General features: G+C 64.7%; 82 protein-coding genes and 1 tRNA gene. 30 read left to right on the top strand and 53 right to left on the bottom strand.

From position 1 onward, the window contains the following. Positions 1-1,368: 1,368 nt before the first annotated feature. The 6 genes from JWM94_RS11805 to JWM94_RS11780 form a co-directional block, all read right to left on the bottom strand. A complete protein-coding gene (locus tag JWM94_RS11805) occupies positions 1,369-4,488 on the bottom strand; it encodes a CusA/CzcA family heavy metal efflux RND transporter (protein ID WP_299426945.1) in 3,120 nt (1,039 codons plus the stop codon). Then, the gene (locus tag JWM94_RS11800; RefSeq protein WP_299426942.1) at positions 4,485-5,627 is read right to left on the bottom strand and encodes an efflux RND transporter periplasmic adaptor subunit; all 1,143 of its coding nucleotides are present in this window, start codon (positions 5,625-5,627) and stop codon (positions 4,485-4,487) included. Before JWM94_RS11800 ends, JWM94_RS11805 begins: the two co-directional genes overlap by 4 nt. Continuing rightward, positions 5,624-7,105, bottom strand: a complete 1,482-nt coding sequence (locus JWM94_RS11795; protein ID WP_299426939.1) for an efflux transporter outer membrane subunit — start codon at positions 7,103-7,105, stop codon at positions 5,624-5,626. The genes JWM94_RS11800 and JWM94_RS11795 overlap by 4 nt, the downstream gene beginning before the upstream one ends. 396 nt (positions 7,106-7,501) lie before the next feature. Continuing rightward, the gene (locus tag JWM94_RS11790; protein ID WP_299426936.1) at positions 7,502-8,086 is read right to left on the bottom strand and encodes a hypothetical protein; all 585 of its coding nucleotides are present in this window, start codon (positions 8,084-8,086) and stop codon (positions 7,502-7,504) included. Between the two features lie 239 nt (positions 8,087-8,325). Then, positions 8,326-9,123, bottom strand: coding sequence for a DUF5681 domain-containing protein (locus JWM94_RS11785; RefSeq protein ID WP_299426933.1), 798 nt, complete (start codon positions 9,121-9,123; stop codon positions 8,326-8,328). Continuing rightward, on the bottom strand, positions 9,123-10,433 hold the full coding sequence (locus JWM94_RS11780) for a DNA methyltransferase (RefSeq protein ID WP_299426930.1): 1,311 nt from the start codon (positions 10,431-10,433) through the stop codon (positions 9,123-9,125). Before JWM94_RS11780 ends, JWM94_RS11785 begins: the two co-directional genes overlap by 1 nt. A 100-nt stretch (positions 10,434-10,533) precedes the next feature. On the opposite strand from JWM94_RS11780, the gene JWM94_RS11775 reads away from it, so the two are divergent. Further along, the gene (locus JWM94_RS11775) at positions 10,534-10,863 is read left to right on the top strand and encodes a helix-turn-helix transcriptional regulator (RefSeq protein ID WP_299426927.1); all 330 of its coding nucleotides are present in this window, start codon (positions 10,534-10,536) and stop codon (positions 10,861-10,863) included. Next, positions 10,860-11,729, top strand: a complete 870-nt coding sequence (locus JWM94_RS11770) for an ImmA/IrrE family metallo-endopeptidase (RefSeq protein WP_299426924.1) — start codon at positions 10,860-10,862, stop codon at positions 11,727-11,729. Before JWM94_RS11775 ends, JWM94_RS11770 begins: the two co-directional genes overlap by 4 nt. A gap of 369 nt (positions 11,730-12,098) precedes the next feature. Here the strand turns inward: JWM94_RS11770 and JWM94_RS11765 are convergent, their stop codons facing one another. The 6 genes from JWM94_RS11765 to JWM94_RS11740 form a co-directional block, all read right to left on the bottom strand. Next, the gene (locus tag JWM94_RS11765) at positions 12,099-14,120 is read right to left on the bottom strand and encodes a glycoside hydrolase family 97 protein (protein WP_299426921.1); all 2,022 of its coding nucleotides are present in this window, start codon (positions 14,118-14,120) and stop codon (positions 12,099-12,101) included. Between the two features lie 11 nt (positions 14,121-14,131). Beyond that, complete coding sequence (locus JWM94_RS11760; RefSeq protein WP_299426918.1) at positions 14,132-15,154, bottom strand: cupin-like domain-containing protein; 1,023 nt, start codon at positions 15,152-15,154, stop codon at positions 14,132-14,134. Continuing rightward, entirely contained in the window at positions 15,147-16,610 is a 1,464-nt protein-coding gene (locus tag JWM94_RS11755; protein ID WP_299426915.1) for a tryptophan 7-halogenase, read from the bottom strand. The genes JWM94_RS11760 and JWM94_RS11755 overlap by 8 nt, the downstream gene beginning before the upstream one ends. Then, entirely contained in the window at positions 16,607-18,136 is a 1,530-nt protein-coding gene (locus JWM94_RS11750) for a tryptophan halogenase family protein (protein ID WP_299426912.1), read from the bottom strand. Before JWM94_RS11750 ends, JWM94_RS11755 begins: the two co-directional genes overlap by 4 nt. 72 nt (positions 18,137-18,208) lie before the next feature. Further along, the gene (locus JWM94_RS11745) at positions 18,209-21,607 is read right to left on the bottom strand and encodes a TonB-dependent receptor (protein WP_299426909.1); all 3,399 of its coding nucleotides are present in this window, start codon (positions 21,605-21,607) and stop codon (positions 18,209-18,211) included. 253 nt (positions 21,608-21,860) lie between these two features. Further along, the gene (locus JWM94_RS11740) at positions 21,861-23,324 is read right to left on the bottom strand and encodes an MFS transporter (protein ID WP_299426906.1); all 1,464 of its coding nucleotides are present in this window, start codon (positions 23,322-23,324) and stop codon (positions 21,861-21,863) included. A 115-nt stretch (positions 23,325-23,439) separates the two neighbouring features. Between JWM94_RS11740 and JWM94_RS11735 the strand changes: the two genes are divergently transcribed. Beyond that, positions 23,440-24,453 (top strand): substrate-binding domain-containing protein, encoded by a 1,014-nt coding sequence (locus JWM94_RS11735; protein WP_299426903.1) that lies wholly within the window; start codon positions 23,440-23,442, stop codon positions 24,451-24,453. Between the two features lie 24 nt (positions 24,454-24,477). Here the strand turns inward: JWM94_RS11735 and JWM94_RS11730 are convergent, their stop codons facing one another. From JWM94_RS11730 to JWM94_RS11720, 3 genes are read right to left on the bottom strand one after another with little or no spacing between them, the layout of a single operon-like run. Further along, positions 24,478-26,010: a tryptophan halogenase family protein gene (locus JWM94_RS11730; RefSeq protein ID WP_299426900.1), complete on the bottom strand. Its 1,533-nt coding sequence runs from the start codon at positions 26,008-26,010 to the stop codon at positions 24,478-24,480. Between the two features lie 18 nt (positions 26,011-26,028). Further along, the gene (locus tag JWM94_RS11725; RefSeq protein WP_299426897.1) at positions 26,029-26,520 is read right to left on the bottom strand and encodes a PIN domain-containing protein; all 492 of its coding nucleotides are present in this window, start codon (positions 26,518-26,520) and stop codon (positions 26,029-26,031) included. Further along, a complete protein-coding gene (locus JWM94_RS11720; protein ID WP_299426894.1) occupies positions 26,520-26,768 on the bottom strand; it encodes a type II toxin-antitoxin system Phd/YefM family antitoxin in 249 nt (82 codons plus the stop codon). Before JWM94_RS11720 ends, JWM94_RS11725 begins: the two co-directional genes overlap by 1 nt. 201 nt (positions 26,769-26,969) lie before the next feature. On the opposite strand from JWM94_RS11720, the gene JWM94_RS11715 reads away from it, so the two are divergent. Continuing rightward, a complete protein-coding gene (locus JWM94_RS11715) occupies positions 26,970-28,346 on the top strand; it encodes a cation:proton antiporter (RefSeq protein WP_299426891.1) in 1,377 nt (458 codons plus the stop codon). A 10-nt stretch (positions 28,347-28,356) separates the two neighbouring features. Continuing rightward, a complete protein-coding gene (locus JWM94_RS11710; RefSeq protein ID WP_299426888.1) occupies positions 28,357-29,577 on the top strand; it encodes an alginate export family protein in 1,221 nt (406 codons plus the stop codon). Between the two features lie 6 nt (positions 29,578-29,583). Here the strand turns inward: JWM94_RS11710 and JWM94_RS11705 are convergent, their stop codons facing one another. From JWM94_RS11705 to JWM94_RS11680, 6 genes are all read right to left on the bottom strand, one after another. Then, positions 29,584-30,648, bottom strand: coding sequence for a LacI family DNA-binding transcriptional regulator (locus tag JWM94_RS11705; RefSeq protein WP_299426886.1), 1,065 nt, complete (start codon positions 30,646-30,648; stop codon positions 29,584-29,586). Positions 30,649-30,652: 4 nt separating this feature from the next. Next, positions 30,653-32,155, bottom strand: a complete 1,503-nt coding sequence (locus tag JWM94_RS11700; RefSeq protein ID WP_299426883.1) for a tryptophan halogenase family protein — start codon at positions 32,153-32,155, stop codon at positions 30,653-30,655. 8 nt (positions 32,156-32,163) lie between these two features. Further along, complete coding sequence (locus JWM94_RS11695; RefSeq protein ID WP_299426880.1) at positions 32,164-33,189, bottom strand: cupin-like domain-containing protein; 1,026 nt, start codon at positions 33,187-33,189, stop codon at positions 32,164-32,166. Further along, complete coding sequence (locus tag JWM94_RS11690) at positions 33,182-33,898, bottom strand: SapC family protein (RefSeq protein WP_299426877.1); 717 nt, start codon at positions 33,896-33,898, stop codon at positions 33,182-33,184. Before JWM94_RS11690 ends, JWM94_RS11695 begins: the two co-directional genes overlap by 8 nt. Then, positions 33,898-35,442 (bottom strand): tryptophan halogenase family protein, encoded by a 1,545-nt coding sequence (locus JWM94_RS11685; protein WP_299426874.1) that lies wholly within the window; start codon positions 35,440-35,442, stop codon positions 33,898-33,900. The genes JWM94_RS11690 and JWM94_RS11685 overlap by 1 nt, the downstream gene beginning before the upstream one ends. A 109-nt stretch (positions 35,443-35,551) precedes the next feature. Continuing rightward, complete coding sequence (locus JWM94_RS11680) at positions 35,552-38,521, bottom strand: TonB-dependent receptor (protein ID WP_299426871.1); 2,970 nt, start codon at positions 38,519-38,521, stop codon at positions 35,552-35,554. A 226-nt stretch (positions 38,522-38,747) separates the two neighbouring features. On the opposite strand from JWM94_RS11680, the gene JWM94_RS11675 reads away from it, so the two are divergent. Together JWM94_RS11675 and JWM94_RS11670 are read left to right on the top strand one after the other, a co-directional pair. Beyond that, positions 38,748-40,997 (top strand): beta-glucosidase, encoded by a 2,250-nt coding sequence (locus JWM94_RS11675; protein WP_299426868.1) that lies wholly within the window; start codon positions 38,748-38,750, stop codon positions 40,995-40,997. A 52-nt stretch (positions 40,998-41,049) separates the two neighbouring features. Further along, positions 41,050-42,258: an MFS transporter gene (locus JWM94_RS11670; RefSeq protein WP_299426865.1), complete on the top strand. Its 1,209-nt coding sequence runs from the start codon at positions 41,050-41,052 to the stop codon at positions 42,256-42,258. Here the strand turns inward: JWM94_RS11670 and JWM94_RS11665 are convergent. The 3 genes from JWM94_RS11665 to JWM94_RS11655 are packed head-to-tail and all read right to left on the bottom strand — an operon-like array spanning position 42,255 to position 45,470. After that, the gene (locus JWM94_RS11665; protein ID WP_299426862.1) at positions 42,255-43,991 is read right to left on the bottom strand and encodes an adenylyl cyclase; all 1,737 of its coding nucleotides are present in this window, start codon (positions 43,989-43,991) and stop codon (positions 42,255-42,257) included. The genes JWM94_RS11670 and JWM94_RS11665 overlap by 4 nt on opposite strands. 4 nt (positions 43,992-43,995) lie before the next feature. Then, entirely contained in the window at positions 43,996-44,661 is a 666-nt protein-coding gene (locus JWM94_RS11660; RefSeq protein WP_299426859.1) for a DUF6445 family protein, read from the bottom strand. Then, positions 44,658-45,470 carry a glycoside hydrolase family 16 protein gene (locus JWM94_RS11655; RefSeq protein WP_299426857.1) on the bottom strand — a complete coding sequence of 271 codons (813 nt, stop codon included), beginning with the start codon at positions 45,468-45,470 and terminating at the stop codon, positions 44,658-44,660. The genes JWM94_RS11660 and JWM94_RS11655 overlap by 4 nt, the downstream gene beginning before the upstream one ends. Positions 45,471-45,531: 61 nt before the next feature. Between JWM94_RS11655 and JWM94_RS11650 the strand changes: the two genes are divergently transcribed. Further along, the gene (locus JWM94_RS11650) at positions 45,532-46,797 is read left to right on the top strand and encodes a serine hydrolase (protein ID WP_299426854.1); all 1,266 of its coding nucleotides are present in this window, start codon (positions 45,532-45,534) and stop codon (positions 46,795-46,797) included. A 114-nt stretch (positions 46,798-46,911) separates the two neighbouring features. After that, entirely contained in the window at positions 46,912-47,751 is an 840-nt protein-coding gene (locus JWM94_RS11645; RefSeq protein ID WP_299426851.1) for a lipase family protein, read from the top strand. Positions 47,752-47,753: 2 nt separating this feature from the next. On the opposite strand, the gene JWM94_RS11640 is transcribed toward JWM94_RS11645, so the two are convergent. Continuing rightward, the gene (locus tag JWM94_RS11640; protein ID WP_299426848.1) at positions 47,754-49,037 is read right to left on the bottom strand and encodes a glycoside hydrolase family 130 protein; all 1,284 of its coding nucleotides are present in this window, start codon (positions 49,035-49,037) and stop codon (positions 47,754-47,756) included. Positions 49,038-49,091: 54 nt separating this feature from the next. Beyond that, positions 49,092-49,670: an NADPH-dependent FMN reductase gene (locus JWM94_RS11635; protein ID WP_299426844.1), complete on the bottom strand. Its 579-nt coding sequence runs from the start codon at positions 49,668-49,670 to the stop codon at positions 49,092-49,094. A 187-nt stretch (positions 49,671-49,857) separates the two neighbouring features. Here JWM94_RS11635 and JWM94_RS11630 point away from each other — a divergent pair, with 187 nt between their 5' ends. The 3 genes from JWM94_RS11630 to JWM94_RS11620 all read left to right on the top strand — a co-directional run bounded on the left by JWM94_RS11630 (position 49,858) and on the right by JWM94_RS11620 (position 54,042). Beyond that, positions 49,858-51,945 (top strand): transglycosylase domain-containing protein, encoded by a 2,088-nt coding sequence (locus JWM94_RS11630; RefSeq protein ID WP_299426841.1) that lies wholly within the window; start codon positions 49,858-49,860, stop codon positions 51,943-51,945. A 101-nt stretch (positions 51,946-52,046) separates the two neighbouring features. Next, on the top strand, positions 52,047-53,051 hold the full coding sequence (locus JWM94_RS11625) for a low specificity L-threonine aldolase (protein ID WP_299426838.1): 1,005 nt from the start codon (positions 52,047-52,049) through the stop codon (positions 53,049-53,051). 67 nt (positions 53,052-53,118) lie between these two features. Then, positions 53,119-54,042, top strand: coding sequence for an EamA family transporter (locus JWM94_RS11620; RefSeq protein WP_299426835.1), 924 nt, complete (start codon positions 53,119-53,121; stop codon positions 54,040-54,042). Here the strand turns inward: JWM94_RS11620 and JWM94_RS11615 are convergent. Together JWM94_RS11615 and JWM94_RS11610 are read right to left on the bottom strand one after the other, a co-directional pair. After that, positions 53,952-54,776 carry an NAD(P)-dependent oxidoreductase gene (locus tag JWM94_RS11615; protein ID WP_299426832.1) on the bottom strand — a complete coding sequence of 275 codons (825 nt, stop codon included), beginning with the start codon at positions 54,774-54,776 and terminating at the stop codon, positions 53,952-53,954. The two genes, JWM94_RS11620 and JWM94_RS11615, sit on opposite strands and share 91 nt — an antisense overlap. Continuing rightward, positions 54,763-56,427 carry a M28 family metallopeptidase gene (locus JWM94_RS11610; protein ID WP_299426829.1) on the bottom strand — a complete coding sequence of 555 codons (1,665 nt, stop codon included), beginning with the start codon at positions 56,425-56,427 and terminating at the stop codon, positions 54,763-54,765. The genes JWM94_RS11615 and JWM94_RS11610 overlap by 14 nt, the downstream gene beginning before the upstream one ends. Before the next feature lie 108 nt (positions 56,428-56,535). Between JWM94_RS11610 and pepN the strand changes: the two genes are divergently transcribed. After that, positions 56,536-59,136, top strand: coding sequence for an aminopeptidase N (pepN, locus tag JWM94_RS11605; RefSeq protein WP_299426826.1), 2,601 nt, complete (start codon positions 56,536-56,538; stop codon positions 59,134-59,136). Here the strand turns inward: pepN and JWM94_RS11600 are convergent. From JWM94_RS11600 to JWM94_RS11590, 3 genes are read right to left on the bottom strand one after another with little or no spacing between them, the layout of a single operon-like run. Then, positions 59,133-59,798, bottom strand: coding sequence for a DUF72 domain-containing protein (locus tag JWM94_RS11600; protein WP_299426823.1), 666 nt, complete (start codon positions 59,796-59,798; stop codon positions 59,133-59,135). The two genes, pepN and JWM94_RS11600, sit on opposite strands and share 4 nt — an antisense overlap. A gap of 41 nt (positions 59,799-59,839) precedes the next feature. Continuing rightward, positions 59,840-60,211 (bottom strand): tRNA-binding protein, encoded by a 372-nt coding sequence (locus JWM94_RS11595; RefSeq protein WP_299426820.1) that lies wholly within the window; start codon positions 60,209-60,211, stop codon positions 59,840-59,842. Positions 60,212-60,213: 2 nt separating this feature from the next. Then, entirely contained in the window at positions 60,214-60,885 is a 672-nt protein-coding gene (locus tag JWM94_RS11590; RefSeq protein WP_299426817.1) for a glutathione S-transferase family protein, read from the bottom strand. Between the two features lie 37 nt (positions 60,886-60,922). On the opposite strand from JWM94_RS11590, the gene JWM94_RS11585 reads away from it, so the two are divergent. Together JWM94_RS11585 and JWM94_RS11580 are read left to right on the top strand one after the other, a co-directional pair. Continuing rightward, positions 60,923-61,378, top strand: coding sequence for a hypothetical protein (locus JWM94_RS11585; protein ID WP_299426814.1), 456 nt, complete (start codon positions 60,923-60,925; stop codon positions 61,376-61,378). Positions 61,379-61,459: 81 nt separating this feature from the next. Continuing rightward, positions 61,460-61,801, top strand: a complete 342-nt coding sequence (locus JWM94_RS11580) for a DUF6481 family protein (RefSeq protein WP_299426811.1) — start codon at positions 61,460-61,462, stop codon at positions 61,799-61,801. Positions 61,802-61,817: 16 nt separating this feature from the next. On the opposite strand, the gene JWM94_RS11575 is transcribed toward JWM94_RS11580, so the two are convergent. The 8 genes from JWM94_RS11575 to JWM94_RS11540 form a co-directional block, all read right to left on the bottom strand. Continuing rightward, positions 61,818-62,606: an SDR family NAD(P)-dependent oxidoreductase gene (locus JWM94_RS11575; RefSeq protein WP_299426808.1), complete on the bottom strand. Its 789-nt coding sequence runs from the start codon at positions 62,604-62,606 to the stop codon at positions 61,818-61,820. Next, the gene (locus tag JWM94_RS11570) at positions 62,603-63,160 is read right to left on the bottom strand and encodes a carboxymuconolactone decarboxylase family protein (protein ID WP_299426806.1); all 558 of its coding nucleotides are present in this window, start codon (positions 63,158-63,160) and stop codon (positions 62,603-62,605) included. Before JWM94_RS11570 ends, JWM94_RS11575 begins: the two co-directional genes overlap by 4 nt. 52 nt (positions 63,161-63,212) lie before the next feature. Beyond that, the gene (locus JWM94_RS11565) at positions 63,213-63,629 is read right to left on the bottom strand and encodes a hypothetical protein (protein ID WP_299426803.1); all 417 of its coding nucleotides are present in this window, start codon (positions 63,627-63,629) and stop codon (positions 63,213-63,215) included. A 67-nt stretch (positions 63,630-63,696) separates the two neighbouring features. Continuing rightward, a complete protein-coding gene (gene gltB / locus JWM94_RS11560) occupies positions 63,697-68,187 on the bottom strand; it encodes a glutamate synthase large subunit (protein WP_299426948.1) in 4,491 nt (1,496 codons plus the stop codon). A gap of 32 nt (positions 68,188-68,219) precedes the next feature. Beyond that, positions 68,220-68,972, bottom strand: a complete 753-nt coding sequence (locus tag JWM94_RS11555; protein ID WP_299426800.1) for a DUF2059 domain-containing protein — start codon at positions 68,970-68,972, stop codon at positions 68,220-68,222. Then, positions 68,969-70,408 carry an NAD(P)-dependent oxidoreductase gene (locus JWM94_RS11550; RefSeq protein WP_299426797.1) on the bottom strand — a complete coding sequence of 480 codons (1,440 nt, stop codon included), beginning with the start codon at positions 70,406-70,408 and terminating at the stop codon, positions 68,969-68,971. Before JWM94_RS11550 ends, JWM94_RS11555 begins: the two co-directional genes overlap by 4 nt. 156 nt (positions 70,409-70,564) lie before the next feature. Further along, positions 70,565-71,371 (bottom strand): undecaprenyl-diphosphate phosphatase, encoded by an 807-nt coding sequence (locus tag JWM94_RS11545; RefSeq protein WP_299426794.1) that lies wholly within the window; start codon positions 71,369-71,371, stop codon positions 70,565-70,567. A 51-nt stretch (positions 71,372-71,422) separates the two neighbouring features. Beyond that, the gene (locus JWM94_RS11540) at positions 71,423-72,358 is read right to left on the bottom strand and encodes a complex I NDUFA9 subunit family protein (protein ID WP_299426791.1); all 936 of its coding nucleotides are present in this window, start codon (positions 72,356-72,358) and stop codon (positions 71,423-71,425) included. A 131-nt stretch (positions 72,359-72,489) separates the two neighbouring features. Here JWM94_RS11540 and JWM94_RS11535 point away from each other — a divergent pair. Together JWM94_RS11535 and JWM94_RS11530 are read left to right on the top strand one after the other, a co-directional pair. After that, a tRNA-Leu gene (locus tag JWM94_RS11535) sits at positions 72,490-72,576 on the top strand. A 410-nt stretch (positions 72,577-72,986) separates the two neighbouring features. Then, positions 72,987-75,026, top strand: coding sequence for an amidohydrolase family protein (locus JWM94_RS11530; protein WP_299426788.1), 2,040 nt, complete (start codon positions 72,987-72,989; stop codon positions 75,024-75,026). Positions 75,027-75,149: 123 nt separating this feature from the next. Here JWM94_RS11530 and JWM94_RS11525 read toward each other — a convergent pair whose 3' ends face one another. The 3 genes from JWM94_RS11525 to JWM94_RS11515 are packed head-to-tail and all read right to left on the bottom strand — an operon-like array spanning position 75,150 to position 80,499. Next, the gene (locus tag JWM94_RS11525; RefSeq protein WP_299426785.1) at positions 75,150-76,031 is read right to left on the bottom strand and encodes a PEP-CTERM sorting domain-containing protein; all 882 of its coding nucleotides are present in this window, start codon (positions 76,029-76,031) and stop codon (positions 75,150-75,152) included. A 1-nt stretch (position 76,032) separates the two neighbouring features. Then, on the bottom strand, positions 76,033-79,134 hold the full coding sequence (locus JWM94_RS11520) for a TonB-dependent receptor (RefSeq protein ID WP_299426782.1): 3,102 nt from the start codon (positions 79,132-79,134) through the stop codon (positions 76,033-76,035). A gap of 24 nt (positions 79,135-79,158) precedes the next feature. Beyond that, complete coding sequence (locus JWM94_RS11515) at positions 79,159-80,499, bottom strand: dicarboxylate/amino acid:cation symporter (RefSeq protein WP_299426779.1); 1,341 nt, start codon at positions 80,497-80,499, stop codon at positions 79,159-79,161. 197 nt (positions 80,500-80,696) lie between these two features. Here JWM94_RS11515 and JWM94_RS11510 point away from each other — a divergent pair, with 197 nt between their 5' ends. Next, on the top strand, positions 80,697-82,469 hold the full coding sequence (locus tag JWM94_RS11510; RefSeq protein WP_299426777.1) for an ATP-binding protein: 1,773 nt from the start codon (positions 80,697-80,699) through the stop codon (positions 82,467-82,469). Further along, complete coding sequence (locus JWM94_RS11505; protein WP_299426774.1) at positions 82,466-83,797, top strand: sigma-54 dependent transcriptional regulator; 1,332 nt, start codon at positions 82,466-82,468, stop codon at positions 83,795-83,797. Before JWM94_RS11510 ends, JWM94_RS11505 begins: the two co-directional genes overlap by 4 nt. A 42-nt stretch (positions 83,798-83,839) precedes the next feature. On the opposite strand, the gene JWM94_RS11500 is transcribed toward JWM94_RS11505, so the two are convergent. The 5 genes from JWM94_RS11500 to ccmC form a co-directional block, all read right to left on the bottom strand. After that, on the bottom strand, positions 83,840-84,244 hold the full coding sequence (locus JWM94_RS11500) for a cytochrome c-type biogenesis protein (RefSeq protein ID WP_299426771.1): 405 nt from the start codon (positions 84,242-84,244) through the stop codon (positions 83,840-83,842). Further along, a complete protein-coding gene (locus tag JWM94_RS11495; protein ID WP_299426768.1) occupies positions 84,241-84,768 on the bottom strand; it encodes a redoxin family protein in 528 nt (175 codons plus the stop codon). The genes JWM94_RS11500 and JWM94_RS11495 overlap by 4 nt, the downstream gene beginning before the upstream one ends. Beyond that, positions 84,765-86,690 carry a heme lyase CcmF/NrfE family subunit gene (locus JWM94_RS11490; protein WP_299426765.1) on the bottom strand — a complete coding sequence of 642 codons (1,926 nt, stop codon included), beginning with the start codon at positions 86,688-86,690 and terminating at the stop codon, positions 84,765-84,767. Before JWM94_RS11490 ends, JWM94_RS11495 begins: the two co-directional genes overlap by 4 nt. Continuing rightward, on the bottom strand, positions 86,687-87,121 hold the full coding sequence (gene ccmE, locus JWM94_RS11485; RefSeq protein ID WP_299426762.1) for a cytochrome c maturation protein CcmE: 435 nt from the start codon (positions 87,119-87,121) through the stop codon (positions 86,687-86,689). Before ccmE ends, JWM94_RS11490 begins: the two co-directional genes overlap by 4 nt. Before the next feature lie 106 nt (positions 87,122-87,227). After that, a complete protein-coding gene (gene ccmC, locus JWM94_RS11480) occupies positions 87,228-87,953 on the bottom strand; it encodes a heme ABC transporter permease CcmC (RefSeq protein WP_299426759.1) in 726 nt (241 codons plus the stop codon). 90 nt (positions 87,954-88,043) lie between these two features. On the opposite strand from ccmC, the gene hemC reads away from it, so the two are divergent. Genes hemC through hemE form a run of 3 tightly spaced genes read left to right on the top strand, consistent with a single transcriptional unit; the run spans position 88,044 to position 90,799 of the window. Next, positions 88,044-88,919, top strand: coding sequence for a hydroxymethylbilane synthase (hemC, locus tag JWM94_RS11475; protein WP_299426756.1), 876 nt, complete (start codon positions 88,044-88,046; stop codon positions 88,917-88,919). A 21-nt stretch (positions 88,920-88,940) separates the two neighbouring features. Then, positions 88,941-89,783 carry an oxygen-dependent coproporphyrinogen oxidase gene (gene hemF, locus JWM94_RS11470; protein ID WP_299426754.1) on the top strand — a complete coding sequence of 281 codons (843 nt, stop codon included), beginning with the start codon at positions 88,941-88,943 and terminating at the stop codon, positions 89,781-89,783. Continuing rightward, positions 89,774-90,799 (top strand): uroporphyrinogen decarboxylase, encoded by a 1,026-nt coding sequence (hemE, locus tag JWM94_RS11465; protein WP_299426751.1) that lies wholly within the window; start codon positions 89,774-89,776, stop codon positions 90,797-90,799. Before hemF ends, hemE begins: the two co-directional genes overlap by 10 nt. Here hemE and JWM94_RS11460 read toward each other — a convergent pair. From JWM94_RS11460 to bglX, 5 genes are all read right to left on the bottom strand, one after another. Next, positions 90,796-91,923, bottom strand: coding sequence for a DSD1 family PLP-dependent enzyme (locus tag JWM94_RS11460; RefSeq protein WP_299426748.1), 1,128 nt, complete (start codon positions 91,921-91,923; stop codon positions 90,796-90,798). The two genes, hemE and JWM94_RS11460, sit on opposite strands and share 4 nt — an antisense overlap. Before the next feature lie 101 nt (positions 91,924-92,024). Next, positions 92,025-92,795, bottom strand: coding sequence for a hypothetical protein (locus tag JWM94_RS11455; RefSeq protein WP_299426745.1), 771 nt, complete (start codon positions 92,793-92,795; stop codon positions 92,025-92,027). A 261-nt stretch (positions 92,796-93,056) separates the two neighbouring features. Further along, on the bottom strand, positions 93,057-93,839 hold the full coding sequence (locus JWM94_RS11450) for a hypothetical protein (RefSeq protein ID WP_299426742.1): 783 nt from the start codon (positions 93,837-93,839) through the stop codon (positions 93,057-93,059). A gap of 308 nt (positions 93,840-94,147) precedes the next feature. Then, on the bottom strand, positions 94,148-94,921 hold the full coding sequence (locus JWM94_RS11445) for a hypothetical protein (protein WP_299426739.1): 774 nt from the start codon (positions 94,919-94,921) through the stop codon (positions 94,148-94,150). 312 nt (positions 94,922-95,233) lie between these two features. Further along, the gene (gene bglX, locus JWM94_RS11440; protein ID WP_299426736.1) at positions 95,234-97,504 is read right to left on the bottom strand and encodes a beta-glucosidase BglX; all 2,271 of its coding nucleotides are present in this window, start codon (positions 97,502-97,504) and stop codon (positions 95,234-95,236) included. 348 nt (positions 97,505-97,852) lie between these two features. Here bglX and JWM94_RS11435 point away from each other — a divergent pair, with 348 nt between their 5' ends. After that, positions 97,853-100,930, top strand: coding sequence for a TonB-dependent receptor (locus JWM94_RS11435; RefSeq protein WP_299426733.1), 3,078 nt, complete (start codon positions 97,853-97,855; stop codon positions 100,928-100,930). Positions 100,931-100,984: 54 nt separating this feature from the next. Here JWM94_RS11435 and JWM94_RS11430 read toward each other — a convergent pair whose 3' ends face one another. Further along, complete coding sequence (locus JWM94_RS11430; RefSeq protein ID WP_299426730.1) at positions 100,985-102,517, bottom strand: tryptophan halogenase family protein; 1,533 nt, start codon at positions 102,515-102,517, stop codon at positions 100,985-100,987. Between the two features lie 131 nt (positions 102,518-102,648). Here JWM94_RS11430 and JWM94_RS11425 point away from each other — a divergent pair, with 131 nt between their 5' ends. The 7 genes from JWM94_RS11425 to JWM94_RS11395 all read left to right on the top strand — a co-directional run. Next, complete coding sequence (locus tag JWM94_RS11425; RefSeq protein ID WP_299426727.1) at positions 102,649-103,722, top strand: ABC transporter ATP-binding protein; 1,074 nt, start codon at positions 102,649-102,651, stop codon at positions 103,720-103,722. Further along, positions 103,722-104,705 carry a LacI family DNA-binding transcriptional regulator gene (locus JWM94_RS11420; protein WP_299426725.1) on the top strand — a complete coding sequence of 328 codons (984 nt, stop codon included), beginning with the start codon at positions 103,722-103,724 and terminating at the stop codon, positions 104,703-104,705. Before JWM94_RS11425 ends, JWM94_RS11420 begins: the two co-directional genes overlap by 1 nt. Further along, positions 104,698-106,104, top strand: a complete 1,407-nt coding sequence (locus tag JWM94_RS11415; protein WP_299426722.1) for a glucoamylase family protein — start codon at positions 104,698-104,700, stop codon at positions 106,102-106,104. The genes JWM94_RS11420 and JWM94_RS11415 overlap by 8 nt, the downstream gene beginning before the upstream one ends. Beyond that, positions 106,101-107,351 carry a sugar ABC transporter substrate-binding protein gene (locus JWM94_RS11410; RefSeq protein ID WP_299426719.1) on the top strand — a complete coding sequence of 417 codons (1,251 nt, stop codon included), beginning with the start codon at positions 106,101-106,103 and terminating at the stop codon, positions 107,349-107,351. The genes JWM94_RS11415 and JWM94_RS11410 overlap by 4 nt, the downstream gene beginning before the upstream one ends. After that, positions 107,348-108,223, top strand: coding sequence for a carbohydrate ABC transporter permease (locus JWM94_RS11405; protein ID WP_299426716.1), 876 nt, complete (start codon positions 107,348-107,350; stop codon positions 108,221-108,223). Before JWM94_RS11410 ends, JWM94_RS11405 begins: the two co-directional genes overlap by 4 nt. Next, positions 108,220-109,035 carry a carbohydrate ABC transporter permease gene (locus tag JWM94_RS11400; protein WP_299426713.1) on the top strand — a complete coding sequence of 272 codons (816 nt, stop codon included), beginning with the start codon at positions 108,220-108,222 and terminating at the stop codon, positions 109,033-109,035. Before JWM94_RS11405 ends, JWM94_RS11400 begins: the two co-directional genes overlap by 4 nt. Positions 109,036-109,043: 8 nt before the next feature. Beyond that, positions 109,044-109,274: hypothetical protein (locus JWM94_RS11395; RefSeq protein ID WP_299426710.1), on the top strand; the 231-nt coding region annotated here is incomplete at its 3' end.

Genomic DNA, 109,274 nt, shown 5'->3' with positions numbered 1-109,274 from the left:
GGACTGGGGGAGGAGGAGGCACCTCGGGTGGCTGGCTAGGCGGATCGACTGGGTGATCGTATTGGGAAACTAGCTCGCCCGCCGCGGCGGGCGACTGGCCCTCGGCAATGGCTTCTCGATAGATGCGATCACGCTCCTCCTGACTTCTACCAGGTTCCGGGCCGCTGCCCATCGCGTGATCGTACTCACGCACTAGCTCGGTCGCCTGAGCAGTCGACTGGCCTTCGCGAGTGGCCTCGCGGTAAATCTGGTCCCTTTCGCTTTGTGTTCCCCCTGTGCGTGGAGCCATCGCATTGTCGTATTCTCTTACTAGTTCGGAAGCAGCCGCTGGCGATTGCCCTTGGGCAAGAGCTTCGTTGTAGATCCTATCGCGCTCCAACTGATTTCCGGCCATAATTTGCCCCTCCTTGTGGGTCGAGAATTCGCTTCCAGTGTAATCAGTCGAGTATCACCCGGCGGCGCTCTTGGCGGCTATCCGATCGATACGAAGCCGAAACCAACTAATAGTCAAGTCTGGACGGTGCGGAGCATCGGACGGCGGTGGTCGGAGGCCGGCACCGCACAGGGACGACGCTTGGTATAGTTCGGCAATGGAGGGACTGCTCCCGCAATTCCGCGGATTCCAGGTAATCAAATTAGCCGTGGCGCGGCGCTATCTTGAAGGCAGGCTTTACGTCGACCGTCGTAGCGGTCGGCGGCGGCATCATCTTCAATGATCTCCAGGGCGGAATCGGATCATTCGATTTTTTCGAAGCAATGGCGCCGCGCGCGCATGAGCGTGCGGGAAGCACCAATAGCGGCCGCTCGACATAAGCGACATTATCAGTCTGCATCCATTGGGCCGTTTGCCGCGGGGCAGCCTTTGGTTGCCGGAACCAGACAAGCAGGGAGCAGCGGATTGCGTCAGCGCTTATTGTCAGAGGTACCACAAACTGATTAGCGTGCGGTCGCACGCGACCCAAGCGCGCTTTGACAGCAACGGGCGGAAGGTTGGACCTCATTCCAAAAAAGAGCGGCATGCGCTGGACGCCCGAGGAAGATGATGATCTTCGTCGTCATGTAGCGCGGCGCGAGCTTCCAAGTGAGATTGCTAAAAAAATGGAGCGAACACTCGACTCCGTCCGAAGCAGAGTCCTAACGCTCCACATCACGTTACCATCCGAGCGACGTCCGTGGCGTCATTTTGCGGGCCCGAGTTCTTGGGGAAAAAACCCGACGAGGTAGCATACCTGCCCCTTGGGGCGTGCGCAGTCCTACGTGGGCTCCCATGCAAACACTCGAGCGAGGAGTAGGGCCCGATCGACTTCAAGTATGCATGCGGCCGATCGGGACGTCAAAGCCGGCGACAGCGACAGTGCATCTGCGCCATCAAACTTCGAGGCGATCGTTCTCTTTCGCGACAAGGGTGTAAAGCGCGGGCATCAGGAAGACGATTATCAGCAAACACGCAAAAAGGCCGCTGACGATGACGAGTGCGAACGGACGTTGCGTGTCGGTACCGACCCCGGAGGCCAAAGCTGCGGGCAAGAGACCAAGCGCGGCCACCAACGCCGTCATCATGATCGGTCGCAGCCGGAGGATCGCCGCCTCCCGAATGGCGCCCTGAAGCGACACCCCGGTAAGCCGAAGCTCGTTGACATAGGAGATATAGACGAGCGCGGTCTGGACCGACACGCCGAACAGCGCGAGAAATCCGATGCCGGACGACACCGAAAACGGCGTTCCCGTCAGCCACAGTGCCAATATCCCCCCGACCGGCGCCGACATCATCACGCCGGCCAGCGTGATCGCGGGGAATTTGAAGTTACGGTAGAGCATGAACAGGAGCAGGAAGATCAACAGCAGCGTTATCGGCACGATCCCCATAAGCTGCGATCGGGAGGCAGTATAATCCTTATACTCGCCGCCCCAGTCGAGGCGGAAGCCGCGCTGCACCGGCACCTTGGCCGCGACTTGGCCCATGGCGTCCTTGACCGCGCCGGCGAGATCCCGGCCCTCGACCGAAAACTGAACACCGATGAAGCGGCTATTGTCCTCGCGATAGATGAAGGAGGCGCCGCTTTGTACGGAAATATCCGCGAGTTCCTTCAAAGGCAGATGCTGTCCGCCGGGCGTGGCCACCAGGATGTTGCCGATCGCGACCGGGTCGTCGCGATACTTGCCATCGAGCCGCACGAGAAGGTCGAACTGCTTTTCACGCTGCACCACTTGCGTGGCAACGTCGCCGCCGATCGCGGTCTGGATCAACCCATTGATGTCGTCGACGTTGATTCCGTAGCGGGCGATTTTCGCGCGATCGATCTGGATGTTGAGGCTGGGCTGGCCAAGTTCCTGGACCAGCGTGACATCGCCAATCCCGCGAACGCGTTCCAGCACGGCCTTGATCGCCTTGCCCTTCGCTTGCAGCGTGTCGAGATCGGGGCCGAATACCTTGACCGCGAGTGCGCTTTTCAGGCCGGTTTCGGCTTCATCGACCGCGTCTTCGGCGGGTTGGGTGTAGTTGAAGCTGATCCCCGGGAACGATTCGAGCTTCTTGTCGATCGCGGCGATCAATTCCGACTTGCTGTGATATGCGCCAGTCCACTGGGCGTAGGGCTTCAGCCCGACATAGAATTCGGCATTGAAGAAGCCGGTGGCATCGGTGCCGTCGTCGGGCCGGCCATGTTCCGACGCGACCGTCGTCACCTCGGGGAACGACGCCAGGATCGCCCGCACCTTGGGAACGATCTTGGCCGATTCGTCGAACGAGACCGTGTAAGGCATCGTTGCGCGCACCCACAGCGCGCCTTCGTCCAGATGCGGCATGAACTCCGCGCCCGTGAACAGTGCGAGGAGCAGCGAAGCGCACAAGACGACGCCCGATACGATCACCGTGCGCCGAGGGCGCGCGAGGCAATGGTCGAGGCCGCGCGTGTAGCTGGACCGGATGCGCTCGAAGATCGCGTTGCGCCGTTCGCGCACGCCGCGCCGCATCAGCCACGAGCACATTACCGGCAGCAGCGTCAGGGTGACGATCAGCGATCCGATCAGCGCGAAAATCATCGTGTCCGCCATCGGCTTGAACAACACGCCCGACGGCCCGGACAGAACGTAGATCGGCAGGAAGCTGACGCCGATCACGACCACCGAGTAGAACAGTGGCCGGTCGACCTCCGCCGCGGCGTCGCGGATGACCTCGATAACGCCGGGCGAAGCTTCATCGCGCTCGGCGAGCCGGCGGTAGATGTTTTCGACCATGATGACCGCGGCATCGACCAAAATCCCAAAGTCGATCGCGCCGATCGACAACAGGTTCGCTGACGCGCTCTGGAGGTCGAGACACATAAACGCGAACAGCAGCGAAAGCGGAATCGTCACGGCAACGATCAGCCCCGCGCGCACGTCGTAGAGGAAGAAGATCAGGATCGCGACGACGAGCAGCATGCCGCGCAGCAAGTTGCCTTCGACCGTAACGACGGTCTCGTGCACGAGGTCGGACCGATCGTAAAACGGCACGACCTTCACATCCTTGGGAAGCACGTTCTCGTTGAGATCGCGTGTCTTGGCTTCGACCCGTTTCAGAACGTCCTGGGTCTTCTCGCCGGTGCGCAACATGATCACGCCTTCGACGGCGTCGTCCTGCTTGCCGATGCCGAACTGGCCGAGCCTCGGGGCGATGCCGAGGGTCACGCGCCCGACGTCCTTGACGAGCGTGGGAACGCCGTCGTGCACGGCCACCACGACGTTGCCGATTTCTTCGAGCGTCTTGAGCTGCCCCAGACCTCGGACGTAGTAAAACTGGCCGCCTTGCGAATAGAATCCGCCGCCACCATTGCCGTTGTTCGCGGCGAGCGCGCTCTCGACCTGCTGCGCCGACAGGCCGGCGCCGGCGAGACGAAACTGGTCGAGCAAGACCTGGTACTGCAAGCTCCCGCCGCCGAAACCGGAATCATCGGCAACGCCGGCAACGGACGAATATTGTGGCTCGACGATCCAATCCTCGAACGTCTTCAATTCGGTCGGTGACCGGTCCGGACTTTGTAGCGTGTAGCGATAGATGAGGCCGGAGGGCGAAGTGAGCGGGCTCACCGACGGCTTCACACCGGCCGGCAGATCGAGATCGCCGATGCGATCGAAAACCTGTTGCCGCCCGAAATTGCGGTCTGCGTTCTGATCGAGCGTGATGACCACGTCCGACAGGCCGTAGAGTGAGACCGACCGGATGACGTTCTGCTTCGGGATGCCGTTCATCCCGTTTTCGATCGGGACGGTTATCTGCCGTTCCACCTCTTCGGCGGCGTGGCCCGGCCATTGCGTGATGATCTCAACGCTTGGCGGCGACAAATCGGGGTAAGCGTCCACCGGCAGACGGGTCCAGGCCCGCACGCCCGCGCCGATCAGGATAACTGCGAGCAGCAGCACGAGGATACGCTGCTCGAGGCTGATGGCGACAATCCGGTTGATGAACGACGAGCCGGTCGATAGCGGCGCGGACGGATCGCCGCTCATTGGCTCTGCATGAATTGAAGGAAGATCGCGCCATCGACGACGACCCGATCGCCATTCTGAAGACCGCTGGTTACATCGTAATGCTGAGCGTCATGATAACCGAGCGTGACGTGGCGGCGGGCGAAGCTCCCGTCGCGCTGGGCCAGATAAACGAACGGAAGGTTTTGATCGTCGCGGAGCACCGCGGACACTGGCACGAGCAGTCCAGTGCTGACCTGGCCCGATTGTATCGAAACGTTGACGTACATCTGCTTCTTGAGAAGGCCGCCGGGATTGGGGACAACGACGCGCGCGACCACGGCTCGCGTGGAGGGGTCCACCGACGCCCCGATGTTCTCGACCGTCCCATGGAACAGCCCGGTGTTCGTGCCCGGGTCGATCTCCGCGCCGTCATTGACTCGAATCGCGTTGAGATCACTGCCTGCAACCTGGACGAGAACCCAGACCTGCGAGAGATCGGCGACGGTAAATGTCGGGCTGGTCCCCGCCTGCAACAGCTGGCCAGGGGTGACCTGCTTATCGACGATGGTCCCCGACACCGGCGCGCGAATGATTCCACCGACGTTCGGTGCTGTCCTTCCCGCCATGATGGCGTTGATGGTGCCGCGATCGACGTTGAGCGCGAGCAGGCTTTGCAGCGCCGCATCCCGATCCGCGTCGGCGCTCGCCGCATCGGTCTGAGCCTGCGCGGCCTCGCGCGCCGCAATGCCGTTGTTGGCGAGCAAGTCGCGATCCACCGCCGCGACCCGTCGCGCGGTGTTGGCGGCGGCAACGGTCTTGCGATAGGTGCCGATCGCGGCCGCGAAATCGGCCGACTGGACCAATGCCAGCGGCTGGCCTTTGACGACATGCTGGCCGAGCGACACCAACGTCCGCGTGACTGGGCCGCTGAACGGTGACACCACCGCCGTCGCCTGATCGTTGTCGAAGTCTACCGTGCCCGGCGCTTCGATCCGCTGCTGATAGCCCAGCGGCACGACAGTATAGAGGGTGACACGGCTCAACTGGGCCTTGGTCAGGCGGACGTTGGCCACGGTGTCGCTTGCGTTGCCTTCTTCCGGTTCCGCCGCGCAGCCCGCAACGAGAACCAGCGCAAGCGCGACCGCTGCCGCTTTACGTAGCGAATATCGGTCGATCATTTTGTGCCCTGGTCCAATTCGGGTCTGTGCCACCAGCCGCCGCCGAGCGCCTGGAACAAGGCCGCAGTGTCCGCAAAGCGATCTGCCTCGGCCTGGACCAGCGCGATCCGGGCCTGCTGGTAGGCCTGGTTGGCTGTGAGAACGGCGAGATATGCCACGTAGCCGTCCTTATATTGCGCCCGCGTGATATCGAGGCTCGCCTTCGAGGCGTCCCTCGCGGCGGCTGTCGCCTTGACCGTCCGCGCGTCCTGATCGAGCGCCGTAAGCGTGTCGGCGACGTTCTGGAAGGCGGTCAGCACGGTACCGCGATATTGTTCGGCCGACTGCCGGTACGCGGCGCGCGCCGCACGCTGCTGGTGAAGCAGGGTGCCGCCATCGAAGATCGGCGCCAGCAACGCTGCACCAAGATTCCAGAAGCCAGTTCCCGGTCCGAACACTTGGCCGATCGCGAGCGCGGTACTGCCGGCGTTGGCACTGAGCGTGATATTGGGCAACCGGTTGGCCGTCGCGATCCCGACCTGCGCGCTCGCGGCGTGCAGATTGGCCTGGGCCTGAAGAATGTCCGGCCGCCGCTCGACGAGCACCGAAGGAAGACTGAGCGGCAGGTCCGACGGCAGCGTGAAACTTGCCAAACTGAATTTCGGCGGCGGCGCTTGCCCCGGAAACTGCCCGGTAAGCACAGCAATCAGATTGTTCTGCTGATCGCGCTGTTTGATGAGTGGCGGCAACGACGCTTCGAGCTGGGCGAGTTGCGTTTGCTGAGCGACCACATCAGCGCCGCTGACATATCCCTTGGACTTCTGATAGCTCAACACGCCCAGCATCTCGCGATCGATGCCGATCAGCTCGTTGGTGGCGTCGATCTGATCTTCGAGCGCTGCCTCCTGGATGGCGGCTGCGGCGACGTTGGTGCTGATCGTGACGTAGACCGCAACCATCTGGTACCGGCTCGCCTGCGCTTGTGCGGTGGCGGCCTCGACCGTTCGTTTGTTGAGCCCGAAAACATCGGGGACGTAGGAGACGCTGAGCTGCGGGGTCACAAGCGTGTATAAAAACGCATTGTTGCTCGGCACCGGGGCGAGCGCGCCGGACGGATCGCGTTCGCGGGTGATGCCCACGCCGGCTGATACTTTTGGCGCATACGAGCCGCGTTGTGCGCGCGTATTTTCTTGGGCAGCGAGCAAGGCGGCCTGCGCCGTCTTGAGGTCGGCATTGTTCGCTAGCGCCTGCTCGATAAGCGCATTGAGCGGTTTGGAGTGAAACAAGGTCCACCAATCGGCTGGGATGTCGCCGCCGCTAACAAATCGCTGTGCTTCTCCGCCGGGCACGTCGGGAGTCGCGACCGTTTTGTCAGGAGGCGTTGCCGTATAGCCAGACACCGGCGGCGCTGCTGGCTGTTTGAAATTTGGCCCGACCACGCAGCTTGTTGTCATCAGCGACGCGAGAAGCGGGGCAAGGTAGCGACGGTTGACGGTCATGGAAGCCCAAACTGAAATCGCCCGCTCTGCAGCGTGGATTAGCTAACGATCAATGGCGCGTGATGATGGTACTGGGCTAGGCTCGTCGCGACTTCCTTGTCAAATGCCGCCCGGCATCCTTTCAATCTGCAGCGGATGATCGGCACGGACGCACGCGATCAGTCTGAACGGACATCGGCTAGGCGTGATGGAATCGAGCGGCACCGCCTGAGCGAACCCCTAACGTCCGCTAACGACCCAACAGCAGTCATCTAACCTTTAATGCGATTATACGCGCCGCATAGGCGTCCGCCGCGTTTAGGTGGGCGCGCTTTACGGCGACATCCCCCGGTTCAACCGACATTTCGCGAGACTGGCGCTCCCGCATAACGAGATATGGCATGTCGTTCGGTTCGATCATGATGATGCACCTACTGCCACGGGACCTATTAGGGCTTCGATCGCCGCGTCGCCGATCCGCTTTGCCGTCTCCAGCGCTGCTGCCGGAGTGAGTGTTATGTCCACGTTTGGTGGACCGTGAATATGCACAGCAGGACCTGCCACTGCGGCATCGATTGGCTCATCGCGCACAGTTGTAGGGGCGGCTATTGGGTCGGCGGTGCTCGCTATCCAGTCTCTTGCGAGCACCATCGAAGTGAATACCTGCGCACGGTCGTCCGGAAGGCGCTTCGCCTGCAACTTGCTCAGTCCACCTGACGTGACCACCGCTGTCCGATGGGCGTGAAGGGGACCCAATCGCGCCACCATGGCCCGGAGCGCATCGGCAACGATGCTGGGGTGTGCTGCGCTCGATCGAATATCGATGATGAAACCTGTCGATCGACCGGAAGAATGAAGTTTTGCCAGCTTGAGACGAAGAGCGGCCTCATACGATCTCACTGTTTCCAACGACCATTGCCCCGTTCGGGTGACCGTCAGCAGCGGTAAATGAGGTTCGAGTCTGAACTCAAACATACGTTGTGCTCCCAGCAGCGGGAGCACTACAGTGTCTCTCAGTCCCCGCGTTGCCGTTAAGGATCGCAGGGATGATCCGAGCTAGCCGTCACGGGCGACATTGGAAAGAAAAGAAATGAGCCATTGTGGAGCGCGACGCCCAGCGTGCTGAGCCTGCCACTGGTCGCAGCACCCAAATGACTGCTAACCACCCAATAGCGGACATTCACGCCGCAGGATGGTTCAGGTTCGATCTGCTCGTGAATGAAGGGGGCGCCGTAAACGCATCAGTTTCGCGAGCGTGATCTGTGCTTCTTGCGGAATGCGTCGAGCGTCTTCCCTTCGCGGGAGGCATCGGCATGAAATGATCGATGTTCAAGCTTGGCCTTGTAGCGCTCCGGCATCAAATCATTGAGCAGATCAAAGATACGCTGTTCAAAGTGTAATTGCTCGAGCCAGAATGCGCGCTGTTTGTCGGTTCGAGCACGTTTGCGCAGTCCAGCATACTCCGTCACCTCCGCCTGAGCCTCGTCACGACGTTGTAAGCGCTTATCCCACTCCTTCTTCTCGCGTTCATCAAGCGGGCCATCCGTACGCACCGCGCCGGTGCGCATATCGATTACGATATCGTCCGGATGGGGAATGGGTGCAGGATCCGGCAAGCCTGACTTCGCACAGCGCTCGATCTCGGCTGTCCATCTTTGCTTGTACTCGAACGCGTTCTCCATCGCCGTGAGGCGTTCGCTTGCCTCGCGCGCCTCAACCGCGCGGACCACTTCGGCCAGCGCCTTTTGGGAAAGGCGGCTTCCCTTCATTGCGGAGATCGCGAGCGCGCGCATCGCGGCCTGAATGGCTGGGAGTTCGATCGTAGTGTCGCCCTCACGGATGGTCACCGGACGATAAGCCTCTTCGAGAATTAGCCTGTCTGTCGGCTGGAGCGCCGGATCATATGTCTTGGGCGCGTTCTTGCGACCCTTCGGGCGGCCACTTGGGTTACCGGACTGGCCCTTCTGGAACCGATGCTGGGTCGGTGGTCGTCCATAGCCGACCACCTCTGTGGACGGCGGCGGATCGCTATCGGCCATCAGGCCGCATTGCGCCGGTGATCGGCGACGTCCTCAAACCGATCATGGGCAGGTGCGAGCGTCGCACGCTTCCCGGTTAGCGCCTCCCACCGTCTGACGATTGTGTCGCAGTATATCTCGTCAAACTCCACCAGGCGGGCGCAACGCCCCGTTTTCTCCGCGGCGATGAGCGTCGAGCCTGACCCACCGAACCCATCGAGAACAATCTCTCCGCGGCGCGAACAATCACGGATCGCGTCTGCGATGAGCGCAACGGGTTTGACTGTAGCGTGCATAGCCAGCTCGTCCGCCCTGCCAGCCGACAAGCTGCTAATCCCGGCATAGTCCCACACGTTCGTGCGATAGCGACCGGTCTCACCGAGGCCAAAACTGTTGGTGTGCTCAGCGGCTCCGTTCTTGAATACGAATATCAGTTCATGCTTCGACCGGTAGAAAACGCCCATGCCGCCGTTGGTCTTGTTCCAGACGACGAGGTTCTTGAGCTCGGTGAACACCGCTTCGCCGGCTTCCAGCAGTTCGCCCATGTGGCGCCAGTCCATGCACACAAACGCTATTGCGCCGTCGCGCATGTGACGCGCGATGTTGCCAAGCGCATCGGTCAGAAACGACACAAATTGAGCGCGGCTCATCTCGCCGCTGGCGAAGGCGAACTCGCGGTGCTTGACGGAGCCCAGCCCGCAGACATTGCCATCGATCGCAACGTTATAGGGCGGGTCGGTGAAGACGAGGTCCGCTCGCGCTCCATCCATTAGCTTGTCCATGTCGGTTTGGTTGCGCGTGTCGCCGCACAGCAGCCGGTGCCGACCGAGCACCCAGATATCGCCACGCCGGGTGACCGGCGTATCCCCGATCACCGGCACCAGATCCTCAGGTGAGTCGCTGCCGTTTGGATCGGCATCACTGGCTTCATCGAGCACCAGGTCGATCTCAGCCAGGCTGAACCCGGTTAGTTCCGTCTCGAACTCGAGATCGACCAGCGCCTGGAGTTCGATCGCCAATATCTCCCGGTCCCAGCCCGCGTTGAGCGCCAGCTTGTTATCCGCAAGCACATAAGCACGCCGCTCGAGGTCCGACAGGTGAGCAAGGGTAAGGGTCGGGACCCGTTTTATGCCGAGCAGCTTGGCTGCTTCGACCCGTCCGTGCCCAGCGATAATCTCACCATCGTCAGACACCAGGACCGGGTTCGTGAACCCAAAGCGTTCGATCGATGCCGCGATCTGCTTGATCTGTTTCCTGGAATGGGTCCGCGCGTTCGCCGCATACGGGCGCAGCGTCGCGACTTCGCGCTCAACGAGATTCAAATCCCCCATCGCCGACTCCTGATTGAACAGTAGTGTCAATTATACTGAACGCTTGTCTTCGTCAATCCCTGGCGTATGCTGTCGGCATTATCGATTGAACGAGGCGGCCATGACCTTTGCTCGCAAGCTGCACGACCTGCGCATCGCGCAGCGTCGATCGCTACAGGATGTTGCCGACGCGATCGGGATCTCGAAGGCGCATGTCTGGAACCTCGAGAAAGGTCTTACGGGCAATCCGTCGATGGAACTGGTGATCAAGCTTACCGAGCTATTCCGGGTAAGGATCGCCGATCTGGTCGGTGATAATCCGGACGGCGAGGAGCAGCCCGCTGAGATGGTTGCTATGTTTCGCGACCTCAAGAAACTCGACCCCCGAGACCGGGACACCATCAAAATGCTCATGGAGCAAATGAAGAATCGAGGAACGGCTGGCTCGTGAAGATCAGCCGGCTTGATCTCGATGGGTTGGGCTCTCCGTTGGCCATCGCCAATTGCATCCATGTGCTTGAGTCCGACATGCCGATGGTCATTCCAGTCGAGGCACTGTGCAACCAGCTGGATATCATTTCGGTAGAGAACTTCGAAACCGAGAATTTCGAGGCCGCGCTGGTAATGGACGTCAATAAAGCGGCGGGTAGCATCCTTGTCGCAGCTGGCCGACCGCGCAAGCGTCGTCGATATTCGGTCGCGCATGAACTCGGCCACTTCCTTATCCCGACACACATGCCAGGCCCCGGCCACGGGTTCGAATGCTCCTTGGACGATCTGCATCTGCTTGATGTCAAAGAGCGGGATCGCCGCCGTCGTATCGAGGCAGAAGCCAATCGGTTTGCGGCCGCTCTGCTCATGCCCGTGCCGCGCATCCGTGCGGGCTTTTCGCCCAAGGGGCCGGACCTGGTCGATATCGTCCGCCTGGCAGCAGAGTTTGACGTCAGCAAGGAGGCAATGGCGCGATCATACGTCGAGGCCCAGCGGGAAGCGGTTGCGGTTATCTTGATCAGGCAGGGCAGGGTCATCCGCACCTATCGCAACGAGCAGCACTTCCCGTGGATCGTCCCGAGGGTTGGGGACGTGGTACCGGCAGGCTCGATTGCTAGCGCCTACGAGCTTCAGCCAGGGCAATACTCACAGGTCGAGGAATGCGATGCCGAGACTTGGCTGAGCGACCGCGACAAGCGGGGTGTCAGCGTCCTCACCGAGCACCTGCTTGCCCAACGTGACGGCTTTGCCATGCTCCTCCTTCATGCCGAACTTGGGGAGGACGATGAGGACGATCAGGACACGGTACTCCGCTCAATACGGTGATCTGCAATGCGCCCTGTTTGCGTATGGGCGCTCCCTGTTCGGACAATTTACATTCCCTGATCAGTCGATTTAAGTTCCCTGTTATCTCCACAGGGAAAATGCGCTCTGGAACGGCGGAAATCCGCCGTTTTCCGGGCCTCGGATCGGCCTAACGGCCGTTAGAAAAGCTCATATTCCCTGTAAATTCCCACATATCAGGGAATATCTGGAAGAGACTGGTTCGCTGCAGACTGCGTGGCGCACCACACGCTCAAGTCTCCCGCGCCATCTTTGGCAGGCCTGGGAGGCTCGCGCCCAGAAGTGGCGCAGGCCCGCGGGCGTTCGCGGTTATCAGCCGAGAGGACAACCTCGACATACCCCTTATCGATTTTAGCGGATGAGCCTGAAACGGACTGCAGTTCCGCCGCCGGGGGCGAGGTCCAGCGTCAGCGTGTCGGTGCTGGTCACGACCTTTTTCTCGATCGTCAGCGCGAGCGGGTTGGTGCGGTAATCGGCATTGGGACCGTCGCGGTAGATCTGCGCTTCGTAGGTTCGCCCTTTGGCCAGAAAACTCAGCGGCTGGCGGAGCGACCGGGCATTCTCGTCGCTGATCGCACCGAGAAACCAGTCATCCCCGCCCCGCTCTCGCCGCGCGACGACGACATAGTCGCCGATCTCCGACTGCAATGTCACCGAGGTTTCCCAATCGGTCGGCACGTCGCGGATGAACTGGAATGCCGTCAAGTTCTTCTCATAATTCTCGGGCAGGTCGGCGGCCATCTGGATCGGGGAGTAGATCACGACATATTCGGCGAGTTGGGTCGCCAGCGTCGACTGAACGCGACGCGCGACATCGTCCTTGCCGTGCGCGAGGTCGAAGATGCCGGGGGTGAAGTCCATCGGTCCGCCGAGCAGGCGCGTGAAGGGCAGGATCGTCAAATGCTCGGGCGGATTGGTCGGGTTGCCCCAGGCATTGTATTCCTGTCCGCGCGCGCCTTCGCGGCTGACCATGTTGGGCCAGGTGCGACGCAGGCCGGTATCCTTCACCGGTTCGTGCGCATCGACGACGATGCCGTATTTGGCCGCGGTCTCGGCGACGAGCAGATTGTGGCGGACCATGAACTGGCCGGCGAACCACTGGCCCTCACCATTGCGGTCGAGGATGTCGCCCGAATGGCGGACATAGCCGGTCTTGACTGCCGAGACACCGTAACGACGATAGAACGCCATCGCGTCGGCGAGCTGGTTTTCGTAGTTCACCACCCCGCCGCCAGTCTCGTTGTGACCGATCAGCTGGACGCCCTTTGACCGGCCGTAAGCGGTGATCGCGGCGATATCGAAATCGGGATAAGGCTTGGTGAAACTGAACTTGTCGCCGTTCGCGATCCAGTCGCCGTCCCAGCCCAAATTCCAGCCCTCTACCAACACGCCCTTGAATCCGTATTTCGCCGCGAAATCGATGTAGCGTTCGACGTTCGCGGTAGTGGCGCCGTGGCGCATCCCGCTGCCCCAAGTCGTCTTGTCGAGGTGCATTTCCCACCACACGCCGACATATTTGCCGGGGGTGAACCACTTGGCGATGTCGGGGATCTTGCTCGGCTCGTTGAGGTTGAGCTCGATCCGGCTGTCGGCGAGCGCGCCGGGCGTCTCGCCGATCAGTACCGTGCGCCACGGCGTCGAGAACGCGCCGGTCTTCTTCGCCAACGTGCCGTCAGGCCACGGCATCAGCCATGCGGTCAGCACGCCCTCGCCATTGCCCTGGAGCAGCATCGACGGGAAATCGATCAAGGCCGCTTCGTGGAACGACAGATACAGCCCGTTCGCGCCCTTCAGCGTCAATGGCGTCTCCGCGAGCGTGATGCGTCGCGCATCGGTCTGCGTGTAGAGATATTCGTCGCGTTCCTGGCCAAGGCCCTGATACCACCACGCTTGGTAGCCGCCTTGGGTCTTGAACTGCGTGCGTTCGGCGATGACCGCGACGTCCTGTCCGACCGGAATCGCGCCATAGGTGTAGCGAAAGCCGAACCCGTCATCGAACAGGCGGAAAGTGACATCGACCGCCTTGTTATACGCCGTGTCGCCGCTCAGCGTGACGGACAGTTCGCTGTGATTGTCACGGATGACGCGCTGTTCGCCCCACGGTTGTTCCCACGTCGTGTTCGACGCTGAACGTTTGGCGTTGCCGATCGCAGTGAAGCGCGCGGGCGCTTCGCCCTTGAAGGTCAGGCCGAGCTCGGACGGCGCTAGCACCATCGTGCCCTTGCGCGTCACTTCGTAGAGCGCCTGGCCGCCATCGACCCAGACACAGACCTCCAGCACCTTGCCCGGCGACTGCGCGCACTCCTTGCTCGCCGCGTAGGCGGACGTGGACCAACCGAGCGCGGCGATCAGGGCAAGCAAGCGACGATACATGCGCGGGTCTTTCATTGGGGAGGTTTGACGGCGGCGGACGCAAGTTGCTGACGAAGCGCAGCGCGGCGGGCGGGCGTCATCGCGCCCAGCGGCCCGCGCAACGGTGCCGGGATATGCGACACCACGTCGCCGCGCTCGTCGAACACGTGGGCTGCGATCATCTCGCGCCAATAGTCGCGCGCGCCGGGGGGCAAGTCGCGGAACGCCAGGATCGCCGTGAGGAAAGCGTCGTTCGGCTGGTCGCCACCGCCCCACCAATAGTTGACCATGGCGTTGTAGGGATCGAGTGAGGTGACGTGATGCCACCAATAGCGTGGCATGAAGAGCGCATCGCCGGGCTCGAGAAAGGCGACGCGCGCGGCGGCGATGGCGTCGCGATAGCGCGGGAAGCGCGCGAGGTCGGGCGCCTCGGGGTCGACCAGCGACAAGGGCGGCGGATTGTCGGGCGGGCCGATATAGAGGTTGCTGACCTGGTCGGGCGGGAACAGCACGAAGCGGCGGCGCCCGGCGATGACACAGGCGAGATTGTCGTCGCGGTCGTTGTGCGTGCGCGTGTGCACCGCGCCGCCGAGCCACAGGCGCGGCCCGATACCGGGCAACGCCGGCATCGGGTTCTGCGCGACGAAGTCGGGCATAGCCTGGTCGAGCCGCAGCATCTGAATCGCGACGGTCGGCACGTCGTCCTGGCCGGCCAGGCTTTCGATCCGATCGAGCGTGTGGCCGAGCGGTGCGGTCCGCTTGGTGAAGGTGAACTCGCGCAGATCTGGTCCATAGGCGAACTGACCGCGATGCCGCGCCGGTGCCTCCATCACCGGCACCGCCACACCGCAATCGAGGCGTTTGAAGTAGGCGTTGAGTGTCGCCGGCGATTGCATCCCGGCCGCGAGCGCGGGCCAAGTCGCGAACAGTCCCCTGACGATCGCCGGCTCGCTCGATGCGATGATGTCCGCGAACGCCGCTGCGTCGCGCACCGCGACCGAGGGCAGCGCGGCGAGATCGGCGGTACGCGCGGGGAGCCGCACCGGCTCAGCCATGACCGAGCGCTTGGCTATGAGTCGGCTGTCGCGACACCGTTTCCTTCACGAAGCCAAGCATCCGGCGAAACTGCGCCGCGATCTCCGCATCGTCGGTCGCGTCGATCCGCGGCGGCCAGCTTTCGGGCACGACGCCAAGCCCCGTCAGCAGCGCGCGCCAATGGTCGAACGGGATGCTGTCCTCCTCCATCGGGGGCAACTCGCCGCGCGCGCGGAACGTGGCGATGATGTGTGCGAGCGTCGGTTGTGGCGCGGCCTCGCGCCCGGCATGCCAGAACAATCCCGGATAGGGGGCGAGCGCGTAGATCGCGGCTTGATAGTCGCGCAAGCGCTCGAACGACGATCGCATAATACGGTTATACTCGGCGCCGCTCGGCGCGGCATCGGCACCCGCCGGAAAGTTCGACAGGAGGGCGATCAGCCCGAGCTGGACCGCGTGGAGGTCGAGATTGTGCACCGGGTCGAGCGCGCACGCCGCCGCGCCGATCGCGACGCAATTGTGCGCCCAAATCTGGGCACGGCATCCGGGGTTGGACGGGCGCAGCACTGCGTCGCTCAGCGTAAGTCCGCTCGCGGCGCCCGCGCCGCGCAGCGCGTCCTCGTCGCTGGTCTGGCCGCTGGCAAAGGCGTGGACGACATGAGTCGCCGCCTGACCGGGATAGAGCGCGGTCCACCCGCCGTGCCAGGCACGCAGTTCGGCATAGGTCGGGATCGAGTCGAACGCCGGGCCGCACGCGGTGAACACGCGGTCGACCGGGAACCAAGAACGCCAGCTATCCTGCGCGACGCCGAGCGTGACGCCGATCAGCGCGGCATCGTCGCCGGTCGCATCGACGAACAGGTCGCCGGCGATCGCGTGGCCGTCGGCGACGAGCGCGGTGATCGCGCCGGACGCATCGCGGTCGACGACGATATGGTTGGCCGCCACAACATCGACACCGAGCCGCGTCGCGACCGATTTCAACCCGCCGGCATAGGCGATCGCAGGCAGATGATAGCCGTAGTCGGCGCGGCCATAGGCTTCGCTCGCCTCGTCGGGAATCATCACGCGGCCCTGCCGCGCGGCAGCCGCGGTCAGCGAGAAGGCCTCGAACTCGGCAGGCAGCCCGGCGTCGCGCGCCTTGACCCAATAGCCGAAGAAATCGCGGTCATCGATTGGCGCGCCATAGCCGCCATAGGCGTTGAGGAATGCCGGCGTACCGCCGAGCATGTCGACGAAATTCTGCCCGAGCGAATAGGCACCCCGCGTGCCGCGCAACAGGTCGCGCTCGTCCAGCCCCAGCCGCGCGTGCAGCGCTTCGATCCCCGGCAACGTCGCATAGACATCGGACGGGTAGAGCTTGGTCGGCAGCTCGATCGCGGTAACCTCGACTCCCGCCGGGCGCAGCGACGCTTGAAGCACGCTGGCGGACAACCACAACGGCGCATCGCGGCCGAGAATCACGACGTGCTTCATGCCGCTGGCTCCAGCGCGGGCGCCTGACAATAGCTGCGGATGAAATCGCCATGTCCGGTCATGTCGGCGGCGTTGACGTCGATGCGATATTTGAGATCGGCGAGCTTTTCCTCGATCTCGGCGAGCGGAACCGCCTCTGCGAGCGGGCTGTGCGCGTCGGGCAGAATGCCTTGCCCGGCCAGAACCGCGAGCCAGCTGTCGCGTGAGAACAGCCCGTAGCGATAGTCGGGGGCTGCCGCCGAGGCCCGGAACAGCGCGATCTTGTGGGCCAGCCCGTCGGGCAGCTCCATAGTGCGGACGTGATCCCAGAGCGCGCCTTCGCGCCGGTTTGCCATATAGTGAAGCACGATGAAGTCTCGGCTGCGGTCGTAATGCACCTCGAACAGCCGGTTGAATTCGGCGGCGAGGCGCGGGTCGATGCCGCTGCGGCGCGTCGGCATCAGGTTGATCAGGTCCATGACGGCGGCCTGGATCAGGAAGATCGAGGTCGATTCGAGCGGCTCGAGGAAGCCTCCGGCGAGGCCGATCGCGACGCAATTGCCGGCCCAGGCGGCAGCGCGGCGTCCGGCCTGGAAGCGCAGCATCCGGGGCTCGCCGAGCGGGGCGGCGTCGAGCGCGCCTAGCAGCACGTCGCGCGCACGCTCCTCATCGGTGAAGCGGCTGGAGAAAACATAGCCGTTGCCGGTGCGATGCTGCAGCCCGATCCGCCACGTCCACCCGGCCTCCTGCGCGGTCGCGCGGGTGAAGGGAAGCAGCGGCTCGGTGCGGAGACTCGGTACCGCGAACGCGCGGTCGCAGGGCAACCAGTGGCTCCAGTCGCACCATGCCGTCCCCATCGTCTGACCGACCAACAGCGAGCGGAACCCGCTGCAATCGATGAACAAGTCGCCGACGATCGCCGCGCCCGATTCCATGGTGACCGACGCAACGTGCCCGTTCGACGCATCGCGCGCCACATCGACGACCTTGCCCTCGATGCGCTCAACCCCCCGCGCCGTCGCCCAGCGGCGGAGAAACGCGGCGTAGAGCCCAGCGTCGAAGTGATAGGCGTAGGCGTAAGTCGAGCGGATCGACTTCGAGTCTTCGTTGGGCAACTCGAACGCGTTGTTGCGGCATGCGGCGATCGCGAACGAGTAATCGTGCAGGTCACCTACATCGATCCCGGCGCCGCGCGCCCGCTGCCAGTGATGCTGGAAATCGACTCCTCCCCAGGGTTCGCCGAACGTGCCGAACGGATGGACGTAGCGATCGCCGGGCTGGTCCCAGCCGACGAACTCGATGCCGACCTTGAAGCTCGCCTGGGTCTCGCGCATGAACTGCGCCTCGTCGATCCCGAGCGTGTCGTTGAACACCTTGATGTGCGGCAGCGTGGCCTCGCCGACCCCGACCGTGCCGATCTCGTCGGATTCGATCAGCGTAAGAATATAGTCGCGCGCGGGTAGCAGTTTCGACAGCGCGGCCGCGGCCATCCATCCGGCGGTGCCGCCGCCGACAATAACGATCCTGAGCGGTGCTGTCTCTGCCATGCCCCTATTCCCTGCCGAAAAAGTGGGCGCCGCCTGAATCGCCAAGGAGCGAGCGGCGCCCAGTGGAGGAAATCAGAACTTGAACCGCCCGCCAATCGCGAAACGCCGGTCGACGACGCCCCAGTTGGAGTCCATGTAGACCGGCTTCGCGCCTGGCGAGACCGCGGAGTCACCGAATATCTGCTGCTGGTAGGTGACCCGCGTGTTGAGCAGGTTCTGGCCTTCGAGCGACAATTCGAAATATTTGGTGATCGAAAAGCGCAGCGACCCGTCGAGGAACCCGGCCGCCTTTTGGAACACCGGCAGGCCGATGCAGCAGTCCAAGTTGTTGGTCAGGAACCGCGACCGCCAATTATATGCGACCCGTAGCGCGATCGGACCCTTCTCATACAAACCAACGAGGTTGAACGAATGTTTCGAGATGCCGGCCAACTGGTGCGAGTCGATCACGGCACCACGTCCGCCGCTCACGTCGAGGCCCGCGCCCTGGCCGCCGGTGCCGCCGTTATCGAGCGCACCGACCGCGATCAGGTTGGAGTTCTTGATCCCGCTCTGGTCGACGAAGGTGTAGTTGGCCTGGATGCCCAACCCCGAGAACACGCCCGGTAGGAAATCGAAGAAGGTCTGGTAACCGATTTCGACTCCCTTCAGCTCACCGCCGCTGGACTGGTTGCGCGGGCCGCGCAGCAGCACGTTCTGGGTCGACCCGCCGTTCGTGAAAGTGCGGTTGAATTGCCCATACGAGATCGTGTTGTGCAGTTTCTTGTAAAAGAAATCGATCGAGAGCGACGACGACTTGCCCATGTAACGTTCAAACGTCAGGTCGAATTGGTCGGCAGTCATCGGCCGCAGTCCGGCATAGCCCGATTCCGCGTTGAACACGAAGTTGTAGCCGGTGACGTTGGCGGCCGTGTGTGCCGCTGTCGGCGAGTTATAGACGACGTAGGGCGAATCCGGTCCGGTGTTGATGATCGCCGAATTGATCGACACGTAGTTCCGCAGCAGACCGAAATCGGGCCGCGAGAGCGCACGCGAATAGCCGAAGCGGATATAGCTCTTGTCGTCGAGCCCGAGCCGCAAATTGAAGCTGGGCAGCACGTTAGTGTACGACGCCGCCAGCGAATTGGGAGAGCCGCCGCCGTTGGCGAACCCCAGGATCGATGGCGTCAGATAGCACCGCGGGTTGACGACAGCGGTTCCCGACAGCGGCGTCCCGCAGACGGGAAGCGCGTTCAGCGCCGTCGGCGTCGGATAGGCGACCGATCCGTCGCTGACCACCTTCGTCCGCACGACGCGGACGCCGATATTACCCTGCACCCGAACACCGCCGCCGAAGATCGGCCGGTCGCCGCCAAAGCTGAGCATGGCATAGCCCGCCGTGGTAGTTTCCGATGTCCGCGTGACTTCCGCCGGGGTGAAGCAATTGTCGACCGTCGCCTCCGTACGGTCGCAGATCGGCGTATAGCTGTTGAGCGGTGCGTTGGTGCGCGGTCCCAGCGCGGTGATCAGCGCGGGGAAGTCCTGCAGCGTCGCGCGGTTGAGATAGACCAGCGGACCGTTGGCATAGACCGCGCCATTATAGAAATTGCTGCCGAGCGTGGTCGACTCCCAGATGCCGGCGCCGTACCCCGCAAAGGGTGCATGTCCGGCTGCACACGCCGGATAGGCGCCGCCGGTCGTATTGTCGGCGTTGAAGCCGGGGCCGTTGCAGTTCCAGCTCGCCGCGATCGGCGTCCAGTTGAAGGTCGAATAGCGCACCGTCTGGTTGCGGTCGGCATAACGCACGCCGACCTTCAGCGAGTCCAACCAGCCGGTCTTGCTGAAATCGTATTGCAGGTCGCCGCGGAAGGCCCATTCGTCGGCGTCATTGTCCTCAACGTGACCCTGGATGAACGGGATCCAGTAATTGTGCGGATTCGACAGCCCGCCGCTCGCGTAATTGACGTTCGATCCGGGCAGCAGCGTCACCTTCGGTGTGCCGTCCGCATTCACGCTATATTGCATGTTGGCCATCGACCCGACCGCGACGAGGATGTCGTTATTGTTGGTCGAGGCGGTGATGCGCTGGCCGTCGAGCGTCAGGCGCAGATTGTCGCTGATCTTCCAGTCGATGTTGGCCGAGAAGTCGCGCGTGCCCTCTTTATGGTCGAAATTGCGCGCCTCGTTCTGGAAATATAGCCCGTCGCGCAGCGTCGAGCAGACCGACGGGGCGGCGCAATTGTTGACGAAGGGAAGACCCGGGACGGCCGATCCGGTGTTGATCGCGTCCTGCGTGCTACTCCAGCTGCCCGCCCAGCTGCCATGGCCTTGGGTCAGCACGCCCGAGGTCAGCATGCCGTTCGACCCGAAGGTCAGCGCAGGCGTGCCGTCGGCCGCGCCCAGGATAGTACCCGTACGGGGATTGAAAGCCTGTGTACCGTAATAATTGCCGTCGAAAATGACGTGGCTGGCACGCTCCAGCCAGGAGTTCTTGTATTTCGAATCGTTATATTGAAGCGTCAACAGGAACCGTTCGGACTTGTCCTGGAACTGGCCGGCCAGCGAAATCCCGCGCCGCGTGCGGTCGTAATCGACCTGCGAATAGCGGATCCCGTCAGGAATATAGGCCCAGCCGGTGCCGCCGAATGGATTGGCTGTGCAGCCGATCAGGCCGTTCGACCCAACATTCGCGGTTCCGTCCGGCTTGGTCGCGCCCGCCGAGCAATACGTGTCGATCTTGTCCATGATCACGCTTTCGGTACGCGTGATGACATGGCTGCGCGCGAAGTCGGCCAGGAAGCCGAAGCGGCCGATATTGGTCTCGAATGTGTCGCTAACCAATGCGGAGAATTCGCCGGTCCACTTCTTCGACCGGTCGCCATAGCTCGCCTTGCCGTTGCCGGTGACGACCAGCCCCCTCTGGTCGAACGGCAGCCGCGTGCGCAGATCGACGGTGCCGGCGATGCCGCCCTCGATCATGTCGGCGGTGGTATTCTTATAGGCGTCGATGCGCGACATCAGCTCGGGCGAGATGTCGTTGAAGTTGAGCCCGCGCGCGGCATCGGCGGAAAAGCTGTCGCGGCCGTTGAACTGCGTGCGGACGAACGGCAGGCCGCGGAGCAACACGCCGGCTGCTTCGCCCGAGGGATGGGTCGAATCGTCGGTCGATTGCAAGCGGGACACGGTGATGCCCGGAATGCGCGACAAGGCGCCTGACACCGACGTGTCGGGGAACGCGCCGATATCGGTCGCGCTGACCGAATCGACCACCGTGGCGGCATTGCGCTTGGTTTCTGCGGCGGTGCCCAGTGCAAGGCGCGTGCCGATGATCAGGATGTCGCTATCGCTATTGTCCGTCGCGTCGGCTTGCGGAGCCGCGTCGGTTGCGGATGTAGAAGGCGCGGTTTGCGCGAAGGCTGGCGCGGTGCCCATCATCGCCAGCGTCATCAGCGAAGCGCCGGTCCATAAGCGCCGGGCGTACGAATTGGTCATCGATCCCTCTCCCCTTGCAATCGCCCCTCATCATGGAGGCTTCATGCCATTCCCGTCCGGCGGCCAATTGCCGTCCGCCCCGTCGCTCCCGGCACCGCGAGACTTAGGCTCGATCGTCTACCGTGCAACTTATTGCACTTCTTTGCGTAAAATTTTGCGAGAATCAAGCACGATTTTGCCGGGTTATTATACCGCATGTCCGGCAAACGTTGCGTAAGTCGAATTTTTCTAGTGCAACATTTGCATAGATTGCTTATACGTGTTGCGAATCATCGATGGTCAGCGCGGCGACCGCGGCGGCCAATAGTGCCGCCGCCGCTAGGCCAAGGGCCAGGATCGCCTGGCCGCCGAGCAGATCGTTGACGATTGCGCCGAGCACCGTCGCGGCGACGAGCTGGGGGAGGACGAGGAAGGTGTTATGGATACCCATATAGACGCCCATCTTGTCCGGCGGCACCGCGCCCGCGATCATCGCATAGGGAAGTGCGAGAATGGACGCCCATGCGCAGCCGATGCCGATCACCGGCATCCACAGCAGCGTCGGATCGTCGATCAGCACGAACCCGAGCAGCCCCGCTGCGCCCGCGACCAGGCACGCGGCGTGAGTCGCCGGACGGCCGATGCGCTGTGCGATCGCAGGGAGCAGCAGGGCGCCCACCGCGGCGACAGCATTGTAACCGGCGAACAATATCCCCACCCAGTCCGCCGCTTCGTTATACGCGGCGGAAGCGGTGTCGGTGGTGCCGTAATGGTGCGAAGAGACACCGGGAATCGCGTAGATCCAGAAACAGAACAGCCCGAACCAGGTCAGGAATTGCACGACGGCGAGCCGGCGCATGACCGGTGGCATGTGCAGGATATCCTCGACGATCTCGAACAGACCAAGCGATCGGTGGCCGCGGCGGCGCATCGCCACCACCGCGAGCTGGGCGAGGCCGAAGGCGGTAGCGATCGCCGCCAGCACATAAATCTCGCGCTCGAGTCCCCTGGCGCTGGCCAGTACGGCGATCACCACGCCGCCGACCGTCCAGATCACGCCGCTACGCGTCAGCGTCACCGCGGCGGCCGCGCTGAGCAGTTCGGACCGGGCGTGATCGCGCGCGTCTGCGGCGAGGCTTTGGGGCGGCCGCTCACGGGTCGTAAGGACAGTCCACAGCACGGTGGCGACCAGCCCGGCCGCACCGATTTCGAAACTCAGCCGCACCGTTGCCGGCAACTGGCCCGGCGGCGCCACGCCGGCAACGCCGAACCCGTGCGACAGGATCCACGGCAAGGCGGACGAAAAGACCGCGCCGGCACCGATGAAAAATACCTGGACGGCATAGCCCTCCGTTCGCTGTTCATCGGGCAGATTGTCGGCGACCAGCGCGCGGAACGGCTCGGCAGCGATGTTGACCGAGGCTGTCAGCAACCACAAAGCCACGCTCGCCGCGAACAGGCTGGTGACGTTGGGCATCACGACCATCGCCGCGGCGGTCATCAGCGCACCGCCAAGCACGAACGGCCGCCGCCGGCCAAGCGGCCCCCAGGTGCGGTCGGACCAATAGCCGATCAGCGGCTGGATCAGCAGGCCGGTGATCGGCGCGGCGATCCACAGGATCGGCAACTGGGCGATTTCCGCGCCCAAGGTCTGAAAGATACGGCTGGTATCGACATTCTGCAGGCCCCAGACGATCTGTACGCCGAACAGGCCGATGCACATATTCCAGATGTGCAAGAGCCCGACCCGTGGGCGGCTACTCGTCACTCCCGGAGCAGCGCTGCTTCCCTTCGTCGCTTGCAAATCGTGTCTCGCAACCTCTAGTCGGCTCCTCTTTCACAGCTTGGGCACAATGGGCACCAACAGCAACAACAATACAACGCTACAGGATCTGGCCAGGCTGGCCGGGGTATCGGTGTCGACGGTGTCGCGCGCGCTCAACGACGAGCCGGTGATCAGCACCAAGACCAAGCAGCGCGTCTGGGCGCTGGCACGCGAGCATAACTACCCGTTCCGCCACTATATGCCCGCCGCCCCGATCGGCGCGGAGGGTTCGATCGCGATCGTGACCCCGCACGTCCGCGGCCGCCCAGTGCCGCTGACGCACCCGTTCTTCCTGGAGTTGATCGCGCAAATCGGCGAGGCTGCGCGCGCGCGCGATTGCGATTTCGTCGTCAGCCATATCTCACCCGTCGGCTATGAAGATTTGGTCCATGCCGTGACGACCAGCCGCGCAAGTGGTGTGATCTTCTTGGGTCAGGGCGCACTGCACGACCAGCTCAACCAACTTGCGGCGACCAAGGAGCGTTTCGTAGTGTGGGGTGCGCACATTCCGGGCCAGCGGTACTGCTCGATCGGCTCGGACAACGTCCTGGGCGGCAAGCGCGCGACGCTTCATTTGACGCGGATGGGCCGCAAGCGAATCATGTTCCTGGGCGGCAGCGATCCAGAGGCATCGCAGCGCCGGCGCGGATATCTCGACGGCATCGCCGAAAGCGGATTGGCGGGCGACCCCAAACTGATCGTGCCGGTCGAGTTCGAACTCGAAGCGGCGGAAGCGGCGGTCGCGCGGCTGATTCACGAGGGCGTAACATTCGACGGCGTGGTAGCGTCGTCCGACCTCATCGCCCTCGGTGCGATCCGCGCGCTCCGGCGATGCGGGCTAGCGGTGCCGAGCGATGTGTCGGTCGTCGGCTATGATGACATGTTGCTCAGCAGACTGAGCACGCCGGCCTTAAGCACGATCCGCCAGGACACGGCCGAGGCTGGGCGTCTCTTGGTGTCGCGCGTGCTCGACTTCTCCCCCGACCATTCGCCGGTCCATTTGCCGACGGATTTGATCGTACGCGAATCTTGCGGGGGCTGAGAAAAAGGATGGGAAGCGCGTCCGCTAACTTCCGGCGTTGATCTGTTCGACCAAGTCGCGATGCGACGGTAGTTCGCGGATCGCCTGATCCCCGAAATTGCGGATGCGCGCGAAAATGGATGCCTGATCGGAGTCGGCATCGCCGTTCGCGGGAATCATCCGCTCGGTGCGGAATTCCATTCCGTAGAGGACATATTGGTAATTGAAGAAAGCAAAGGTTTCGACGTCGAGCAGGAAGTCGAACCGGCCCGGCGGGCGGAAGCGCCAACGCTCCAGCATCGCCTTCAGCGGATCGGGGATCGACGCCGGATCGGCATTGTCGCGCCAGAACGGCTCGTCGCGCCGGCTCAGGCAATAATGCAGCTTCAGAAAATTGACGAGGTTGTCGTAGCGCGCGGTCATCAGAGCATTGAAGCGGTCGGCCGGCGCATCGGCGGGCCCGTTGAATGGAAACAGTTCGGCAATCATCGCGGCCGCCGCCTCGATCACCACGATGCCGGTCGATTCGAGCGGTTCCACGAACCCGCCCGACATCCCCACCGCGACGCAATTGCCGACCCATTGCCGCACGCGCCAGCCGGGTTCGAACGAGATCAGCCGAGCCTCCTCGGCCCGGTGACCCACGCCGGGATGCGCCGCCAGGATCGCACGCGCGCGGTCCTCATCGATATGGGCAGATGAGTAGACGCAGCCGACGCCGCGCGTGTTGCGCAGGCCGATGTCCCACAGCCACCCTGCCTCGTGCGCGGCGGCAATGGTATAGCTAGGCAGAGGCGCGTCGGCGCAATCATTGGGCACGCGGCACGCGAGCGCGCGGTCGGTGAACAAGTGGCGTTTTGCGGAAAGGAACGGCTCGCCGAGCGCCGCCCCGATCAGTTCGGCGCGCAACCCGGTGCAATCGATATAGAGGTCGGCCTCGATCCGCCCGCCGCGGTCGAACTGCAAGTGATCGATCGTGCCGTCCTCGGCGATCGTTGCGGAAACCAGCTTGTCCTCAACGTGCCGCACGCCCAGCTCCTGCCCGCGCGCCGCGAGCAGCCCCGCGAGCTTCGCGGCGTCGAAATGATAGGCATAATTGAGCGGCGCGGCGAACCCGCCCTCGGCGGCGGTCTTGGGGCCGCGTTGCTGCTCCGACACGCAATGCTGGATCGTAACCGCCTCGGCGAACGGCGGTCGGGTCGTCGGATCTTCGGCCAGCCAGTGCGACACGAGGCTCTCGTCGTGAGCGTAAAGCGGTGCTTCGAAGGGATGGATGAAATGGCTGTGCTTGCCACCCACGGGCGTGTGCACCCAATCGTCGAAGCGGATGCCCTGCTTGAACGTCGCGGACGTCCGTCGGATAAAATCATATTCGTCGATACCGAGGAATTGCAGCGTGGTGCGGATCGTCGGAAAGGCGCCCTCACCGACCCCAACGATCCCGATATCGGGCGACTCGACAAGCGTAACCGACAACGACGGATGCCGCACCAGATCGAAGAACTTCGCAAGGTAACACGCGGTCAGCCAGCCCGCAGTGCCGCCGCCGACGATCAGGATGCTGCGCCTGTTCTCCATGCCCGAAGCCTAGCCTGCCTAGCTGCGCACGAATAGGTTCTTGACCCAGACCGGCGCAGCGCGTGCGGCCTGGCGCCAGTCGTCGACCGCGGTCTCGGGCACGAAGCCGGTCGGGTCGAACAGCTTCACCCGCGCCGCCTTGAACGCGCGCGGGCGCAACGTAACGAGGGTGAAGCCGTGTTCGAGCGCGGTTGCTGCGAGCAAGCCATCACGCTGGTCGACGTAGCCAAGCTGCGCTGCGCGGCGGACCACCGCGGCATCGACCGACAGCACGCGACCGTCGAACGCGCGCATCACATGATCGTCGAGCCACGCGCGCCACTGCGCGCCGCCGCTACGGTCCTTCCGCGCCACCTGCCCGGCTTGCGCCTCCAGCTCGTGGAGCGTGATCACCGAGATGAACAGGCTTTCGCGCGCGATCCCCGACGCCCAGGCGGTGATGCCGGGATCGGCTTGCCCCGCGCGCGCATTGCGCAACGCCGCGACGATTGGCGTGTCGAGCAGATGCATCAGCGCCCGACCAGACGCGGACGCCACGGATCATTGGCAGCGCGGTCTGCACCGGGATCGGTCAGGCCTGGCATCGCAAGCATGTCGACGATATTGTCGGTTTCGCCCGACAGACGGCGAAAAGCTTCGATACTCATCAGCACGTGCGTCGGGCGCCCGCGGTCGGTTACGAACACCGGTTCGAATCGCGCGGAGCGCTTCGCCTGACTGACGTCCTGATTGAAGTCGCGGCTCGAAATCGCCTTCACGGCCTGTTCCCGTCAACGTCAATAATGTAGGTACGTTACTACTTTGTAGCATCATCGCAACACAAATCGCGTCGCCGCCGGAAAAGTGACCGGCGTCCCGCCAAAGCGCGCTTTTTGGGATTGCGAACGTTCACAATTCTTCTTCTCCTTCCACCAATCGCGGCACCCAAGCGCCGCACCGGGATCAAAAAGGGGAGAGAAATGCAGCAGGATGTAATCGGCAGCCTTGTGTCGACGGTGACGGGAATCCTGTCGCCGCACGGCCCTGCGGTCGCGGGCGCGGCGAAGAGTTTCGCGCCGGGCGACTTCAGCATTCACTTCTTTCTCCAGCTCGCCGTGATCCTGCTCGCGTGCCGCGTGGTCGGCTGGGCCGGCAAGAGGCTGCTCGGCCAGCCGCAGGTGGTAGGCGAGATGATCGCCGGCGTGATCCTCGGGCCGTCGCTGCTCGGCTTGCTCTTGCCCGGATTTGAGGGCGCGCTGTTCCCCAAGGAAACCAAGAACGTGCTGTATGCCGGCGCGCAGTTCGGCGTTGGGCTGTACATGTTCCTGGTCGGCACCACGCTCCGCCTCGACCATTTCCGGTCCAAGGCGAAGAGTGCCGGCGCGGTGTCGGCCGCCGGAATTGCCGCCCCGTTCCTGCTCGCCGCGCTCATCACGCCGTGGCTGCTCGGCGTCGACGGGCTGTTCACGTCCGGGATCAGCCAAGCCAACGCGACCCTGTTCATGGGCGCGTGCATCGCGCTGACTGCCTTCCCGATGCTCGCGCGGATCATCAACGAGCGCGGCCTCGCCAATTCATCGCTCGGCACGCTGTCGCTGACCGCCGGTGCGTTCGACGATGCGACCTCGTGGTGCGTCCTCGCTCTGGTGCTCGCGACCTTTGGCGGTGGGCCGGGCGTTGCAATCCTCGCGATCGGCGGTGCCGCGATCTACGTCGCGTTTATGCTGATCTGGGGTCGCAAGCTGCTCGAGCCGCTCGGCCGTGCGGTCGAGGCGAAGGGCGAGATGAGCACCACGGTCCTTGCGATCACGATAATGCTGTTCTGCATGTCGGCGTTCCTGATGGACGCGATCGGCATTCACGCGATCTTCGGCGGCTTCCTGCTCGGCGCCTGCATGCCGCGCGGCCTGTTCGTCGAAGAACTCAAGCGCAAGGTCGAGCCGCTCGCGGTCGTGCTGCTGCTGCCGATGTTCTTCACCTATTCGGGGCTCAACACCCGGATGGACATGGTCAATTCGCCGACCCTGCTGCTGATCGCGCTCGGCATCCTTGCTGTGTCGATCCTCGCCAAGTTCGGCGCATGCTGGGCGGCAGCGCGGCTGTCGGGCGAGGATAACCGGACGGCGCTCGGCATCGGCGCGCTGATGAATTCGCGCGGGCTGATGGAGCTGATCATCATCAATATCGGGCTGCAGAAGGGTATCATCGGCCCGACCCTGTTCTCGATGCTGGTGCTGATGGCGATCGTGACGACGATGATGGCAGGCCCCGTGTTCGAGCTGGTCTATGGCCGCAAGGCGCGGGCGTCGGGTGAGCTGGACCAGCTCGACGGCGCGCTGGCGAGCAGCGCAGCGTAAGGGGCGGCAGATGCGATTGACGAACAAGCGGGCACTGCCGCTCGCGCTGCTGGGCGGCGCACTCTATTCGGGACCCGCCGGCGCGCGGGACATCAAGCTCAAGCCCCTTATCGACGCGCGGCTGCGCTACGAGCATGTCGATCAGGACGGCATCGCCGACCCGTCCGACGCGGTAACCATGCGCATCCGCACGGGCGTGCAGGCGAAGACCGGGCCGTTCTCTGCCTCGGTCGAGGCCGAGGCGACGCTGGCAATCGCGGGCGATTATTATGACGGTCTCAACGGCCGCCCGCTGCCGCTGATCGCCGACCCGCAAAATATCGAGCTCAACCGTGCGCAGATCGCGTACGAAAAGAACGGCTTTACGCTGATCGCCGGGCGACAATTGCTCGAACTGGGCGACCAGCGCTTCGTCGGCTCGTCGAGCTGGCGGCAGAACCAGCAGACCTTCGATTCGGTGCGCGTCAAGTGGGCTCGCGGCAAGTTCAGCGTGGACGCGGCTTACTCGTGGGACGTGCGCACGGTGAACGGGATCGACGGCGCCGGCGCGCGGCCGCGGTCGGTCCCGGGCGACAATTGGTTCGGGCAAATCGCCTATGCCACGCCGATCGGCACGTTGAGCGGCTTCGCCTATCTGGTCGATCAGGACTTGCCCGCGCTGTCGGGGTTCCGCCTGTCGAGCCAGACCTATGGCGCGCGCTTCGCCGGCTCGCACCCGGTCGCGAAGGGCTGGAAGCTAGCCTACGCCGCCAGTTTCGCTCGGCAGAGCAACTGGCGCCGTAACCCCAACGACTATGCCGCGAGCTATTACCTTGGCGAGGTCGCCCTAGCCGGTCCGGTCTGGTCGGCAACGGTGGGCTATGAAGTGCTCGGTGCGGACAAGGGCGTCGCGTTGACCAGCGTCCAGACGCCGCTCGCCTCGTTCTTCAAGTTCCAGGGATGGGCCGGCAAGTTCGGCTCGACGCCGCCCGACGGCGTGCGCGACCTCTACGGTACGGTCGCGGGCACGTGGAAGAGCAAAGGCGTGCTCAGCGGCTATGGTGTCGCTGCGACGTACCACCGCTTCGCCAGCGATCGGCTAGTGCGTCTCTACGGCGCCGAAATCGACGCGATCGGATTCGTCAAGCGCGGGCGCTACACGCTCGCTGCGCGCGTTGCGCGATACGAGGCGAAGCGCTTTGCGACCGACACGACCAAGTTTTGGCTGACGCTCGAATGCCTGTTCAACTGACCGCAGCTAGCGGCGATCCGGTTGCGGCGGGACGGTCGATGCCCGCACAACGACGGTGGCCGGCACGACGATAGGCGTTTCGACAGCCTCGGCGGTGCCGGCGCGTTCGGCGATTATAAGTTCGACGGCGCGCGCCGAAACTGCCGCGATCGGTTGGACGATCGCGGTGAGCGGCGGGTGCGTGAAACGGACGATTGGCGTGTCGTCGAAGCTGATCAGCGACAAGTCGCTTGGGACGCTGATTCCCTCTTCTCGCGCAAATTCCAGCGTCGCGAGCGCCATCTGGTCGTTGCTGGCGATGATCGCGGTCGGTCGCGCGGTCGAACCGAGTAACGCCCGCGCCGCTACGGTGCCCGAAGCATAGCCGAAATCGCCGTGCGCCAGCAGCCCGTCGGTCGCCAGCCCGGCCGCCGCCATCGCGCTCCGCCAACCGTCGACGCGCCAGCCGCTGAGTTCGTAATCGTCGGGACCGGAGATGAACCCGATCCTGGCGTGCCCCAATTCGATCAAATGCTCGGTCGCCAGCCGCGCCGCGCGCTCGTCATCCATGGTCAGCGCGAAGCCAGGCCCGGGCTTGATCGACCCGATCCGCGCGAAGCTGATCTTGTGATCGACCAGCAGATCGATGATCAGTGGGTTCTCCGAATGCGGCGGGGTCAGGATCACGCCATCGGGCTGGAGCGCGGCGATCGCACCGAGCAGTTCGCGTTCGATATGGTCGCTATGCGTATCGACCAATTCGACGATCATGCGATAGCCGTGCTCGGCGCACGTCAGCATGCCGCCGAGCAGCATCTGATCGACCCAGTCGGTGCCTTCGCGCGATTGCCAGCCGGCGATGGTGCGCTCGCGATCGTTGAGCGCGAGGATCAGATAGGAATGCGACCCGCCCATCCGTTGCGCGGCGATCGAAGGCACATAGCCGAGCTTTCGGATCGACGTCTGTACCCGCTCGATCATCTCGGGGCGGACATTGGGTTCCTTGTTGATGACCCGGCTGACGGTTTGCAGCGACACGCCCGCATCGGCGGCGACGTGCTTGATCGTGACGGTCTGCTTGCGGCGCGCCATGCGGCTATGCCGTAGCGGCAGGCTGGGGCTGCTGTATACCGCAATATCGCGCCACGTACGCCGCGTGTTCGGGCAGCGATGCAACGGTGCGCGTCACGTTCTGGCGCAGCATGCCGAGAAAGCGGTCGAGTTCGTCGTCGCTCAGCTTTTCGGCGACCGGATGCCAAGCCCTGGGCACGATCCCCTGCCCCATCATCACCTGCACCCAGCTGTTCTCCGCAAACAATTCCTCGTTTTTGCGGAATACCCGGCCGGTCTCACGGAACAATTCGATCTTCTGCGCGAGCGTGTCGGGGATCGGCATCGCCGCGCAATAGCGCCAGAACTCGCTATCGCGACGGTCGGTCGCCTTGTAGTGCAGGACGAGAAAATCGAGGATCTGGCGCATATCCTCGTTCTGTTGGTCGTTGAACTCGGCAACGTCGCGATCGCTGATCTCTCGGTTGGGCATCATCCGGAGCAGGCGCAGCACCGCGCGTTGGATCAGGTGAATGCTGGTCGATTCGAGCGGCTCCATGAACCCACCCGACAGGCCGACCGCGATGCAGTTGCGGTGCCATTGCTTGCGGCGCGTTCCCGCCGCGAAGCGCAGGACGTTGGGCTTGGTCAGCACCTCTCCCTCGATATTGCCGAGCAAGCGGTCGAGCGCTTCGTCCTGGCCGAGATAGCGGCTGCAATAGACGATCCCGTTGCCGACGCGGTGCTGCAGCGGAATGCGCCATTGCCAACCGGCATCGTGCGCGATCGCGCGGGTATAGGGAACGGCCGGGCCGATGCTTTCGGTCTGCAGCGCGATCGCCGAATCGCATGGCAGCCAGTGCGTCCAGTCGTCGAACCCGGCCTGAAGCGCGCCTTCGATCAGGAGCGCCCGGAATCCGGTGCAATCGAGGAACAGGTCGCCCTCGATGCGCGTCCCGGATTCGAGGACCAACGCCGCGATGTCGCCGCTCTCGCCGTCGAGTTCGACATTCGCGATCTTGCCCTCGACGCGCGTCGTCCCGTCGCCCTCCGCCATCGTGCGCAGGAACTTCGCGTAGAGCGTTGAATCGAGTTGGTAGGCATAGTTCATGCCGTCATCGGGGAGATGCGCGAATTTGCCATCGAGCGCAGCGATCAGCTCAAGGCAATAATCGTCGTAGGACTGTTCGTGCCCCCTGGTCTGGCCATAGAGCCAGAAATGCTGGAACCCCGCCGACCAGTGATCCTTGCCGGTCGCCCCAAACGAGTGGAAATAGCGGTGCCCCGGCTCCTTCCAATTGTCGAACAGGATGCCGAGTTTGAAGGTCGCGCTCGTGGCGCGCATGAAGTCGGCTTCGTTGATACCGAGCAGCCGGTTATAGGTGACGAGCGGCGGGATGGTGGATTCGCCCACGCCGATCGTGCCGATCGCATCGGATTCGATCAGCGTCACCTCGACAGTGCGACCCATCGTGCGGGCGATAGCGGCGGCAGCCATCCAGCCGGCAGTGCCACCGCCTGCTACGACGATCCGGCGTGGGCTGTGCATCCCGCCACTCACTGGCTCAGCTGCCGGAGCAGGAAGGCGCGGATCCGACCCGCCGTGTCGGGATTCAGGGGAGCGAGAATGCTGCGTCCTTCCTCGGGAATATGTGCGGTGACGTCGTCACCATTGCCGAAAACATAGTATTCGAACAGATCGCGCCACTTCGCCTTCTGATCGTCGGGTAAATCCCGGATCGCCAGAATCGCGTGCGTCAGCGCCTCCTGCGGTTGGCCAAGCCAGCGCGGCGTTTCGCGCCACCAGTAGTTGATCAACACATTGAAGGCATCGAGCCCCTCGACATGGTGCCACCACATGGCCGGGATGTAGAGCGCGTCCCCGGCCTCCAGCTCGGCAACCTGTGCGTGGGCGAGCGCCTCCGCGAAACGCGGATAGGCATCGAAATCGGGCGCGTGAAAGTCGACCATGCTGATCGCGCGGCCGGCTGGCGTATTGTCGACCGGCCCGAGATAGAGGTTGCGGAACTGCTCGTGCGGAAACAATGTGAAGCGCCGCCTACCAACCGCCACGCACGCTAGATTGTCGGGAATGTCGTTGTGCGCAGCAATCCGCGTGCGTGTGCCCATCCAGATGCTGTCGATCGTAACGCGATCGCCGAGATCGACATGGTTCGCCTTGCTCAATCCGTCGAAATATTCGTGCATATCGACCGACGCGAGATAGATTGGCAGCGCCTCGTCGCCGAGCGCGTCGATCTTCGCGAATATCTCGGGCAGCTTCGCACGTGTCGTGCGGAAGTTCATCGCCATTGCGGCATCGTAGAAGAAGCGCCCGTCGCCGCCAGGTTCGCCGACCGACACGGTGAAGGCATGATCGCGACGGCGGCGCACGATGTAGTCGCGCGCGGCGCGCGCTGAGCGTTGACCCGCTTGGACCAACGGCCAGTCCGCGACCAAGCCGCGCACGATGAACGGGCTGTCCGTCGCGCGGAGTTGCGCGTCGAGTGCCGCCGGGCCATCGATCGCGACCTCCGGAATGCGCGCGAGCGCCGCGAAAATGCCGGGATCGGCTTCAGCCATTTGCGACCGCCGCGTTCTTGCGCGCGATGAGCTCGCGCAACCGCCCGATCGAAGCGACCGCCATGAAAATCGGCATCAGATGATCGTCGGTGCTCAGAGCTCCAAGGGCTTCGGCGTCGAGTCCAGCCAGCCGCGCCTCGTCGATCACGTGAAATCCGACCAGTCGGTTGGTCGATCCGTCGTCGAGGGTAATTTCGAGACTAAGCGGCTCGAGCAAATCATGCCGCCGGAGCGCCGCAAAGAAATCGCCCGACCCCGCGTAACCCGCGTCAAGCGCGCCCAGTTGATCAACGATCGCTTCGAGATAGGGCGTGGGCCGCCCCTCTTCGTCGAACACGCGCATGCCGTCGTCACTTGTCGCGATGCGCGCGCTGGCCATATCGACATGCACTTGGTTTCCGGGCTCGCCGGGCTTGCCGCCGATCAGGAAGGGTTGGGTTCGGATCGCGAGCGGCACATAGCCCGCGTCCCAGCAAGCCCCCTCAAGGAATAGATTTTCCCCGTTCTCGAACCCGAACATCGCCAGTGCGGAAAAAGCGTCACGCTCGATGTCGCGTTGAAACAGGATAGGATAGTGCGCCTGCACCTCGCGAAATTCAGATGGCATCGCCATGCAGCACATCACGGCGTCGCCAAGCGCCGCGCCGCGATCGGTGCGGACGCGAAGGTCGCGATGGTCGTCTGCGGTCAGGACGGCATGGTCGGGCATCAGGAGATCGGTTCCATCGCAGCGGGAAACGACGCGGTACGGAGCGCGTCGAGATACGATCGGTTGGTCGGCAAGCTCGCCGCGAGCGAGCGCGAACGCTGCTCGACCGAGGCGAGACCGACTGGAGGGCCGGCGCGCACGGCCCGTGCAGTGGGCGGCGCGAAGTCCATACCATAAAGCACGTACTGATAGCTCGCAGCCGGAAAGATCTCGTCGATTGCAGGGAAGTCGGCGGTCGAGGGCGGCTGATACCGCCAGACGGTCAGCAAATCGGCGAGGCGCGCGGGGATCGTCGCCGGATCGCGATGGTCGCGCCAATAGGGCTCGTCGCGGCGGCTGAGTATGTAATGCAGCTTGAGGAACTCGACGACGCGGTCCCAGCGATAGCGGAACAGTGCGTTGAAGCGCGCGGCGTGGATCGGCATCACCTCGCGGGTCACCGGGAAATTGTCGAGCAGCGTATTGAGCGACAATTCGATCATTACGATCGCCGACGCCTCGAGCGGTTCGAGGAATCCCGCCGACAGCCCGATCGCGAGGCAATTGCGTTCCCAGAACTTCTCGCGGTGCCCCGACGTGAAGCTAAGCCGGCGGAACGTGGGCACGTCAGCGAACCCGGCGTTGTGCAAATATGCCTCAAGCGTCGTCGCCGCCTGATCGTCGCTCGCATGGCGCGAGGAATAGACGCATCCCACCCCGCGCCGCGTCGGTAGCCCGATGTCCCAGATCCACCCCGCGGCGTGCGCGGTGGCGTTGGTCTGCGATGCGATCGCGCTGCCCGCCGCGACCTGCACTTGCACCGCCAGCGCGCGGTCGTTGAACAGCTCTCCACTACGGTCGATGAACCCGATGTCGAACACATCGCCGATCAGCAACGCCGCGAGCCCGGAGCAATCGACAAACAAATCCCCCGCGACCGCGCCGGTGTCCCGCGTCCGCACCGCCGCGATGTCGCCGTCGTCCGCCCGCTCGACCGATACGACATGGTCACGGATGTGCCGCACGCCGAGCCGTTCGCGTCCGTGCTTCGCCAGCAACGCGGCGAGCTTTGCCGCGTCGAGGTGATAGGCATAGTTCAACACCCCGGCATAATCAGGCATCGCGCGCTGGCGCGAGGCGAGATCGCGCGCGCAGATCGCGGGCTGCGCGCTCACCGCGTCTGCAAACGGGCGTGCGCCCGGTTCGCGCTGCCACGCCGCAATCAGGTCGCGCGGATCGCCGCCAGCGGGCGGGGTAAAGGGATGGAGGTAATAATCGTCTGCCGCTCCCGTCAGCCAACCGCCGAAGCGCGACCCCTGCTTGAACGATGCATCGCAGGCGAGCAGGAACTCGGCCTCGCCGATTCCGATCGTCTCGAGCGTGCGACGCATCGTCGGCCACGTGCCTTCGCCTACGCCGATCGTCGGCACGTCAGGGGATTCGATCAAAGTCACCGAAATCGGCGGATCGGCAAGCGGATCGGCTCGCGCAGCGACGAGGCAGGCTGCGAGCCAACCCGCGGTACCGCCGCCGACGATTACGACCCTGTTCACGGGGGTTTCCACGCGTGCTTTCCGAACCTCTAGCTCCAGCGACCTGCCACCGGCCTGAAAAGAAAGCCACCCTCTTGGCGAGGGTGGCCTTTAGTGGAGGAACCGTCGGCGAGGAACCCGATCAGAAGGCGAACCTGACGCCCGCCGCATAGCGAGCATCTTGTCTGGTCACGAAGGTCACGTTGCGATCCGATCGGCGATGGCCACGCCGGTCCGCACCCAGCACGTTGATACCTTCGGCGAAAATCGTCAGGCCCTTCATGAACGTGAAGCTCGCGCTGGCGTCCACCTGGCCATAAGCCTCTGTGTAGAACGGGTTGGTGCCGCCGCCCGCAAGGAATTTGTCGCGCCAGTTATACGCGACACGCGCCTGCAATCCGTTCTTGTCGTAAAACAAAACCGCGTTGGCGCTGTTCGACACGCCGTTGACCGCGAATTGCGAGATGCTGGCAGGCAGGGTGTTGTTGTAGTCGCGGTTGCTGTTGACGATCGTATAATTGAGGATCGTGCCGAACCCCGTGTTCCAGAACGTGTGCGTGATCGCGAACTCGAACCCGTTGATCGTCGCGGTATCGTTACTGTTGAACGGCTGCGAGATGGTGAACGGCACCAACGGATCTGCCGCGGTGCCGAGAATGAAGCCCTGCGGCGTCACCGTCCCGGGGTAATTGATCGAGATGAAGTTGGCGATCTGGGCATAGGTTGCATTGGCGCCGAGCGCTGCGAGCGCAGCGGCATAACGTGGTCCAAGCGCCGGGTTGGTCACGCCCGGGGCCGTGACCTTCACCTGCGTGGTGCCGATATAGTTCGACACGTTCTTGTGGAAATAACCGACCGAAATGTAGCTGTCGGGCTTGTAGTACCATTCGAGCGAAGCATCGATGTTCTTCGATTTGTACGGCACGAGCCCAGGATTGCCTTGCCCGCCCGTGCCACCGCCGACGCGGAATAGCTGGTCGAACGTCCGGCCACCCTGCAACTGGTCGTAACCAGCGCGCGTGATCGTGTGGCTGTATGAGGCGCGGAACTTGACGTTGTTCAGCGGCTCGATGTCGAAGTCGATCGACGGCAGCCACTCATTGTACGAACCCGAGAAGCTCGTGAAGCTGTTCTGCGTCGCATAGAGAATGTTGAACTCGTTTGCCGAATTCTGGCGCGAGCCGATCGGGATCGGCACCAGTGCTGACGATTTGATCACGGTATTTTCGTAGCGGAGACCGGCGATCAGGTGGCCGGGGCGCGAGAAGGCGTTGAACTTGCCGTTGATCTGAACATAGGCCGACATCGTCTTTTCACGGATGCGGCGGTCGGTGGTGAACGGCGTGAGGCAATTACCATCGCCGCCGCAAATCGCGTAATTCTTGTCGAGAATCGAGACGAGCTGCTCGAAATTGTAATTGTAGAAAGACGGGATCACGCCGGCAGAATTGGCGCCATCGATCCCGCTGAACTTGTCGGGAATAGTGACCAGGTTGAAGATGTCGTCTGGCACGGTCGCGGCACCGTTGGGCAGGCCGCCCCACGTATCGTTCTGCAACACGCTATAGGCCGACCGGACTTTGTTATCGAGATAGCCGAGGCCGAAGTCGATCGAGTCGAGGAAGCCCTGGTCGTGATCGTAACGGCCCTTCAGCTGGGCCTGATTGATCTCATCCCTGAAATACGAGTTGCGAAACGCGTTGCCGGTCGGCGTGATCAGCGATTTATTGAGGCGGTCGCTCGCCGGATACATCGTCACCGAGATTACCGGGAAATCTTTGTCGAAATTGACCGTCTGGCTCTGAATGCCGAAGATTGCGGTGCCAACCGAGACACTGTTGCCATAGATGTTGTTCGGCTTCGACTCGGCCGTCGAGTGATGCCCGTCGAGTTCGATCGTGACTCCGCCCGGCGCCTTCCAGACCAGATTGCCGCCGATCGACTTGTTCTCGCTGCGATAGGCGGTCAGCGCGCTGGAATAGGAAAGATCCTTGCCCTCGTTGATGCCGAAGCGCTCGGTGTAGAAAATCGGCCCCGCCACCGGACCGTCGGTCCACGCGCTCGATGTGTCGTTATGGTTGAACCAGATACCGACATTGGCATTGCGCGTTTCGACCGTTTCGCGCGAATAGGTGTAGTCGAATGTCGCGGTCAGATTGTCGGTCGGGCGAAATTGCAGGGTCAACTGGCCGTTGATCCGTTCGCGGTTGACGTCATTGAGATCGTACGACGCGTTTTGGGGTACTTCGTAGACGTCGGTCGCCTTGGGCCGGTTTGTGATGTTAGCGTAACGCGGATCGCCCGGCATCGCCAGCGAGCCCCAGTTGTTCTCGTTGCCCAGATAGCCGTCGCGCCAGCCGACATTGGCGGTGTTCGAGCTCGACTTGCGCTTCTGATACGACCCCGTCAGCAGGATGCCGACCTTGTTGTCGGCAAAGGTATCGCTCAAAATGCCTGATACTTCGGGCGTAATGTCGTTCTTGCCGTTCTGAGACAGGTCGTAGACGCCCTTGACCGAAACCGATCCGCGAAGCCCGGGCTTGTCGAACGGGCGCGGCGTGCGGATGTTGATCGTCGAGCCGATACCGCCCGAGGGCACGCTCGCGCGGCCGGACTTGTAAACTTCCAGCGCCGCGACGCCTTCGGACGCCAGGTTGGCGAAGTCGAACGAGCGCGACGATGGCGCGCTGTTGCCGTCGCCGATCGTCGATGTGGGCATCGCGCGGCCGTTGAGGGTGACCAGATTATATTCGGGGCCGAAGCCGCGAACGGTGACGAACTGGCCTTCACCGTTCGATCGGTCGATCGACACGCCGGTGATGCGCTGCAGCGATTCGGCGAGATTGGTGTCGGGGAACTTGCCGATATCCTCGGCGGAAATCGCATCGACGATGCCCTGCGCATCGCGCTTGAGCGCGATCGAGCTGCGCAAGCTGGCGCGGATTCCGGTGATGACGATGTCGTTGCCATCGGGTGCGGGAGCGGCGGACGGATCCTGCGCTTGAGCCTGAGGGGCGTCCTGCGCCGCCGCCAGATGCGGCACCGCCGCGATCGCCACGGCCGAAACGCCCAACAACAGCCGCGACAGCGAGCTAGCCTTAAAGCTGCGCATATCCATCCCCTTAATACAGCACGATCAACGCCGCGCTTTTATTGAGAACGTTCACATGTCTCTTTGCGTTTTTGCTGTCAAGCCCGGTCAGGACCAATTGACAGCAATGTTCGACGATGGGTTGAGAACGTTCTCAAACTGTGCTGTTTGTGCCGCATAATCGGTGTCCGAGGCCCGGGCACATAGCATAGCGGCGCCCGTCGGATGCCGAATCAGGGGAGAGGGAATGGCGAAACGGATCGCAGCGATGCTGCTCAGCGCGTCGATCGCGGCCATGGCCGGGACGCAGGTCGTGCTGGCACGCGACGTACCGCCGGCTGCCCAGCCGGGCGATGCCCGCGCGCGCGCGCAAGCGATCGTCGCCCGGATGACGCTCGACGAGAAGATAGCGCTGGCCCACGGCCTATTCCCGCCCCGCGCCAAGGGGAAGACGGCCAACGAGCTGATCCCCTCGGCCGGCCATATCGACGGCATTCCGCGGCTCGGCGTGCCGCTGATCCGCGAGAGCGACGCGTCACTCGGCGTCGCCAACCAGGTCGAGCAGCGCAAGGGCGACGTTGCGACCGCCCTGCCCTCGAGTCTTGCTACCGCCGCTACTTTCGATCCCGAGATCGCGCGGGCGGGCGGGGCGATGATCGGCTCCGAAGCACGCGCCAAACGGTTCAGCGTCCTGCTCGCGGGCGGCGTCAACCTGACGCGCGACCCCTCCAACGGGCGCAATTTCGAATATCTCGGTGAAGACCCATTGCTCTCGGGCGTGATGGCCGGCGCGCATATCCAGGGCGTCCAGTCGAACCGCATCGTCTCGACGATCAAGCATTTCGCGCTGAACGCGCAGGAGACCGGGCGCCACGTGCTCGACGCCCGGATCGACGAGGCGAGCCTTCGCGAGAGCGACTTGCTCGCGTTCCAGATCGCGATCGAACGCGGCAATCCCGGGTCGGTGATGTGCGCGTACAACAAGCTCAACGGCGATTATGCGTGCGAGAACGACTGGTTGCTCAACAAGGTGCTGAAGCGCGATTGGGGGTATAAAGGCTGGGTGATGAGCGACTGGGGGGCGGTCCACTCGACCGCCAAGGCCGCCAATAACGGGCTCGATCAGCAATCGGGGCAGGAACTCGACAGCGCGATGTTCTTCGATGCGGCGCTGCGCGAGGACGTCGGCTCGGGCAAGGTGCCGATGGCGCGGCTCGACGACATGGTCGTGCGCTACCTGACCGGGCTGATCGAGACCGGATTGTACGACAATCCGGTGCCGGAGAAGCTGCTGCCGATCCCCTACGCGAAGAACGCGCTGGTCGCCGAACGCGCGGCGGAGGCCGGGATCGTCTTGTTGAAGAACGAGGGCAACATCCTCCCGCTGGCAGGCGTGAAACGGATCGTCGTGATCGGCGGGCGCGCCGATGTCGGCGTGCTGTCGGGAGGCGGGTCGAGCCAGGTGCGCTCGGTCGGCGGCGCGCCGGTCGAGATTCCGCTCAGCACCGGCGCGGCTTCTTCCTTCGCGCGGATCACCTATCACGCCTCATCCCCGCTCAAGGCGTTGCGGGCGGCGATGCCCGGCGCGATCGTCACGTTTGTCGACGGGCGCGATCCGGCCGCCGCGGCAGAAGCGGCGAAGAAAGCGGACATGGCGATCATCTTCGCGACCCAATGGACCACCGAGGCGCAGGACGTGCCCAACCTGTCGCTGCCTTATGGCCAGGACACGCTGATCGACGCCGTCGCGGCCGCCCAACCGAAGACCGCAGTTGTGTTGGAGACTGGCGGGCCGGTACTGATGCCCTGGCTTGCGCGCGTGCCCGCGGTGGTCGAGGCATGGTATCCCGGCCAGCGCGGCGGCGAGGCAATCGCCAATATCCTGACCGGCAAGGTCAACCCGTCGGGTCGCCTGCCGATCACCTTCATGGCGAGCCCCGACCAGGCGCCGCGCGCTGCGGTGGTCGGCCTAGACAAGCTCACCGCGCTCGACGCGCAGGCCGCCGCCGATCCGGCCAACGCCGGCAAGTATCAGCTCAAGACCTATCCGGTCGACTATATCGAGGGGTCGGATGTCGGCTATCGCTGGTACGAGAAGAAGCGACAAACCCCGCTTTTCCCGTTCGGTTACGGCCTCAGCTACACGAACTTCAGCTATCGCAACCTGACCGTCAGTGGCGGCAAAACGCTCAGCATTTCGTTCGAGGTGGTCAACAGCGGCAAGCGCGCCGGCGCCGACGTGCCGCAGCTCTATGTCGCGCGCGACGGGACTGGCACGCCAATGCGGTTGGCGGGATTCCAGCGCGTGACGCTGAAACCCGGTGAGGTCCGCCGCGTCACGCTGACGGCCGAACCGCGCATTCTCGCCGATTACGATACGTCGCTGCCGGGGTGGCGGATCAAGGAGGGCACGTACCGCGTGGCGCTCGCGCGCAATGCGATCGACCGCGGGATGACGACCACCGTCAAGCTCGATCCGGCGACGATGAAGCCCTGACCACAACAGCCGAGTTGCCGATCGGCTTCGGCAGGCCCAACGTGCGCTGCCGATGACTTCGCGTCCCGCCCCTCTGCCGACTGGCGGCAACCGATCGTTCGGGTTCCTGCTGGTCTACGCCATCGCCAACGCCGGTGGGGTGATCGGCTTCCTGCCGTTGCTGACGCTGCTGCTGCCGATGAAGATCGAAGCGGTGGCTGGCGATGCGCGGATCGGGGTGATCACCGCGACGGTGATCGCCGGTTCGACCGCCGCCGGCATCTCCAATATCCTGTTCGGGTGGCTCAGCGACCGATCGGTGGCGCGCGGTGGCGGGCGGCGGCGTTGGGTGGCGGCCGGCGTGATCGCGACCGCGCTCGCTTATGCCTGCATCGCGCTCGCGCCGACTCCCGGCGCGATCATCCTCGCGACGATCGCATTCCAGGCCGCGCTCAACGCGACGCTGAACCCTTTGGTCGGGATCATGGCCGACGAGATTCCCGACGCGCAGAACGGACTGACCGGCGGCCTTCTCGCGCTCGCCAATCCGGTGGCGTCGGCGGTGATGGCGATCGTCGTGATGAGCTCGCTGGGCGAATCGTCGCGGCTGGCGATCGTGGTGTTCGCCTTTGCCGCGTGCATCACGCCGCTGCTGATCGCGCGCAGCCGTCCGCTGCCGATCGTCGACGCGCCGCGCGCGACGGTGGTCGGGCTGCGCCGCGACCTTGCTTTCGCCTGGGCGGCGCGATTGCTGGTGCAGATCGCCGGCGTCGTCCTGCAGCTTTACCTGCTGTATTATTTCGAGAGCGTCACGCCGGACGAGCCCAAGGGCGATCTGGCCGCGCATATCGGGCATTTGTTGACGATATCGTTCGTGGTGGCGTTGCCGATCGCGATCCTGGCCGGGCGGCTGTCCGACCGGATCGATCGCCGCAAGCCGTTCCTGCTCGGCGCCGCGACCGTCGCGGCGCTGGGTCTGCTCGGCATGGCGCTGGCGCGCGACTGGACCAGCGGGGCGATCGCGTTCGGCATTTATTCGGCGGGGTCTGGCATTTTCCTGCCGCTCCACGCCGCCTTCTCGATCCAATTGCTACCCGATCCGCGTCATCGCGGGCGCGACCTCGGGCTGCTCAACCTCACCAACACGCTGCCGTCGCTGCTCGGGCCGCTGCTCACATGGAGCCTCGCGACGCCGCGCGACTTCGGGACGCTGATGCTCGCGCTCGTCGTTCTCACCTTTTGCGGCGGGCTGGCGATCCTCGCGGTGCGCGGGCGGCGCTAGGGATAGGCGACGAGCGTCTGCTTGATCGCGCCGGGGCGTGCCGCCACACCGGCGTCGTTGACGATATGCGCGATCGTTCCCTTGCCCCCGCCGAGCGAGATCGTCGTGATATTGGCGAAGCGCACGCCCGGCCTGCGCGGCGCCTCGATCGCGCTTTCCAGCACGATGCTGGGGTCCGCGGTGAAATTGGCGTAGATGCCCATCGCGACTGCCTGATGATCCGCGACGCTATCGGCGACCTTGTAAGCCGCCCAGCCGCGCGTCGTCCCGGCCATATAGGCAGCTTGGCTCGGCGGATCGTAGGGCAGCTCGTTCTGATAGAACCAGGTCCGCCCGCGCTCGCCGTTCCACAGCGTCTGATACTTTTCGAAATGCTCGACGAACAAGGCGGACATCGTCACGTCGTCGCCGTTCACCACCAGCCCCTGATTGCCGACATTCTCGCGCCAGCCGACGTGAATCCGCCCGTTCGCGCGATCGCCATGGTCGGCGCGCCAGATCCACATATGGTCGCCGATCACGTGGTGGCTGTTGACCTCCAGACACGTGTCGGCGGTGCCAAGCGTCGCGCCGCCGACGCGAAAGAAGACATCAGACAGCGACGTCGGGTTCGCCCGGTGGTCGCGGTTCGATCCGCGTGGCCCGATCTCGACCAGCACCGGCGACATGACCGGCCCGGCATCGATCAGCAGCCCGGCGAGCACCACGCCGGGCACATCGGCCACGACGATCGCCTTGCTCCCGCCCTCGGGCAACAGCGTTGCGAGGCCGAGGCCAAGCAGGATCGAGTTGGCGCGATCGACCTTCAATGGTTCGATCAACCGATAGATACCTGGCGTGAGCAGCACGTGCATGCCCCGCGCCAGTGCCGCATTGATTCGGCGCGCCGGCATATCGGGCCGGGCGATGAAGAATCGCGACAGCGGAATCGACGTGCCGCGCGGATTTCCGCTGCCCCAGCTCGTTCCGCGCGCATCGCGGCCCACCGCGGGCACGAACACCGCCCACGCACCGGCTTTCGTGAAGTAGACGAACGGTTTGTCGCGCATCACCGGCACGGTTGCGATGCTGGTGTAGGGCGGCTTGGGAAAGCTCGTCGCAGGCGCGCCATCGACGCCCATGAACATCATGTTCCAGTTCGACCCTTCCCAGCCGCGGATCTTGCTGGTGCGCGTGAACCATTGCTGCTGGCTGCCCGAGCGGATCGTGCCGTCGATCCGGCAATCGGCCATGAACCCGCCGCTCGACCAGCCGCCATCGTCGAGCGCCAAGTCGCCGCGTAGATGCACACGGCGATAGGGTGCGGCCTGCGACACCGCCCAGCGATCTGCACCTTCGGGCGGGCTGACGCTGAGATTCTCGACTCCGCGCCAGAAATTGTCGAGCGCCATGCCCTTGGCCCAATCGGCTTCGACATGGACATGGCCGTTGATCGTAACATCGCCCGGCAGCGCGCCGAGTCCCACGACTTGGGTGAAGAAGCCGACATTGACGTCCAGGTTGTAATGACCGGGTTTGAACAGGATGGCGTGACGCCGGTCGCTGAAATGCGCGCGCTCCATCGCGGTGAAGATTGCGTCGAGCTTCGCCTGAACCGCGGCGCGCGGCATCGACGGGTCGATGACCAGCACGTTGGGACCAAGATCGGGGTCGCGCGCCGCTTTGGCGGAGCCGGCGACCGCCAGACCGGCAAGGCCCCCGACCACCGCACGTCGTGTCGGTCTGAACGTCATACCCCTACTCCCCAACCGACAGAAACCCGGTAATCGTCAGCCGCCCCACCGCCGGGTCTGGCGACAGCATCGCGTCATGTTGGATCGCGCCGCTATGGAGCAGGCAACTGCGATAGAGTAGCGCGCGGTTGTACCGCGCCTCGGCCACCATCACGCGTTCGAACAGCGGCGTGTCGCCCGCGATAAAGGCGGCGGGCGGTGGTCCGACGTGGCGCAGCTCGGCGGCGAGCTGGTCGGTGTAGATCGCCGCGCGGCACTCATCGACGGTCTCGAACCCGGTCGAACGGTGGCGGAAGAACGCGGTGCCGCTCTCGGACGACAGATAGTGGATCAGCGCGATGCGGCCCCGCGCATGCGCGTCGCAATGCGGCAGGCGCTGGCCGACCGAGAGGTTCTCGGGCCGCGTGGTGACGATCGAATAACTGGCATCGATCACGTCGACCGGACCGGCAGCGCCGAACGCGTCGGCCAGGACCTGCGCGATGCCGCATAACTGCGTCGGCAGATAGTCGTCCGGCAATGCCGCGCGGATGCCCGGATAATGATGCGCTGCCGGACCGAACGCTCGAGTCATCGCGAACGCACGCAACGCGTCGGGGTCGGTCGCGAAATCTTCGATCACCACGACCGGCTCGCGCTCGTGCCCGATAGGCTGGATGTCGATCTTCATCGCGCCCAATATCGCACGTAATCGACCGTCATGCGCTGTGGTAGAGCGGCATCGTCGACGCCTTTCGCTCCCCCCCAATCCCCGCCGATCGCGAGGTTGAGGATCAGATTGTACGGTCGCACGAACGGCCACGCGCCCTTGCCGCCGGGCTGCTCGTTGGCGACGCGCATATAACCGCGCCCGTCGACCCCGATCACGATCGCGTCGGCCCGCCAGTCGAGCTGGTAGGAATGAAACTCGCTGCACGCCGACGCCACCGCGATCTCCGCCCCGCGCTGCGTACCCAGGCGGTGGTTGAACAATCCCGTGTGAAGCGTCGCGTGCACGGCATCGGGCTGCCAGCCGACCATCTCCATCACGTCGATCTCACCCTGATCGGGCCAATTGCCGGTCGATGGCAGCAGCCAGATCGCCGGCCACGTGCCGCGCGCGCACGGCAGCTTGGCGCGCACTTCGTAGAAGCCGTAGCCGCGGGCTTCGCGGCTGACGAGCTTGGCCGAACTATAAGCTTGTCCGCCATAGTCGCGCAGCGCCGACAATCTTTCGCGCCGCGCCTCGATGACCAAACTGCCCGTCTCAATTCGTGCATTAGCCGGCCGCGCGGCGGCGTAATATTGCAGCTCGTTGTTGAACCAGCCCTGCTTGTTGCGCGACGTGTCGAACCGCCAGGCGCGCGTGTCGATCGTCTTGCCGTCGAACTCGTCGGCCCAACTCGGCGCGGCGGCGGGCGGCGCCATCGGCACGTCGACCGAATAGTTCGTTGCGGCTAGGCTGACCGCCTGCGCGATTGCCAGGACGAAACCGGCCATTCGATCCTCTCCTTGCCACGCGCATTGTGAACGTTATCATTACGTCAGACAAGGAGGGCCCATGGACCGACGGAGCGCAGTAGCGGCGATCGTGGCGGGCCTCACCGCGCCCGGCCTTGCGTGGAGCAGGCCCGCCGCCGGTTTCACGATCGACAAGGCCCGGATCGACGCCGCGCTGCGTCAGATGGTGTCTGCCAAGCGCGCGGCGGGCGCCTCGGCGCTGGTCTGGCAAGGCGGCGTCGAACGCTATTTCGGCGCGTTCGGCGACGCCGATCGCGAGGCGAAGCGGCCGATGGCGCGCGACACTCTCGTCCAGATCTTTTCGATGACCAAGCCGGTCACCGGCGTCGCCCTGATGCAATTGTGGGAACAGGGAAAGTTCGGACTTGACGATCCGCTGGCGCGCTATCTGCCGGCGTTCGGCAACGTGAAGGTGCTCGGCGAACCCGGGGTCGACGGCAAACCGGTGCTGTGCGCGCCGGTCCGGCCGATCGCGATCCGCGACATCATGCGCCATACCGCAGGCTTCTCTTACGGCATGCGCGACACCGCCGCAGACAAGATTTTCCACGACATCAATCCCCTCGCACTGACCAACAGCCTCGAGGAGTTCGGCGACAAGCTCGCACAGGTGCCATTGCTGTTCGATCCGGGTATGGAATGGAGTTACAGCACCGGCGTTGACGTCCAGGCGCTGCTGATCGAGCATCTGACCGGCGACGCGTTCGAGCCGCACGTGCGCAAGGCGATCCTCGATCCGCTGGGGATGAAGGATACCGGCTGGACGCAACCCGCCGATCGTCTACCGCGCTTCGCCGCGAGTTATGCGAAGCAGGCCGACGGCACGCTCGCGCGCGTGCCCGACGAAAAAGCGCGCATGCTGAATTTCGGCCGCCGCAAGCTGACGATGGGCGGCGCGGGCCTAGCCTCCACCCTCGACGACTACATGCGGTTCGCGCGCATGCTGCTTGGACGCGGCACGCTTGACGGTACGCGTATTATCAAACCGTCGACGATCCGGCTGATGTCCACCGATCAACTCGACCCGCGCATCACGCGACGCTTCTTCCTCCCCGAAAAGGGCGCGGTCGGGTTCGGCCTCGATTTCGCGGTGCGCATCGCGCAGCCGCGCAACGCGACAGAGAACCGGGGCACCGTCGGCGAGTTTTTCTGGGACGGCGCCGAGACGACGTTGTTCTGGGTCGATCCGGCCAACGACTTGGCGGCAGTGTTCTTCGTCCAGGTAACGCCGTTCGACGGAACCCTGCACCACGACATCCGCGCGGCGGTTTATGGTAGTGGCTACATCGGCCCGGCTGGCGATTGATCGGACTCGCCGACGGTCGAATCAATGCTGAGCTGCTAGCTTTCTGCAGACTGCGTGGCGCACCATTTTCCCTTCGGTCCCGATACGACTAGACTGACCCGTCGGGGGCACCGAATGAAATACAATCCAACCAACGCGGCGCTTACCCATCCGGAGTCGCAGCCGCCGCTTGTCATGGATGCGCGTTGGCCGATCGATGCGGTCTGCGCCGAATTCAGCCGGCTGGCTTATTTCGCGCAAACCGGCACGACGGTGGCCGATGCCGTCGCGCCGCTCGGCTTCGGTAAACCGACATTCTTTGCCAGCGAAGATCCGGGATGGTGGAAAATCGGGTCGGCCGGGTTCGGCGCGGTCGATCGCGATGGCCACGCCATCATCGCATTTCGCGGCACGCAGATCGACACGCCATGGGACATCATCATCGATCTCGGGATCTGGCCCCGGCGCTGGCCCGGCGCCGGACGGGTCCATGACGGGTTCTGGAAAGCGCTTCGCTCGATCCTAGGGCAAGTCGAGACGTGGCTGGCCGATCCCGCGATCAAGCGGCTCACGATCACCGGGCACAGCCTTGGCGCGGCGATGGCGACGTTGCTCGCGGGACTCAAGGCCGACGCCGAGCTTGTCACGTTCGGGTCGCCGCTGGTCGGCAATCGCGCCTTTGCCGACGCGTTCGCGGGACGGTGTGTCCGCCGGTATGTCGACACGATCGACTTCGTGACCACCGTCCCGCCTGTCTATTACCAGCATCTCGAGGGACTGCATTTCATCGATCCGGACGGTATCGTTCGGTTTCCCGGCGCGGGCCCGACCGAGGCCGACGTCGCACAGGCCATTGCCGACTACGCGCCATGTCGCCGCGACCCGCTGAAAAACGCGCTGTCGCGCCGGTTCGCCGATCATGCCCCGATCAACTATGTCGGCGCAGTGCTCGGCAGGCGTACCGGCCCACGCTGACTTCAGTTCATCACTCCCAACAATTCATCTACCGACCCGCTGGCGAACGCCGCGAAATTGTCGGCGATGCCGTAGGGCAAAAGCAGCGTGCGGCCGTGGACCATCGCGCCGCAGCTATAGACGACATTGGGGACGTAGCCGTCGCGCTCCTTGGGGCTGGGGCGCAGGATCGGTTCGGGGGTGCGCGCGAGCACCTTCGATGGGTCGTCCTTGTCGAGCAACGCCGCGCCCATCGCGTAGTTGCGCACCAGCCCGACGCCGTGGGTGATCACCAGCCAACCTTCGGCGATCTCGATCGGCGACCCGCAATTGCCCATCTGACACAAGTCCCAAGAGAATTTAGGCTCGATCAGCTTTTCGCCGCCTTCCCAGGTGTAGAGATCGTCCGACCGCAGCAGCCAGATATTCTCATTATCCTGTCGCCCGAGCATCACATATTGCCCATCGACCCGCCGCGGGAACAGCGCCATCCCTTTGGCCGCCGCGGCCGATCCAGTCAGCTCGCGCATCTCGAAATCGCTGATCCCGACGCCCCGCAACATTTCCGACCGCGCGTCGCGCCCGTCGAACGCGGTATAGGTGCCGAGATAGTCGACTTTGCCGTCGTCCTCGACGAAGCGGCACATCCGCAAATCCTCGATCCCCTGGCGCTGGCTGGGGGTGACCGGGAACAGCACGCTTTCGGAAGGATCGCGGCTGCCCTCGCACATGATCCGCGTGACGCCATCGCCCGCCACGTCCGCATCCTCGATACGCGGCGAGACGGCCTGGTTACTGACCGGGTCGATGCTGAACCCGGCTTCCTTGGTCCAATGCCCGGTGCGGAACGTCACCGATGATATATGCCCCTCGCCGATCCCGCGCAGCGACAGCAGGAAGCGAACGTTGCCGTCGCCGACATCCTCATCGTCGGGGTGAATCACCATGCTGGGATTGAACAAGGCGGCCGCCTCGAACGAATATTCCTCGCTGAAATAGGCGCCAATGACGAGCTTGGCGGCGTCCGACGCGCCTTTCGCGGCGGGAACGATTGCGGCGATTTCGTCGTAACGGCGTAGCAACAGGGCATCGAGGGCGCGATGGCGTTTCTGGAGCGGCGCAATCACCGCTTCCTGGTCCGATCCGAGCTGGTCCTCATCCATCGCCAGGATCGTGTCGACGATCCGTTCGGTGCGCGACGGTTCGGTATCGGCGAAGGCTTGCGGATATTGCGGGTCGAACGGGCGGATGACGGTGCGCGTGGCGTCCGGCGCGAGGTGCAGCTTGTCGTGCTTGAGCAGGCTCATGCGCTCTCCGTGTGACCGTCGTCTGCGGCAAATACGCGCAAACGCCGAATTGGATCAGGTGCTGGTGCGATCAACCAACGGCGCGAACCGCGCGACTTGCTTTCCAACCAGGCACAGCTGCTCGATCACCGCGGGGTCGGTGGCGCCGCCGGCGTCGTCGAATTTGGTAATCTGCGTATTGATCGCCGCGGCGAACGGCGTCGGCCAGCCGCGCAGCGCGTGGACGATCGAGCGAAGCGCGGCGATCGTGCTGCCGGTCGCCTGCCAGCCATAGGCGGTGGCGATCAGCCCGACCGGCATGTCGGCGAGGTAAGGCCGCGCGTCCTTGGCGGTTTCCTCAAGCAGATCGAGCGCGTTCTTGACCACGCCCGAGATGCTGCCGTGATAACCCGGGCTGGCGATAATCAGCGCCGACGCACCGCGCACCGCCTCGACGAAATCCTTCTCGTGATGCGTCCGCGTCGTCGTGCGGGGATCGTAGAGCGGCAGCCGCGCCATATCCTCGCCGCCGAACAAGCGCGTGCGGAACCCCTCGCGCTCGACCGCATCGAGCGCGATCTTCAGCGCGCGCTCGGTCGACGACACCGCGCCGATCGTTCCGCCAATTCCTACCACCAGCGGCGCGTCGGCCATGCGTTCGATCTCCGCGTCGCGGGAGGGCGACGCGGTAGCGATAGCCGCCCGAGCGCGCTCCCTCAATCCACGCACTGTGCGATGCCTGCCATTTGGGGTAAACGGCGCGGATGCGGCGGGTTGCACCATCTGTGTTATATGAGTAATACGCCTAGCGGCCGGTGCGCCGAGTGGATTTTTTACGACCATGCGTGACGACCCGTTGGACCCCGGCCGCAAGCCCGACCCCCGTTGGGGAGCGCATTCGGCGTATCCGGCGATGGACGAGCCGGCAAATCCGCTCGAGGGCATTCCGCCGCTCGATTATCCTGGTGCCACGCAACCGCCGAAGAAAAGGCGCCGCTGGGGTCGCATCATCGTCCGCAGTCTGGCGGCGATGGTCATCCTGTTCGTCATCCTGGTCGGCTGGCTCGCGGTCACCGCACCGCTCTCCAAGTCGCTTCAGCCCCCCACCCCGCCCTCGGTTACCTTGCTGGCGTCCGACGGCACCACCCCGATCGCCAAGCGCGGCGCGATCGTCGGCAAGCCGGTCGATGCGGCAAAGCTGCCCAAATATGTCACCGGCGCATTCATTTCGGTCGAGGATCGGCGATTCTATTCGCATTGGGGGATCGATCCGTGGGGCATGGGCCGCGCATTGGTCCGCAACGTCGGCGCGGGCGGTGTGCGGGAGGGTGCGAGCACGATCACGCAGCAACTCGCCAAGAATTCCTTTCTCGATTCGGACCGCACCGTGTTGCGTAAGGGCCGCGAGATCCTGATCTCGTTCTGGCTCGAAGCGTGGCTGTCGAAGAACGAGATCCTGTCGCGCTATCTGTCGAACGTCTATTTCGGCGACAACGTCTATGGCCTGACCGCGGCGGCGGAACATTATTTCGATTGCGAGCCGGGCGAGCTGACGATCAGCCAGGCGGCGATGCTGGCGGGGCTGGTCAAGGCGCCGTCCAAGCTGGCGCCAACGGGCAATCTGAAAGGTGCGCGCGACCGCGAGAAAATCGTGCTGGCGACGATGGTCGATACCGGCACAATCACCAAGGCGCAGGCGGCCGCCGTCAAGCCCGCCACTCCCCGCCCGCGCCCGGTCAAGCTGGTGCCTGATGGCACCTATTTCGCCGACTGGGTGCTGCCCGAAGCGCGCGACACCGCGGGCGACCTCAGCCAGGAAACGACCGTCACCACCACGCTCGACCTGCGCCTGCAACGCGCCGCCGAGCGCGCGGCGCGGCGCGCGGGGCTGAGACAGGCGCAGATCGCGATTGTTGCGATGCGCCCCGATGGCCGAGTCGTCGCAATGGTCGGCGGCAAGGATTACAAGGCCAGCCCGTTCAACCGAGCGACGCAGGCGCGGCGCCAGCCGGGATCGGCGTTCAAGCTGTTCGTCTACCTCGCGGCGATGCGGAGCGGCCTGACACCCGACGACACGATCGAGGACGAGCCGATCACGATTGCCGGGTGGAGCCCGAAGAACAGCGACGGCAAGTACGAGGGCAAGATCACGCTACGCCGCGCGTTCCAGAAATCGTCCAACGTCGCCGCCGCGCGGCTGATCCAGAAGGTCGGGGTCGATGCGGTGATCAAGGCGGCGCGCGACCTTGGCATTTCCACCCCGTTGCCGCACGAGGCGACGATCGCGCTCGGCACCGCGACCGGCTCGCTGCTCGAACTGACCAGCGCGTTCGCGGCGGTCGCCGGGGACGGATATCCCGTTGGCGCGCGGGGGATCGAAGCGAGCGACAACAAGGGCTGGTACGACCGGCTGGTCGGCACGCGCAGCGCGTTCGGCGACAAGGTCCGCGACGAAATGCTCGACCTGCTCTCCGCTTCCGCGACCAGCGGCACCGGGCGCGAGGCGGCGCTGTCGGTGCCGACCTATGGCAAGACCGGGACGACGCAGGATTCGCGCGATGCACTGTTCGTCGGGTTCGCCAAGGACCTGGTGGTCGGGGTGTGGGTCGGCAACGACGACAACAGCCCCAATGCCGGCCTGTCGGGCGGTGGGGTTCCGGCACGAGTGTGGAAGGATTTCATGCAAGCCGCGCTGGGCATCGCGCCGCCGCCCCCGCCGGTGGTTGAGGCTACCGACAACATTGCCAATTCCACCGACGGTAATGTGACCATCGACCCGGGTACCGGTCCGTTGCCTATCGAGGGCAGCATCGAAGGGTTGGGCGTCAATCTGCAGGTCAAGAAGGACGGCACGATCAAGCTGACCCCGGCGCCGGATACAGGCGACCGCCCGCCAAAACCGCCGGCGGCGCAGCGACCGGACAATTAAGCCATCCTTTTGCGCGATGGATGCTGAAACAAGTTCAGCATGACGGCGGTTGTGTGATGGAATGGATTGAGGCGACGGGCACAACGCGACTAAGAACCGCCATGCGCTTCTTCTCCGACAACGCCGCCCCCGCTTGCCCGCAAGTCATCGACGCGATCACCGCGGCGAACACGCTTGATACCGCGTATGACGGCGACAAGTGGAGCCAGCAGCTCGACGGCCGCTTCTCCGACCTGTTCGGGACGGCGGTACGCGTGCTGTGGACGCCGTCCGGCACGTCCGCCAATTGCCTCGCGCTCGCCGCTTTGTGCCAGCCCCACGGTGCGGTCATTTGCCACCGCGACGCGCATATCCAGAACGACGAATGCGGCGCGCCGGGTTTCTATCTCCACGGCGCCAAATTGCTGCTCGCGGACGGACCGGGCGCAAAGCTGACCCCCGACGCGGTGGCGGACGTGGTCGCCGGCATCCGCGACGACGTACACCAGGTCCAGGCGCACGCGCTGTCGATCACCAATGCGACCGAATACGGCTTGGCCTATACCCCCGAAGAGGTCGCGGCGCTGGGCGATCTCGCCAAGGCCAAGGGGCTGGGCTTTCACATGGACGGCGCACGCTTCGCGAACGCGGTCGCGCATCTCGGCTGCGACGTCGCCGATCTGACCTGGCGCGCCGGGGTCGATGCGCTGAGCTTCGGCTTCGTCAAGAATGGCGGGATGAACGCCGAGGCGCTGGTCTTCTTCAAGCCCGAACTCGCCGACGCGACTTTGTACCGCCGCAAGCAGGCTGGGCTGCTGTTGTCGAAGGGCCGCTTCCTCGCCGCGCAAATCCTCGCGATGCTCGACGACGATCTGTGGCTGGCCAACGCCCGCGCGGCGAATGCCGGCGCGACGATGCTGGCGAAGGCGGCTGGCGACCGCTTGGTCTATCCCGTCGAGGCCAACGAGGTGTTCCTGCGCGCTTCCCCGGAAGAAGCCGCAGGCCTTCGCGCACTCGGATTCGATTTTTACGATTGGGCGCCGGGCGAGGTGCGGCTGGTGACGTGCTGGGACCAGCAAGAGGCCGCGATCAAGCCGCTCGCCGACGCGATCGCCGCGCTTCCATAGGCTGACCTTCTCACCCCACAAGCAGAAGCAGGGTTGTCGGACGGCCCCGTAACGATATGGCGGGCGCGTGCTCCAGCCACCTTCCGCCAAGCCGCAATCCGCGCGTCTCGCCGTGCTGATCCCGTTCGGCATCGTCACCTTGATCTGGGGATCGACCTGGCTGGTGATCCGCGATCAATTGGGCGTGGTGCCGCCGAGCTGGTCGGTCTCATACCGCTTCCTCGTCGCTGGAATCGCGATGTCGGGCTATGCGCTCTGGAAGCGCGACAGCTGGCGGCTCGGTGCAAGCGGATTGGGGTTCGCGGCCTTGCTCGGCTTCGCGCAATTCTGCCTCAACTTCAATTTCGTCTATCGCGCCGAACAGCATATCACCTCGGGACTGGTGTCGGTGGTGTTCGCGATGCTGCTGATACCCAACGCAGTGCTGGGCCGTATTTTCCTCGGCCAGAAACTCGGCCGCCAGTTGCTGATCGGGTCGGCGGTCGCGATGGCCGGGATCGTCTTGCTGTTCATGCGCGAAGCGCGAGTCGATCCGCACGGGCCGTGGCAAGTGCTGGCCGGCGTCGGCTTTACCTTGTGCGGCGTGCTGTCGGCATCGACCGCCAACGTGATGCAGGCAACGCCGACCGCGGCGCGATACCCGATGGGGTCGATGCTCGCGGTCGCGATGCTGGCGGGCGCGGCGTTCGATGCGCTGTTCGCGTACGCCACGGCCGGACCGCCCGTCATCGAATATCGTGCGGCCTATTGGGCGGGCATCCTCTATCTCGGCCTCTTCGCCTCGGCGCTCGCGTTTCCGCTTTATTTCGGCGTGCTCAGGACGATCGGCCCGGCCAAGGCGGCCTATTCGAGCGTGATCGTGCCGGTCATCGCGATGTGCCTGTCCACGCTGTTCGAGGGCTATCGCTGGTCGGGGCTGGCGGTCGCGGGCGCGACGCTGGCCGCGGCGGGATTGGTCATCGCATTGAGAGCGCGCAGGCCCAACCGGTAGTCGGCGTATACGGGCCGCCAGCCGAGCACGCGCTTCGCCTTGCCGTTGGCGACGCGGCGGTTTTCGGCGTGGAAAGCGCGCGCTTCGGGCGACAGCGATTCCAATGATACGATGGGCGGCGGCTGTTGCCCGAGCAGTCCGCTGGCGAATTCGATCACCGCGTCCTGCGGCGCCGGCAGGTCGTCGGACAGGTTGTAGGCGCCCGGCGGCGAATCGAACCCGGCGATGACGCCGCTGGCGATATCATCGACGTGCACGCGGCTGAACACTTGCCCGGCTTGGGCCGTGCGATGCGCCTTGCCGTCGCGCACGCGGTCGAGCGGCGAGCGGTGGGGGCCGTAGATGCCGGGCAACCGAAATACCCGCGCACCCAGCACCAGCCAGTCGGCATCGGCCCGGTTGCGGCCGCCGCGCCGTCCCTTGATCGGCGCGCTTTCATCGACCCACGCACCGCCGATATCGCCATAGACGCCGGTCGACGACAGATAGCCGAGCCACTTACCGCCATCGGCCAGCGCCGCCCCGTAGCGCGCGATTACGGGATCAACCTCGCCCGGCGGCACCGACGACAGGACATGCGTCGCCGCATCGATCGCCGCGATCACGCCCGCGCGATCGTCGAAATCGAGGTCGCCCGCGCTTCCCGTCGCGGTGATGGCCCAGTCATTGAGCCGCGCGACGATGGCGCTTGCGGCATAGCCTAGCCCGAAGACCAGAAGGCTATTTGGCGCCATACCCGCCGTAGAACGTGCCGAAATAATCGCCCTTGTTCCAGCGCGGGCGATCATCGGTATCGGCGATCTCACGCGCGATCGTGTAGTTGACGGTGACGAACCGCACGCCCTGTTCCCAATCGAGCGGCAGCGAAATCTCGTCGGACGGCTGGTGGTAGTGGTTCTTCATGAACTCCTCCCACGCCGCCTTGCCGCCGCCCTTATAGCCCGGCCACAGGAACACCGAGGGTATGCCCTTCTGGACGAAGCGGAAATGGTCCGAGCGGACGAACAGCCCTTCATCGGGCATCGGATCGGGCGCGAGGCCGACGCCGACGCTCTCGACCGCCTTTTGGACGATCGGCCCCAGGGTCGATCGCGGTGCGCCGAAAACCACCATGTCCTCGAACTTGTAGGTGATCAGCGGCATATCGAGATTGACGTTCGCGACGATCGATTTGAGCGGCACGGTCGGATTGTTGGCGAAATAATCGGAGCCGATCAGCCCCTTCTCCTCCGCCGTCACAGCGAGGAACATGACGGTGCGGCGCGGCGGCTTGCCGGACGCGACGAACCGCTTCGCCTCCTCGATCAGGCTGGCGATGCCGATCGCATTGTCCTCGGCGCCATTGTTGATCGTATCGCCGGTCTTGTCGGGGCGCCCCACGCCGATATGGTCGAGATGCGCCGACAGGATGACGACCTGATCCTTCAATGCGGGGTCGATGCCGGGGATGATACCGATGACGTTGGACGAGGGCATCGGTCGCATCACCGTCTTGATCGCGACCGACAAGATGCCGGCGAGCGGGAAGGACGTGAATTTGGCGTCATCGCTTTCGGCGGCCTTCTTGACCTGATCCCACGACATCCGGGCACCAGCGAACAACTTGGCCGCGCCTGCCATCGAGATCGTCCCCAGCAGTGGGATGCCGTCATTCTTGCCGCTGCCGTCGGGGCGCGACCAGGTCACGCGCTCGCGATCATATTGGCGCAACGAAAAGGCGAACGGCGTCGCGCCGCGCCCGGGGCGCGGGCTTTCGATCTGGATCGCGCCAACCGCGCCATGCTGTGCGGCAATCGCCGCCTTGGTCCCGGCGCTGGAGAAGAACGCGCGCTCCTCGCCGTCGTAGTTCTTGGGCGCGCCGCCGATATAGGCGACGATCTTCCCCTTCACGTCGATGCCACGATAATCGTCGCGCCTATAGTCGGGCGCGACGATGCCGTAGCCGACGAACACGATCGGCGCGCTCAGGCTGGTTTCCGCCTTGGCGGCGTTGGGTGACGGCGCGAAGTCGCCGCCGAACACCAGCGGCTGCGGCGCGCCCTTTGCTGGCGTCCAGACGAAATTGCCCTTGTCGGCGAGCATGTAGCCGACCAGCGGCACGCGCTGGAGGTAGCCGCCATCGTCCCCGCCCGGCCGCAGCCCGGCAGCGTAGAATTGTGCGGCCACATACTGGGCGGCGATGTCGAATTCCGCGCTGCCCGCCTCGCGCCCGCGCATCGCGTCCGACGCCAGGAACATCACGTGCGCCTTCATCGCCGCCTGGTCGGCGGGGAGCGGCGCGGTGACGCGCGCGTTGATCGTTGCGGCGTTCTCTTTAGGCGTCGTTTGCGCAATCGCGGCGCCGGCGGCGAGCGTCAACGCGACCGCGCCGATCAGTCTGAACATGGCTTTCCTCTTGGCTGTCCCGTCGGCCACGCGTAGCACGGCTCAAACGCTTGGCAACAACGTGCGACGTGGATGGTTCTGCCAAGTATCAACGATAACGGAAAAAGAATGATCGACGCCCAGTCCGCTCTCGCCACGCCGACCGTCAAGCGGCGCGAGGATTACCAACCGCCGGATTGGCTCGTTCCCGACATCGCGCTCGATTTCGACCTCGATCCCGCCACGACGCGCGTGACGGCGGTGCTCGACGTGACTCGGTCGAGCGCGCACGACCGGCCGCTCCGGCTCGATAGCGACGGCCAAGTGCCGCTCCGCGTGCTGGTCGACGGCGCCGCGCACAACGATTGGCGGATGGACGGCGACACGCTCGAGATCGAGCTTTCGGGCAGCGAGCACCGCATCGAGACCGAGGTTGAGATCCACCCCGACCGCAACACGCAATTGATGGGATTATACGCGTCGGGCGGAAATCTGTGCACGCAATGCGAGGCCGAAGGATTCCGCCGCATCACCTTCTTCCCTGACCGGCCCGACGTGCTGGCGCGCTATTCGGTCAAGATGACCGCCGACAGGACGCGCTTCCCGGTGCTGCTGGCCAACGGCGATCCGATCGCTTCAGGCAATCTGCCCGATGGTAGACACTGGGCCGAATGGCGCGATCCGTTTCCCAAGCCGTGTTATCTGTTCGCGATGGTGGCGGGCGACCTGTCGGCCAACCGCGCATCCTTCACCACGATGTCGGGCCGCGAGGTGAAACTCGGCATCTGGGTCCGCGCCGACGATCTTCCCAAGACCGAGCACGCGCTGTCCGCGCTCCAGACCGCGATGGCATGGGACGAGCGTGTGTACGGCCGCGAATACGACCTCGACGTGTTCAACATCGTCGCGGTCGACGATTTCAACTTCGGCGCGATGGAGAACAAGGGGCTGAACATCTTCAACAGCCGCTACATCCTCGCCGATCCCGATACCGCGACCGACATGGATTACGACGCGATCGCCGCCGTGGTCGCGCACGAATATTTCCATAACTGGTCGGGCAATCGCGTGACGTGCCGCGACTGGTTCCAGTTGAGCCTGAAGGAAGGCTTCACCGTTTTCCGCGACCAAGAATTTTCCGCCGACCAGGGATCGGCGGCGGTCAAGCGGATCGAAGATGTGCGCGGGCTCCGGGCCGCCCAGTTCCCCGAGGATGCCGGCCCGCTCGCGCATCCGATCCGGCCCGATTCGTACATCGAGATCAGCAACTTTTACACCGCCACCATCTACAACAAGGGCGCCGAGGTGATCCGCATGATGGCGGCGATCCTGGGCCCCGAGAGTTTCCGCGCGGCGACCGATCTGTATTTCGACCGCTATGACGGGACAGCGGCGACGTGCGACGATTTCGTGCGCTGCATGGAATTCGGCAGCGGGATCGACCTGACTCAGTTCCGCCGCTGGTACAGCCAGGCCGGGACGCCGCGCGTCGCCGCCGCGCTCGATCACGACAGTGCGTCGGGCCGCGCGACCTTGCGGCTCGCGCAGCGTACCCCGCCGACGCCCGGGCAGAGCGGCAAGGAGCCATTCGTGCTGCCGTTGCGGATCAAGCTGTTCGGCAGCGCGACCGGCGCGGCGCTGAGCGAACAGCAGCTCTATATGCTCGACCAGCCGTCGAGCGAGATCATGTTCAACGGTATTACCGAGCGCCCGGTGCTGTCGATCAACCGCGGCTTTTCGGCGCCGGTGATCATCGAAAGCGACCGATCGGCCGACGAGCTCGCGTTCCTGTCGGCGCACGACGACGATCCGTTCGCGCGGTATGAAGCGATGCAGCAATTGATGCTCGACACGCTGGTGACCACGGTGAAACTCGGCCGCGCCGACCATCACGCGGTGATCGAAGCGGTACGCCGCACGCTCGAGGATCCGACGCTCGACCGCGCGTTCGTCGCCGAGGCAGTGCTGCTGCCGTCGGACGCGTTCATCGGCGACCAGTTGGAAGTGGTCGATCCGGACGCGGTGTTCCGCGCCCGTGAAGCGCTGCGCCGCGATCTAGGGAAGTCGCTCACGGTGCTATGGCGCTCGGTCTATATTGAGGCGAGTCAGGCCGGCACGTTCGTTTATTCGCCCGTTGCCAAGGCCGCCCGCCGGATGCGCAGCGTCGCGCTCGGCTATATCGCCGCGTCGGGCGCAGAGGACGCCGCCGACTTGGCGTTCGCGCAGTTCGAAGCGGCAGACAACATGACCGACCGCCAAGGCGCGCTGACCACGCTCGCCAACGGAACATTGGACAAACGAGTCGCCGCGCTCGATATCTTCTACAACCGCTATTCGACCGACGCTTTGGTGCTCGACAAATGGTTCCAGACCCAAGCATTGTCGGCGCGCGACGATACGCCCGCAGTGGTGGCGGACCTCGCGCGACATCCCGATTTTAGCCTGGCCAACCCCAACCGCGCGCGGTCGCTGATCGGTGCGTTTAGCGTCAACCAGCGGGCGTTCCACACGGCCGGCGGCGCGGGGTATCGGTTCCTTGCCGACCATTTGATCGCGCTGGACAAGCTCAATCCGCAGACCGCGGCGAAGCTGCTCCCCCCGCTGGGCCGCTGGCGTCGGTTCGAACCAGCGCGGGCCGAGCTGATGAAGGCTGAACTCGAACGCATCCTGGCGATGCCTGGATTGAGCAAGGACTTGTTCGAGCAAGCGTCGAGGAGCCTGAACGGCTAGGCCTCGATCATCGCCAGCGCGTTCTCGATCGCCGCGCCCGAGGCGGTGTTGTCGAAGATCGTCCAGCTTTCGACATCGCTCGCCGCCGCTTCGTCGGCAAGTCGGGCGATGGTCGTGGCATCGTAGGACGAATAATAGATGCGCGGCGACCCGTGCAGCCGGGTGTAGCGCAAGCTCGGCCAGCCTCCGGGATTCGCCGCTTCAGGCACCTTGGCGGGATCGGCGGCGACGCGGGCGATATGGTGATGGATCAACGCCTGATCGGCGTCCTGGGCGAACCAACTGGCGTGGCGCGGCTCGCACACGATCGCGGCATCACCGAGCGCGTGGCGCAGACCATCGAAGAAGCGGGCCGCTATTTGCGCATCGAAAACGAGGGTCGGCGGTAGCTGCACGAGCACCGGCCCGCGCCGGTTGCCGAGTTCGCCGGTCTGCGCCGCGAATGTCGCGACCGGCTCTAGGCAATCGACCAACCGCCGCTCGTGCGTGATCGCCTTGGGCAACTTGACAGCGAAGCGAAACCCATCGGGCACGCTCGCCGCCCAGCGGGCATAGGTTTCGGACTTGTGCGGGCGGTAGAAACTCGAATTGATCTCGGCCGCGTTGAACCGCGTCGCGTAGCGCGCGAGATTGCTCTCACCATTATCGAAGCGGTCCGCCACCGCCCGCGGGATCGACCAACCAGCGGTGCCGACGCGGATCGTCAGAACAGCCGCCCGTCATCGGGCACAGGCAAGCTCGGGCCGATCAGCACGACCTTGCCGTCCTTATCGGGGAAGCCGAGCGTCAGCACCTCCGACATCATCGGCCCGATCTGGCGCGGCGGGAAGTTGACCACAGCGGCGACTTGCCGCCCGATGAGGTCGGTGATCGCATAATGTTCGGCGATCTGTGCCGACGATCTTTTCATCCCGACCGGCGCGCCGAAATCAATCGTCAGCTTGAACGCCGGCTTGCGCGCCTCCGGGAACGGCTCGGCGGCGACGATCGTCCCGACGCGGATATCGACCTTGAGGAAATCGTCGAAGCTTATCGTGTCCGCCGTCGGCGCGGCCGCGTCGTGCGTCACGTGCATCGTCAGAAATTCACGTCGTCATAATGCGGCGCGGGTGGAATTCCTTCCATCCGCTCACTCAATAAAGGGCGGAAGCTGGGCCTGCTTTTCATGCCGGAGTACCAGCGCGCGGTCGCCTCGTGGCTGCGCCAGTCGATCCCGCCGAGATAATCGACCACCGAAATCTGCGCCGCCGCCGCCAGATCGGCGAGGCTGAGCGTCGCCCCCGCCATCCAATTGTGCCGATCGAGCAGATAATCGGTGTAATCGAGATATTCGACCGCCGACTTCATCGCCTCGCGCAGCACCTTCGCGTCGGGCGCACCCTTGGTGACGACGCGCTTGATCATCCGCTCGCCGAGCAGCCGTTCGGTCACGTCGCGGAAGAAATAGGTGTCGAACCAAGTCGACAGCCGCCGGATCTCGGCGCGCTGCACCGCGGTGCCGTTGATCATCTGCGCCTTGTCGACCGTCTCGTCGAAATATTCGCAGATGACGAGCGAATCGATCAGCCGGATGTCGCGCTCCGCATCGGCGATCACCGGGGTCTGCCCCGCCGGGTTCATGTCGATGAACTCGTCGCGCCGCTCCCACGGATTTTCGCGTACCAAGGTGTAGCCGACGCCTTTCTCGCCCAGCAGCAGCCGGACCTTGCGCGAGAACGGACAAAGCGGGAATTGATAGAGCTGCCACATTTGGCCAGTGTTAGGGGCTGGCGGTCGGCGGGGGAAGATGGCTTTGGATCGGGATGCATTCGAAACGGTCGCGGTGACGTGGAGCCAGCCCGAAGCCGGGGTGATGCTGTCGATGTTCGAATTCTATGGCATCCCGGCCTACGCGACGGGGCGCTGGCACGCGTCGATCAACCCCACGTTGATCATGGCGCTCGACGGCTTTCACGTCCGAGTCCATCCCGAATGCGTCGATGATGCGCTCGACATGCTGGCCGAGGTGGCGGAACAGCCGGCCGCGATCCGGCCCTATTTGCTGGGGCAACGATGGCTGTATCCGGTCATCCTGGTAGTCTCGTTCCTGGTACTGATCCCGATGTATGTGATCGACACGCCACCCGCATGGTATGTCGCATTGCTGGTCTTGCCGATCATCGTGCTCACCGGGATACCGCCGACGCGGACGGCCTCGACCTTTTTCCTGTGGAAGCGCAGCAGGGCGCCGGCCGGGGATTGAGGCGTCGCGCGAAATCGGGTGCCGTCGCGCCAAGAAGGTGCTAGGCGCCCGCACCGAACCTGCCCCAACAACGGATAGACAATGGCCGCCTACAAAGTTCCCGATTTCAACGAGCGGGCCGAAGCCGCGCGCGCGGCGAAGCAGCGCGCGCTCGAATTGCTGCGCGACAAGCCCGCGCCCGATCCCGCCGCTGTTGCAGCCCGGCAAGCCGCGCGCGAGGCCAAGGAAGCCGCCGAGGCCGAGCGTCGCGCCGCGAAACGCGCCGCCGAAGAGCAGGCGAAAGCCGACAAGAAAGCGGCGGCTGAGGAAGCTGCGGCGGCGAAGCGGGCCTTGACCGAGCGGGCGCCCATCGTGGTGCCAAGCGCGGCCGAGCTGAAGGCGGCCCGCGATGCGCGCTACGCCGCTCGCAAGGCCCGCAAATAGTAGTGACCGTCGGCGCCTAGCCGATCCGCGCGCCCATCCCGCCATCGACCGGCAGGATGACGCCGGTCACGAACTTCGCCTCGTCCGAACAGAGGAACAACGTCGCATAGGCTGTGTCCCAGGCATCGCCCATCTGCGCTAGCAGCGGCACACGTTCGGCACGTTCAGCGCGCACGACCTCGCGATCCAATCCGCGCGCCCGGGCGATGCCGTCGATCGCCATCGGCGTGTCCATCAGTCCAGGGGCGACGGCGTTGACGCGAATACCGTATTTGGCGTTGGCCAGCGCGGTCGATTGAGTCAGCCGGTTCACCGCGGCTTTCGATGTTTCGTAGGCGACCATGTGCCAGCCGGCGATCCCGGCGAGCGATGAGATGCTGACGATCGCGCCCGATCGCCGCTCGCGCATTCCCGGCACGGCGGCGGCGATACCGTTGAGTACGCCCTTCAGGTTGACCGACAGGATACGGTCGAAGGCGTCTTCCGCGATTGTGTGTGCGGGACCGTCACCACCGCCGATGCCCACATTGTTGACCAGGATGTCGAGCGTGCCGGCCGCCACGACCGCCCTTTCGCAATCGGCGCGGCTGGTGACGTCGCAGGTGACCGCTTCGGCCAGCCCGCCCCCGGCAGCGATGGCCGCAACCGTTTCCTCGGCGCGCACAAGGTCGCGGTCGGCGCACAGCACGCGCGCGCCTTCGCGGGCAAGCAACGTGGCGATGGCACGGCCGTTGCCGATCGTCTCGCCCGGCGACTGCCCCGCGCCCATCACCAACGCGGTCTTGCCCGCGACGCGCCCAGTCACGCCGGGAAATCCGCGTCGAGCACTTGCCCGTCGTCGAGTTGGACGCCGAAGCTGTTCAGGAACATCGACACTTGGGTGTATTGGCCGACGGTGAACACCGCATCCATGCGTTGTTTCTCGCTCAGGCCAGCAAGCCCGGCCCAGGTTGAGTCGCCGACGAAGAAATCCCCCACCAGATCATCGGCCACGCGAAGCAACGCGGCGTCGCTCGCGCTCCAGCCTTTAGCGTCTGGACCGATCTTGATCCGGTCGATCTCCTCGCGGGTTAGTCCAGTTTGCAGCCCGATCCGCGTATGCTGGACCCATTCATAGCCCGACCGGCACAGCCATCCGGTGCGCAGGATCAGCAATTCGCGTTCGCGGGCGCCAAGCGAATTGCGGTCGGACAGGATATACCCGCCCCACAAATTAAACCGCTTGAGCGCCTTGGGGGCGCGCGCCATCGTGCGGAAGATATTGAGGATATGCCCGCCGAACCCCGCGAGCACTTCGCGCTGTTCGTCGTCGAGCTCACCATCGGCAAGCGGCGCGATCCGTGCACGGCTCAGTCGCATCGAATTCTCCCCGGTCGTTTGCCCGCTTGTAGCGGAACGACCAGCGGAGTCTTTACCGATCGACGGCGTCGATCACCCGGCGCAAGCGGAGGACCGCGGCATCGACCTCGTCGCTCATAGCGGCGGCGTCGCGCGCGGTGCGACCGGCGACCGCCATCGCCGCGACGGTCCCGTTGCGCAATTTCGCGCGATACGCCGGATCGCGCCGCGCCTGAATGTCGGCGAGCGTGTCGTTGCGGCGAATGTCCGAATCGGGTGCGAGGTCGGCAAGCGGGCCGACGCGTGTTTCCATCACCGCGTTCGTCAGCGAATCGACCAAAGCCGCAACGCCCGCTTGCGCACGCGGATCGCTCAGCACGCGCGCTGCGTCGCGCAGGTCTTCGCGTGGCGACGGCGGAGCATATCGGTCATGGGCGAGCGCCGGAGTCGCGACCGTAGCGGCGAGCACACACAGGGCAATTTTACGCATAATACTGGTCCGATCAGTTTCGGGAGCGCGCTCCCATACCACTTTCGCGCCGCGATTTGAAGCGCTTCTACTCCGCGGCGACCAGTTCAACGCTGTCGTCGAGCGGATGTGCCAGCCGGCCGAGCATTTCTTTCGGCACGATTTGCCAGAACGCACCCAAAGCGCGGTTCCAGTCATCGAGCAAAGATTGTGACCAGGCGCTGTCGGTCGCCGCGGCATGCGCGCGGACGAGGTTCTTGAGCACCGCTTCCCAATGCGCCGAACTCAAACGCTGCCAGACGATCGACTCCCCATTGGCGCGCCGCTCGAAACTCTCGCTCGCGTCGTAGACGAACGCCATGCCGCCGGTCATGCCCGCGCCGAAATTGGCGCCGACCGGGCCGAGCACAACGGCAATGCCGTTGGTCATATATTCGCAGCCATTGGCGCCGCAGCCCTCTACCACCACTGTCGCGCCCGAATTGCGGACCGCGAACCGCTCGCCCGCCTGCCCCGCCGCGAACAGCCGCCCGCTGGTCGCGCCGTAGAGCACGGTGTTGCCGATGATCGTATTCTCTTGGCTGTGTAGCGGCGATGAGACCACCGGGCGGACGATGATCGTCCCGCCCGACAGGCCCTTGCCGACATAGTCGTTGGCGTCGCCGAACACTTCGAGCGTGATGCCCTTGCACAGGAAGGCGCCGAGGCTCTGCCCCGCCGACCCCCGCAGCCGCACGGTGACGTGGCCATCGGCGAGCGTGTCCATTCCGAACGTGCGCGTGATCTCCGACGACAACCGCGTGCCGACCGCGCGATGCGTGTTCCGCACCGAATAAGTCAGCTGCATCTTCTCGCCGCGCGAAAAGACATGCGCAGCGTCCTTGATCATCTGCGCGTCGAGGCTGTCGGGCACTTCGTTGCGCCAGGTATCGAGACTGAAGCGGCGCTGGTCGTCATCGGCATCGACCTTGGCGAGGATCGGGTTGAGGTCGAGATCGTCGAGATGTTCCGCCCCGCGGCTGACCTGGCGGAGCAATTCGGTGCGGCCGATCACGTCGTCGAGGCTGCGGAAGCCGAGCCGCGCGAGAATGTCGCGCACTTCCTCGGCGATGAAGGTCATCAGGTTGATGACCTTTTCGGGCGACCCGCCGAACTTGTCGCGCAGCTTTTCGTCCTGCGTACAGATGCCGACCGGGCAGGTGTTCGAATGGCATTGCCGCACCATGATGCAGCCCATCGCGACGAGGCTGAGCGTGCCGATGCCGAATTCCTCGGCGCCGAGGATCGCGGCGACGACGATGTCGCGCCCGGTCTTGAGCCCGCCGTCGGTGCGCAATTTCACGCGCCCGCGGAGGCCGTTGAGGGTCAGTGTCTGGTTGACTTCCGACAGCCCCATTTCCCACGGGGTGCCGGCATATTTGATGCTGGTCTGCGGGCTCGCGCCGGTGCCGCCGACATGGCCCGAGACGAGGATGACGTCGGCATGCGCCTTCGCCACGCCCGCCGCGACCGTGCCGATTCCCGCCGAGCTGACCAGCTTTACGCAAACGCGCGCGCGGGGATTTATTTGCTTCAGGTCGTAGATGAGCTGCGCGAGGTCTTCGATCGAATAGATATCGTGGTGCGGCGGCGGGGAAATCAGCGTCACCCCCGGCGTCGCGTGGCGCAATTTGGCGATGAATTTGGTGACCTTGAAGCCGGGCAGTTGCCCGCCCTCGCCCGGCTTCGCGCCTTGCGCCACCTTGATCTCGATCTCGTCGCAGGCGTTGAGATATTCCGCCGTCACGCCGAACCGCCCGCTGGCGATCTGCTTGACCCCCGAATTGGCATTGTCGCCATTCTCGTAGGGTTCGTAGCGGACCTTGTCCTCGCCGCCCTCGCCCGACACCGCCTTGGCGCCGATCCGGTTCATCGCGATTGCCAGCGTTTCGTGCGCCTCGGACGACAGCGCGCCCAGGCTCATCCCCGGCGTGACGAAGCGCTTACGGATTTCGGTGATCGGCTCGACCTGATCGACTGGCACCCCTTCGTCGGGGTAATTGAACTGGAGCAAGTCACGCAGATAGACGGGCGGCAAATCCGCGACCCCGCGCGAGAATTTCTGGTAGGTCGAATAAGAGTCGGTCGCGACCGCGGTCTGCAGCAAGTGCATCAGCTGCGCTGAATAGGCATGAGCCTCGCCGGTATGCCGCTGGCGATAAAAGCCGCCAATCGGCAACGTTACGACGCCTGGATCGAACGCCGCCTGATGGCGGAGCTCAGCATTCAAATGGAGCGAGGCATAGCCCTCGCCCGAGATCTTCGCGGGCATGCCGGGGAACAGGTCGTTGACCAGGCTCCGGCTCAACCCGACGGCTTCGAAATTATAGCCGCCGCGATAGGAGGAGATCACGGCGATCCCCATCTTCGACATGATCTTGAGCAGCCCCTCGTCCACCGCCTTGCGATGGTTGGCGAGTGCCTTGTCGAGAGTCAGGTCGCCGAACAGCCCGCGGGCATGACGGTCGGCCACCGCCGCTTCGGCGAGATACGCATAAACCGTCGTCGCGCCGACCCCGATCAGCACCGCATAATAATGCGTGTCGAGGCATTCGGCGGTTTCGATGTTGATCGAGCAATAGGAACGCAATCCCCGCCGTACGAGATGCGTATGCACAGCGGCCGCCGCGAGCACCCCGGCGATCCCGACCTTGTTCCCGTCGATCGCGCGGTCGGACAGGAACAACTCGCTCTTCCCCTCGCGCACAGCTTGTTCGGCCTGGTTGCGGATACGCTGGATCGCGGCGCGCAAGATTTCCGGGTCGCCCCCCGAGGCGAAGGTGCAGTCGATCTCCGCCGCCGCGCCGCCGAAATGCGTCTTGAGCTTGGCCCAGTCCGCCCCGTCGAGCACCGGGCTTTCGAGCACCAGCACCTCGTCCTGCGCGCGCCCGGTATCGAGAATGTTGGCGAGGTTCGAGAAGCGCGTCTTGAGCGACATGACGTGCCGCTCGCGCAAGCTGTCGATCGGCGGGTTGGTCACCTGACTGAAATTCTGCCGGAAGAACTGACTGATCAACCGCGGCTTGTCGCTGATCACCGCGAGCGGCGTGTCGTCGCCCATCGACCCGATCGCTTCCTTGGCGGTCTCGACCATCGGCGACAGGATCAGCTCCATATCCTCAATCGTCTGGCCGGCGGCGACTTGGCGCCGCATCAATTCGGCGCGGTCGAAACGCGTGAAGTGATCGCCCCCTCCTGATTTTTTGGCGGGCGCCTTGAGATCGTCGAGCGTCACGAACTTGCCGATCATCGCGGCATAATCGTGCTCACCGGCAATGCGATCCTTGACCTCGCGGTCGTGGAACAGCCGACCCTCGTCGAGATCGACCGCGATCATCTGGCCGGGGCCGAGCCGGCCCTTCTCGACGATCATCGTCTCGGGCACGACCACCATGCCGCTTTCCGACCCGACGATCAGCAGCCCGTCCGAGGTTTGCGTGTAGCGCAACGGCCGCAGCGCGTTACGGTCCATTCCTGCCACCGCCCAGCGACCGTCGGTCATCGCCAGCGCGGCGGGGCCATCCCACGGCTCCATCACGCTGCCGAGATATTTGAACATGTCGAGATGCGGCTTGGGCATCTCGCCCTTGCCGCCCCATGCTTCGGGCACCAGCATCAACTTGGCGGTCGGCGCGTCGCGGCCCGATCGGCAGATCGCCTCGAACACCGCGTCGAGCGCCGCGGTGTCCGACGCCCCCGCCGGGATCACCGGCTTGATGTCCTCCGACGCTTCGCCGAACGAGGTCGCCGCCATTTTTATCTCGTGGCTGAGCATCCAGTTCTTGTTGCCGCGGATCGTGTTGATCTCGCCGTTATGCGCGAGGCAGCGGAACGGCTGCGCGAGCCACCATTGCGGGAAGGTGTTGGTCGAATAACGCTGGTGAAAGATCGCGACGCGGCTCTCGAACCGCGAGTCCTTGAGGTCGGGATAGAACACCGACAGCGATTCGGCGAGGAACAGCCCTTTGTAGATGATCGAGCGGCACGACAGCGAGCAGATGTAGAAGCCCTGGATTTGCGCTGCGATCACGCGCTTTTCGATGCGGCGGCGGACGAGGTAGAGGTCCTTTTCGAACTCCTCGGCGCTCTGCATGTCGGGCAGCGGCCCGGCGATCATGATCTGCTCGATCTCGGGCCGTGTTTCCTGCGCCTTACGGCCGATCACCGACACGTCGACCGGCACCTGGCGCCAACCGTAGATCGTATAGCCCGCCTCTATGATGACGCTCTCGACAATCGTCCGGCACGCCTCCTGCGCGCCCAGATCGGTGCGCGGCAGGAAGATCATGCCGACCCCAAGCCGGTTGGGCATCGCGCGATGCCCGGACGCCTGGATCGCCTCATCGAAGAATTTGTGCGGCAAGTCGATGTGCAGCCCGGCGCCGTCGCCGGTCTTGCCGTCGGCATCGACCGCACCGCGATGCCACACCGCCTTCAGCGCATCGATCGCTGATTGCACGACGCGCCGGGATGGCTGGCCGTCGGTCGCCGCGACAAGGCCCACGCCGCACGCGTCGGATTCGAATTCGGGGCGATACATGCCGTCGCGGGCGAGGCGGGCGCGCTGGTCGATCACGACGTCGCGCCCGATTTGGCGTCTTTCGATTTGATATATGCCTGCATTGCCTCGATCATGACGATTTGCAGTTCGTCGTCATCCTTGGGCACGATTTCCTGCGCCCAGGCGAGCGTTTCCTGCTGAATCTTGCCGGAAGTCGCAGCGATTTTGCCGAAAGCCGACGTGCGCATGAAGATCAACAGCGCGGTCTTGTCGGTCGCGGACATGTCGGCGACCACGCCGGGGACGGTCGCCCTGAGATCCGACTGGAGCGATCCCACGGACACCGAAAAGTCATCATTCTTGACCATGTCGCCCATCATCGCCTTAGGCTTCATGCGCGTATCCAGCGACGCCATCATCCGCTGGCCCGTGGGGGAGCCGTAGAAGGTCAGCATCTGGTCGAGTTCCGCACTCGTAAAGGCGGCCATGTAAATGTCGGCCAGCCGATCCCATAAGACGGGGACGCGCCGCCGAGTTTGCGTATTCATCGTCGACACCGAGGCGCGCAACATCGCCTCGATGACACCGGGATATTGCGCCTCTAGGTCGTTTAGCTTGCCGCGCGCGATCAATACCGCTTTGGTATTAGCGACATAGTCGTCCCCGCTCGGATCGATCAAACGGCTCTCTGGGTTGAGCAGCTTCGCCAGTTCAACTGCCTTCCCATGCCGTATCGAATCGGCGGAGGCGACGATTGGCGGGGCAACGGGTGCAGTGACTTGCGGCGCCATCGATACCGCTGCGAACAACAACGCCGCGATCATGCCGCCTTCCTCTCACTCAGCGCCTTAGCACGCAAAAACTTATCGATGTTCGCCGCGACGTCACGCCCGTCACGCACCGCCCAGACGACCAGGCTCGCCCCGCGCACGATGTCGCCGGCGGCGAACACGCCGTCGAGGCTGGTCATCAGCGTGGCGTTGTCGACCAGCACCGTGCCCCAGCGAGTCACGCCCAGTTCCGGCGCGCCGAACAGCCGCGGCAAATCTTCGGCGTCGAACCCCAGCGCCTTGATGACGAGGTCGGCATCGCGCACTTCGCCCGCCGCCCCATCGGGCTCTGGCGAGCGGCGACCGCTGGCGTCGGCTGCACCCAAACGCATGCGGCCGATCAGTACGTTCTCGACCGAATCCTTCCCGCCGAACGCTTGCGGCGCGGAAAGCCAGACGAACTCGACGCCTTCCTCCTCGGCATGGCCGACTTCGCGCTGCGATCCCGGCATGTTGTCGCGGTCGCGGCGATAGAGGCACGCGACCGACGCCGCGCCCTGGCGCACCGCCGTCCGCACGCAGTCCATCGCGGTGTCGCCACCGCCGACCACGATCACACGCTTGCCCGCCGCGTCGAGCGCACCGCTATCGAAGTGGGGCACGGCATCGCCGAACCCCTTGCGGTTTGATGCGGTCAGGTAATCGAGCGCTTCGACCACACCGCCCGCGTCGATCCCGGGCGCCGTCAGCGCGCGCGCTTTATAGACGCCGGTCGCGATCAGCAGCGCGTCGTGGCGGCCGCGCAATTCCTCGAGTGTCGCGTCGCGCCCGACCTCGAACCCTTCGTGAAACACGATGCCGCCGGCCTTGAGCCGATCGACGCGGCGCATGACGATTGGCTTTTCGAGCTTGAAGCCGGGAATGCCATAGGTCAGCAACCCGCCGGCGCGATCGTGCCGGTCGTAGATATGGACGTCATATCCGGCGACACGGAGCAACTCGGCGGCGGTCATCCCCGCGGGTCCGGCACCGATAATACCGACCGATTGGCCGCGCGGCCGCCCCGGCATCAGTGGCTCTACCCAACCCTCTTCCCAGGCGGTGTCGGTGATGAATTTCTCGACCGACCCGATCGTCACCGCGCCGTGGCCGGAGAATTCGATGACACAATTGCCTTCGCACAGTCGGTCCTGCGGGCAGATGCGACCACAGATTTCGGGCATGGTCGAAGTGGCGTTGCTCAGCTCATAAGCCTCGCGCAGTCGCCCCTCGGCGGTCAGGCGCAACCAGTCGGGGATGTGATTGTGCAGCGGGCAATGCACCGTGCAATAAGGGACGCCGCATTGCGCGCACCGGCCCGATTGCTCCTCGGCGGTCGGCACGGCGTAACGGTCGGCGATTTCCTGAAAGTCGGTGGCGCGCGCCGAAGCGTCACGCTTGGCCGGATAGGCCTGCGTCACATCGACGAATTTGAGCATGTCGCCGGCCATCGCCCGCTCCTTTCAAGAGCGGCGATATCGCGATTGGGGATCGCCGTCACGTGAAATCAAACAATAGAGGCAGTTATACTGTCCTATTTACAAGGCGTTTGCAAGCTGAGCGCCTAAATTAGGTTCAAATGATCCTAATTTGTGATCGATCCGGCCCTATTTAAGCAATAAAGCCAGCGCAAGGCCACCGATCGCGATTCGATACCAACCGAAAGGGCTGAACCCGGTCCGCCCGACCAGCCCGACGAACCAGCGTACGACGACCAGCGCGACGACGAACGCGACAATGAAACCAATCGCGATCAGCCCGAACCCGACACTGTTTGCCGCCGCTAGTTCATGCCGTTTGCTGACAAGTTCGAGCACCGTCGCGCCGAGCATCGTTGGAATCGCAAGGAAGAAGCTGAACTCCGCCGCGGTCCGGCGCTCCACACCCAGGCTGAGCGCGCCGAGGATGGTCGCGCCCGACCGGCTGACCCCCGGCACCATCGCCAGGCACTGGATCAAGCCAATGCCGACAACCTTGGGCAGGGGAATATCGGCGACGCCCTTCACATTCCCTTCGCCGGTCCAACGCTCGATCCCGAGGATCGCGACGCCACCAACGATCAGCGCAACCGCGACCGTGACGGGCGACCCCAGCATCGCCTCGATCTGCTTGTGCAGCAGCACGCCGAGCACCGCCGCCGGGATGAACGCGACCAGGAGGTTGCGAACGAACCGGATCGAAGTCGGGTCGAACTTGAGCAGCCCCATCCCGACCGCCCAGAACGTCCGCCAATACAGCACGACGATCGCCAGGATCGCGCCCAATTGGATGACGATGTTGAACAGCGCCCAGTAAGCCGGGTCGTATTTGAGTAGCGCGCTCGCCAGGATCAGATGCCCGGTCGACGACACCGGCAGGAATTCGGTCACGCCCTCGACGATGCCTAGGATGATGGCGGCGATGATATCGGACACGCGGGATACCCCTTCAGGCGCGGCACGCTCGTGTGCCGGAAATGATAAAGATCAGGCGGCGGCGCGTGCGCCGAACCGGCCGGCCTTGCGATAGCGCACCAGCCAACTCGCCGCGACCGCTTCCATCGGCGTCGGGACGATGCCGAGCGCCGACAGGCCGGGCAGCGTGCCGGTCGCGACATTGTCGGTCTGCATCATCTTCCACTGGTCACGCTTGATCGGTGCGCCGGGCAGGAAACCGACCATCGACAGTGCATTTCCGGCGACATCGGGAAGCTCGACCACCTCCGGCGAGCGGCCGATCGACGTGGCGAGCCAGCGGACCAGTTCCCCCATCGTAACCACTTCGGGACCGGCCAGCTCATAGGTCTTGCCGGCATGAGCGGCCGGATCGGCGAGCACACGCGCCACCGCCTTGGCGACATCGACGACGTGAACCGGCTGAAACCGCGCACCGGGCTTGAGCACCGGCACCACCGGCAGCCCGGCCACCATCGCGGCGAAGCGGTTGATGAACTTGTCCTCGGGCCCGAACACCACCGACGGACGCAGGATCGTCGCGGCGGGGAACGCCGCGCGCGCCGCCGTCTCGCCCGCGCCCTTGGTCGCGTAATATTTGGACGGCGATTCGGGATCGGCGCCGATCGTCGAGATATCGACGAACGCCTCCGCGCCCGCCGCCCGAGCCGCTTCCGCCGCGGCGCGCAGCCCATCCTGCTGGATGCCCTTGAAGTTCGGGCCCCAGGTGCCGACCAGATAGACCACCGCATCCGATCCTGCGACCGCGCACGCTATGGTTTCGGGCTTGGTCACGTCGCATGCAGCGAACTGAGTCTGGCCGAGCCCGCCGAGCGGCTTGAGAAAATATGCCCGCCGCGGATCGCGCTCGGCGATCCGCACGCGTGCGCCCGCCGACAACAATTCCTGCGCGATATAGCGGCCGAGAAATCCGCCCCCGCCGATCAATGTTACGAGCTTGTCCTTCACGCGCGCCTCACTGCCGAAACCTAAGTCTTCCCATGCCGCGTCGCGCCTGCTGCGACAAGCCGCCCGCGCGGTTGACAACCCCCCGCACCCCCAATAGAGCGCGCCGCCTACCTGAGTTGAAGTCTCCCGGGGCCCGGATGGCGGAATTGGTAGACGCACCAGCTTCAGGTGCTGGCGCTCGTAAGGGCGTGGAGGTTCGAGTCCTCTTCCGGGCACCAAGGACCTATTCGCGAATGGACGCGAAAGGTCGGAAAAATCCCAGAAATCCGTTAGTTTGCATGCTGCGTCGATTGCCGATGTTCGCCGACAAGCTTGTACTTTGGGGACCTTTCTTGGGGCCTTTTGCGAGCGAGCGCCGCAAGCGCGAATGAAAGGGCTGGACATGGCACTTACCGATACGACGATCCGGCAAGCGAAGACAGGCGGGGCTGATTGCCCCAAAACAGAATAGCGTCCAACCAAGCTCCGATCGGGATGTCGGCACTGCGCCCAATCGCAGCGTTCCGCGATTGATTGACAAGACACAAAAGCAGCCGCGCCCGGTATGTCGTTTCAGGAGTCGACCGAACAGCTTGCGCATGTTTAGCCAGCTTGTCAGTCTCTCCAACTTGGTTGGAAAGGAACGATCATGCGCCGCGTCCTGCTAGCTTCCTTGCTCATCGCCTCAGCTGCCGTTGCCGGCGGCGCGTCAACACTGAAGGAGCAACTGCTCGCCCCGCCCGCCGGCGCGCGGCATTTCACGATCAGCTCCACTGCAGGAAAGCATGGGGACGTCTGGTCATGGAAGCTGCCCGATGGCCGCGTTGCCTATCGCATGTCGATGTCGCTGCGCGGCTGGGTCACCGAGACCGACGAGCTTGTAACACTGGGCGGCGACCAACGCCCAACTGCTGTCGCGATCCGCGGCTACACCGATTCGGGCGACGCGACGGAAGATTTCAGCGTCGATGGCACCGGCACCGCGCGGTGGAAGACCGCGGTCGATGCCGGGTCGGCGCCGTTCGCCGGTAAGCGCTATAATACTTATGGCGGCCCGTGGCTGGCGAGCGAGATGGACGTCGATGCGTTGGTTGCCGCAGGGGACAAGGGACTCGACCTGCTTCCGACCGGCCATGCCGCGATCAGCATCGGCCAGTCGGTGCAGATCGACGGGCCCGGCGGCAAAAAGACGGTCAAGCTCGCCTTCATCCGTGGCTATGGCTTCTCGCCCAGCCCGGTCTGGCTCGATGCGGACAACCGTTTCTTCGGCAACGCTGGCACGATCTCGCTGTTGCCCGCGGGCTATGAGAGCGATGGTCCGAAACTGAAGGACATCCAGGACAAGGCAACCGCCGCAATGGTCCGCGACATCGCGCACCGTTTCCTGGCGCCAGCCAACCGCACGCCGACATTGGTCGATAATGTGCTGCTGTTCGACTCGGTCGCCGGTCGATACCTGCCCAATCGCGCCGTGCTGATTTCCAATGGAAAGGTGACCGCGGTCGGCGCCGCGGGAACCCTCAAGGCGCCGGCCGGCACCACGCGGCTCGACGGGCGCGGCAAGACGCTGTTGCCGGGCCTCTGGGACTCGCACCAGCACGTCGGCGGCGACTGGAACCTGCTTCAGAACGTCGCCACCGGCATGACCAACTATCGCAGTCCGGGGTCGGACATCGACGAGGCGCTGAGTATCTACAAGCGCCGTGCGGCCGGCGACCTGCTCGCGCCCGATGGCAAAGTATCGGTAATCATCGACCGCAAGGATCCGCTCGCGGCCCAAGGCGCCCTCACCGTGTCGTCAGCGGCGGAAGCGATCGCCGCCGTTCGCAAGATCAAGGCGGCCGGTTTGTGGGGCGTCAAATTCTACACTTCGATGAACCCGGCGTGGATTGCTCCCGCCGCGGCGGAAGCGCACCGGCTGGGGCTGCACGTCCACGGTCATGTGCCCGCCGGCATGCGGCCACTCGATGCGGTGCGCGCCGGCTATGACGAAGTGACTCACATCAACTTCATCATGATGCAGGCAATGCCGCAATCTGTCGTCGATAAGGCCAATACCGCCGCGCGGCTCGAGGGTCCGGCGATGTACGGCAAGGATGTCGATCTCGATTCACCGATGATGAAGGCGTTCTACGCCGAGCTAGCGAAGCGGGGAACGATCATCGATCCTACCCTGACCGTATGGGAGCCGCTGATGACGTCGGACGGCAGCGCATTGTCGCCCGAATATGCGCCATTCGCCGATGCCGCCCCACCGTCGGTCGTGCGTGGCTGGAGGATCGGCGGCTATCCGTTGTTCGGCGGGCTGACCCGCGACGATTTCCGCAAGAGTTTCGACAAGATGGTCGCGCTGGTCGGCAAACTGCATCAGGCGGGCGTGCGGATCGTGGCCGGCACCGACGGCTATGGGCTGGAGCTGGTGCGCGAGCTCGAGCTCTACGAAGTTGCCGGTCTCACCAACGTGCAGGCATTGCAGACGGCGACCATCATCCCCGCGCGCATGACTGGTATGGCCGACCGCGTGGGGTCGATCGTCGTGGGCAAGACGGCAGACATCATCCTGGTCGACGGCGACGTGTCGAAGGACCTGGGCAATCTGCGCCATGTCGAAACTGTGTTCCTTGACGGATACCGATTGAACGGCGCGGCGCTACGTGAGGCGAGTGGTCTCACCGGTATGCCAAAATAGCGGCGTCGAACGAGCGAACTAATTTTGGAGCTAATCATTGCCCGTCCTCGACGGCCATGCGCCTACCTGCGGGCTGTCGAACCTAAACGCTCTCTTCCCGAAAGCGGTTATTGTCTCCAATGCCTAGCCCGCTGCCAATTGATCGCGCGCGATACGTTGCAGGATTGGGACTAACCTGGGATCCAGCCCGAGGTCATCCGCCCCGCGCTCTTTGGCACCCAGCGTCGTGGGATCGATCCCGGTAACGCGCCCGAACACGATCAGCGCTTCCAGATAATAGCCATAGGGGCTGGCATGGTAGTGATCGTAAGCCCAAAGATCGACCTGACCGAACGCGATCCCGTCATAGGGATTCGGATCGGCGATCCCTGCGGCGATGGCGCGGTTCCACGCCTCGCCGACGGGCAGCACGCCGCGAAACACCGGCGACAATGATCGCACGCCATCGGTCGCGCGGCGCAAATCCAGCGCCATCGCGGCGACCGGCTTGCCCGACCATGGGCTGCCGGGCAGATAGACCAAATCGGCGCGGCTCCACGTCGCCATCAACTGCACATCGACCTTGGGATTGGCGCGCGCGAACATCGCCGCGAACATCGGGCCGTAGGTGCGGTAGTCGGTGGGATCGCCCGGCTTGTCGCGGTCGAGCGTGCTTAATTCCTGCAGGATGACCACGTCCCACGCCTTGTCGAGCAATTGCCGCCGCTCGGACCAGTGGAAACCGAGCGGCTTGCCGCCCTGAGTCTCGAGGCTGACGGCATAGTCGAGCCCGGCTTCCTCGGTGAAGGTTTTGAACAGCGCCGGCACCCCGCCATAGCCGTCGCCGTTCAGGTCGGTCACCACGTTGGCGCGGTAATTGCGCACCGCCGAATGCGCGCCCTGGGTGAAGCTGTTGCCGACGAACAGGATCGTTCGAGGCTTGGCCGGGGCAGCCGCGGTCTGCGCCGTCGCGGGTACGACGGCGCACGACAACAAGGCGAGCAAGGCGGCGAGCGTCTTCTTCATCTTAGAACTTCAATCCGACCTGCATGTACAGATAGCGCCCATAGGGCACGTAGAGCGATCCGAGATAGCCCGAGTCGACGACCGGCGGCTGTTTGTCGAAAATGTTCTTCGCACCGATCTTGTAACTCGTGCCGCCGAGCGGCCCGTGCTTGATGCGGTATTGCGCGTAAAGGTTGAACTGGGTCTGGCCGTCGACGACGAACGGATTGCCGCTCCCGTCGAGAAACGCGGTGTCGTAGACCGTGCCGATATAATCGGCATAGCCGCCAAGCTGGAACCCGCCCGCCGTCCAGGTCAGCGACCCCGACCAGCGCCATTTGGGCTTGCCGTTGACCTGGATCAAATTGCTGGCGTCGGTCAGCGGCGTGGCGGCATTGATCGTGCCCGCCGCGCGCGCGTCGAACAATGCCTGGACAGCGGGCGGCGTGGTGCGGCTGTACTTGGTCAGCCGCGCGACGTTCACGTTGAGGTTGAAGCGACCGATACCCGTCCTGACAGTGTAGTTCATCGACAAATCGTATCCGCGCACCGTCTGCGGCAGGAGGTTGACGAACTGGTCCTTGATTAACGTCACGGCGCCCGCTGTCGCCAGCCCGCTCCCGGCGAACACCGCCGTGTCGTCGGCGGTCGGTGCGGCACGGACGACGTTGGGGTTGCTCGATCCCTGGAGGCGCAGGAGATAGTCGAGCACGAGCGCATTTTGCGGGCCGAACTGGCCGACGATCCCGGTCTGCTTGATCGACCAGTAATCGGCGGTGAAGGTCAGTTTGCCGAACCGGGCGGGGATGAACTTGGGCTCGATCACCGCGCCGACGGTCCAGTTGGTGCTGTTCTCGGGCTTGAGGTCGGGATTGCCGCTGACCGAGATCGAGTAGCCGATCTGGCGCGTGCAGGCCGGGAAGGCGTTGGCGGCGAGCCGCCCGGCGCGCACGTCTGCTTCGCAGCGGTAATAGTCGGTATTGGCCGCGGTGTTGGTGTTGAGGCGCGAGAAGGCGACCGCGTTGAGCTGTTCGAGGTTCGGCGCGCGGAACCCTTTCGAATAGGATCCGCGCAGGCGGATGCCGTCGACCAGGTCCCAGGCGGCGGCGATCTTGGGCTTCGCGACCGATCCGAAATCGCTGTAATGTTCGTACCGGCCGGCGAGCTGGACATCGAGGCGGCGGATCAGCGGCACCTTCATCTCGGGCGAAACCAGCGGCACGGCGAGCTCGCCGAACGCCGAAAATATGGTTCGATCGCCCTTCGTGTTGAACGTCGGGCTGACCGAGGCGATATTCGAGTTGTTGGTCGCGCCCGTCACCATATCGACGAAGGTGTTGGTGCCGTTGAGGTTGGGGTCGCGATCGTCGCGCTGGGTCTCGCGCCGGCCTTCGACACCGAGCGCGATGCCGAGCCCGCCGGCGGGCAGGTTGACGAGGTCGCGCTTGGAGATCTTGAAGTCGGCGAGCCCGAGCGTGGTCTTCGACCGGCGCCGCAAATTGACCATGAACGAATTGATCGTCGACGCGCTGGCTGGCGAGCAGTCGCCGAGGCTCGGCGTCGCCGAGCAACCGCCGCTGAACGGGTTGTAGGCGTCGGGAGTCGATAGCGCGAGATTCTGCTGCAGCTTGGTCATGTTGATCGCGGGCGAATTGTCGGTCGCCTGCGCTTCCGAATAGAGCAACGCGGTGTCGAAATCGAAGCTGCCGATCTTGCCCTTGGCACCGACCAGGAAACGATCCTGCCAGTTGACCGTGTTGACCACCTGATACCCGGCGTCGAGGAAGCGATACGTGCTGAGCGTTACCGGCAGGCCGGCGGCGGGCACGTTGGTGAGGTTCGGGATTCGGTTGGGATTGGCCTGGCCGTTGGCGAAGGTCACCGGGCCGAACGGATTCCAATAGTTGGACGCCGGAATGGTGATCGCGTTGAGGTTGATCGTCGGCGGCTGGATGCGCTGCGTATCGGCGCGGTAATAGCCGAGCTCGGTATAGAGCGTGACGCGGTCGGACACGTCGTAATGCGCCGACAGGAAACTGTTGTAACGGTTGATCGACGGCGTAACCGTCGTTCCGGGACGCGTGTCGAACCGTTCGGAGCGCAAGGTGGTCGCGGTCGAGCGGGTGCCGCTGCCCAGACACGTATCGGCGTTGATCGTGACCAGGCACCCCGGGTTGAGGATCGATTGCGTGTGGAACGCGCCCGCCGACGAGGTCAGCGCCTGGTTGCCCGGGCTGCGACGGATCGTGCCGGGTCCGCCGACGACGGCGAGGTTGGCCCAGGGCGATTGCGTCGCGCGGCCGTCGGCGGTCAGATTGCCCGCGAACGCCGGATCGTTGGCGAAGAACGACAGCAGATTGTCGGTCGCGGTATAGGGCTCGTCCGAGGCCTGCTGCGCGGTGCGACGCGTGTAATCGAGGTACAGCGAGATGTTGCCGCGGCCGCCGCCGAACTGCTTGCCGTAGGTGCCGGTGAGTTCGTAATCGCGGCGCGACGTCCCCTGAGGCGTGCCAAAACGGAAGTCGAACCGCCCGCCTTCGAGGTCGGTCTTGGTCACCGTGTTGACCACGCCGGCGACCGCATCCGATCCGTAGATCGCCGCGGCGCCGTCGCGCAGGATTTCGACGCGTTCGAGTCCAGCGACCGGCAGTGCATTGGCGTTGTAGCCGAGCACCGGCACGTTGCCTTCGCCCGCCTGGCTGGTCGGGTGGCTGACCAGGCGGCGGCCGTTGAGCAGCACCAGCGTGTTGCCGATGCCCAGGTTACGCAAATTGATCGAACTGACGTCGCCCCGCGCGGCGTTGCTGGTTTGCGGGTTGTTGCTTTCGTTGAAGGTGACGTCGCCAGCCTGCGGGATCGAGCGGAACAGATCGTCGCCAGAGGCGGCGCCGGCCGCGTCGATCTGGTCGGCACCGATCACCGTCACCGGCAGCGCCGCGGTCGTGCTCGCGCCTTTGATCTGCGAGCCGACGATGATGATGTCCTTGTCCGCACCGGGGGCATCGGTTTGATCCTGCGGCGCGGGCGCGGCAGGCGCATCCTGCGCGAGGGCTGGCGCCGCGGCCAGCAACGCGCCCAGCGCGGTCCCGGCGGCCAGCGCCTTCAGCGTGATCGATCGGTTCATTGTCTCTCTCCCCATTTTTCTTTTTTATGCGATGATTTGCGGCGCAACCGCCGCTTCGAGATTGTCTTCGATCGGCGGCCGTTCGTTGAGCGCGCGGTCGAGCGCGGCGCGATCGAGCTTCCCCTCCCAGCGCGCGACGACGATCGCGGCGACCGCGTTGCCGACGAAATTGGTCAGGCTGCGGCACTCGCTCATGAAGCGGTCGATGCCGAGGATCAGCGCCATTCCGGCAACCGGCACCGACGGCACGATCGACAAGGTCGCGGCAAGCGTGACGAACCCCGCGCCGGTCACCCCCGCCGCTCCCTTCGAGCTCAGCATCGCGACGCCCATCAGCAGTAATTGGTCGCCCAAGGAGAGATGCACCCCGGTCGCTTGCGCGATGAACAAGGCGGCGAGCGTCATGTAGATGTTGGTGCCGTCGAGGTTAAACGAATAACCGGTCGGCACGACCAGCCCGACCACGCCGCGGTCGCACCCGGCAGCCTCGAGCTTGACCATGAGGTTGGGCAACGCCGCTTCGGACGACGAGGTGCCGAGCACGAGCAATAATTCGGCCTTGAGATAGGCAAGCAGCTTGAAGATCGAGAAGCCGTGCGCGCGTGCCACCGCGCCGAGCACAACCAGTACGAACAGCAGCGACGTAAGATAGAAAGTAGCGACCAGCGCGCCGAGATTGACCAGGCTGCCGACGCCATATTTGCCGATCGTGAAGGCGATCGCCCCAAACGCGCCGATCGGCGCCGCCTTCATCAGGATGCCGACCAGCTTGAACACCACGAGCGACAGCCGCTCGATCAGTTCGAGTACTGGCTCTGCCGGGCGGCCGACCAGCGTCAACGCGATCCCGAACAGGACCGCGACGAACAATGTCTGCAGGATCGACCCCTCGGTCAGCGCCGACGCCATCGTCGTCGGGATGATCGCCATCAGGAAACCGGTGATCGTAGTCTCGTGCGCATCGTGCGCATAGCCCGCCACTGCCTTGGCATCGAGCGTCGCGGGGTCGATATTCATCCCCGCGCCCGGTTGGACGATATTGGCGACCAGCAGGCCGACGATCAGCGCCAGTGTCGAGAACACCAGGAAATAGCCGAACGCCTTGACCGCGACTCGTCCGACCGAGCCAAGCTCGCGCATTCCCGCGATACCGCCAACCACGCTGAGGAAGATCACCGGGGCGATGATCATCTTGACCAGCTTGATGAATCCGTCGCCGAGCGGTTTGAGCGCTTCGCCTGCCGCCGGCCAGATATAGCCGAGCAACGCGCCGAGCACGATCGCCGCGAGCACCTGCGCATAGAGGTGGCGATAGAATGGCTTGCGCGGCGCGCCCGCGGGAACCTCGATGGGTTGAACCTTCATACTTCCTCTCTGGCGACGGCACGTGCCGCCTGGCCCTTGTCACCGGGCCTTCGCCGTGCATTCTTGCAGCACCGGCGCCTAGCAACCAGCAATTCGCATGATTGGCTCAAGCTGTTGGACAATATGGATTTTCTAGAAATAGACCATTTACCGCGCGATCAAAAATGTGCGGATTTCCGCACAATCCAGAGGGGATAATGCGGTTTTCCGCCATAGCCGGGCGTCGTGCGTTGGCCGCGGGGCTATTGTTGATCGCACTGATCGCCGCGCTCGGTTGGGCCGGACTGCGCTGGTCGCTCGGCCAGGCAGAAGCCGCCGCCGACGCCGCGGCAGGGCAGGCCGCACGTACGCACGTCGCCTTGCTGTCGAGCGAGCTTCAGAAATTCCGCCTGCTCCCGCTCGTGCTCGCCGAATATCCCGACGCCGCGGCGACGCTCGGCGATCGTAGCGCTGCGGCACGTGCGCGGCTCGACCGCACACTGGCGCAACTCGCACAACGGACCGATGCCGCCGCGATCTATGTCGTCGATTCGACTGGTACGACCCAGGCCGCCAGCAACTGGAACAGCCCGGCCAGCTTCGTCGGACAGAATTACGGCTTTCGACCCTACTTCCGCGATGCAATGGCCCGGGGCAGTTCCGAATTCTTCGCGCTGGGCACGGTCAGCGGGCGGCCCGGCCTCTACCTCGCGCGGCGGATCGACCGCGACGGCCGCGCGCTCGGGGTGGTGGTCGTCAAGGTCGAGTTCGATGGCGTCGAAGCGGCATGGGCGCGCACGCCCGGGATGAGCTTCGTCGTCGATGCGCATGGCGTCGTGCTGGTGACCGGCATGCCGCAATGGCGGTTTCGCGCGATCGAGCCGATCGATGCGGCAACGCTTGCCGCGCTGCGCCGGACGCTTCAGTTCGGCGCCAACCCACCGGCGGCGGCACCTTTGTCGATCGACGGCGCGCGCGCGGTCGTCGGCGACAAGGTCCAGTATCGCGTGGCGATCGCGCCTGCACCCCTCGCCGGCGGGCGGCTGTTCCATTTGTCGCCGCTCGACCCGCCACTAGCCGCAGCGCGAAGCCAGGCCTTGATCGTTGGGTTGGGGCTGTTGCTCGTGACGGCGATAGGAGCGGGCCTGCTGATCCGCTCCACCGAAACACGGCGACTCCAGGCGCAAGCGCGCACAGCGCTCGAGGAAGAGGTCGTTCGTCGCACCGCCGAGCTGCGCGATGCAAACGCCCAACTTGTCGTCGAATCCGATGAACGCGCCGAGGCCGACCGGCGTTACCGCAACGCCCGCGAAGAACTGGCCCAAGCCAACCGACTCGCCTCACTCGGTCAGATCACCGCGGGTGTCGCGCACGAGATCAACCAGCCGGTGGCGGCGATCCGGACCTTTGCCGAGAATGGCGTGACGCTCATCGAGCGCAACGCGCCCGGCAAGGCGCGCGAGAATTTGGCGCGGATCGTCGAGCTGACCGCGCGGATCGGAACGATCACTGCCGAGTTACGTGCTTTCGCCCGACGTCGCGCAGGCGCGGGCGGGACGGCAACGCTCGGCTCGGTGCTCGATGGCGTAATGCTGTTGCTTGGCGAACGTGCGCGCGGCGTCGTTCGTGTCGATCTCTCCGCTGATCTGCGTGGCGTGGCGCTGGCAGGCGACCGGACACGGCTCGAACAGGTCGTGATCAACCTCGTCCAGAATGCGATCGAAGCTGTCGAAGGCCAAGCCGGCGCGCGCGTGACAATTAGTGCCGCAACGACCGATGACGCTGTCGATCTTGCGGTTGCCGATAACGGCCTTGGCCTCGATCCGGCAATCGCCGCCACGCTGTTCACGCCGTTTACGTCGGGCAAGCCGGAGGGACTCGGGTTGGGTCTTGCGATCGCTCGCGACATCGCGCGCGAATTCGACGGCGATATCACGCACGTCCCCGGCGATACGGGCGCCACCTTCGTTGCGACGTTGCGGACGGCATGACCGCCGCGCCGGTGATCTTCGTCGAGGATGACGACCAGCTTCGGATTGCGACCGTCCAAGCGCTCGAGCTGGCCGAGTTCGACGTCCGCGCCTTCGCTCGCGCCGACGAGGTAGTGGGCACGATCACGCGCGACTTCGCGGGTATCGTCGTGACCGACATCCGCATGCCCCACATGGACGGGCTCGAGCTGCTCGCCGCGGTGCATGCGACCGACCCCGAAATCCCCGTCATCCTGATCACCGGGCACGGCGATATCGCGATGGCGGTGCGCGCGATGCGCGACGGCGCCGCCGATTTCCTGACCAAGCCATTCGCCACCGACCACCTCGCCGCCGCGGTGCGCCGCTCGCTCGCGCATCGTGCGCTGGTGATGGACAATCGCCACCTCCGCGCGCTCGCCGACGCGCCCGACGCGGACGAGCCGCTGATCGGTGACAGCCCGCCGATGCAGAGGCTGCGCCAGGTGATCCGGCAACTGGCCGAGGCCGATATCGACGTGCTGGTCGAGGGCGAGACCGGTACCGGCAAGGAACTCGTCGCGACGATGCTGCACCGGCAGGGTCCGCGGCGCGCCCGACCGCTGATTGCGGTCAATTGCGGCGCATTGTCCGAAGGGCTCGCCGAGATCGAACTGTTCGGCCACGCCGCCGACAGTGTGCCGCACACCCGCCTGTCGCGCGTCGGTCAGGTCGCGGCCTCGTCGGGCGGGACGCTGCTGCTCGACGAAATCGACAGCATGCCGCTGGCGATGCAGTCGCGGCTGCTGCGTGTGCTCGAGGAGCGTGAAGTCCATCCGATTGGCGCCGAGCGGCCGCACGCCGTCGATTTGCGCGTAGTGGCGACCAGCAAGCAGAATCTGGCCGAAGCGGTGAACGCCGGCCTGTTTCGCGCCGACTTGCTTTATCGCCTCAGCATCGCGCGGATCCGCGTGCCCGCGTTGCGCGAGCGCGGCGACGACGTGCTGTCGTTGTTCGCGGTCTTCGCTGGGGAAGCCGCGCAGCAATTCGGCAAAGCAGACTGGCGGATCGACGCCGCGACCAATAGCCATCTGCGCCGCCACGATTGGCCCGGCAACGTCCGCGAACTGCGCAACTTCGCGATCGAGATCATCTTGGGCGTCGACAATGCGGCAGGCACCCGTGAAGCTCCGTCGATGCCCCTCGCGGCGCGCGTTGCCGAATACGAATCCAACGAGATACGAAGCGCCCTATCCGCGGCAAAAGGTAATATCGGGCAGGTCATCGCCGACCTCGGCATTCCGCGAAAAACTTTCTACGACAAGATGAGCCGTTACGGTATTTTGCCGAAAAACTATCGAAACCGGTAACGCCTTGAAATAAAGCGCGGCCCATGCGAGCCACCCGGCCCGTCAGCGCCGCTTCAAACTTCGTCGCGCGATCCAGCCTCCGATCAGTAGCAATATCAGCGGCGCGATCCACAGCGGCGCGGTGACCGCGCTCCACGGCGGGTCGTAGGTGACATAGTCGCCGTAGCTGCGGATCAGCCAGGCGCGGATGCTGTCGGGGCTTTCCCCTGCGGCGATCCGCGTGCGGACCAGCGAGCGCATGTCGCCCGCCATTTCGGCATTGCTGTCGGCGATCGACTGGCCCTGGCATACCAGGCAGCGCAGTTCCGCCATCAACGCGCGCGCCTGCGCTTCCTTGGCGGGGTCGGCGAGCTGCACATTGGCGTAGCGCGCCGGCGGCAAATTGCTGTCGGCGAGCGCGGGGGAAGCCACGACAAGCACCGCAACCAGGACTAGGAGGCGCCTCATCGAGCGTTCCTGATCGCGTCGAGGATCGCCGGCACGTCGTCGGCGCGAATCTCACCGATATGCTGGAGGACGATCTTGCCGCTTCCGTCGATCACGAAGCTTTCGGGCACGCCCGACGAGCCGAGCGACAACTGGACGCGCGATTCGGGGTCGCTGCCGATCGCCTCGTACGGGTCGCCGTTCTGTGTCAGGAAATCCTGGATCGCCGGGCCGGTGTCGCGGATCGCAATGCCGTCGATCCTGACCCCGGCGTCCTTCAATTGGAGCAATTGTGGGGCCTCCGCGACGCACGGCACGCACCAGCTGGCGAACACGTTGATCAGGCGCGGCTGGCGTGTACGGAACATCGCACTGGCGACGGTCGGCTTGGTCGCGAGCATCGGCGGCAGCGCGAAATCGGGCAACGGCTTGCCCACCATCGCCGACTTCACATCGCGGTCGGCGGGCTTGATCAGCCCCAGCGCGACGATGCCAATTATAGCGACGAAAGTCAGTAGCGGTGCCCAGAGCAGCATGCGCCTCATGCCAGTTCCTCCTCGCGCCGGCGGACGCGGCGTTCGCGGCCGAGCCGCCCGAGCAGCGACACCGCGCCGCCCAGCGCGACCAACGCGCCGCCCAGCCAGATCAAGGTTACGAACGGCTTCCACCACAACCTGAGCTGCCAGCGCCCCTGCTCATCCTGCTGGCCAAGGACGGTGTAGAGCTGGCCGTCGAGCCGAGTCGCGATCGCCGATTCGCTGGTCACCGTCACGGGCTCGGCAAAAAAGCGCGATTGCGGGTGCAGGATAAACGGCGCGCCAGTGCCGCGGCGTGCGGTCAGTTTGGCCTCGAGCGCGGACCAGTTCGAACCGACGCGCGGTTCGATGCTGTCGAGCGTGACACTATACGGCCCGACGCGATACGGCACACCGATCCTGGCGGCGACCAGGGTCTCCTTGGTGAACGCGCTGTCGCTCGCCATCCCGGCCAGGCTGACCGCGATGCCAAAATGGGCGATTACCATGCCGTACACGAACAGTGGCGTGCGGCGCAGGTTACGCTTCCATAGTGGCGCGATGCTCGCCGCGGCGAGTCCCGCCGCCAGCGACAGGCCGAACAGCGGCAAGATGCCGACGCCGCCACCGAAGGCGGCAAACAAAGCGAGCGTGATTGCGGCGATGGCGATCGGCGCGATCATCCGCCCGAGCACATCCTTGCCGTCGTCGCGCCGCCAGCGCAGCAGTGGCCCTGCCGACATGACGCCTGCCAGGATCAACGCGATCGGGCCGACCGTCTTGTCGAAGAACGGCGGGCCGACCGACAATTGCACCCCGAACCCCGCCGCGACGATCGGGTAAAGCGTCCCGATCAATACGAGCGCGAGGATCACGGTGAGCAGCAGATTGTTGGCGACCAGCGCGCCTTCGCGGCTGACCGGGTCGAACGTGTTGCCAGCACGGACGGTGCCGACTCGGAGTGCAAACAGCGCCAGCGCCCCGCCGATATAGATGGCGAGCAGCGCGAGAATGAATGCCCCGCGCGTCGGATCGACCGCGAAGGCATGAACGCTGGTCAAGATGCCCGAGCGGACCAGGAACGTGCCGATCATGCTCATCGAGAAGGCGACCACCGACAGCATCACGGTCCACGCGCGCAACCCGTCGCGCGTCGCCAGCACGGTCACCGAATGAAGCAAGGCGGTCGCCGCCAGCCATGGCATCAGGCTGGCGTTCTCGACGGGGTCCCAGAACCACCAACCGCCCCAGCCGAGCTCGTAGTACGCCCAGTAACTGCCGGCGGTGATGCCAAGCGTCAGGAAAATCCACGCGCCCAAAATCCACGGCCGCATCGCACGCGCGAACGCCGGCCCGACGTCGCGCGTGACCAGCGCCCCGACCGCGAACGAGAAGGCGACCGACAGCCCGACATAGCCGATGTAAAGCGTCGGCGGATGGAACGCCAAGCCGGGGTCCTGGAGCAAGGGATTGAGGCTCTTGCCCTCGGGCGCCGCCGGGTCGAGCCGCGCGAACGGGTTGGAGGCGAACAGCAGGAAGGCGTAGAAACCCAGCGCAATCGCCGCCTGCGCGCCCAGCGTGGCGGTCAATGTCGCCTTGGGCAACCGCCGCTCGAGCCACGCCACCGTCCCGCCCGCCAGCCCCAGGATCGTCACCCACAGCAGCATCGAGCCTTCGTGATTGCCCCAGGCGCCGGCGAATTTGTACAGCCACGGCGTGGCCGAATGGCTGTTGTCGGCAACCAGCTTCACCGACATGTCGGATTGCAGGAACACCGCGATCAGGCAGCCCATCGCGACGAGCGCGAGCAGTCCCTGGACGAACGCGACCGGGCGTGCCGCCGCCATCACGTCGTCGCGCTGCTGAACGATACCTATCGCGGCCATGGCCAATTGCAGCGCGGCGAGCGCGGCGGCGAACCACAGAGCGGCGAGTCCAGCTTCAGCGATCACTGCTTCAAACTCTTGGTTTCGTGCATCTTGCCGGCAAGTTCGGGCGGCATGTATTTCTCGTCGTGCTTGGCGAGCAGATTGGTCGCGACGAAGCTGCCGTCGGGCTGGAATTGCCCTTCGGCTACGACGCCCGATTTCTCGCGAAACAGGTCGGGCGCGATGCCACTGAAGGTGACTGGCGTGGTCGCCTGGCCGTCGGTGACGACGAAGTGCATCGTCACGCCGTCGGCGGCGCGCGTAATCGACTTGTCGACGACCATCCCGCCGAGCCGCACCGCCTTGCCGAGCGGCAGGCCGTCCTTCTTCACGTCCGACGGCGCATAGAAGAACGCCGCCTGATCCTTCAGCCCCGACAACGCGAGCAGGCCGGCCGCGATCACCGCGACGATGGCGAGCGCGGCGAGCATCAGCCGCTGGTTCTTGGCCTTCACGGCAACCGCCGCTCCACCGCGCGCATCGCCAGCCAGCTGCTCAGCGCAAGCCCTGCGCTGGCGACCACCGTGACAACATAGGCCGCACTGACGAACGACCAGCCGCTCATGCCGCTGCCATCCGGCGCATCCGCGCTTCGACCTTGGTCGAGGCGAGGATCGTCCGCATCCGCATCAGCACGATGCCGGCAAAGAAAAGTGTGAACCCACCGAGCGTGAACCAGAGCGGCCACAGGATCGAGGCGTCGATGCTCGAACTCGTCAGCCCGATGCTCTGGCCCTGATGCAGCGTGTTCCACCACACCACCGAATAGCGGATGATCGGCAACAGCACCGACCCGGCCACGCCGTAGATCGCGGGAATGCGCCCATCGCCGCCGCGGTCTTCGTCGGCGCGGGCCAGCGCCATATAGCCGAGATAAACGAAGAACAGCAGCAGCATCGACGTCAGCCGCCCGTCCCATTGCCACCACGTTCCCCAGGTCGGCCGCCCCCAGATAGACCCGGTGGCGAGGCACAGGAACGCGAACAACGCGCCAGGCAACGCGATCGCCCGCGCCGCGACGTGCGCCAGCGGATGCCGCCAGACCAGATAGGCGATCGACGCCAACGCAACCCCGCTCCACCCGCCCATGCCGAGCCACGCGGTCGGGACGTGGATGTACATGATCCGTACGGTGTCGCCCTGCAGGTAATCGGGCGGCGTCTGTGTCAGCCCGGCCCAGGCACCGAACGCGATCAGCGCGACGCCCGCCCAGAACAGCACCGGCGTCAGCGGTCGCGCGATCTTGAGGAATCGCGTGGGATTGGCGAAGGCATGGAGACTGACCACTCAGCGGCAATACGCAAGATCGAAGCTTTAATCCACGTCCCGCTTGCGCCGAACTTGTCGAAGCGCCGCGGCTTCGTCATGAGCGTGGTCATGACCAGCATTCGTCTCGGCACCCGCGGCTCGCCGCTCGCGCTCGTCCAGGCGGGGATGGTGCGCGATGCGTTGATCGCCGCGCATGGCATCGCGGTCGAGATCGTTGTGATCCGGACGACTGGCGACAAGGTGCAGGACCGCCCGCTCGCGGAGATCGGCGGCAAGGCATTGTGGACCAAGGAGCTCGACCGCGCGCTGCTCGACCGCGAGATCGATTGCGCGGTGCACTCGATGAAAGATGTCGAGACGATTCGCCCGGCCGAAATCGCGATCGCCGCGATGCTGGAGCGCGCCGATGTGCGCGACCGGATCATCGGCGCGACGTCAGTCGCCGAACTGCCGCATGGCGCGACCGTCGGCACCAGCTCGCCACGCCGCGCGGCGCAATTGCTACGGCTACGCCCCGATCTGGAGATCGTCGGGTTTCGCGGTAACGTCGATACGCGGCTCGCCAAGCTGGCGGCGGGCGAGGCCGACGCGACCTTGCTGGCGGCGGCCGGGCTCAACCGGCTTGGGCGCCCCGATATTGGCACCGCGATTCCGCTCGACGTAATGCTTCCCGCCCCGGCACAGGGTGCGGTCGGGATCGAGGTGCGCGCCGACGACGACACGGAACGCGCGCTATTCGCACCGCTCGACCATGCCCCGACGCATGCGCGCGTGCTGGCCGAGCGCGCGCTGCTCGCCGCGCTCCACGCCGATTGCCATTCGCCGGTCGCGGCGTTGGCGGGCGTGGATGGATCGATCCGCGCCGAATTGTTCACTGAAGACGGCAGCGAACATGTCGTGGGCGCGGGGAGCGATCCGGCGGCGCTGGCGCACGACTTGCTGACCCGTGCGCCCGATACCGTCCGCCGGTTGTTCGCGGCCTGATCTTTCGCCTAGGGACACCGAATGCAACCGCTCGACGACGAACAATCGGCCACCCGCACGTGGTTCGAACACCTCCGCGACCTGATCTGCGCCGAATTCGTCGCGATCGAGCGCGAGGCGGGATCGGACACCGACTTCGACTATATCGCGTGGGACCGCACCGACCCCTCTGGCGAGCCCGGCGGCGGCGGGGTGCGCGGGGTGATGACGGGCAAGGTGTTCGAGAAGGTCGGCGTCAACGTCTCGACCGTCGGCGGGACGTTCGAGGGCGAGTTCGCCAAGTCGATCCACGGCGCCGCCGAAGACCCGCAATTCTTCGCCACCGGGATCAGCCTGGTCGCGCACATGGCCAACCCGCACGTCCCCGCGGTGCACATGAACTGCCGCTTCCTCGTTACCACGAAGCGCTGGTTCGGCGGCGGCGCCGATCTCAACCCGCCGCTGCCGCAAGCCGAGGATACCGACGATTTCCACGCGACGTTGAAGGCGGCGTGCGACCGGTACGACGAAGGCTATTATCCGCGCTTTGAGAAGTGGGCCGACGACTATTTCTACATCCCCCATCGCCAAGTCCATCGCGGGGTGGGCGGTATTTTCTACGATCATCTAGAGGGCGATTTCGCCGCGAACCTGGCGTTCACGCAGGATGTCGGGCGGGCGTTCCTCGACGTCTATCCGCGCATCGTCCGCCGCCGCATGGCCGAGCCGTTCACCGACGCCGACATCGCCCAGCGCAATGCGTGGCGCGGGAGGTATGCCGAATTCAATTTGGTCTATGACCGTGGCACGTTGTTCGGGCTGAAGACCGGCGGCAATATCGACGCCATCCTGATGAGCCTCCCCCCGGTGGCGACATGGGCGTGACCCCGAAACTGCTGCGCGTCCTCAAGGGCGAGCGGCTCGACGCGCCGCCGGTCTGGCTGATGCGCCAGGCGGGGCGCTATCTGCCGGAATATCGCGCGTTGCGGGCGGAGAAAGGCGGCTTCCTCGATCTCGCCACCGACCCAGAAAGCGCGACCGAAGTGACGCTTCAGCCGATCCGCCGCTTCGGGTTCGACGGCGCGATCCTGTTCTCCGACATCTTGATGGTGCCGTGGGCGCTGGGGCAGGATTTGAGCTTCGGTGCGGGCGAAGGGCCGATACTGACCCCAGCACTCGTCGATCATGCGCTCGACGGCCTGACGCGCGTGCCCGAGCGGCTCGATCCGGTATATGCCACGGTACGCCGCGTCGCCGCCGCGCTGTTACCGGAGACCACCTTCCTCGGGTTCGCCGGATCGCCGTGGACCGTCGCGACCTATATGGTCGCCGGGCACGGCAGCAAGGACCAGGGCGAGACGCGCCGCTTCGCCTATCGCGACCCGGCGGCGTTCGCGCACATCATCGACACGATCGCCGAGCTGACCGTCGATTACTTGTCGAAGCAGATCGAAGGCGGCGTGCAGGCCGTGCAATTGTTCGACAGCTGGGCGGGCAGTTTGAGCCCCGCGCAGTTCGAGCGCTGGGTTATCGCCCCCAATGCGCGGATCATCGCCGCGCTGCACACGCGCCACCCGGATACGCCGATGATCGGCTTCCCCAAGGGCGCGGGCGGCAAGTTGCCGGCTTATGCCAACGAGACCGGCGCCGATGCGATCGGACTCGACGAGACGGTCGATCCCGAATGGGCGAATGCGGTGCTGCCTGTAGGCGTGCCCGTACAGGGCAACCTCGATCCGCTTGCCTTGATTACGGGCGGCGAGACGCTCGACGCCGCGATCGATCGCGTGCTCGCGGCCTTCCCCGGCCGGCCGCACGTCTTCAACCTCGGCCACGGCATCCTGCAGGACACGCCGATCGCGCATGTCGAGCAATTGCTCGCGCGCGTCCGCGCCCGCTAGGCCGACCGCCCCCGCGCGGTGACGGGCCAGATCGCGACCAGCGTATCGCCGCGCACGACGTGATAGGCATCGTAGAGATTGACCGTCGGGTCGCAATGCGGGGTCATCGCGGTCAGGCGCGCGCCGAGCGCGGGCGGCGACGCGCCATCGGGCAAGATCACTGCGCCATGCTCGTCGCCCATGAACCGATAGGAGCTGCCCACCGGCGCGCCCGCCATGATCACGGGCACACCCGCCTCGGTCGCGAACGCTTTCAGCCCGGCGTCGAGCGTCGCCATCCCCGGATGATTGGCACTGATGACCCGCGTATCGGCCATCAGTGCGGTCGCGAACGCCGTCCCCAGGTCACAGTCGCCATATTCGCGATCCATGAAGATGTAGGACCCGACCTGAAGTTCGGTCAGCACGCCGAGCGCGCCGTCGATCCGGTGGGTCCCAGTGCCGCCACCGGTCACTACTGGCGGTGCCAGCCCGGCATCGGCCAGCGCGGCGATCACGGTTTGCAGATACATGGTACGGTCGGTGATCGCGGCGCGGCGGTCGGCGAAGGCGGGGATATGCTGGTGCGACCCGCAATAGAATTGTACGCCGCCATAGGTCAGTTGCGGCGCGTCGGCGATCGCTCGCGCCAGTGCGACCGCATCCCGCGCCGACGCGACGCCGGTGCGGTGGACGCCGGGATCGATATCGACCATCACGCGGATCGCGCCGCCTTTATTGGCGGAAGCTAGCGCGGCGACGGCTTGCGGATGGTCGGCGACCAGCGCGAGGTCGGGCATGCGCCCGGCGAGCGCCGTCAGCCGCTCGATCGCAGGTAAGGTAACGACGGGCGAGGTCAGCAGGATCGACTCGATCCCTTCCGCCGCCAACGCCTCCGCCTCGCCCAGTTTGGCGCAGCACAGCCCGACTGCGCCCGCCGCGACCTGTATGTGCCCGATATCGGCGCTTTTGTGCGTCTTGGCATGCGGGCGAAGCGCGACGCCGGCCGCCTGCCCGAACGCCGCCATCGCCGCGATATTCGCCTCCAGCGCGTCGAGATCGACGATCAAAGCAGGCGTGTTTAGCCGGTCGCGCGACCCCGGCTGGCCGATCAGATGGGCGTGCAAATACTGGCTGGGCGTCATCGCGCCATCCTGCCCCGGTCTCTACCGAACACAAAACAAAACCGCCCCCGCGGCGGGCGGGAGCGGTTCTGCATTAATGCCGACTGGGCCGGCGCCAGCGCTTACTGCTTGGCAATCGGCGTGGGCGCATCCGTCGCAGTGCCATTGAGCACGTTGTCGCCATAGGAATTGACCACACCGCCGCTCACCAGATTGAGCGACTTCGGGGTCCCCACGATCTCGGTGTTCTTGATGTCGGCCGAATTACCCGCACCCGTGACGGTGATCCCGGCCACCGCCGCGACATGGATCAGCGAGTTGTAGACTTTGGCTTTCGCTGTCACGCCGCCGGTGCTTGCGACCGACACGCCGGTTTCGCAGTTGAACAGTACCGATGCGCGCACAACAACGCGGATCTGGGCGCCCGAATTGATCGATACGCAGCTGCCGCCAGCCGCGGCGAAATCGCGAATGGCGGTATTGACGATCAATACGTCGCGCGCCGACAGGATCCTGATGCCGTTGAGCCCTGTGCCAGCACCTTCGAGATCGAGCCCGTCGATGATAACCTTGTCGGTCGCCGCGGCGTTGATGATGATTCCGTTCGTGCCGAGCGTCGCGAGCACGCCAGTCTCTTCGCCGTCTCCGCGCAGCGTGATCGACTTGGTAATCGATACAGCACCATAAGGTCCGGGATCGAGCGCATTGATCTCACCGCCCGCCGCGGTCTTCGAAATGGCACCCGCAAAAGTCTTGCACGGCGCGGTGCGCGAGCACGGATTGACGTCGTCGCCGACCCCCGACACCCAGGTCCGCGTCGCCTGCGCCATTGCCGGGCTGGCCGCGAGCAGAGCGACCGCCCCAGCCAGCACCTTCATCACCATCGTCTTCATCGTCGCTCTCCCCTTCGCGCTCCAACGGACGACCCCTCCGCCCGCGGACGCTGTGAATATTGCAACGGGAGGATATCGCTTGCGAAAGCCCCACGCCGTTTCGACTCGCGCCTCTCAGGGCACCTTGAGCGGAGGCTATCAGTCAATTCGCTATGGTCAAATACCGCTTAACGACGAAAGCCGCCCCGCCAATTGGCGGGGCGGCTTAGGCATAGCGACCGTCGGCGGCGCAGCCGCCGATCGGAATCTTAGCGCCGGAACTCAGCTCTGCGGGACGGGCGCGGCCGCGTCGCTGGCCGATGTCCCGATCGAATTGTTCCCGAACGTCGTCGCCACGCCGCCCGATTGTAGGTCGAGGCCCTTCGGCGAGCCGTACATCTGGTTCGCGCTAATCGAGACGGTATTGCCGGCACCCGACACCTGGATGCTCGACGTCTGATTGGAAGCGAACAGGCTCCGCGAAACCTTCGCGCTGCCCTGACCAGTCGAATTGTTGATCAGGACGCCGATCCCGTTACTGACAAGGCTCGAATTGTCGATGGTAACGCGCGCCTTTTCGGCACCGCAGATGCAGACGCCGGTCGGGAATCCGCGGATCGATACATTCAGGACAATGACGTCACGCGCGGCGATCACGTTTATGCCGTTGATCCCCGGACCGACCGTCTGATTGAGCCCTTCGAACTCCAGCCCTTGGATAACGACTCTGGCGTTCGGATAGGTCGCCGAACTGATGTTGACGGTGATTCCGGACTGACCCGACACGAGAATGCTGCCAAGGTCGCCATCCGACTTGAGCGTGATCGGCTTGGTGATCACCACGCCGCCGAACCCGCCGGGGTCGAGCACGTTGATCTCGCCGCCCGCGGCAGTCTTCGAAATAGCCCCGGCAAAGGTCTTGCACGGCGCGGTGCGCGAACACGGATTGACGTCGTCGCCCACGCCCGAAATCCAGGTCCGGGAGGCCTGCGCCATCGCCGGGGTGGCATAAACGCTAAATGCGGCGATCGCGACCGCGATCATCCTGACTAACAAATTCCTCATCTGCCATTCTCCGATACAGCGCCGTTGGGCGACCCTGCAATTGGGCCAACGGACGGTTTAAACAGGAAGAAATCGTCGCGCGAAAACCCCCGGCCTCAATAAAGACTCGCCTTCTACGGGCGACTGGATTGACGAAGGCTAGCAGTCATCCCGCCATGGTCAACGATACATTCATCGTGATTGTCGTGAGCGTCGAAAATCGCGGGAAATCATATGGTTCGAAAAGAAAAACCGCCCCCTGCCACGTGACAGGGAGCGGTTCTTCGTCTTGGTCGTAGAGTTCCCGCGAGAAATCCGCCGAAAGTCGATCAGCCTCTGGGAATGATCGTCGGCGCGTCGCCGCCGGGCGACAACACGTTGTCGTTGTACGAACTGATCGTCCCGCCCGCCTGGATGTCCAGCGACTTCGGCGTGCGAATGATCGTGTTGCCGGAAATCTCCGCCTTGTTGCCGGCACCCGATACCGTGATGCCCGACGTCGATCCGCCAGTGATGAGCGTGTTGTAGACGCGGGCGGCACCGTTTCCGCCGGTCGAAATCACGTTGACGCCCCGGGTGGCGTTGACGATCGAGCTTCCGTCGACCGTCACCGAAATCTGGGTGGTTCCGTTGACCTCGATCCCCGCGTTCGAGAAGTTTTGGATGATCGAGTTGACGATGACGACATCGCGTGCCGATACGACCCGTACGCCGGTGGTACCCAACGTCGTACCCGCGCCGTTGATGCTTAGACCCTTGAGCACGACCCTGGCGGTGCCGGGGGTTGCCGATGTGGAATCGTTGATGTTGAAGCCGATGGTGCCGGACGCCAACACGCTGCCGAACGTGCCGGTGCAGTCGATCGTGATCGACTTGGTAATGGTCAACGTGCCGAACCCGCCCGGATCGAGGCAATCGATCTCACCAGGCGACGCGGTCTTCGAAATCGCGCCCGCGAATGTCTTGCACGGCGCGGTGCGCGAGCACGGATTCGCGTCGTCGCCGACACCCGACACCCAGGTCCGGGTGGCCTGCGCCATCGCCGGACTGGCCACGAACATGGCGACCATCGCCGCCATCAATGTTACAAACAATCTCTTCATTTCCGCTCTCCATTGACGTCCGCTGGACGACCCCTCATCGGGCCAGCGGACGGATTAAACATCTCGAGCGGGAAGATATCGCGTCGCGAATGCCTCCCGGCCCTGAAAGACTCGTGCCTCTGAGGACACGTTCGTCGCGGAGGCTATCACTCATTTCGTCGTGGTCAAAGACCCGTTAATCACAAATCGTCGCCGGCCGCGCCCAATTCGCGATCCAGTTCGCATGCGGCGGCACTATAGTTGCGGCAGATCGACCTTGCCGTTGCCGATGCAGCAACTAAAAAATTGATCCGTCAGATAGTTGGACAAATATCAGCGACCGGGACTTAAAATGAATCGAGCCGGTACCCCGCCGGTCGCCGACGGCGCGATCCACACGTCGAACGCGCCAGGTTCGGCGTAACTCTTGCGGTCGGGGTGGACGAAGCCGAGATCGGCGCGCGTCAGGGTGAAGCTGACCGTCGCGGCCTGGCCGGGATCGAGGTCGATGTGCCTGATCCCTTTCAACGCGCGGATCGGTTGGGTCAGGCTGGCGACCTTGTCGTTGATATAGAGTTGCGCGACCTCATGGGATCGCCGTTTGCCGGTGTTGGCGATCGTCGCGGAGACGGTAACCGACCCGTCCCACGGCATCGTCGCGGCGCTGACCCCGGTTGGCGAATAGGTTGCACTCGAATAGGTCAGGCCGTGGCCGAACGGATAGAGCGGCTCGTCGGTCACTTCGCGGTAGCGCGCCTTGTAGTTCCTGTCGTCGGTGAGTTGCGGCCGGCCGGTGCGGCGGTGGTTGTAGTAGAACGGCTCCTGCCCCGACGCTTGCGGGAAGCTGACCGGCAGGCGGCCCTGCGGCGCGTAGTCGCCGAACACCAGGTCGGCGATGCTGTTGCCGGTTTCGGAGCCGAGGAACCACGTCGCCATGATCGCCGGCGCCTCGAGAACCGCGTCGGCCAGCGCCAGCGCGCGGCCGTGGCGCAGCAGTATGACGATCGGCTTGCCGGTCGCCGCCACCGCCCCGGCCAGCGCCATTTGCGGCGCCGGTATGCCGATATCGACGCGCGCCTGCGCTTCGCCCGACATGCTCGCGCTTTCGCCGAGCATCAGCACGACGACGTCGGCATCCTTCGCCAGCCGCACCGCCTTGTCGATCTCCCCGTCGATCAGCGCTTCGTAATCCGACCCCCGCGTGACGCTCAGCTTCGCCTTGTCGCCAAGCGCGGCGCGGAAACCCTCCTCGACCGTCACGCAGCTGTCGATGTCGGGAAAGCTCGCCCAGGGACCCGGATAATCGCCTTTCTGCGACACGGCCGGGCCGATCAGCGCGATCTTGCCGCGCTTCGCCAGCGGCAGCAGATCGCCGTCATTCTTGAGCAGCACCACCGATTTGCGTCCCGCTTCGCGCGCCAGTGCGATCGCGTCCGGCCGCCGCACGTCGCGCTGCTCGCGCGCCGGGTCGAGCGACCGGTAGGGGTTGTCGAACAGCCCGAGCGCCTTCTTGACCGACAGCACCCGCCGTACCGCGGTATCCACCACCGCCATCGGCACGCGGCCCGCCTTCACTAGATCGGGCAAATGCTTCCAGTACAGCCCCGATTGCATCGACATGTCGCACCCCGCGGTCAGCGCCTTGACCACCGCATCGGGGCCGTCGGCGGCGTAGCCGTGAAGGATCAATTCCTCCTCCGACGTGTAATCGCTGACCACCAGCCCCTTGAACCCCCACTCGCCGCGCAGGATATCGGTGAGGAGGTAATGGCTGCCGGTCGAAGGCACCCCGGCAATGTCGTTGAAGCTCGACATCGTGCTGAGCGCGCCCGCATCGAACGCCGCCTTGAACCCCGGCAAATGCACTTCGCGCAGCGTCGTGTCGGGAATGTCGGCGGTGTTATATTCCATTCCGCCCTGCACCGCGCCGTACGCCGCGAAATGCTTGGGACAGGCGAGCATCGAGGTTTCATCTTTCAGGCTCGCGCCCTGAAATCCCTGCACACGCGCCTTCGCAAACTGGACGCCGAGCCACGGGTCCTCGCCCGACCCCTCGACCACACGCCCCCAGCGCTGGTCACGCGCAACGTCGACCATCGGCGCGAAGGTCCACATGATGCCCTTCGCCGTCGCCTCGACCGCCGCGGCGCGCGCGGTGCGCTCGGCGAGGCCCGGATCGAAGCTGGCCGCCTCGCCGAGGGGCACCGGAAACGTCGTCTTCATCCCATGAATCACGTCGCCGGCGAAGATCAGCGGGATTTTGTGCGGCGACTGCTCGACCGAGACCTTTTGCAGCTCGCGCCCCGCCACCGTGCCGATGCCGTTGAACAGCCCGACCATCTCGCCGCGCGCGATCCGTGCCTTCAGCTGGTCCATGCTCTGCGCGACCAGCCCCGGATTGACTCCCGGACCGTCGGTGCGCGCGGGGTCCGAATAGATCGACAACTGTCCGGCCTTTTGCTGGACGCTCATCGTCCGGATCAACCGTTCGATGAACGGATCGCTCGCGGGTGCTGCCTTGGCCATAGCCGGGAGGGCAGCGGAAACGAACGCGACCGCGGAGGCACCCTTCAGCAGGTCGCGGCGGGATGGGGAGGAAATCACGGCAGCACTCTCCTGGCAAACATTCCGGCGCGACCAGCCAACACCGTCGCGCCGAAGCATAGTGCGACATTGGCGCAACACCGCCCCTCGCTTTTTCTGCTTGGCGAATGCGCATGAAACCGATTACTGTGCAAGCCATGGAACCGGTTACGCAGCCCGAAAGAGGCTGGACGCCGACCATTCCGGCATTGCCGCCGGACGCAGAGAGGATCGAACAGGCGTGACTACCGCCGCCATCACAGCTCTTCCATTCTGCTTAACGGGCCACCGGCACGAGCGCTCACTGCGCCCGGGTTTCAACTCCATTCAACGACCAGCGGCGAAAAATGCCGTGCGCAAAGGGAAGTCATGATGAACAAGGTGATGAAAGCGAGCCTGCGGGCGGCGCTGGCGACGACCATCCTGACCGGAGGCGCGGTGATGATCGCTGCGCCGGCCGCCGCGCAGACCACATCGACCATTCAAGGCCATGTCGACGGCGCCACCGACGGCACCACCGTCGTCCTGACGGATACGACCACCGGCCATCAGGACACGGTCAAGGCCGATGCCAACGGCGATTACATCCTCGTCGGAGCGCGTCCGAGCACCTATCGCGTCGCTTCGGGTGACAAGTCCGTCACCGTCGTCGTGCCGCTGGGTCAGGTCGTGACCGCCGATCTGGTCGCCGCGGCGGATACCACCAAGGACATTGTCATCACGTCGTCGCGCGCCCGCGATGTGCGGACGCCGACGGTCAGCACCAACATCTCGCGGTTCCAGCTCGAAAACTTGCCGAACGGCGACCGCAACTTCCTGAATTTCGCCGCGCTGGCGCCAGGGGTCACCGTCTCCCCGCCGACGCTCGGCGGCCGCGCCCGCCAGGTGCAGGCCGGCGGCATCAATTCGGACAATACCAATACCTTCATCGACGGCATCAGCATCAAGAATCTGGTCAACCACGGCGGTACGCTGGGGCAGAATTATTCGTCGGGGAACCCGTTCCCGGCTTCTGCGGTCGATCAGTTCGATGTCCAGACGCAGAATTTCAAGGCCGAGTATGAGCAAGCCGGTTCGGCGGTGATATCGTCGATCACCAAGACCGGCGGCAACACTTTCAGCGGCGAACTCTTCGGCGAATGGCAACCCAAGGCCTTCATCAGCCGCAACTATTTCGATCGCCCGGGCAAGGTGAACAACGCCACCGCCCCGTATGCGGTCAAGCCCAATTTCGACGCGAAATATTACGGCGGCAATCTGAGCGGCCCGATCATCAAGGACAAGCTGACCTTCTTCCTCGATTTCGAAGGCACCAAGAAGACCTTCGCGTCGAGCGATATCAACGTCTATGCGGGCAATCTGGGCGCGCTTCCCGCCCCCGCGGCGGCCTACGCAGCAACCGCCCGATCGCAATATAACGGCAGCTTTCCGGCGACGTTCAACGAGAAGCTGTATTTCGGCAAGCTGACGTTCTTCGCGACACTGCGCGACACGATCAACGTCAGCGCGTTCATCCGCAACGAGCGCAATCTGCAGATCAACGGCGGCGTGACGACGACCGACGCATCGACCAACAACCGTAACAACGAATGGCGCTATCAGCTCTCCTGGAACCATCGCGGCGACAATTGGCTCAACGAATTCACGCTGGCGCGCGATGCCGCGGCGAACGGATCGGTCCCCAACGTGGCGGGTCCGTCCTATGTCGTGACCTATGGCGGCTGCACCGTCTTCAACGCGGTGACGTGCCCGACGCCGAACGTGCCGAATACCGGCAATTCCCGCGTGCTGATCCTCGGCGGCACCAATTTCGCGCAGGACGATCATCAGTATCAGACGCTGATCAAGGACAATCTGACGTTCTTTGGCGGCCAGCACACCGTCAAGACCGGCTTCAAGGTCAATTTCACCAAGTTGCAGCGGCTTGAGAACAACAACGGCAGCGGCACCTATTTCTTCGACGCCAACACGTTCACCGGGATCGGCGGCGCCACCTCGATACCGTATGCGGGCTCGATCAACAGCGCCGTGGTCAAACCGGTCACGGCCAAGAACACCGAGATCGGCCTGTTCATCCAGGACGACTGGAAGCCGGACGACCATTGGCAGGTCAGCGCCGGACTGCGCTGGGATTACGAATCAAATTCGCGCAACGAGCAGTTCGTCACGCCCGCCGCGATCGCGACGGCGTTGCGCGCGTATCCCGGCTGGGCGGCGGCCGGCATCAACCCGGACGACTACATTTCGACCGGGAACAATCGCAAGGGCTTCTACGGTGCGTTCCAGCCGCGGCTGGGCATTTCCTATGACGTCAAGGGCGACCGCGATCTCGTGTTCACGGTCGGGGGGGGGCGTTACTATAACCGCTCGCTGTTCATCGATTCCGCGATCGAGACGATCAAGGACATGTACGAATCGGTGGCCACCATCAACACGCCGCCGAACTGCACCATCCCGAGCACAGGTTGCGTCGCGGTGATCCCGACGAACCCCGAGCAGCTGCGCGCGCTGGCCGCGATGCAGGGCGGCGAAGTGCACTTGCTCAACAACAATACCAAAGTGCCCTTCTCGGACGAATTCGACGCCTCGGTCAAAAAGCGGTTCGGGCGCGTCAACACATCGATCACGTTTTCCTATATCCGGTCGCACAACATCTATCAGGAAGTCGTCGGCAACCGGCTCCCCAACGGAACCTACAGCCCGGGCGGCAATCCGATCTACGTCTATAACGGCGTGCCTTATTCGGACGGCATCTTCTACGGCGGCTCGGCCATCTTCAACGCGCCGCTGCCGGGGTTCGGCAGCATCTTCATCGGCAACAGCGACGGCAAGGCGAGCTATGCCGCTTTGTACCTTCAGGCCGACAAGCCCTATACCGATGCGTCGGGCTGGGGGTTCAGCACGACGCTGACCTTGTCGAGCGCGCGGTCGAACGACACGCGCAACACCGGATCGATCGGCGATCCGTTCAACTTCGACGCGCCGACGATCGGCCAGCAAGGCTGGGGCAATTCGAATGGGCTCGAGCGCTGGCGCTTCGTGGCGACCGGCACCGTCAAGCTGCCGTTCGACATCCGCGCCACGACGTTCGTGACGCTGGGCTCCGGGCCGTCTTACGGCGGCGTGGTGTGCAACGTGCCCGCCACCGCGCCCGGCGGCGGCGGATGCTATACGACCAATTTCGGCATCTATCGGCCCAAGGGCATCGGTTACAAGAACGTCGATTTCAACATTACGAAGACGTTCAAGATGCCGTTCGCCAAGAACCAGGAACTGACAGTCTATTTCCAGGCGCTCAACGCCTTCGACTTCGTCAACCGCAACTATTCGATGTGGGGTGGCGGTTTCCAGGCCATCGGTGGCCCCGGCCCGACGCTCGCGCCGGATACGGGCAGCGTGGCGAGCCAGGGACGCAACTTCAAGATCGGCGCCCGGTACAAGTTCTAGGTGTAAGAGGGCGGGCCACGTCGGCCTGCCCCTTCCCCCGCCCGCCGACGCGCATCAGGCGGCGATCGGCGGCGCCTTGCAATGCTGATCGATGAAGGCGGCGTGGTCGGGCATGCGCGCCGCGACATCGGCGATCACTTCCTCAATATCGGCCAGGAACGGCGTCCGCACGTCGGCCGGCATCAGCGCCGCATTGGGATCGTATCCCATCGCGAACCCCTGCCCCAGCAAAACCTGTACCCAGCTTTCCACGCGGAACAGTTCCGCCGCCGCCCGCTTGTAAAAGCGGCCCGATGACGCGAACAGGTCGAGCCGCTCGGCCAGGCTGTCGGGGATCGGCATGTTCCTGAGATATCGCCAATACGGCGTGTCCTCGCGCTCGGTCACTTTGTAGTGGGCGACGATGAAATCGCGCACGTCGGTGAATTCGAAATCGTGCTGGCGGTTGTATTCGGCGATATCGGCGGCGGCGAAACCGCGGTGCGGGAACAGCCCCAGCAGTTTGATGATACCCGTCTGGATGAGATGGATGCTGGTCGATTCGAGCGGCTCGAGAAATCCGGACGACAGGCCGATCGCGACGACGTTCTTGTCCCATGCCCTGGCGCGTTTGCCCGGGCGGAACCGCACCGGACGCGGATCGGCCAGCGGCCTGGCGTCGAGGCCGGCGAGCAGCACCGAGGCTGCTTCATCGTCCGAAATATGATTGCTCGAATAGACGTGGCCGTTGCCCGTGCGGTGCTGGAGCGGAATCCGCCACTGCCAGCCATTATCGCGCGCCGTCACGCGGGTGTAGGGCGTGAGCGGCTCGACTCGCTCGCACGGCACCGCCAGCGCGCGATCGTTGAGCAGCCACTGGTTCCAGTCCTCGTAGGCCACGCCGAGCGCCTCGCCGATCAGCAGCGCGCGCATCCCCGAACAGTCGACGAACAGGTCGCCCCCGACCGTTCGCCCGTCGGCCATCACGACGTGCGCGACATGTCCGCTCTCGCCGTCGAGCGCGACATCGACGATCCGCCCCTCGATCCGCTCGACCCCCTGCGCTTCGGACCGCGTGCGCAGAAAGCGCGCGAACAGCGACGCGTCGAATTGATAGGCATAGTCGATCCCGGCGAGCGGAGAGAGCGGGTTGCGCGGGTCGGGATAGGTAAATCTGTTCTGCCGCGCGGCCAGGCAATTGAGCGCATAATGATCGAAATGCCGGACCGCGCCCCCGCCCCCCTCGGCCCGCGCACGCAGCCATAATTGGTGCGTGTGCAGCCACATGAAGTCCTGTCCAATCTTGCCGAAGCCGTGGAAATAGCGGTCCGTGCCGTCGCGCCAGCCGACAAAGTCGATCCCGAGCTTGAACGTCGCCTGGGTCGCGCGGATCATTTCGACCTGATCGATTCCGGCCAGAGTGTTATAATCCCGGATCGCGGGGATGGTTGCCTCTCCCACCCCGATAATGCCGATCTCGTCCGATTCGATCAGCCGGATGCGATAGCTCTGGAAAACGTGCGACAGCAACGCCGCGGTCATCCATCCCGCCGTGCCGCCGCCAACGATGATGACGGTCTTGATCGGTTGGGGCGCGGCGTCGGTCATCCTGTCCTCCCGTGGCGCCTCGGCCGGGCGTCCATACGCCACCTTAACGTGGCGAGCACGCTTGCGTAAACGGTTACATCATCGTTAGGCTGGCGCGCACAGACCGCATACCGGCTGGCCTGGGAGAGAAGATGGCGACGGTGCGCCTGAACCAAGCGGTCAAGAACTTCGGGCCCGTCGAGGTGTTGAAGGGTATCGACCTCGACATTGACGACGGCGAATTCGTCGTGTTCGTCGGACCGTCGGGATGTGGCAAGTCGACCTTGTTGCGTAGCATCGCGGGGCTAGAGGCGCTGAGTGCCGGATCGATCGAAATCGACGGCCGCCGGGTCGATAAGGTGCCGCCGTCGGACCGCGGAATCGCGATGGTGTTCCAGTCCTACGCGCTCTACCCGCACATGAGCGTGCGCGAGAATATGGGGTTTGCGCTCAAGCTGGCCGGGCGGTCCAAGGCCGACGTGGCGGAGGCGGTCGCCACGGCCGCGAAGACGCTCGACATCGAGCATCTGCTCGATCGCCGTCCCAAGGAATTGTCGGGCGGGCAGCGCCAACGCGTCGCGATCGGCCGCGCGATCGTGCGCGAGCCCAAGGTGTTCCTGTTCGACGAGCCGCTGTCGAACCTCGACGCCGCGTTGCGGGTGCGCATGCGCTACGAATTCGCCAGCCTGCATGCGGCGCTCGGCACGACGATGATCTATGTGACGCACGACCAGGTCGAGGCGATGACGCTGGCTGACCGTATCGTCGTGCTGAACGGCGGGGTGATCGAGCAGGTCGGCACGCCCGATCAATTGTACAGCGCGCCGGACACCTTGTTCGTCGCCGGCTTCATCGGCGCGCCGACAATGAACCTGTTACCTGCGGTGGTCGCCGGGCCCAGCACTGTGCGGCTGGCGGGTGGGCAAGTGATCGAAACCGCGATCGATACCGGCGTGCTCCCGACCGGCGCAGCCGTGACTCTGGGCATACGGCCCGAGAATTTGCGCGTCGTCGGTAGCGACAACGCGCTGACCGGGGCGGTGCGAATGATCGAATCTCTGGGATCGGCGCATCACGTCCATCTCGCGGTCGAGGGGCTGGCCGACCCACTGGTCGCCTCGCTAACCGAGCGACCGGCGGACGACACGCTGACTGTGTCATTGCCGCGCGAGGCACTGTTGATGTTCGACGCCGACAGCCGCGCGATCCGGAAGGGGAAAGCATAATGTCGACCATCACCATCCGCGATGTCGCGCGCCGCGCCGCCGTATCGGTCGCCTCGGCCAGCCGCGCGCTCAACAATCACAGCAACGTGACCCCGGCGACGCGCGACCGCGTGCTCGCCGCGGCGCGCGCGCTCGATTACGTACCGCATCTCGGCGCGCGCAGTTTGTCGCGCGGGAGGTCGAACACGATCGGTGTGGTGCTGCCCGATCTGTTCGGCGAATTCTTTTCGGAGATCATCCGCGGGATCGATTACGCCGCGCACCAGCGCGGCCTGCAATTGCTGCTGACCAACATGCACGGCAGCGCCGAGGATACCGAAGCCGCGATCCGCGCGATGCGCGGGCGAGTCGACGGTCTGTTGGTGATGTCGCCCCAGGTCGATGTCGACTTTCTCGGCCGCAGCTTACCCAAGGGGCTGCCGACGATCGTGATGAACGCCGCTGCCGACGGGGTGCACCCGACGATCGCGATCGACAATCTTGCCGGCGCGCGCGAGGCGGTCGCGCATCTGGTCGATCAGGGCTGTCGGCGGATCGCGCACATCGCCGGGCCGCGCGGCAATGCCGATGCCGACGCCCGCCGCGCGGGTTTCGAGGAAGCGACCGGCGGCAAGGGAACGGTGATCGAAGGCGATTTCACCGAAGCAGCCGGGATCGCCGGCGCGCGCCGCATCCTGGCCGAGTGTCGCGACGTGGATGGGGTGTTCGCAGCCAACGACATGATGGCGGTGGCGTGCATGGCGACGCTGGCCGAGGGCGGGATGCGCGCGCCGGCCGACGTCGCGATCATCGGCTTCGACGGCGTGCCGATCGCGCAATATGTCACGCCTGCGCTGTCGACGATGGCGCTCAACCTCGCCGAACTGGGCGAGCGCGCGGTCGAGCGGCTGATCGCCGCGACCGAAAACCCCGACGCGCCGCCGTCGACCGAAATGATGGTTCCGCACCTCGTCGTCCGCGCGTCGAGCCGCCGCCATGCTTGATCGCCGCCAGTTGCTGCTCGGCGCGGCAGCGCTGGGGGCGTGTTCGAAGGACAGCGCTGAAAAGCTCGTGCGTACCCCCGCGCCCGCGCCGCGCCCTGCCGATTTGATCGGCGACGTCCAGCGCCGCAGCTTCGCCTTCTTCTGGGACCGCGCCAACCCCGCTAACGGCCTGATGCCCGACCGCTGGCCCTCGCCCAGCTTCTCCAGCATCGCCGCGACCGGCTTTGCGCTGACCGCCTATCCGGTCGGGGTCGAGCATGGCTGGATCACCCGGCAACAGGCGGCCGAGCGCATGCTGGCGACGTTGCGTTTTTTCTGGAACGCGCCGCAGGGACCGGGCGCGACCGGCGTAAGCGGCTACAAGGGCTTCTTCTACCACTTCCTCGACATGCAGTCGGGCTCGCGTTTCAGCCGCTGCGAATTGTCGTCGATCGACACCAGCCTGCTGCTCGCCGGGATGCTGTTCGCCGCGGAATATTTCGACCGTCCCGACGAAGCCGAGATCCGCGACCTGGCGCACAATATCTACGCGCGCTGCGACTGGCGCTGGTTCCAGCAGGCCGACAAGCGCGTGTCGATGGGCTGGCACCCGGAGAGCGGGTTCATCGAACGCCCGTGGTTCGGCTACACCGAGGGCCAGATCCTCTACATCCTCGCGCTCGGCGCGCCCGATCTCGCGCTGGGCCGCGACGCGTACGACGCCTGGTGCTCGACCTATCCCGACAGCTGGCGCGGCAGCGGGGCGAACCGCTGGCTCGCGTTCGGGCCGCACATGGCGCACCAATATACCCAATGCTGGGTCGACCTGCGTGGGGTGCGCGATGCGCCGATGCGCACGGCGGGGTTCGACTATTTCGAGAACAGCCGCCGCGCGACCTATGCCCAGCGCGCCTATGCCATCGCCAACCCCGGCGGGTGGACCGGCTATGCGAAAGACATCTGGGGACTGTGCCCGTGCGACGGCCCGGCCGACATCGCGATCGGCGGCCGGCAGTTTTACGGCTATGCCGCGCGCGGGCCGGTCGGCCAGCCCGACGGGCTCGACGACGGGACGATCGCGCCGACGGCGGCGGTTGGCTCGCTGCCGTTCGCGCCCGAGATCGTCGAGCCGGCCACGCGTGCGCTCCATACGCGCTATGGCGGTGCGATCTACGGCCAGTACGGCTTCGTCGATTCGTTCAACCCCAGCTTCACTGCGCGCGACGTCGCCGTGCAGCACGGGCGCGTGACCGCCACGGCAGGCTGGGTCGACGGCGACTATCTCGGCCTCGACCAGGGCCCGATCGTCGCGATGATCGAGAACCACCGCAGCGGGCTGGTCTGGGACTACATGCGCAAATCACCGGCGATCAGGGCCGGTCTGCAGCGCGCCGGATTCACCGGCGGATGGTTGGGATGAGGCTGCTCGCGGTCTTCCTGATCCTACTCCTCGGCTCGTGCACCGCCGCGCCCGGCAAGACCGTGCTCGACGTCTGGGCGATGGGCCGCGAAGGCGAAGTGATCGGCGAACTCATCCCACAATTCGAGCGCGAGAATCCCGGCGTCACGGTGCGCGTCCAGCAACTCCCGTTCACCGCCGCGCACGAGAAATTGCTGACCGGGTTCGTCGGCGATGCGATGCCCGACATGGCGCAGCTCGGTAACAGCTGGGTGCCCGAATTCGCCGCGTTGGGCGCGCTCGAGCCGCTCGACGCGCGCGTCGCCGCGACTCCCGCTATGCCCAAAGCCGACTATTTCCCCGGCATCTGGGAGTCGAACGTGATCGACGGGACGCTCTACGGCGTGCCGTGGTACGTCGACACGCGATTGCTGTTCTACCGCCGCGATATCCTGAAGCAGGCCGGCTTCGACCATCCACCACGCGACTGGGGCGAGTGGCGACGACAAATGGTCGCGATCAAGCAATTGGTCGGGCCGAGTAAATACGCCGTTTTCCTTCCGCTCAACGAATACGAACCGCTCGAAATCCTCGGGCTGCAATCGAGCGACCCGATGGTGACCGATGGCGCGAAGGGCAATTTTCGCAGCCCCGGTTTCCGCAGGGCGCTCGATTTCTACCTCGGGCTGAGGCGCGACCGCCTCGCACCGGTCGTCGCAAATACCGAGATCGCCAATGTCTGGGACGAGTTCGACCGCGGCTTCTTCAGCTTCTACATCACCGGCCCGTGGCAGATCGGCGAGTTCAAGCGCCGCTTGCCCGCGAACCGCCAGAGCGAATGGATGACCGCGCCGATGCCCGGGCCAGATGGTCCGGGTATGTCCAATGCCGGCGGGTCGAGCCTCGTCCTGTTCAAGTCATCCACGCACAAGGACGCGGCGTGGAAACTGGTCGCGTATTTTTCGCGGCCCGACGTCCAGGTTAAGTTTCACGCACTGACCGGCGACTTGCCGCCGCGCCGGAGCGTGTGGGCGACCCCCGCGCTCGCCAACGATCCCTATGCCCGCGCGTTCGGCGAGCAGCTCACCCGAGTCCGCGCGACGCCAAAGGTGCCCGAATGGGAGCGGATCGGCGACGTGATCAAGGCCGTCGGCGAACAAGCCGCGCGCGGCCAGATCAATGCCGGCCAGGCCGCCGCCGCGCTCGACAAGCGCGCCGACGAAATCCTCGCCAAGCGCCGCTGGATGCTGTCGCGAGGCCGGCGATGAACCGCGAAGCCGCCGCCTGGGGGTTCGTCGCGCCGGCGCTCGCCGCGCTGGCGCTGTTCTTCTTTCTGCCTGTGATCGCGGCGCTGATGCTGAGCTTCACCGATTTCGACATCTACGCACTGGCCGACATCTCCAACCTCCGCTTCGTCGGTCTCGACAATTACCTCCAGTTGCTGCGCACGCCGTTGTTCTGGACGGCGCTGGGCAACACTGCGTGGTTCGTCGTGCTCGGCGTGCCGCTGTCGATCGCGATGTCGCTCGCCGCCGCCCTGCTGCTCGACAGCAAGCTCGCGCGGTTCAAGGGGTTCCTGCGCACCGTCTATTTCGCGCCGGTGGTGACCACGCTCGTCGCGGTCGCGGTGATCTGGCGCTATTTGCTCCACACCAAATACGGGTTGGTCAATTGGGTTCTCGGCGGGATAGGCGTCGGGCCGATCGATTGGCTCGGCGACCCGCATTGGTCGATGCCGGCGATCGTGCTGTTCGCGGTGTGGAAGAATTTCGGCTACAACATGATCATCATCCTCGCCGGTCTCCAGACCATCCCCGAGGAACTGCACGAGGCCGCGCGTATCGACGGCGCGAGCGCCTTCCAGCGGCTCCGCCATGTTACCTTGCCGGGCCTCGCGCCGGTGCTGCTGGTGGTGTCGATCCTGACCATGGCGGGCTATTTCCAGCTGTTCGCCGAGCCCTATGTGATGACGCAGGGCGGGCCGAGCGAGAGCACCGTCAGCATCCTCTATTTCATGTACGAACAAGGCTTCAAATGGTGGAACCTGGGGTTCGCCTCCGCGGTCGCGTTCGTGCTGTTCGCGATCCTGTTCGCGCTGACGATACTGCAATTGCGCGTGTCCGAACGGTGGACGCGATGAAGCGCGGACGCGTTCTCACCAATGCCGCCCTGTGGGCGATCGCGCTTTTCGCGCTGGCGCCGCTGGCGTGGATGGTGTCGGTGTCGTTGATGGCGCCGGGCGAAGCCTCGAGCTTCCCGCCGCCGCTGCTGCCCGCGCACCCGACGTTCGCCAACTTCATCGGCCTATTCGCCGATACCGACATGGCGCGTTACCTCGCCAACAGCTTGGTGCTGGCGGTGCTCGCAACCGCCATGTCACTGACCTTCAACGTCACCGCGGGCTACGCCTTCGCCAAGCTGCGTTTTGCCGGGCGCGACCGCATCTTCCGTTTGCTGCTCACCGCGCTCGTCATCCCGGCGCAGGTGGCGATGATCCCGCTGTTCCTGATCTGCAAAATGCTCGGCGTGGTCGACAGCTTCGCCGGGGTGCTGATCCCGTCGATCACCTCGGTATTCGGCATCTTCCTGGTCCGCCAATATGCGCTGTCGATACCCGACGAGATGCTCGAGGCGGCGCGGATCGACGGCGCGAGCGAGGCGCGTATCTTCCGCTCGATCGTGCTGCCGACGCTCAAACCGATCCTCGCGACCTTGGCGACGTTCAGTTTCCTCGGCTCGTGGTCGGATTTCCTGTGGCCGCTGATCATCCTCAACGACAGTAGCAAGCAGACCCTCCCGGTCGCGCTCGCAAACCTGTCGCGCGAGCATGTCCAGGACGTCGAGCTGATGATGGCGGGCAGCGTGGTGACGCTGCTGCCCGTGTTGCTGCTCTTCCTGTTGCTGCAGCGCTACTACATTGCCGGGCTGATGGCGGGGAGCGTGAAGGGATGAAGTGGATCATGGCATTAGCCGCGCTGGCGAGCGTCGCCGCGACCAAGGCACCCCGGATACCATTGCCGCCGGAGGGGGTGCAAACCGCCCAGCCCGCGCCCGTCGGTGGCTATCCTTATCAGCTGTTCCTGCCGCGCGGTTATGGCGTCGACGCCAACCAGCGATGGCCGTTGGTGATCTTCCTCCACGGGTCGGGCGAGCGCGGCACCGACATCGAATTGGTCAAGAAGAACGGCCCG

The organism is Sphingomonas bacterium, from assembly GCF_028289855.1.
Classification (GTDB): domain Bacteria; phylum Pseudomonadota; class Alphaproteobacteria; order Sphingomonadales; family Sphingomonadaceae; genus Sphingomonas.
Note: the sequence above shows the minus strand (reverse complement) of the source record. Positions and strands in the feature narration are given on the sequence as shown.

Excerpts from the sequence above, each read along its gene's own strand:
- JWM94_RS11780 (WP_299426930.1), bottom strand. The coding sequence starts at position 10,433 with ATGGGGGATTTGAATCTCGTTGAGCGCGAAGTCGCGACGCTGCGCCCG.
- JWM94_RS11400 (WP_299426713.1), top strand. The coding sequence starts at position 108,220 with ATGAAGCGCGGACGCGTTCTCACCAATGCCGCCCTGTGGGCGATCGCG.
- JWM94_RS11785 (WP_299426933.1), bottom strand. The coding sequence starts at position 9,123 with ATGGCCGATAGCGATCCGCCGCCGTCCACAGAGGTGGTCGGCTATGGA.
- JWM94_RS11425 (WP_299426727.1), top strand. The coding sequence starts at position 102,649 with ATGGCGACGGTGCGCCTGAACCAAGCGGTCAAGAACTTCGGGCCCGTC.
- JWM94_RS11455 (WP_299426745.1), bottom strand. The coding sequence starts at position 92,795 with ATGAAGACGATGGTGATGAAGGTGCTGGCTGGGGCGGTCGCTCTGCTC.
- JWM94_RS11500 (WP_299426771.1), bottom strand. The coding sequence starts at position 84,244 with ATGAGGCGCCTCCTAGTCCTGGTTGCGGTGCTTGTCGTGGCTTCCCCC.
- JWM94_RS11405 (WP_299426716.1), top strand. The coding sequence starts at position 107,348 with ATGAACCGCGAAGCCGCCGCCTGGGGGTTCGTCGCGCCGGCGCTCGCC.
- JWM94_RS11520 (WP_299426782.1), bottom strand. The coding sequence starts at position 79,134 with ATGAACCGATCGATCACGCTGAAGGCGCTGGCCGCCGGGACCGCGCTG.
- JWM94_RS11800 (WP_299426942.1), bottom strand. The coding sequence starts at position 5,627 with ATGATCGACCGATATTCGCTACGTAAAGCGGCAGCGGTCGCGCTTGCG.
- JWM94_RS11690 (WP_299426877.1), bottom strand. The coding sequence starts at position 33,898 with ATGCCCGACCATGCCGTCCTGACCGCAGACGACCATCGCGACCTTCGC.
- hemC (WP_299426756.1), top strand. The coding sequence starts at position 88,044 with ATGACCAGCATTCGTCTCGGCACCCGCGGCTCGCCGCTCGCGCTCGTC.
- JWM94_RS11530 (WP_299426788.1), top strand. The coding sequence starts at position 72,987 with ATGCGCCGCGTCCTGCTAGCTTCCTTGCTCATCGCCTCAGCTGCCGTT.
- JWM94_RS11745 (WP_299426909.1), bottom strand. The coding sequence starts at position 21,607 with ATGACCAATTCGTACGCCCGGCGCTTATGGACCGGCGCTTCGCTGATG.
- JWM94_RS11795 (WP_299426939.1), bottom strand. The coding sequence starts at position 7,105 with ATGACCGTCAACCGTCGCTACCTTGCCCCGCTTCTCGCGTCGCTGATG.
- JWM94_RS11715 (WP_299426891.1), top strand. The coding sequence starts at position 26,970 with ATGCAGCAGGATGTAATCGGCAGCCTTGTGTCGACGGTGACGGGAATC.
- JWM94_RS11550 (WP_299426797.1), bottom strand. The coding sequence starts at position 70,408 with ATGGCCGGCGACATGCTCAAATTCGTCGATGTGACGCAGGCCTATCCG.
- JWM94_RS11555 (WP_299426800.1), bottom strand. The coding sequence starts at position 68,972 with ATGATCGCGGCGTTGTTGTTCGCAGCGGTATCGATGGCGCCGCAAGTC.
- JWM94_RS11760 (WP_299426918.1), bottom strand. The coding sequence starts at position 15,154 with ATGGCTGAGCCGGTGCGGCTCCCCGCGCGTACCGCCGATCTCGCCGCG.
- JWM94_RS11505 (WP_299426774.1), top strand. The coding sequence starts at position 82,466 with ATGACCGCCGCGCCGGTGATCTTCGTCGAGGATGACGACCAGCTTCGG.
- JWM94_RS11755 (WP_299426915.1), bottom strand. The coding sequence starts at position 16,610 with ATGAAGCACGTCGTGATTCTCGGCCGCGATGCGCCGTTGTGGTTGTCC.
- JWM94_RS11675 (WP_299426868.1), top strand. The coding sequence starts at position 38,748 with ATGGCGAAACGGATCGCAGCGATGCTGCTCAGCGCGTCGATCGCGGCC.
- JWM94_RS11495 (WP_299426768.1), bottom strand. The coding sequence starts at position 84,768 with ATGAGGCGCATGCTGCTCTGGGCACCGCTACTGACTTTCGTCGCTATA.
- gltB (WP_299426948.1), bottom strand. The coding sequence starts at position 68,187 with ATGTATCGCCCCGAATTCGAATCCGACGCGTGCGGCGTGGGCCTTGTC.
- JWM94_RS11625 (WP_299426838.1), top strand. The coding sequence starts at position 52,047 with ATGCGCTTCTTCTCCGACAACGCCGCCCCCGCTTGCCCGCAAGTCATC.
- JWM94_RS11660 (WP_299426859.1), bottom strand. The coding sequence starts at position 44,661 with ATGAAGATCGACATCCAGCCTATCGGGCACGAGCGCGAGCCGGTCGTG.
- JWM94_RS11410 (WP_299426719.1), top strand. The coding sequence starts at position 106,101 with ATGAGGCTGCTCGCGGTCTTCCTGATCCTACTCCTCGGCTCGTGCACC.
- JWM94_RS11525 (WP_299426785.1), bottom strand. The coding sequence starts at position 76,031 with ATGAAGAAGACGCTCGCCGCCTTGCTCGCCTTGTTGTCGTGCGCCGTC.
- JWM94_RS11805 (WP_299426945.1), bottom strand. The coding sequence starts at position 4,488 with ATGAGCGGCGATCCGTCCGCGCCGCTATCGACCGGCTCGTCGTTCATC.
- JWM94_RS11565 (WP_299426803.1), bottom strand. The coding sequence starts at position 63,629 with ATGCGTAAAATTGCCCTGTGTGTGCTCGCCGCTACGGTCGCGACTCCG.
- JWM94_RS11775 (WP_299426927.1), top strand. The coding sequence starts at position 10,534 with ATGACCTTTGCTCGCAAGCTGCACGACCTGCGCATCGCGCAGCGTCGA.
- JWM94_RS11585 (WP_299426814.1), top strand. The coding sequence starts at position 60,923 with ATGGCTTTGGATCGGGATGCATTCGAAACGGTCGCGGTGACGTGGAGC.
- JWM94_RS11515 (WP_299426779.1), bottom strand. The coding sequence starts at position 80,499 with ATGAAGGTTCAACCCATCGAGGTTCCCGCGGGCGCGCCGCGCAAGCCA.
- JWM94_RS11415 (WP_299426722.1), top strand. The coding sequence starts at position 104,698 with ATGCTTGATCGCCGCCAGTTGCTGCTCGGCGCGGCAGCGCTGGGGGCG.
- JWM94_RS11695 (WP_299426880.1), bottom strand. The coding sequence starts at position 33,189 with ATGGCTGAAGCCGATCCCGGCATTTTCGCGGCGCTCGCGCGCATTCCG.
- JWM94_RS11570 (WP_299426806.1), bottom strand. The coding sequence starts at position 63,160 with ATGCGACTGAGCCGTGCACGGATCGCGCCGCTTGCCGATGGTGAGCTC.
- JWM94_RS11725 (WP_299426897.1), bottom strand. The coding sequence starts at position 26,520 with ATGCATCTGCTCGACACGCCAATCGTCGCGGCGTTGCGCAATGCGCGC.
- JWM94_RS11645 (WP_299426851.1), top strand. The coding sequence starts at position 46,912 with ATGAAATACAATCCAACCAACGCGGCGCTTACCCATCCGGAGTCGCAG.
- hemF (WP_299426754.1), top strand. The coding sequence starts at position 88,941 with ATGCAACCGCTCGACGACGAACAATCGGCCACCCGCACGTGGTTCGAA.
- JWM94_RS11450 (WP_299426742.1), bottom strand. The coding sequence starts at position 93,839 with ATGAGGAATTTGTTAGTCAGGATGATCGCGGTCGCGATCGCCGCATTT.
- hemE (WP_299426751.1), top strand. The coding sequence starts at position 89,774 with ATGGGCGTGACCCCGAAACTGCTGCGCGTCCTCAAGGGCGAGCGGCTC.
- JWM94_RS11640 (WP_299426848.1), bottom strand. The coding sequence starts at position 49,037 with ATGAGCCTGCTCAAGCACGACAAGCTGCACCTCGCGCCGGACGCCACG.
- JWM94_RS11705 (WP_299426886.1), bottom strand. The coding sequence starts at position 30,648 with ATGGCGCGCCGCAAGCAGACCGTCACGATCAAGCACGTCGCCGCCGAT.
- JWM94_RS11655 (WP_299426857.1), bottom strand. The coding sequence starts at position 45,470 with ATGGCCGGTTTCGTCCTGGCAATCGCGCAGGCGGTCAGCCTAGCCGCA.
- JWM94_RS11580 (WP_299426811.1), top strand. The coding sequence starts at position 61,460 with ATGGCCGCCTACAAAGTTCCCGATTTCAACGAGCGGGCCGAAGCCGCG.
- JWM94_RS11615 (WP_299426832.1), bottom strand. The coding sequence starts at position 54,776 with ATGGCGCCAAATAGCCTTCTGGTCTTCGGGCTAGGCTATGCCGCAAGC.
- JWM94_RS11590 (WP_299426817.1), bottom strand. The coding sequence starts at position 60,885 with ATGTGGCAGCTCTATCAATTCCCGCTTTGTCCGTTCTCGCGCAAGGTC.
- JWM94_RS11700 (WP_299426883.1), bottom strand. The coding sequence starts at position 32,155 with ATGCACAGCCCACGCCGGATCGTCGTAGCAGGCGGTGGCACTGCCGGC.
- JWM94_RS11630 (WP_299426841.1), top strand. The coding sequence starts at position 49,858 with ATGCGTGACGACCCGTTGGACCCCGGCCGCAAGCCCGACCCCCGTTGG.
- JWM94_RS11420 (WP_299426725.1), top strand. The coding sequence starts at position 103,722 with ATGTCGACCATCACCATCCGCGATGTCGCGCGCCGCGCCGCCGTATCG.
- JWM94_RS11710 (WP_299426888.1), top strand. The coding sequence starts at position 28,357 with ATGCGATTGACGAACAAGCGGGCACTGCCGCTCGCGCTGCTGGGCGGC.
- JWM94_RS11665 (WP_299426862.1), bottom strand. The coding sequence starts at position 43,991 with ATGACGTTCAGACCGACACGACGTGCGGTGGTCGGGGGCCTTGCCGGT.
- JWM94_RS11670 (WP_299426865.1), top strand. The coding sequence starts at position 41,050 with ATGACTTCGCGTCCCGCCCCTCTGCCGACTGGCGGCAACCGATCGTTC.
- JWM94_RS11510 (WP_299426777.1), top strand. The coding sequence starts at position 80,697 with ATGCGGTTTTCCGCCATAGCCGGGCGTCGTGCGTTGGCCGCGGGGCTA.
- pepN (WP_299426826.1), top strand. The coding sequence starts at position 56,536 with ATGATCGACGCCCAGTCCGCTCTCGCCACGCCGACCGTCAAGCGGCGC.
- JWM94_RS11750 (WP_299426912.1), bottom strand. The coding sequence starts at position 18,136 with ATGGCAGAGACAGCACCGCTCAGGATCGTTATTGTCGGCGGCGGCACC.
- JWM94_RS11430 (WP_299426730.1), bottom strand. The coding sequence starts at position 102,517 with ATGACCGACGCCGCGCCCCAACCGATCAAGACCGTCATCATCGTTGGC.
- JWM94_RS11635 (WP_299426844.1), bottom strand. The coding sequence starts at position 49,670 with ATGGCCGACGCGCCGCTGGTGGTAGGAATTGGCGGAACGATCGGCGCG.
- JWM94_RS11460 (WP_299426748.1), bottom strand. The coding sequence starts at position 91,923 with ATGACGCCCAGCCAGTATTTGCACGCCCATCTGATCGGCCAGCCGGGG.
- JWM94_RS11735 (WP_299426903.1), top strand. The coding sequence starts at position 23,440 with ATGGGCACCAACAGCAACAACAATACAACGCTACAGGATCTGGCCAGG.
- JWM94_RS11765 (WP_299426921.1), bottom strand. The coding sequence starts at position 14,120 with ATGTATCGTCGCTTGCTTGCCCTGATCGCCGCGCTCGGTTGGTCCACG.
- JWM94_RS11650 (WP_299426854.1), top strand. The coding sequence starts at position 45,532 with ATGGACCGACGGAGCGCAGTAGCGGCGATCGTGGCGGGCCTCACCGCG.
- JWM94_RS11730 (WP_299426900.1), bottom strand. The coding sequence starts at position 26,010 with ATGGAGAACAGGCGCAGCATCCTGATCGTCGGCGGCGGCACTGCGGGC.
- JWM94_RS11610 (WP_299426829.1), bottom strand. The coding sequence starts at position 56,427 with ATGTTCAGACTGATCGGCGCGGTCGCGTTGACGCTCGCCGCCGGCGCC.
- JWM94_RS11595 (WP_299426820.1), bottom strand. The coding sequence starts at position 60,211 with ATGCACGTGACGCACGACGCGGCCGCGCCGACGGCGGACACGATAAGC.
- JWM94_RS11680 (WP_299426871.1), bottom strand. The coding sequence starts at position 38,521 with ATGCGCAGCTTTAAGGCTAGCTCGCTGTCGCGGCTGTTGTTGGGCGTT.
- JWM94_RS11435 (WP_299426733.1), top strand. The coding sequence starts at position 97,853 with ATGATGAACAAGGTGATGAAAGCGAGCCTGCGGGCGGCGCTGGCGACG.
- JWM94_RS11445 (WP_299426739.1), bottom strand. The coding sequence starts at position 94,921 with ATGAAGAGATTGTTTGTAACATTGATGGCGGCGATGGTCGCCATGTTC.